Here is a 115,343-nt window from a genome sequence, read left to right on the forward strand (position 1 = left end):
ATATTTAAAGATGATCAAAAAGTTAAGCTTAGATATCCTGAAAATTCTGCCAGTGGTTTAAAGAGAATTATCAATAATTTTTCACAATTTTTATCATTAGTTTCAATTAGTGCGATGCTTATTGCTGGAATTGGAATAGCAAATACCCTTCTTTCTTTTATCAATCAAAATAATATGTCTATTGCCGTTAGAAAAGCAGTTGGATTTTATTCAGGAAACATCAAAACACTTTATTATCTTCAATTATTTATCTTACTTTTAGTAATCACCACTTTTGCTTATGGCTCAAGTTTTTTACTAGTTCCAATTGTGGATCAATATTTATCAGATGGATTAGGGCTTAATGTTTCTCCAGTGTTTTCAATTTTAAACTTTATTAAGATATTTTTAGTTGGGTTATTAGTTCTTGTTATTTTTTCAATTCCAACCATAAGTTCAATTGACCAAGTAAAAGCTTCTAATTTATTTAGAAATGTTTTTCAAAACTTAGAGTTTTATTATTCAAAAAAATCTACAGCTTTAAGTCTAATCTTATTATCTATTTTAGTATTATTATTTAGTTTTGGATCTGAAAGACCTATTTATAGCCTTGGATATTTTGTGGCTTTTTTTGTTTGTTTGATTGTATTTTTTCTACTTTCAAAAATAATCATATATTTTTTAAAAAAATTTAAATCTACTTCCAACATATCTTTAAAAGTATCTATTAAAAACATAACACAAACAAAAAGCATAACACCAATTACAATTATGTCTTTGGGACTTGGGGTTACTTTGCTGTTAACGCTTGCATTAGTTGGAACTAATTTTCAAAGAGAAATTGCAAAATCAATACCTGATATTGCTCCTGACTATTTTTTTGTTGGAATTCAAAAAGGAGAAAAAGAAATATTCGAAAAAAATATATTGAATATGGATGCTGATGCAAAAATTGAAGTAGTACCGATGGTATCATCTGGAATTATTAAGATTAATGGAGTTAATCCAAATACTTATATTAAGCCTGATAATGATAGTTATTGGGTAATTGGAAGTGACAGAAGATCCTCATGGACCGATGAAGTTCCAGAAGATAATCCCTTAACCGAAGGTAAGTGGTGGGATCTTACTAAGCCTGACCAACTTCAAATTTCTTTAGATGCTGAAGTTGCAAAAAATTTAAATATTAAATTAGGTGATGTATTCACTCTTAATATTTATGGAAGAGAAATTGAAGGAGAAATAGTTAATTTTAGAGCTGTTGATTACCGTGATCTTAGTATTAATTTTGCAATGTTATTTAATCCTCAATTTGCAAATAATATTCCTCATGAATATTTAGCAACTACAAAATTTGAAACAATTGAAAAGTTTGATGAAACTTCAATGTTAGAAGTGCTTCCAAGCTTATCTATGATTAAAATTGCTGATTATTTAAACAAAGTAACTGATGTTTTAAATAAGGTATTTATTGCCGTAACCCTTATCTCGGCAGTCACTATAATCATTGGATTAATTGTAATTTCAAGCGCTATCATTGTTCAAGGAAAAGTAAAAGAATATCAAAATTTAGTATTTAAAATTTTAGGGTTTTCAAAAAAAGAAATTATTTTATCCTCCCTAATTGAATTTATCATAATCTTTAATTCTGTAATATTGATAGCAACCTTTTTTGCGGTAACTGCATCTAAATTTATAATTGAAAATATTTTTGAATTGGTTTGGGTTTTTGACTTCAAGGTATTGTTTAATTTAGGAATTAGTATCGGTTTAATAACATTACTTTTAATAATGATAACAAATATAAAGTATTTAAATCCTAAGGTTTACCCACTAATAAGAAATCAGTAATTTACAATACTTTATATTTTAATTCGTTTAATTGATCTCTACTTTAAACATTACTTCATTTCTCCTGTTCATCGGAAGTGTAAAAGGACTATCGTAGGTTGCTCTTATCGGTGAACTTATAATATTTGTATTATTATCTTTTAGCTCTTTTTCTAAAATATCTTTATGTTTAATAAAATTTTTATCTGAAGCTCTTCCTGTGTATCTTAAAACAGCAAAATAACCTCCAGCGATAGTAATTACTCTTACATCTTTCCTGGTTGGATTTGGTATATTACTAGAATTATATTTTGATGGTAAATAAAATTGCATTGTCATATTACCCTCTCTTTCAATACGAGTAACCGGTGTAGTCATTTTGATTTCTTCACTGGTTTTATTGTTTCCAGAAATATAGTTAAATAGCTTTCTAAAACTATTATTTTGACCATCAGAAATGGTCTCAACTGCTAACCGATCTGAGTATTTTCTTATCTCATAGACATCATTTTTATTTATTACCTCATAATTTGCTTCATCTGCAGCCATGACAGCAGAATACAAAAAAAAGAATAATGTACAAAAAAAAATATTTAAAAAATTTTTAAAAATCATGGTGTTATTTAACTTTATACTCAAAATTTTGTGTATTTTCATTGATTTGGATTAATTCTGCACCATTTCTTGAGTGAAATTTTGTAGCCATATCAGTAAGCGGAGAAAGAGTTATCAGTCTGTTTAAATGGTTAGATTTTTTTATCTTTTTAAAAACTTCTTTCACAATTAATTTTCCACCTCCCTTTTTTTTAGACCAAACAGTGTAAGCAATTGCTATTTGGCCAATATTTTGATCTCTAAGTGCACTTTGTAAAAAGGCATCAGTACTCAATTTTTCCAACTCATCTACACTTGTGGGAATTTTGTTTGTATAAGCAAAACACATAACAGCATGAATTTCACCTTTGTACTCAACTCCATATATTTTTCTACCATACCCGGTTCTAAAGTTATTATCTAGTTCAGGTCTCACTGGATCTTCTTCAGTATTACACTCTTTAAGCTCAACAAGTTTAGCGCCTTTTACCCAACCAAAAAAACCATCAATACTTTTATTTAGTATTTGTTTATTTTTTCTAATACGCGCTTTAACTCTAGGTTTAAATTTTTTTTTTAAAATTTTAATCATAAAAAATTAATAGTACTTAATCGCTAAATTTCTAATATTTAGGAAATTGTCACACGTAATTAGTAAGATAATCATAGATTAATTTAGTGCTAGAAAATAAGATTAGTATATAAATTATATTATAAAATAATTTTTCATCTATTATTTTAAGAATTCTATATCCAATATATATTCCAACAATAGCTAGTGGCACCAGTATGATTGATTGTTTAAAGGTTTGAAGGTTCATCATTGATAGGTGAATATAAAATGGAAGTTTAATTAAATTAACAAAGGTAAAAAAAATAACTCTAGTTCCAACATAAATTTCTTTTTTTAATCTTAATGGCAATAAATAAATACTTGTAGGCGTACCACCTGCATGCACACAAAAGCTTGTAAACCCAGCAATAGCTGAACATATACCACCTTTAAAAAGATTCTTTTTAGACTTTTCTTCTTTATTTTTTTTAAACAAAAAATAATGAACTGTAAAAATGAATCCCATTACACCAACCAAAAATTTTAGTATGTCTTCTGAAAAATATGAAAATGTTAATGATCCTATTAAGATTCCAATTCCAGCAAACGGAATTATTAATTTAAGAGTGCTTAAATCAAATTCTTTTCTAAACCTATATACTGCAATCATGTCTGAAAATATTAAAATTGGTAAGATAATTGCTAATGCTTGACTCAAAGGCATCACCAATGTCATTAAAGGAACTGAAATTAATGATATAGATCCACCTAAGCCTGACTTAGCAATTCCATATAATATAATCGCTGGAACAACTGTAAAAAAAAATAATAAATCTATTTCCATTTATTTATTGAATTTAATAATTTTTGACCCAAAGGACTTATTGGTTCTTGAAGTATGATCTTTCTACCTGTTTTTTCTTTAACAAGGTTAAGTAATTTTTTTGCAAATCCTTGTTTTCTAAAAATAGGATTAACAAATATATATTCCACTTCACCATTGCCATTAAACCTTACAAAACCCAGTGTTGTATTTTCATTTTTATATGTGAAAACACCATCAGACTCATCTAATTTATAATTCGAAAAATCAAAACTGTTCATTAATCCTAGTAATTTAAGAGCAAAAGAATGATCGCTATTGCAGCAATAACAGAACTTATAACTATATAATTAAGCTTAATATTGAATTTTTTTTCAACAAAATCTATGATTTTTTCCCAAAATAAAACGATTAAGAAAATAATAATAGCTGGCAATATATATTTGATCATTATTTAAGAATTGTTGTCACTAACATAAACAGAAACTCCTCTTGAGTTTAAATCTACATCAAATTTTTTATGTAATGGTGGAAATGCTCTTTGAGAACAATCTAGACGATCACAAGTTCTACAAGAAACACCTATAGGAATTTCTGTTGATTTGTCATTAATATTTACATTTTCTGTATATACAAAATCTTTTGCATATTTAGCTTCACAACCAAGACCTATTGATAATATACTTTTTGCTTGTCCAAATCGTCCAATACCTTTTTCAACTGTTCTTGCAATACAAACATATTTTTCACCATTAGTCATTTTGCTTACTGCTGCTTGAATAACACCTGGTCTAGTTAATGCAGAATAAACATTCCATCTTGGACATGCCCCGCCGTATCTAGGTATATCAATACCTGATAAAGAAAATCTTTTTGAAATATTCCCAGCCATATCAACTCTTAAAAAATGAAATGGAATTCCTGGAAGCTTTGGATCTTGTAAGCATGTTACCCTATGAGTAACTTGCTCAAATGATGTGGCAAATGTATTTTGCAATAACTCTAAATCATATTTAAGTTTCTTACACTCTGCGTGAAATAATTTATAAGGCATTAATATTGCTGCACCACAATAATTCAACAAAGCTACTTTTGTTAATTTTTTAGATTCTTCCGATGGAAAACTAAACGTTGATAAGTATTTATCAATTTCTTTACTTGCTCCTTCTTGGGCAATCTGTGCTGCTGCATGCAATTTTTTTGTCTCTAATGAGCTATAATCACTTAATAAAAGTTCTTTTTTATTTTTATTATAAATTTTTGAAAAAGGTTTATTTTCTTCTGGTATTATATCTATAACTTTAATTGAATATTCAGATTTTAAATATTCGCATAAAGCAATATATCTTGTTCGATTATTTTTTTGAATTTTTTCAAAAACTTTATTTGCAAACTCTTCTAACTTAGGAAAATAGTTTCTATTTTGCTGAAGAAAGTCTGAAATAACTTCACCTGGGAATGAATTTTTTCTATTATCAACTATTTTTCCAGATATTTTTTCAATTTTATCAATTAGTTCATGATCTTTTTTTTTTAATATGTCACCTAATCTTACGATTGCTTTACCAATTTTAGGATTGGTGCTGACTAAATCTTTAACTTCTGGTCCTAAAATATCTAAGTCTTCAAATAAACTATCATCTAAAATTTCAGAAATTGTGTTTTGTAAGTTGAGATCTGTCTTTGATGTTAAATCAGATAGCTCAATATTTAATTTTTCACAGACATTTAATAGTAGGTCACCGTCTATTTTTCTTTTTCCACTTTCAATTAAATTTAAATAACTCGGAGATATGCTTAAATCTTCCGCTAATTTGTTTGCCTGGAGACCTAATTGCCTTCTAAAAGCTTTGATTTTTGGTCCTATTTTTAAATCTATTTGACTCATATTTACTATTTGTAAATTTTGTAAATTTATTTTTACAATTTTTTTCTATGATTTACAAGCATTTTTGCGAATTTAATAGCTATTGTAAATTTTGTAAATTATAAGATCAATATGAATAAAAAATTAAATACTAAAGAAAATGAAGCTCAAATCATAAAAAAGGAGGATTTTGATCAACATAACAGTAGAGGTATCTACATGAGAGATGATCATTGTGATTGGGGTTCTAGTGGAATGAATGACCTTATTAAGTCTCTAGACGACAATAACTAATTCTTTTCTACTAATTCAATTTTCTTAAAACTACTAACATCATAGGAATACCAATAATGAGTGCAGAAAATATCTCATACGATCTTAAAAGATTTGCTGGAATAAAACGTGATTACACTGACGATGAAGTTGAGCGTCTTCGAGGTTCAATTAAAATTGAGTATTCTATGTGCAAAAATCAATCACAAAAACTATGGAATTTATTAAATTCAGAAGCTTATGTTAATACACTCGGATCATTATCTGGTAACCAAGCAGTTCAACATGCTAAGGCAGGATTAAAAGCAATTTATCTTAGTGGATGGCAAGTAGCTGCTGATGCAAATACTGCAGGTGAAATGTACCCTGATCAATCTTTATATCCTTATGATAGTGCACCAAAATTAGTTGAGACAATGAACAATTCTTTGGTAAGAGCTGATCAAATTCAGCATATGGAATTACAAGATGGTGATATGAAGAAAGAAGATTCTGTTGATTATATGTTACCAATTATAGCAGATGGTGAAGCAGGATTTGGAGGACCATTAAATGTATTTGAATTGACTAAAAAATTTATAAGAGCTGGTGCAGCAGGTGTTCACTTTGAAGATCAGTTGGCTAGTGAAAAGAAGTGTGGCCACATGGGTGGTAAAGTTTTAGTTCCAACTGGAACTATGGTTAAAAATTTAAAATCAGCAAGACTTGCTGCAGATATAGCAGAAGTACCTTTGATTATTTTGGCTAGAACAGATGCTAATGCTGCAAAATTAATTACAAATGATTTTGATGAAAATGATAAACCATTTTTAACAGGTGAGAGATCTCCTGAAGGTTTCTTCTATGTAAAAGATGGAATTGAGCAAGCTATTTCAAGAGGACTTGCTTATGCACCTTATGCGGATTTGATTTGGTGTGAAACAGCAACACCAAATCTTGCTGAAGCTAAAAAATTTGCAGATGCAATACATGAAAAATTTCCTGGTAAATTGTTAGCATATAATTGTTCACCTTCATTTAATTGGAAAAAACATTTAAGCGATGATGAGATAGCTTCATTCCAACAAGAGATTGCTAAAATGGGTTATAAATTTCAATTTATCACATTAGCTGGATTTCATACTCAAAACATAGCTATATTTGAACTTGCAGAAAAATATAAAGCAGAAGGTATGACTGCTTATTCTAGAGTACAACAACAAGAATTTTCTAGAGAAAAAGATGGCTACACAAGTGTGAAGCATCAAAGAGAAGTTGGAACTTCGTATTTTGATGCAGTATCAAACACTATTAGTAGTGGAAAAAGTTCAACAACTGCAATGGCAGGTTCAACTGAATCTGAACAATTTTAAACAAAAATAGATTCCCTCTAGTTTTTTAATAGCCCTTAACTGGGCTATTTTTTCTTTGAAAACATAGAAATAATTGTTAATTATCAAAAATGAGTAATAAAAATTTTGGTTTTGGCACACAAATTAGAAAGTCTCCTTACTTCGACTCCACTGTTAAATGGGGTGCTACAGGATTTTCAGTTTATAATCATATGTATATTCCAAGGGATTTTGGCAGTCCTGAGCAAAATTTCTGGAACTTAATAGAAAAAGCTATTCTATGTGATGTGGCTGTTGAAAGACAGGTTGAGATTACTGGTCCTGATGCATACAGATTTACACAATTATTGACACCTAGAGATTTATCAAAGCTTGCTATTGGTCAATGCAAATATGTTTTAATTATAAATAATGAAGGTGGTATTTTAAATGATCCAGTTTTACTAAGACTAGCTGAAAACCATTTTTGGTTATCATTAGCTGACAGTGATGTTTTGTTATGGGCGCAAGGTGTAGCTGTTAATTCAAGCTTAAATGTACAAATTAAAGAACCAGATGTTTCTCCATTACAATTACAAGGCCCTACTTCTGGTGAAATAATGGTTAAACTTTTTGGAGAAAATATTAAAGATTTAAAATATTACTGGTTAAGAGAATATGATTTAGATGGAATTCCTTTAATTGTTTCAAGAACTGGCTGGTCAAGCGAACTTGGTTATGAAATATATTTAAGAGATGGCTCTAAAGGAAATGAACTATATGAAAAAATAATGTTAGCTGGAAAGGAACATGGTTTACAGCCAGGTCACACTTCATCAATTAGAAGAATTGAGGGTGGAATGCTATCATATCATGCTGATGCAGATATCAACACAAACCCATTTGAGCTAGGATTGGATCGTCTAATAAGTTTAGATAATGATATAAACTTTATAGGTAAAAATGCTTTACAAAAAATTAAGCAAATAGGGATTACAAGAAAACAAGTTGGTATCGAAATCGATTGTAAACCTTTAAAAGGACCAAATACTACCTTCTGGAAACTTTCAAAAGATAATATGGAAATTGGTAAAATTACATCTGCAGTTTATTCGCCAAGACTAAAAAAAAATATAGCTCTAGCTATGGTCTCAGTTGAGCAATCTGAATTAGGAAATAAATTTAAAGTATCTACAAACGAAGGTACATTTGGCTGCACTGTAGTTGAAAAACCTTTTTATGATCCTAAAAAAAAGATCGCGAGTAATTAAGATTTAATATTATATCCTTTTTTCAATAATACAGTCACTACCCCAATGCAGATGAATAAGAAAACTACCATTGAACTGATACTAATCCAGATATTAAAATCAGATACTCCATAAAAAGCAAATCTTAATCCATTAATTAAATAAACTACTGGATTAAAGTATGTAACTGTTTGCCAAAAAGGTGGCAACATATCTAGTGAATAAAGACTTCCTCCCAAAAATACCATTGGTGTAATAAATAATGTTGGGATGATAGACATTTGCTCAAAATTCGAGCTCATTAATCCTATTAAAAAACCAAACAATGCAAATGTGAAAGCAACGAGCATTAGTAAAAAAATAACTAAAAGTGGATATTTAACATCTACTTCAACAAAAAAATTAGCAGTAATAAAAATTACTACTCCAACAACTAATGTTTTGGTAGCTCCAGCCCCCACAAAAGCTAACACTATTTCTAATGTTGAAATTGGTGCTGCTAAAATTTCATAAATAGTTCCATTAAATTTAGGAAAAAATATTCCAAAAGAAGTATTAGTTATTGATTGAGTTAATAATGTTAGCATTAGTAACCCCGGAACTATATATGATCCATAACTAATTCCATCAATTTTTTCAACATAACCGCCTATGACAGATCCAAATACAATAAAATAAAGAGAGGTTGATAAAACTGGTGAAAGCAATGATTGCATCAAGGTTCTTCTAAATCTATCCATCTCATGAAGATAAATTGCTTTAAAGGCTGAGTAATTAAATTTCATTATTTTCCTTTACTAAACTAACAAATATTTTCTCTAAAGTACTTTGTTCAGTTTTTAAATCTTTTAATTTTAGCCCGGCATCTTTTATATCCTGTAATAAATTTGTAATTCCAGTTTGTTCTGCTTGAACATTGTAAGTGTAATCAATTGACATCTTATTAGGACCCAAGACTAAATTATATTTATCTAAACTGTCTGGAATTTTAGAAATTTCATCTTGAAGATCTACAGTTAATTTTTTATGTCCCATTTTTTTTAATAATTCTTTAGTTTCTTCAACAACTATTATTTCACCTTGATTGATAACTCCTACTCTATCCGCTATAGCTTCTGCTTCTTCAATATAATGTGTGGTTAAAATAATTGTAACTCCTGTAGCTCTTAACTCTTCAACAATTTTCCACATGTCTTGTCTTAACTCTACATCCACACCAGCAGTGGGTTCATCTAAAAATAAAATTGAGGGTTGATGAGATAAAGCTTTGGCAATCAAAACTCTTCGCTTCATTCCTCCTGATAATTGTCTTAATCTTTGATCCTTTTTATCCCAAAGACTTAATTGTCTTAAAATTTTTTCAATATGATTTGGATCAGGCTTTTTTCCATATAAGCCTCTTGAATATGAAACATTGTTAAAAACAGTTTCAAATTGTTCTAAAGTTAATTCTTGCGGAACTAAACCAATTCTAGATCTTGTTTCTCTATAATCGCTAATAATATCAAATTCGTCAACAGTGACTTTCCCAGAAGATGGTTTTACAATACCACAAATTATACTAATTAATGTAGTTTTACCGGCCCCATTAGGCCCAAGCATTGCAAAAATTTCACCTTTTTTAATATTTAAATTAACACTTTTAAGAGCATTAAATCCATTTGCATAAACTTTTGAGAGATTATCAATGATTATTTGGTTTTCTGACATGAGATGTAACAGTTATATAGAGGTTATCTATTGAATTTCAATAATAATAAAAGAAGTAATCTAAAGAGACCATTTTAAAATGGTCTCTATATAATTTTTGATTAACGTTTTTTTATCTCTAGAATTATGGCTGGAAGAAATGTCGCTACCATAAAAGACAAAAACAATAGAGATTGTAAAACAAATGGAGAAAACATTTCCTTAGACATTAATAATCCCACAAGTAAACTTTTTGAAAAATCTGGGAATGGAAATAATAAAAAACCACCAATTAATCCAATGACTATTGCAAAATAGGCAGTTTTTTCATTTAAACGTTTATTGTAAAAGCTGAAAAAAACGGTGTACACAAATGCACAACATAATAAATCAGCTAATAAAAATAAATACAAAATATCAAAACCCTTTGAAGCAATAAAAAATGAAACGAGAGATATAATTATAATAAAATATCTTGAAAGTTTTAAATAATCAGTTTTATTATTAAGATTAAATGTTGCTTTACCATCAACCACTAAAAGACTTGAAATTGCATTAACTAAAGTATCTACAGTTGAAATTGTAAGGGCTAGCCCAAGTATTATTATTAACAAAGATAAGGTTTGTGTTTGCTCTTTTAATAATAATGTAAAAAATCCTAAATCAGGTCTTTGACTTGGATCCACTGAAAAGGACACCATTCCAGTAAATCCCATAAAAAAAACTATAGGTATAATTATAAAAAAAGAAATTAATAAACTCTTTTTAAGAGTTTGATAATCTTTTGCAGCATAAACACGTTGCCAATTTCCTTGGTGAAATAAATTAGTTGCAGCTACTGCAATAAAAAAAGTTAATCCTGCTGTATAACTTGGGACATAAGAACTGCTAAGTAATTGAGGATTTTTTTGTTTTATAAATTCTAATGAATAACTGCTACCTGTATAGGATAAGATATAAGAAATTGAGATTAGCAACAAAAAAGTAATTACAATCATTTGAATGTTATCCGTAAATATTGATGCTCTTAAACCACCATACAAAGTGTAAGTAAGTGTCGCCATAAGTACAATTAATGCTGTAATCCATAGCTCAGTTCCTGATATATAATTTATCAGTACTGCAACAGCGGTAACTTCTGCACATAAGAATATAAACATATAAAATATAGTAATTAATAAAATTAGTTTAAATAAACTTTTTCCAAATTTTCTTCTCATAAATTCAATTAATGATGATCCTTTTGGAAACTCAGTTCTAATTTTTTTTCCTAAATAAATTAAAAAAATCATTGGAAAAGCTGTACCGAGTGCATAACCAATAACAGCTCCTAGTCCACCCCACGTAGCAGCGGCCGCAGGACCAAATAAAATCCATGCTCCTAATGCAGAAGCAATTAGACTTGTCGTTAATGAAAACAAACCAATATTTCTATTTGCTGTGAGATAATTATTGATCCCTTTAAATTTTTTAGAATGATAAAGACCTAGTACTGTAAATAATAGGCTTATAACTATAACTAACGATAACGATGTTGATTGACTTATAAGATATGTTTTATCCATTGTTCTCCCTTTCTGAATTACCGGACAGGTTCTTAGGGTTTATTCTCAGTCTGTTAAGACACCCCTTTCAAAATTAATATTACATTTTAGTAATTATTGATAGTTTTTTTTAGAAAAAATGTTTCTCAATCAAATAATACAAAGTAAAAATGATTAATGATGAACAAATAATGATAAAAACTCTCTCTTGATTGCTCATTACTGTTGGCTTTTGTGATTCATTATCTCAATCATGCATTGAGTAGCATATTCTCGCCATTCAGATGAGCTTTTTGTTTTAAGATTATCTAAATGATCACGATTACTTTTGATATCATTTTGATGTTTAAGTTTATCAGCACCATTAAGATTTTCCTCCATACTTGATAGATTTGTTTCCATCGCTTTTATCCATTCATTACCAAGTTCAACACATCTCTTATCATCTTTTTCATCACATATTTGTTTGAAAAAATTAAATATCACATCATCTGTTTTAATAGCGGTGTTCATTTTACTTATTACAAATACCAATTGAACCTGGGCCGCAAGTTTCGCCACCTGTCCATGTTGCACCAATCAAATTAGCACCATCAAAGTTAGTATTGGTAATATTAGATGAAGTAAAATTAGCTTCCATTAAATTTGCATTTTGAAAATTTGCTTCAATTAAAGTTGCTCCCATAAAATCAACTCTTGTTAAATTGGAGCCAGCAAAATTAGTTTTTTCAAAATTTGCTCCAATAGAAATTGTTTCATAAAGATTTGCTCTAACAAAGGTTGACTCAGGAAAAGTTCCAAACGATAAATTTGAATTCATCATTATACTTTTATCAAAATTGACCTGAATAAAACTTGCAAAAGATAAATTTGAATTTGGAAGATAGCTTCCTTGTAAATCTTGCGCATCTGAAAATCTACAGTTTGAATAATCAACTCCGTCTGTCAAAGGATCGTCACACGCTGCATTGCTATTTGTAAAAAAAAGTAAGCTTATTATGATTAAAAGAACATTTTTCATAATTAATGTTAACAAATTAAGATTAATTACACAAATATAAGAAAGTTAATTTTTATTATTGTTTTTTTTCCCAATTAAATCTTGGAAACGTCTCAAAAGCTCGAATAATGCTTTGTGACCAACTATCAGTAATTGAAGAATACTCAGGATCATTAATTTCAAACTTATTTTGATATATAGGTTGAATTAATCCTTTTTTATAAACAACAAAATCAATTGGAGGACCAACTCTCAAATCACTTTTAATAGTTGAGTCCATTGAAATTAGCGCGCAACGAGCAGCATCACCAAGTGTAATATCAGGCTTTAAAACTCTATCCAAAATTGGTTTTCCATAATTAATTTCACCAATAATAAGATAAGGCCTGGCTTCGGACGGTCTAATATAATTACCCTGAGGATATACAAGATAAATTTCTGATTTTTGATTTTTAATCTGACCACCAACGATATAGGATGATCCTAATTGTAAAACCTCTTCATTAATTCCTTGAGGTGATGAATGTTTTACTGTTAGGGATCCAATATAATTTGCAACTTCCTCTAATGTTTCACATGTATTTAAGCTTGTATCAGGATTACTAACTTCCAAATCTTTTTTAATAGAGCCAAAAACTGCTTGTGATGTTGCCAAATTTCCTGAAGTAACAATTACTAAATTTCTATCACCTACTGCATAATTTAACATTTTGGTGTATACGTTGATGTTATCAAGTCCAGCATTCGTTCTTGAGTCTGAAGCAAAGACCATCCCTTCATTAACATTTATTCCTATACAATAAGTCATTTTGAATTACTTATTATATGAATTTGTCATTAAAAAGAACATTTTAATATTTAATTGTATTTTATTTTCATGTTTTTTTAATCTTTTTATGATTTAATTGTAAATGCCTAAAATTTCATGGGATAATTACAAAGCTAATAATGTTTTTGATGAATATTTAACATCAAAAAATAAATTAAGGCCAGAAACCAAAAATATCTCAAATTTTATTGCCAAATATTCAAAACAAAAACTTTTAACAACAATTAAAAGTTCAGAAAACGCAATTAGTCAAAGAGGTATCACATTTAGAGTTTACTCAGAAAATAAGCCAGCCGATCATTACTGGCCACTTGATATTATTCCTAGAATTATTACAAAAAAAAATTGGTCTAAAGTTTCTAAAGGACTTATTCAAAGGGTAAAAGCTCTTAACTTGTTTATTCATGATGTCTATAACGAACAAAGAATTTTTAAAGAAAAAATCATCCCAAAAAAAGTGGTGTTTGACTCTGGAAATTTTAGAAAAGAATGTGTTGGAGTAAAACCACCTTTTAAAGTTTGGGCTAATATTTGTGGATCAGATCTTATAAGAGATATTGATGGTAATTTTTTAGTTCTAGAAGATAATTTAAGAGTTCCTTCTGGTGTTTCTTATATGCTTGAAAATAGGATGGTTATGAAAAGTGTTTTTCCTGAAATTTTTGCAAAACATAAAATAAGCCCTGTTGATGAATATTGTTCAAAACTTTATTCTTGTATGCGCTCTCTTTCAAAAAATAAAAATGATCCAAAATTAGCTATTCTTACACCAGGTATTTATAACTCCGCATATTTTGAACATGCATACCTTGCTCAACAAATGGGGGTCGAACTTGTTGAAGGGTCAGATCTGTTTGTTGAAAAAGATAAAGTATTTATGAAAACAGTCGGAGGCAAAGAACAATTACATTCACTTTACAGAAGAATTGATGATTTATTTTTAGATCCAAAAGTATTTAATAAAAAATCTTTGATTGGTGTGCCTGGTATTTTTAAAGCTTGGAAAAAAGGTAATATTAGCATTCTTAATGCTCCAGGCTCAGGTGTTGCTGATGATAAGGCTGTTTATAGCTATGTTCCTAAAATGATTAAGTTTTATTTAGATGAAGAGCCACTAATAGAACAAGTAGAAACATTTTTATGTCATAATAAAAAACATAGAGATTATGTGATTGAAAATATTTCAAAACTAGTAGTAAAACCAGCAAATGAATCTGGTGGTTATGGAATTTTAATGGGTCCTAAAGCGTCAAAAAAAGAATTAAGTGAATATGTTAAGAAAATTAAAAAAAACCCAAGAAATTATGTGGCTCAACCTCTTATAAATTTATCTACATCACCAACATTAATTAACAACCAACTTGATCCAAGACATATTGATTTAAGACCTTTTATTTTATCAGGATCAAATCATTACGTAACTCAAGGTGGTTTAACTAGGGTTGCTCTAAAAAAAGGAAGCATGATTGTAAATTCATCTCAAGGAGGTGGAAGTAAAGATACATGGATTATAGATAGTTAAATATGTTAAGTAGAAGAGCTAAATTAATTTTTTGGATGTCTCGTTATTTAGAGAGGTCAAATTTTACATCAAGATTACTTATTACAACTTGCGAGCTACAGCTTGATTTATCGCTCGAAAATGAAATTTCCTGGAAACCATTATTAACAGCAATGAGTCTTAATAAAGACTATTTAAAATTAAATAAGAAATATTCTGAAAAAAAAATAATTGAATTTTTTATTTCAAATAAAGAAAATAATTCATCAATTATTAATTCACTTAATTATTCTAAAGAAAATTCCTTAATTGTTAGAGATATTTTACCCGAACAATCGATTTTAAAGTTGAATGAACTACTTATCAAATTTAACAAAACTATTAACAGAAAAAACTCTAATAAAAAAAATCTAAAATTATTAAGCAACATAATTCAAGGATCACAAAATTTTATGTATTCAACAGACTTAGAAATGCAAAGAAATATTGATTATCAGTTTCTAGGATTAGGTCGTTTTATAGAAAGAACAGACATGTTAATTCGAATACTCCAATCACAAACATTAAGATCTAAACAACATAAAAAAGGATATGAGTATTTAACTTTAGAGTGGATCAATATCTTAAAATCAATTTCGGCATTTCAAGCTTATAGACAACATTCTAAAAAAGATATTTCTATATTAGATATTATTGAGTTTTTTTTAAAAACAAAAATTTTTCCAAGATCTATAAATTGGAATTTAAATCAAATTGAGAGAGCTATTTTTAGAATATCAAAAAAAAATGATCTGACAAAAAATATAAAAGAAATTCAAAGAGATGTGAATAATTTTAAAATTAAATCAGATGATTTAGATAATTTTTTATTATTTTTAGAAAAAATACAAAAAAAAATTGTTAATCTAGATAATTTAGTTCAAAAAAAATATTTTTCTTAAAATAGAAAAAACTAAGAGTTTAATTTTTCAATTTGTAATTCTGCATCTTTAATAGATTTATCATAATCAAGAGCCATTTGGTCAGCACTAACCACATCAACCTTTTCAATTCCAAAAAAATTTAATATAAACTTTAACCAAGGTGTTAAGAAATCTTCTTTACTATTTAGCTTTGTTCCTCCTGATGTAATAACTAAATAAGCACGTTTATTTTTCAACAAACCCTCTCTTCTTCCATCAGGTTTAAATCTAAAAGTTTCACCAACTCTGGCAGCTAAATCAGACCAAGCTTTTAAAGTAGCAGGAGGACCATAATTATAAATTGGGGCTGAAATTATTATTATATCACTCTCTTTTAATTCACTAACCAACTTATCAGATAGTTTAAACATTTTTTTATGTTCTTCAGTTTGATCTTTTTCATCAATTTTCATTCCAGACTCTGTCAAACCACTAACAAAAAGCATCTCGTCATCTAAATCACGATAAATAACCTCATCACCAGGTTTTTTAATTTTATCCAACACTTTTTTTGCTAATGCTCTTGAAGAAGAACCCTTTTTCCTTGCACTGGAATCAATTTGATAAATTTTCATTAAATAATCTTAACCGAAATTTTGCATAAAAGGAAAAATTTTAATTATATAGAAACCAACAGCTTGCAATTGATTTGTTAAAATTAATATTCCTGTAATTAAAAGAATAATTCCACCAATTTTAGATATTAAATTTATGTTTTTCTTAAAATTTTTTGAAAATAATAGAAATTTTTGAATTAAATAACCTGATAAAACAAAAGGTATTGCAAGACCGATGGAATAGAAGCTTAATAAAATAATAGCTTTCGACAAAGTTTCTTCAATAGAAGCTAAAGCTAATATTGATCCTAGAATTGGTCCAATACATGGTGTCCATCCAAAACCAAAAGCTAATCCTATTGTATAAGGAAATAAAATATTTTGTGATTTTTTTGCCTCAAATCTTTTCTCTAAATTCAGATAGCCAATGTTAATTAGCCCAATCAATTGTAAAGAAAAAATTATTATTACAATTCCTGCAATTATTCTTAAAGTTTCAGAATTTTGCAAAAGTGTTTGACCTAAAAAAGATGCTGATGCTCCTAAAATGATAAATACGGTTGAAAAACCAAAACAAAATAAAATTAAAGGTAGTATATTTATTTTTTTTGATTTTAAAATTTCCTGTAATGACTGACCAGAGATAAAAGAAACATACCCAGGTATCAAAGGTAAAACACAAGGAGATAAAAAACTAATAAGTCCAGCTCCAAAAGCTATTAACAATTCAATCATTTATCCTGTATTTTTCATGGCCGCAGATATTCCAGCTATAGATGTCATTAACGCATCATCTAGAAATTTTTTATCTAATTTTTTATATTTTTTATTATTAAGTTTATTCATAACATTAGCCTGCAATATATTTAACATTTCTGTATAATTATTTCTTATAAATAATGCTTTTCTAAATTCTTTTCTCTCTTTAATTACTTCTTTTGGGGTAATTTTATTGTGTAATTCAACTAATGCTTTGAATTGAAATCTCAATTTTTTACCAATTCTTCTTAATGCTTTGTCTGCTAAATTATTTTCATAAATAATTGAAATCTCTGGGTCTACTTTTGAAATAACCATGTCTAATATATCCATTGTTGAGATAAAATAGGGCCAGTTTTTTTCCATATCAGTTAATGTTTTGGAATATTTTTTAATTGATCCATATCTTAGTGCTTCAGTGGTTCCTAACCAAGCAGGTAACATTAATCGAATTTGAGTCCATGCAAAAACCCACGGGATAGCTCTTAGACCTTGAATATTATCAATATTTTTTCTTTTGGTAGGTCTTGATCCAATTGCAAGCTTACCAAGTGATTTGTGTGGAGTAACAGTTTTAAAATATCTAATAAAATCCTCACTTTGATTAAGGTTTTTTCTGTAAGCTGATGTTGAAATTTCTGACATTTTTTCAATTAGATTTCTCCAATTTTTTTTAGATTTTGGTGGAGGGTTTAATGAAGCATCCATTACAGCTCCTATATAACTACAAAGGTTATATTCTGCTAATGGCTTGTATCCGTACTTTTGTTGAATAACCTCTCCTTGATCAGTAATTCTAATTTTTCCATTAACAGTATTTGACGGTTGAGATTTTAGCGTTGCTTGAATGGGGCCACCACCTCTGCCTGCAGAACCGCCTCTACCATGAAAAAATACTAAGTCGATCTTGTATTTTTTTGCAAGGTTTCTAAGTTCTTCTTGAAGCTTATATTGATGCCAACTTGCAGATAATTTTCCTGCATCTTTACTAGAGTCTGAATAACCAATCATTACCTCTTGTTGGTTTTTAATAAGTTTTCGATACCATGGTAATTTAAAAAGGTTTTCCATTACACTTTTAGCATTTTTTAAATCATCCAAAGTTTCAAAAAGAGGTACAACTCTTAATAGTTCATTAGCTTGGGTTTGTTTTTGTAAAAAATAAACCGCTAAAATATCTGATGCCTTTGAAGTCATTGATATCACATAAGCACCGAGACATTGAGAAGGTTCATTTGATATTTGTTTAAAAGTATCCCAAACTTCTTTGTTTTCTTTATTTCTAATATTTAATTTTTTCAAAAAATATTTTTTTTGTTTAATTAAAGAATTAAGATAATTAATTTTTTTATCTTCACTAAAATCAGAAAAATTAATCTTAAATTTATTTTTTAATATTTCATTTAACAATTGGTCATGCCTAGATGACTCCTGTCTAATATCAAGTCTGGCTAAATTAATACCAAAGCATCTCACTCTTCTTATTAAATCTAACAAATCAGAATTAGCTATATACTGTGAATTATTTGAATTTAATGACTCTCTTATATCTCTGAGTGGTTTTAAAATTTCATTTTTATCTTTTAATAATTTACTTTCATCAAGTCGTTCATTTTTGTTTAAATGATTTTCAATTGCTTGATAAGTAGTCCTAATTTTATCTCTGATTGGTCTTAAATAAACCCTATAAGGTTCGAAAGTTTTGCCTGTTACTTTTCTAATTTTAGAAGAGCATTCTTTCATAGATAAATCTTGTATTAATTTAGTTAATTCTTTTTCATATAATTTTGCTGCTTGCCATCTAGAAAAAAGGATTGCTTTTTTTGTTACTTTAGCCGTGACATTTGGATTTCCATCTCTATCTCCCCCCATCCATGAGCCAAATTGAATGGGATTAAAACCTCTTGGCAAATCTTTTTTTAAATTTTTTCTAAAGATATCATTTAGTCTTTTATAAACTTTAGGAATTGTGTCCCATAAGCTATCTTCTATAACAGCTAACCCCCATTTTGCTTCATCCAATGGAGATGGCTTTGATCTTTTGAGCTCATCTGTTTTCCATATTATTGTGATTTGGGTATAGATTTGTCTGTCTATCTCTGTAATTTTTGTGGGATATCTTTTATATAAATGTCTTTGCTCCATTAAATCGATTAAATTTGCATATTTTTGAATCAATGTTCTTCTTTTAACTTCGGTTGGATGGGCAGTGAGAACAATGCCAATATTCAAATTTTTAGCTTGTTCATATACCTCATTATTTGAAATTTTTTTATTTTTAAAAAGCCCTTCAATTATTTCTTCAATAAATAAATTTTGATTTTTATTTTTAAAATAAGGATTGTTGTACTCATTAAGTTTTCTAGATGCATCAAGGGACTCAGCCAGATTCATTAAATTTAATATGTGTAAAAACGCTCTTGTAATTTTAAATGTTTGTTCAGGTGAAAATTTTTTAATTTTATTTGAAATCTTTAAAAAAACTTTATTCTTTTGTTTGTCCAATAACGTGTCTTTAGATAACAATCTAAGACTTTCTACTATTTTAAAAAATATTTCTCCTTCTTGATCCTTGATTACCTTACCAAGAATTGTACCTAAAAATCTAATATCCTCTCTTAAAAGTTTAGTTGGAATTCGTTCGTAATAAAGATCTCTTTTTTTCATTACTGAATATAAATTTTTTTTGTAAAATTCCTTTCATGTTAGTTTTTACACTAAAAAGGAATCCTGAGTATCTATATTTTAGCAAATCTGCTTTGCTCATACCTTTTGTGGCTGTAGTGATAAAAATTTCACTATTATTATGTCCTCCAAATGCACAATTTGTAATATTTTTTGCAGGCAAATTTATTTTATGTATTAATTTAGCATTTTTGTTAAATACCGAGACACAAGCACCATGAAAATGTGCAACCCAGAGATTTTTATATTTATCCAATGTCATGCCATCTGGAGAACCATCTTTTATTGAAAATCTCTTGAATATTTTTTTTCTAACAATGTTGTTCTTTTTATCAATTTTTATTTTATAGATTATTTTTTTTGAGCTATCAGTGTGGTAAAAATTATATTCATCAATAAATGCAGGCCCATTTGTAATTCTATAATTCTTATCCACTTTTATTAAATTCAAATCTTTATCTAATTTATAAAGTGAGCCTTTTTCAATTTTTCTTTCAAGATTGTCCATAGTACCAAACCATAAATTTCCTTTTGGATCAGTTTTACCATCATTAATTCTATTTAATTTTATATCTTTTTCTATTAAAATACTTTTAATAATTTTTTTGGTTTCAATATTTTGGATTCTTAATTCTCCCTGAAGACCTAAAATAAAAATATTACCTTTAACATGGGCCAAAAAACCAATTTCTTTATTAACTTTATATTTTTTCTTTTTATTATTTTTTATATTTAAAGAAAAAAAAATTTTCTTTTTAATATCTACAAAATAAATTGAGTTGTGCTCTTTAACCCATAAGGTTCCTTCACCCAATTTACATCTTAACTTCCAAAGTACTTCAGGCACTGTAGTTTTAATTTTATTCATTAATTTCAAATTCTTTAATAAAGTCATTATTTGGTGTTACGCCAATACCAGCATTGTCTGTAACGGCAGCCAATCCATCATTTTGTTTTACTTGATCTAATATTGAAAAATCCTCAGTTGGTAAATCTGTAATAAAAATATTCTTTTCTGTAGTATCAAACTCCAGCATTGCTTTTGATGGAAATAATCCTCCTGGCATATCAGGTTGAGCTGTTAATAAATGCAAATTAACTGCAATACTTACTGCTGATCCCCATACATGATTTATAACAGGAATAAAATTAGCTTGTGCTAGCGCTGATATTTTTAAATATTCTGTGATTCCACCTAAACCACAAACCTCTGGCTGAGCTATATCTATGCATTTGTTTTTTATTAATTCATTCCAACCATATTTTGTAAATTCTGCTTCTCCTCCAGCAATATTAGTATTTATTTTATGTTTTAATTCTTTATATCCCTCATAATCTTCAGGAGCTACAGGCTCCTCAAACCAAAATATATCAAGTTCATCCAACCCTCTTCCAACATATAATGCATCGTTTAAATTATAGGCATGATTGGCATCAACCATTAACTTAAAATCTATACCAATTTCTTCTCTAACCGCTTGAACTAATTTCAAGTCATCTTTTGGACCCAGTCCAACTTTCATTTTCATTGCTTTAAAGTTTTTGGATTTGATTTGTTTTGCTTCTTCCTTGAAAAGCTCAATCAATTCATTAACTGATTTATTTTGCAACATCATTCCATAACCATATACTGGTATTTGGTTATTACATTTGCCACCAATTAATTGATAAAGTGGCATATTTGTTTTTTTTCCTAAAATATCCCATAGAGCGATATCAACACCTGATAAAGCTTGGATTGGCATTCCTTTTTGACCACTATCCCTAAGTAAATTATATACTTTTTGCCAAATAAACTCTTTATTCATTGGATTTTCCCCAACGATTAAAGGCTGAATAACTTTTTCAACTATAAACTTATTAGCTAAAGCAATATTACCAGGTCCAAAACATTCTCCCCAACCTGAAATTCCTTCATCGGTTTGAACTTCAACGAGGTGAGTAGCTCTATGTTTATAGTACTGCTGTGAATAACCTAGCTCTTTATCTAACTCATATTTAAGCACATGACTTTTAATAGAAGTTATTTTCACAATTTATTATAAAGCAACTACTTTCGAGTTTTGCTCACCTAAATTTTCTATTGATAGTTTCATTGTGTCTCCTGCTTTTAAAAACTGCTGAGGCTTCATTCCCATACCAACACCAGGGGGAGTTCCAGTAGTTATTATATCGCCAGGTTGTAAAGACATAAATTTGCTCACATAGGAAACAATTACATTTACATTAAATATCATTGTACTTGTGTTACCAGTTTGCATTCTATTGCTATTGACATCTAAACTCATTTTTAAATTATTAATGTCAGATATTTCATCTTTTGTAACAAGGTATGGTCCAATAGGACCATAAGTATCATGAGATTTTCCTTTAACCCATTGACCCATTTTTTCTATTTGCCATTCTCTTTCACTTACATCATTAACTAAGCAATATCCTAAAATGTGATCTTGAGCTTTATCCTCTGAAATATGTTTTGCTTCTTTACCGATTATAATTCCAAGCTCAACTTCCCAATCTAATTTCTTTGATCCATTTACAATTTCAACATCATCGTTTGGACCAGCTATACAACTAGTTGCTTTCATAAACATTATAGGTTCAGATGGAACTTCCGCACCAGTTTCAGCAGCATGATCAGAATAATTAAGACCAATAGCTACAAATTTACCTGGTTTTGTTATACACGAACCAATTCTTTCACTTGAAGACAGTTCTGGTAATGAAGATAAATCTACATTTTGTAATTTTGATATAGTCTCAAAATTCACGTGATCAGGGTTTAAATCCCCAATATGTGAACTAATATCCCTAATTTTACCTTCTTTATCTAATGCTGCTGGTTTTTCACTTCCTTTTTGCCCTACTCTTAATAATTTCATAATTTTCCTTTTTTTTATTAATTAAATTGAAATTCCACCATCCACTGAAATTGTTGTTCCAGTTGTAAATGTTGCATCATCACCTGCTAGATAAACAGCTACAGCAGCAATTTCTTCTGCTGTCCCTAATCTTCCCATAGGTTGTCTAGCTATAAAATCTTTTTTTGCTTGAACTGGATCTGGGCTTTGATTTACTCTGTCTTGCCACGATGGTGAAAATACTGTTCCAGGTGCAATTGAATTACATCTTATATTTTGTTTCACAAAGTCTGCTGCTATTGATTTAGTCAAACCAATAACCGCTCCTTTTGTAGTTCCGTAAACAAATCTATTTGGAAATCCCTTTAAACTTGAAGCGCATGATGAAACGTTAATTATACTTCCACCATTTTGTTTAACCATTAAAGGCAAAATTGCTTTACACATTTGATACATAGATTTGACATTTACATCAAAAGAAAAATTCCAATCTTTATCCTCACATTCAAGAATGCTACCATGATGAACAAATCCTACTGCATTAAATAAAACATCAACTTTATCCAAACTTTTTACAAATTCTAAAATCGCATTATTATCTGTTGAGTCAAGCGTTTGAACATTAATATTAGGATACTCTTTATTTAAATCAGCAAGGGTTTTGTCGTTTAAATCTGTTGCGGTAACATTTGCTCCTTCATTATGAAATGCAATAGCAGTAGCTTTTCCAATTCCTTGACCTGCTGCAGTTACTACAATTTTTTTACCTTCTAATCTTCTGCTCATTTTTTATTTATCCTTTCAATTTCTTTATATAGAGAACTATGATCTGTTTCTCCATGGCCATTTTCAACAAGAGTTTTATACATTTCTTTCACTAAATTTGAAATAGGTAAATGTGTGTTAAAACTATTTGCGCACTCTAAGATATTATTCATGTCTTTAAGATGAACTGAAGTTTTTCCTTTTGGAGTAAAATCTTTATCAATCATTCTTTTTCCATGTGTTTGTAGTATTTTACTATCAGCCCAACCACCAGATAACGCTTTAATCATTTTATTTGGATTTGCTCCTGCTTTTTCACAAAGAGTTACAGCCTCTGCAACCGCTCCTATAGTTAGACCAACAATAACTTGATTTGCTAATTTGGAAACTTGTCCACTTCCTGAAGGTCCAACTAACGTTGGATTACCCATAGTTTTAAAAACTTCAATTGCCTCATCAAAAACTATTTGCTCACCACCCACCATAATTGCTAATGAAGCTTCTTCTGCACCAATAGTTCCGCCTGACACAGGGGCATCTAAATAATTTATATTTTTTGATTTTAAGTTATTATAATGTTTTGTTGCAGTAGTTGGTTTTACCGAGCTCATATCAATGACTGTTGAGCCTGACTTTAAATTATCTAAAAAATTGGAGCTACTCATGACGTCATCTATTGCTGTGTCGTCAGTTAACATTGTGATTACAATATCACTATCTCTTACAACGTCATTAATAGTTGATGCGATTTCTGCACCTAACACTTTTAGTGGTTCTGTTTTGTTTATTGATCTATTAAATGCCTTTAAATTATATCCAGCTTTAAGTATATTTTGAGCCATTGGTAGACCCATTAGGCCTATACCTATAAAACCAATCTTTTTCATTATTTGGGCTTAAACTCGTGGAAATTTTGCGTAGTAAATTCTGGAAAGAACATTACACACGCTAAAACAATTAGTTGAATTAAAATGAATGGACCAAATCCTCTAAAAATATCTGTCAATGATATGTGTGGAGGAGTAACTGATTTTAAATAAAATGCTGCAGGACCAAATGGTGGGCTTAAAAATGAAACTTGCATATTTACACAAAATAAAATCCCAAACCAAATAGGATCAAAACCAAGAGCTAAAACTATTGGCAAAAATACAGGCATTGCTAATAAAACAATTCCAACCCAATCCATAAACGCACCTAATATTAAGAACATTATTTGCATCATAAAAATTAAGTACATTGGTTTTAAATCATAACCTAAAATTAACTCAGCAACGTATGTTGGGCCACCTGCTAACGAGTAAGCTCCAGCTAAAGTTGTTGCGCCAAATGTAATTGTTAAAATTGTTCCAGATGCTTTAAAAGTTCTAACTAAGGCATCTCTAAATAAAAACCATGTTAATTCTTTTCTAAAGAAAATTATAATCAATGTAGCAACAACACCCATACCTGCTGCTTCAGTAATTCCAGTGATACCAGAATAAATTGAACCCAAAACAATTACCACTATAGCAATTGGAGGAAGCAGACCTGGAAGGTATGACATCTTTTCTTTAAAAGTTAAAGCTGGTTCATCACTTATCGGCGCAAGATGAGGCTGAAGTCTTGTTCTAACAAGAATATAAGTAATAATTAAACCTGAAATCATTAATCCAGGAACTATTGCTTCTTGAAACAACATTGTAATAGAAGTTTGAGTTGTTAATCCATAAATAATTAAAACAATGGATGGCGGTATCATTGTTCCTAAAGATCCAGATGCACAAATAATACCAATGGACATATCTTGATCATATTTAAGTCTCAACATTTGAGGAAGCGCAATCAATCCTAGTAAAACTATTTCTCCTCCAATAATTCCACTCATAGCTGCCATGATTGTTGCCATTATTGCTGTTACAACACCTACTCCACCTCTAGTTTTTCTAAGCCAAGCATTTAAAGCATCATAAAGGTCTCTCGCTATGTTAGAGCGTTCAAGCAAGGAAGCCATAAATATAAATAAAGGAACAGATAAAAATGAATAAGTTACTACAAGCGAATAATATCTTGAAAGTAAAATTCCAAGTGCATGCTCACCAATATTTGCAAATACCACTACGGCAGCCATAAAACCAGAGGCAAAGCCAAGTGGAACACCTATTGAGATAAGTGCAAGTAAGCCAAATATAACTATTAATGAAAGTGCTCCTATTTCCATATTATTTCAAATCTTTAGATGGGTCGTATTGTTTTTCTTTTGGATTTTTCCAATCCACTATTAAGTTATTTACTGATTGAACCGCAATAAGAAACACACAAATCAGTGTAAGTGGTTTCATGGTAGCAGGTATAGGAGGATCCCAAAAAGTTGCAAATCTTTCCCATGTTACAAATGATCTATGCGCGTCTTCCCAACCTCCATAAATGACAGCAGCAGCAAATATGACTATTACTAATGTGCTTATTAAATCAAAAATCCTTTGAGTTGGTCTTTCTACATAATCATAAAGCATCACAATTCTAATATGACTTCTAAGTCTTGTTGCATATATCCCACCAACTAAGTAAATAACCCCTGCTAACCATAAGCATAGTTCATTTACCCACATAGTTGGTTTTTCCATAATATATCTCATAAAAATTTCGTACATCATCACAATTACAATGACTGGTATTAAATATTTAATTGTATGACTTATGAATAAAGTAATTCTATCTATCCAATTGATTGGAAAATCATCTTTGCTTGCAACTTTTTCTGTTTGTTCTTGTAAGGACTTATCAAGCATAATTTTTTAAATTTTGAAAAAGAAGGGCCCTTTCAGGCCCTTCAAGATTTTTCTGTATGCCTATAATTATAGGATACCGTTAGCTTTCATGTAAGCTTTGTGCATTTCTATAAGTTGAGCAGCCTCAGGAGATTTTGTCTTCCAAGTTTCCCAAGCTTTTAATGCAGATGCTCTGAACTTAGCTCTCTCTGATGGAGCCCAGTCATGAAGAGTAACACCCATACCTGCTAATTGTTTAACAGCTTCAGCATTTTTTCTCTCAACTAAGCTAGTGATAGTTCTACCAGCAATTTCTATTCCGGCTTTCATAGCACCTCTTTCATGAGCTTTTAACTTTTTCCAAACTTTAGAATTACAAGCTAAGTGGTCAGCTGGCATAGAGTGGAAACCAGGATATGTAGCATATTTATTTTGCTCATAGTGTCCACCTGCAGTGTTAGTTGCTAAACTAGAATAGTCAGCACCATCAATTAGACCGGTTTGTAAAGCAGTTGGAACTTCACCAAAATCCATTACGATTGGTTTAGCACCTAACTCAGCAAAGATCATACTTTCCATTCCTGGAGGTGATCTAAATTTAAAGTCTTTAATAGATGCAACATCTGGAATTGGAACACTTGAAATAAGTGACTCATGTCCAGGTATCCACCAACCAATAAGTGTCATTCCATACTTATTGTATAATGCATCAACCGCATCTTGAGCACCAGGGTACTTTAAGAAATCATATTGTTGATAAGGGTTATCGTATCCACCCATTACATCACCTGCAAATTGAAACGCAGCATTTTTACCAGTTTGGTAACCAGCACCCGTCATATCACAGTCAATAATTCCAGTTTGTGCAGAGTTAAATACTTCTGCAGATTTTCCTGAAACTGATGATGAATAAAACATTTCTACTTTTAAGCTTCCACCAGAAAACATTTCTACGTTTTTAGCGAATTGAGCTGCAACTTCACCATTTGGCGAATTAGCAGTAAAGTGAGTTTCAATCTTTAGTGTTTTTGCATTTGCAGAACCAAATAAAGCAACTGAAACAACAGCTACCGCAGCTATAGTTTTTGATATTAATTTTAACATTATCTTCCTCTCGGTTATGTTTTTAATAATAGGACTAAATCATATTTAATTAAAAATTACAAATTAATCAAAATAATTTGTGTATAGAAATTATATATATTTATTAAATAAACAACTTTAAGTTGTGTTAGACTACTTCTGAGATCAGTGGTTTATTTTCAAAGAAACAAAAAATATTATCAACTGCCATCATGCTCATTGCTAAACGAGTTTCATGAGTAGCACTACCAACATGAGGTAACACAAAACAATTATCTAGCTTCATGTATCTTGCATCTAAATTAGGTTCATTATTAAAAACATCCAAGCCAGCAGCATAAATTTTATTGTTCTGTAGAGCCTCTATTAAAGCATCATCATCAATAGTTGAGCCTCTTGAAGTATTAATCACTACAGCATGCTTTGGTAGCAAATTAATTGTTGCTTTATTTAAAATATGTTTGGTCTCAGCTGTTGCTGGTGTATGAATACTGACAAAATCACATTCAGGCATCATAGATTCTATATCTGAAAAATATTTTGCTCCATCTTCTAGATCAGAAGAAAGTTTGTTTCTATTATAATAAATAATTTTCATTCCAAACGCCTTGGCGCACTTTGCAGCCATTCTTCCTATTCGACCCATTCCAATTATACCAAGTGTTTTTCCTGTAACTGAATTTCCTATCATAAATTTTGTTAAATCAGGTTTTTGATCTTTCCATGTTCCAGATCTTACCAAATTATATGCTTCACCAATTCTTCTTGAAGCAGCTAAAATTAAAAGAATTGTCGTTTCAGCAACAGCTTCGTTTAATACATTTGGAGTATTGGTAACTTTAATATTTTTATCCTCAGCAGATTTAATCGAAATATTATCATAACCTACTCCCACCTGAGCAATAATTTTTAACTTTCCATTTAAATCTTTAAAAAACTCTTCTCCAATTTTATCAAAACCAGTTGATATAAATCCATCATACTCATTAGCCATCTTAATAAGTTCATTGTTTGGAATTGGTTCATCTTTTGAATTAAGCGTTACATCAAAATCTTTTTTTAATTTTTCTTCAGCTATATCTGATAATTTTCTTGTAACTAATATTTTTGGTTTCATATTAATGTGAGTTTCTTGGTGTGCCTTTTTTAGTAGCAATATCTAGATATAGAGATCTGGATTTAATGCAAGCACCATCTTCAAGTTGTCCGACTGTATTTCTAAAAATTTCTTGCCATGGAGTTTGGTTGTCAATTTTAAGAAGTTTCTTTTTCTTTCTTCTTATTTTAAATTCAGCTTGAGAAATTAATAAATCAACTCTTCTTTTATTTAAATCTATAGTCATCTTGTCTCCAGTTTTAACTATCGCTAAATCACCCCCTACAGCAGATTCTGGTGAAACATGAAGGATAGATGGGCTTTCTGAAGTACCACTTTGCCTTCCGTCTCCAAGCGTCGGTAATGCATTAATCCCTTTTTTTAGTAACTTATCTGGTGGTTGCATATTAACAACTTCTGCAGCACCAGGATAACCAACTGGTCCACAGCCTCTAATTATTAAAATTGATTTTTCATCTATCTTTAATTTTTTACTATTTATTCTTTTGTGATAATCCTCTGGTCCTTCAAACACTACTGCTTTACCTGTAAAAACATTTGGTTTTTTAGGGTCTGATAAAAATCTTTCTCTAAATTCTTGGCTAATTACCGAAGTTTTCATTACGGCTGTAGAAAAAAAATTACTTTTCATAACCAAAAATCCTGCTTTTTCTGTTAAGCATTCTTTGAAAGTTTTGATTACACTTCTGTCAACATCTATTTTTCTTTTTAAATTTTGACCAACATTTTTTCCTGATACCGTCATTATATTGGTATGAATTTTTTTATGTTTCATCAATTCTTTCATAATAGCGGGAATTCCACCAGCTCTATAAAAACTTTCCATTAAATATTCACCAGCTGGCTGACAATTGGCAAGCAATGGAATTGCATGTCCTAATTTTTGCCAATTAGATAAATCAAATTTAATTCCCATGTGTTTTGCAATAGCAATTAAATGCGTTGTACAATTACTTGATGCACCTATTGCACTCGCAACCACCACTGCATTTTCAAATGCTTTACGTGTCATAATTTTTGATGGTTTTAAATCTTCATGAACCATACCAACAATTCTTTTTCCAGTTTCAAAAGAAATTTGTTCTCTTTCTCTGTAAGGTGCAGGTATAACTGCACATCCTGTTAAAGACATTCCTAAAGCTTCGGCAACTGAATTCATAGAAGAAGCTGTTCCCATTGTATTGCAATGACCAATGCTTGGAGCAGAAGCGGATACCATATCCATAAACTCATCATAATTAATTTTTCCTTTTGACAACAATCTTCTTGCTTCCCATATAACAGTCCCTGATCCAGATAACTTACCTTTGTAAACACCATCTAACATTGGTCCACCTGATAAAACAATTGCTGGAATGTTTACAGTTGCTGCTGCCATTAAAGCTGCTGGAGTAGTCTTGTCACAACCTGTTGTTAAAATTACTCCATCTATTGGATATCCATAAAGTACCTCAACCAAAGAAAGATAAGATAAATTTCTATCTAACATTGCAGTTGGTCTTTTTCCCGTTTCTTGAATTGGATGTGTGGGAAATTCCATTGGAATACCGCCTGCTCTTCTTATTCCATCCTTTATTCTTTTACTTAAAGACTGAAAATGTCTATTGCATGGTGTTAAATCACTTCCCGATTGAGCTATACCAATGATAGGGTTGCCTGATTGAAGTTCCTTTCTTGTTAAACCATAATTGAGATAACGCTCTAGATATATAGCAGTTTGCTCAGGATCTTTTGGGTTATCAAACCACTGCTGACTTCTTAAATTCTTTTTTTTCATAGTAACAATGTAATAAAATTATTATGGCTTGTTTAAAGTAATATTTATATAATAAAACTGTGAATAATCTAATAGTTTTAAACCAAAATGACAATGTTGGTGTAAGTCAATTTATAATTCCTGAAAAAACTAAAATAGAAGGGCATGATATTAGCACAATAGATCCAATTCCATTTGGTCACAAAGTTTGCTTAAAATCTATAAATAAAGGTGACCCAATAATAAAATATGATCAAATAATCGGTTTTGCTTTAGACAACATAAGACCGGGTGAGCATGTTCATTCACATAATCTAGAATTTAGAGAATTTAAGAGAGATTTTAAAGTAACTAATAAAAAGAATATTATTAATGAAAAAGCAGATACTTTTTTTAATGGCATCTTAAGAGATAATGGTGATGTAGCCACTAGAAATTATATTGGAATTGTAAGTACTGTTAATTGTTCTGCAACAGTGACTAAAATGATTGTAGAAAGAATTAAATATTCCAATATTTTAAAAGATTATCCAAACATTGATGGCATAGTTCCTATTACTCATTCTACTGGATGTGGAATGAATATAGAAAGTGAAGGTATGCAAATCTTTCAAAGAACAATTGATGGATTTAAAAATCATCCAAACTTTTCACATGTTTTTGTAATAGGTTTAGGATGTGAGTGTGCCCAAGTAAGTTTGTTTGATGAGTCATTAAAAAAACATAACAGAATTCACTTCTTAACTATTCAAGATGAAGGTGGGACAAAAAAGATCGTAGAAAAAGTATTATCTCAAATTAAAAATTTGCTGACTGAAGCAAATAAAGTTGAAAGAAAATCTCAATCAGTAAATCATTTAACGCTCGCTTTGCAATGTGGGGGATCTGATGGATATTCAGGAATTACTGCAAATCCTGCACTAGGTGTTGCTGCAGATCTTTTAGTTAAAAAAGGCGGGAGCTCAATATTATCTGAAACACCTGAAATATATGGAGCTGAACACTTGCTGATTAATAGAGCTAACTCACAGGAGACAGCAGATAAATTAATAAAAAGAATTGAATGGTGGAAAAATTATACCTCAATTAATAATAGTTCGATGGATAACAATCCTGCGCCAGGAAATAAAAAAGGAGGTTTGACTACAATTTTAGAAAAATCTTTAGGAGCAGTTGCTAAAGGAGGCAACTCCATACTTCAAGATGTTTTGATGTATGCAGAACCTCTAAAAAATAGAGGTTTTAACTTTATGGATTCTCCTGGCTATGATCCTGTATCCGTAACAGGTCAAGTAGCATCAGGAGCAAATGTAATTTGTTTTACAACAGGTAGAGGTTCATGTTTTGGATGTAAACCAGTTCCAAGTTTAAAACTCTCAACTAATTCAGCCATGTATGAAAAAATGTCAGAAGATATGGACATCAACTGTGGAACAATTGCTGAAGGTGAAGAAAAAATAGAAGAAGTAGGACAAAAAATATTTGAATTAATAGTAAACACAGCATCAGGAAATAAATCAAAAAGTGAGATCAACGGCTACGGTGACGAGGAATTTAATCCTTGGCAAGTAGGCGTGGTAATGTAATAGAGATCTTCATTGTGCCTCAACAAAACCCTTTATTTAACGTAATTTTATTAGCTGCTGGTGGATTTTTTATGTTTGTTTGTATGGATTCTACAGCAAAATATTTAGGTACCGTGATGCCTGTTACTCAAGCAATTTGGGGAAGATTTTTTTTTCACTTAGTGTCTCTAATCATATTTTTTTTAATTTTTAAACCAAAAGTAAATTTGAAAAAAAATTTTAAACTTCAAATAATAAGATCCTTATTGATGGTGACTGCCACAACATTCATGTTTTATTCTTTACAGAAATTTGACTTAGTAGATATATACGTTGTTTTCTTTTCTGCACCTTTAATAGTTTCGTTACTATCTGCATATTTTTTAAAAGATATCTTATCTTTTAAGGGAATAATATTAATGCTTCTAAGTTTTGGTTCGATTATCTACTCATTAGGACCAAGTATGAAAATATTTAGTTTAGACTTAATTTTTCCTATTGTGCCTCCGATTTGCTGGGCTCTTTATCAATTTTTTACAAAAGTTGTATCTTCTGATAACGAACCTTTTGCATCAATTTTTTATACATCAATTTTAGGAGCAATTATTTTTAGTATTTTTATATCTTTTAATTGGGTGCCTTTAGAAAAAAATATTTATTGGCTTTATTTAGTATTACTGGGTACCGCAGGATTTGTAAGTCATTCATTAATAATTTATGCAATACAATTATCTAACTTATCATTTGTTACAAATTTTCAATATTCACAATTAATTTGGTCTACAATTGTAAATTTCCTTATTTTTGGTGTACCTTTTGACTATAATAAAATTGTAGGTGTAATTGGAATTATTATATTTGGGCTGTTATTTATTCGTACAGAAGGCGATAAGGATAAAGTTAAAGTCTAATTTTTTTTCCAAACTTTGCACTTTTTGTAATTGCTGCAAAAATTTTAAGTGAAACCAAACCATCATTACCATTAACTTTTGGGTGAATTTTTTTACTTACTACATCAGCGAAATGGTTTATTTGGTTAATAAGTGTATTATCATCTTTTTTGTTAATATCTTCTTTTACTAATATCTTTTTCCACCAACTTCTTTCTTTTTTGTAAAACCAATTTTTTAAATTTGGGAATTGTAAAGATCCTTTAGTTCCACCAATCATATAAGCTGACTGATTAGTTATTGGATAGACAGGATTTTCACCTGCAGTTAGTTCATAGCTCCATGGAGCAACAATAGTATCAGAAATATTAAGAGTGCATAATGCACCAGATTTAAAAACTAAACTAACTGTTGCTGTATCTTCTACTTTAAATTTTCTATTTTTATTTGTGGTAAAGGCTTGAACATATTGAATTGGACCCAACAGATAACAAATCATATCAATATCATGGACAAGATTAATCCCTAAAGGACCCCCGCCTTTACTTGTTCTCCATTTTTCTTTGTAATATTCTTTATGTTTATAAAGCCAGCACAAAACATTTGCAGATACAATTTTGCCCAATTTTCCAGAAGAAATAATGTCTTTTACTTTAGATACAATTGAATTGTGTCTTCGATGATATCCTATCAATAAGGGTGTTTTGTTCTTTTTTGAACTATCAATAATCTTCTTGGCAGATTTAATATTATCTGAGATTGGTTTTTCTAACAAAACAGGTATTTTTTTTTTCAAGAAACTAACTGTATGTTTTTCATGTAGTTGATTAGGTGTTGAAACAATTACGGCATCTAAATTTTTAGATTTTAAAACTTCTTCAACATTAGCGTAAAGAGGAATTTTAAATTTTTTAGATAGGTTGGTTGCGTTTTTACTAATATCAACAATTGAGTGCAGTTTTGCTTTTTTTGATTTTGATATAGCTTTAATATGCTGAAGACCCATTAAACCAGTACCAACGATAGATATATTAATTTTTTTTTTCATGTTCTTAACTAACTTTAATTTTTGTAAAATGTTTATACAGTTTATTTGGTTTTATTAAAGTACTTGGAAAATTTTTTCTATTTGGAGTATCTGGATAATATTGAGTCTCAAGACAAATCCCCTGGTAAGGAAATAATTTTTTTTTATATTTAAGACTTTGACTTGTGTATAATTGGACACCAGGTAAACTTGAATAAATATCAAGTTTAATTTTACTATAATCATTTTTTAATGATGCTACGAAATTATTATGGTTTTTATTAACACAAAATGTCAAATCAAAACCAGACTGATTAATTGTATTAGAAATTTTTTTAATAGTATTGTTAGTAATTAATTTAATTTTCTCCCCCAAATTTTCATAATATTTAAAATTATTAATTGTATTCTTGGTTCTTTTTATTTTTCCAGTTGGTATCAATTTTTTATTTACCACCAGATACTTATCTGAATTTATTTTTAATTTATGATTAAAAATATTATTATTTTTTTTATAATTAAGATTCCAGTAACTATGATTAGTTAAATTAACATGTGTAAATTGATCTGAGATATATTCATATCTAATATTTAAAATTTTATCGTTAAGTTCGTATATACATTTGATATCTAAATTACCTGGAAATCCTTGATCTAAATGTTTGGATTTAAGCTGATAAACAATCTTGTTTTTAGTTTGATTAATTTTTTTCCAAACAAATCTATCAAAACCCTTTTTCCCTCCATGAAGAGTATTAATTCCTTCGTTTTTATTTAAATAATATTTTTGTTTATCGATTTGAAACTTTGAACCAGCAATTCTACCTGCAAATCTTCCACATGTTGCTCCTACATACAAGCTTTTGTATTTGTAACCGCTTATTGAGCCTAAATTTAAAATTAAATTAGTTTTTTTTTTCTTATGAAAAACTTCATAAACAGTAGCGCCAAGATTGATTGTTTTTACTCTTAAAAATTTATTTTCAATGACAGAACTTTTTATTTTCACTCAGCTATTATAGCCAACCTTTGTCCACAATATAAGATTGATTAGTACAACCCGAAGACTGTTCTGATGAAAAAAACAATACTGCTTGAGCAAGCTCGTGGGGCATTAATTTTTCTTTTAAACACTGCCTTTTCATCAGCTCCTTTTCAGACTCATCATTCAACCACAAATCTATCTGTCTCTGTGTCATTACCCATCCAGGTACAACAGAATTAACTCTAATATTAAATTCTCCTAAATCTCTTGCAAAAGATCTTGATAAACCAACTACTCCTGACTTTGCTGCTGTATAGGCGGCCATACCTCCCTGACCCACCATCCATGATGTTGACCCCATATTAATGATTGCCCCACCACCATTGTCTATCATTGATTTTTTAACGGATTGGACCGTGAAGAAAAAATGTCTTAAATTTACATTTATTCTTTCATTCCAATATTCTTCAGTTACATCATCAATTTTATGTCTAGTATCATTAGCAGCGTTATTAATCAAAATATCTATCGGTCCCTTATTACTAATAATGTCAGCTATAGTCTTTTGAAGTTCTTTGATATTTAGAAGGTCACATTTAATAAATGTTGGTAAACTATAATTCTTATTTTTTATATCTTCAATTAATTTTTTTGATTCATCTTCATTAATATCTATAAAATAAACTTCAGATCCTTGCTCACAAAAATGTTCAACAATTGACGCTCCTATCCCTGATCCTCCACCTGTTACAAATACTCTTTTATTTTCTAAATCATAATATTTTACTTTCATTATAATTCCAATTCTTTGGCTAGATCACCAATTTTTGCACCACCCGCCATCAATCTTTTTACTTCTTCATTACCAAGTTCTGAAGACAATCCTGAACCAATTACTTCTCCCAAACTTAAAAAAGTAAATCGATCAGCTATAAGTCGTGCATGAATTTCATTGTGTGTAATAAGTATAATTGCAATGTTTCCTAAACTTTGAACTTTTTTTATTGTTTTTAAAACTTCCATTTGCTGCTTTTGACCCAGTGCTGATGTAGGTTCATCTAATATTAGTATCTTCGCACCAAAGTAAATTGCTCTTGCAATAGCCAAAGTTTGTCTTTGTCCACCTGACATTGTTCCAACTGGTTGATTGGGGTTTGAAATATTAATTCCAATTTTAGACATTTCTTCAGTTGTTATTTTGTCCATCTCATCCATTTGCATCAAACCAAATGCGCCAGGTCCTTTTGTTAATTCACGGCCAAGAAAAAAATTTCTTGTAACTGAAGTTAAGGCATTGAGAGCTAAATCCTGATAAACTGTACCAATGCCTGCATCAGATGCTTGACGTGGTGAAGTAAAGTTAACTATTTCTCCATCTACTTTTATTTCTCCACTTGTCATTGGGTGAACTCCAGATAACACTTTAATCAAAGTTGATTTTCCGGCACCATTGTCACCTAAAAGAGCGTGAACTTCACCCGGATAAACATCTAATGAAACACCATTTAAAGCAGTAAATGCTCCAAATTTTTTAACTAAATTTTTTATTTCAATTAATGGTTTTTTATCCATTAGATATTTCCCATAATTCGTTTCCTAATGTTCTCATTTGTAAAGGCAGCAGTAACAAGAACTGCTCCAAGGAACACTCTATAAAAAGATCCATCAATTCCAGGAATATAAAAGAAGGCCTCTTTTGCTATTCCAAAAATAATCGTACCCAGGATAATTCCACCTATTGTTCCAAAACCTCCTGTTAGCACAACACCGCCTATAACTGCTGCAGCAATTGCTTCTAATTCTTTTAAATTACCTTTAGCTGTATCCGCAGTATTAACTTCAAATACTTGACATGCAGCAAACATAGTTGCACAAAATGCAGTATTCACAAATAATGCAATCTTAACTTTATTTGTTGGCACACCATTAGCTTTTGCGGCATTAAGATTTCCTCCAGTTGAATAAATCCAGTTACCTGCTTGAGTTTTGCTCAAAATAAAATAACAAATAAAAGCAATAAGTCCCCAAATCATTAAAGCAGAATACATTCCTTTAGCAAAAATATTTCCAAAGTTATTTACATTCCAGTCTACTGTAAAATACAACCAATTAAAAACTGGTTCCATAATGTCACCTCCAAAAAAGTTAGCCACTGGTCTTGCAGTAACTATGGTGTCGATGTAAGCTTTTGCTATATCTATATCAGTGACCACTTTTGCCGTAACTGCAGGAACATCAACTCCAGCTTCAATTTTCTTTGTCAAAATTTCTACCATTGACTCATTGCCAGATTTTTTTGCCCCAGCTAAAGATTTTTCTAGGGTTTGAATCATTTTTTCTGAATTTATGTCAGTTTTTAAAGCTGCAACTTTTTCATTGATATATGTTAGTCGTTCAGTTAATTTTGCAACCGTGCCAGCAGGCACAGTGCTAAGAATTTCTAATAATTGGTCGTTTGGTAAAGCTTTAGCCGCATCTCTTTCCATTTCTCCAAGACCTGGTACATTTATAATATTTTTGATATCTGGTAAGTCTGTAACAGTTGTTGATCCAGCAGTTTGATCAGGAGCTCTATTAAATGCTCTATATGATACTTCTGTTAAACCTCGTAAAAAGAAAAGTCCACCTAGTGTAACAATGAAAGAAGATATACCACTTTTAACAATTACCCACCCTTGGATCCATCCAAAGGATAGAGTCATACATAACGTAATTAATATTGCTAATAATGGTGAGACATCTCTAATTTCAAATAATTGAACCCCCTCAAAATGAAAACCTCCTACAAAAGATACATAAGGAATAACAACAGCAAAACCCCATTTTAGTATCATTGCCATACAACCACCAGCAAAACCAATCATTGAGCCAACTGAAAGATCAAATTCACCTGCAATAATTAACATCCCAGCAGCAAGTGCTACGATCCCTAATTGAGCAATTACCCTAAAATTATTTCTAATTCCTAAGGCGTTAAATCCTTCACCAGAAAAAGGGTTAAGAGAAAATTCTCCTTCTGGAATAGAAAAGTATCCCAACATACAAAAAAGTAAGATCATTACCCCCAAAGGTCCAATCTCTGGACGAGCCAGTAATGCGGAATACCATTTTTTTTCACCTTGTCGGTCTGACTCTTGTCTTGGTTTGTTTGTTGTTGATGTATTCATTTTTAAAAAAGGTTTGTTAATTTTATAAAAAAAAGGGCCGATTAAATAATCGACCCTTTAAATTTTAACTAACTATCTGTCAATTCCTGCAAGAGCAGCAACTGAAGAAGCGTTAGACTTATCTACAAAGCCAGGTCCTGAAGGGATGTTAGCTCCTGGAAGAAGTCCAGCACTGTTGTTGTACAAGTGTAATACGATAACTGGCACATAACCTTGTAGTCTTTGTTGTTGATCAATTGTGAAAGATACTCTTCCAGATCCGATTAAGTCCATAACTGCAGGACTTAAGTCAAAGCAAGAATGGTGTACTGTCATACCAAGATCAGCTAAAGCTTTATCAACAGCTTCACATACGTGAGGTCCTACTGAAAGGATTGCATTGACATCTTTGTTAGCTTGTAAAGCAGCAGTAGCTCTAGTTTGAATAGTTGCAGGGTCAGATGTAGTATCAGTCATTTGCATAGGAACTGCAGAACCGTAACCTTCACATCTGTCTACAAGAGCTGTGTTGTATGCTTCTTGAATCATACAAAGTGCTTTAGTAGCACCTTCAGCTTTTGCTCTTTCACCAGCTTTTTGTCCAGCAAGTAATTCAGGCTGACCAACGTGCATCAAAGCACCTAGGCTAGCAGAAGACTCTAAACCAGAGTTCATTGTAATTACTGGAACACCAGCTGCAACAGCAGCTTTAATAGCTGGTCCTAATGCATCTGGGTCTGGTAAAGAAATTACCATACCATCTGGTTGAGTAGCTGCAGCAGCTTGAATTGAGCTTGCCATATCAGCCATGTCAGCAGAAGGGTTGTAGATGTATTCGAAGTCAGCACCAATTGCTCTAGCTGCATCTTCACCACCTTTTTGAACTACTGGCCAAAAAGGATCTTTTCCTTCACCATGGGTTATCATGACGTATCTTTCAGCGAAAGCAGTAGTTGCAAATAATGCAAGAGCTGCAATCGAAAGTATAAGTTTTTTCATTATTTCTCCCTTTTAAATTAATTTAAAAAATGAAATATAACTGCTTTGAGGAAAGATCATAACAAAAAATATAAATACAACTTTCAATTGATTTTTTTTTATCAATTTTTTTTCCCTTCTATTCTTGTCTTTTGTAAAATTAAAATTTTCTAAATTAAATTTTTAATAGAAATTTCTAGTATGTGGCACTTCTTCCCAATCTTGCGGCACCACGAACACCACTAGCATCACCATATTTTGGTTTTAAAAAAACACCTTCGTATTCTCTGCCAATAACAAATTTCCTCACTAACGAGTCTATTTCATGTAAAAAATCAATTTCATTTGAAACCCCACCTCCAAAAACAAAAGCATCGGGATCTAAAATATTTATTATACTTGAGAGTGACATTGCTAAATTTACTTTAAAATCATCTATAAATCTTTCTGCGTCTAAATCATGTTTTCTATTTAATTCAAAAATTTCATTTGTTTTTAAATTTTTTCCATAAAGTTTATTAAATCTTTTTGCTAAACCTAAACCAGATAAAAAACTTTCAATCTCAGCTTCTCTTGGATTACTCGAGTCAAAATTTTCTTTTTTAGCAGCAAAATAAGGAATTTGATTATGGCCCCACTCTCCTGCAACACCATTCGGACCACTTACTATTTTTTTATCAATCACTAAACCACCTCCAACTCCCGAACCCAAGATTATACCATAAACAATTTTGTAATGTTTGCCTGCTCCATCTATAGCCTCTGACAAAGCAAAACAATTTGCATCATTTTCACAAAACACTTCTTTCCCAAGTGCTTTACGTAAATCATTTTGAAAAGGTTTTTTTTCTAACCAAGTTATGTTGGGAGCATTTTTAACCAATCCTGTTTGAGGAGAGTGAACCCCTGGATGACAAACACCAATTGGAAGTTCTTTTTTAAATTCTTGCTCTAATTGTCTATGAATATCTCTTATAGAAGTAATAATTTGAGTGTAATTTTTTGGGCATAGTATTCTAGATCTGTGTTTTTCATGTCCATCTTTTTCAAGTACAACACTCTCTATCTTTGTTGCACCAACATCTATACCTACTTGCATAATTATTAGTAAGTTGCTCTACCGCCACTTAAGTCGAAAACAGCAGCAGTTGAGAATGAATTTTCTTCACTAGATAACCATGTAACTAAAGATGCTAATTCCTCAACTTTTGCAAATTTATTTCTTGGAATTTTTGAGAGCATATAATTTATGTGTTCTTCTGTCATTTGATCAAAAATTCTAGTTTTTGCAGCAGCTGGTGTTACACAGTTAACAGCTATATTTTTAAGAGCCAACTCTTTACCTAATGATTTTGTTAAACCAATAACCCCTGCTTTTGAAGTACTGTAAGCACTTGCATTTGGATTTCCTTCTTTTCCAGCTATTGAAGCAATATTAACTATTCTTCCATAATTATTTTTTTCCATAAATGGAACAACTGCCTTACAGCAATAAAAAACCGAATTAAGATTTAAATTGATAACTTTATTCCATTCGTCTAAAGGGTAATCGGCAACTGTTGTATTCATTCCAGCAATCCCAGCATTATTAATAAAAATATCTATTTTACCATTTTTACTTTCAATTTCATTTAAACTTTTAGTGATATTTTCAAAATTACTTACATCTACAATCTGGTAACTTAAATTTTCAGAATTAACTTTGTCTAATGCTTTTTTTATAGCATCTTCATCAATATCCCACATAACTACTTTTGCACCAGCTTCGATAAATCTCTCAGTTACTGCTAAACCAAAACCTTGTGCTCCACCTGTAACGACTGCAACTCTTTTACCTAAATTATATTTAATCATATTATTTTTTTCTCTTTTTTGATCTTAATAAAGGAAAAGCTAAAGCAATTAAAGATAAAATAAAGAATGTTAAAGCAATAGGTCTTGTTAAAAACATTAACCAATTTCCATCAAATATTACTAATGATTGTCTAAGAGTACCCTCAACCAATTCTCCTAATATTAATCCTATAATAACTGGAACAACTGAAAAACCATATCTTCTCATAAAAAATCCAAGCACTCCAAAGAATATCATTATCCAAACATCTATAATTGATTGACTTAATGAATAAGTTCCACAAACAGACACTGCAAAAATCATTGGCCATAAAATCTTATTAGGTACCAATGTTATTCTAGCAAAAATCTTAGCACCAAAAAAACCAAATATAAAAAATAGTACGTTAGCAATTAACATTGCACCAAAAATTCCATATAAAAATTCTGGTTGCTCTCTAAATAAATCAGGACCCGGTCTTACCCCATGAATAATTAAGCCAGTTAATATTACGGCAGTAGTTGCACTACCAGGAATACCTAAAGCAAGTGTTGGCACCATCGCTCCACCTGTTGCGGCATTATTAGCAGCTTCTGCTCCTGCAATTCCTTCTATTGAACCCTTACCAAATTCTTCAGGTTTTTTTGAAAATCTTTTTGCTTCAGAATAACCGATTAAAGATGCAACTGTGCCACCTTCTGCAGGAAGCACTCCTATAAAAGATCCAATACCTGATGATCTTAAAATAGTTTTCCATGTTTGTTTATAATCATTAAGTGATGGTAATTTTACTGCTTTTAAAGCTACTCTTTTAAAAACTTGATCTAGTAAAGTTGATTGAGTTAACATTTCACTAATTGCAAATAAACCAACAACAACTGGTATAAAACCAATACCCTCAGATAATTCATTAATTCCATAGGTAAATCTATCTATTGAAGTCATAAAATCTTTTCCAATAGTTGAAATCAGTATTCCAAAAGCTCCAGCAATTAAGTTTTTTATTGGACTTCCATCACCAATAGAAGCGAGCATAGTTAAACCAAAAATAGCTAAAGCAAAGTATTCTGGTTGCCCAAACTCATAAGCAAGTTTTGCCAATAAAGGTGCAAAAAAAACTAATATAATCACACTAAAAATTCCACCCACTGTGCTTGATACCGTTGCCATTCCAAGAGCTCTACCTGCCTCACCTTTTTGGGCCAATGGATAACCGTCTAAACATGTTGCTGCTGCTGCAGGTGTTCCTGGTGTGTTAATTAAGATAGCTGTAATTGCTCCACCATAAGTACCAGCACAGTAAATAGAGGTTAACAATACAATTGCTGAAAGAGGATCAAGTGTCATAGTAAAAGGTAAAATTAAGGCACCACCTGTTGTTGGTCCTAGTCCTGGTAAAACTCCTAAGATTAAACCAAATAAAGTTCCAAAAAATAAAACTACCATTAGTTTAGAACTAAATAGAGGTGCCAACATTAATAATAAATTATCCATCTAATTATAATAAATGTTAGTTATTATTCCTGGTGGAAATCTTAAGCCTAAAATTGTTTCAAAAAAAATAAATACTATTACTGGAAAAATTATACCTACTAATAATAAATAAAATAATCTTTTTTCACCCCAATTATAAGACACAAAAATTGATAAAATAGAAATTGCTAGAAAAAAATCTAAAGTTTTTGAAATTACTACAAAAAAAATAAAACTTAGTAATGTTAAAAAAAATGTTTTAGGTAATTTTTTTTCAATTTTCCATGGTTTTTTTTTTGATAAATAATAAATAATTAACGTTAAACTTATTATTAAAACCAACAATGCCTTTGGGAAAGTTGCTGGTTGAATACCTCTGTTTAAAATTGGAGGAACAATATCAAATGTAAAAGTTGTAATTAGTAAAATAGTAGAAATAAGTATTATTATAAATGAAACTTTAAATTCATCTTTAAAAAAAAAGGGCAAACTTTTGTTTGCCCTTTTTTGTTTTCGTACATTGTTCATTAATTAAATGTACTATCTTTAAAATTACTTAATGTAACCTAAAGCTTTAAGCTGTGCAGTCATTTCAGTAAGCATTTCTTCCATTTGCTTACCCCATTCATCAGCACCAACTACACTAGTGTCATCAAGACCAATTTCAGTTAAGAAATTTTTGTAATAGTTGTGTCCCATAGCTTTCATCATTCCAGCTTCTAACTCTTTAACTCTTGCTGCTGGAGCTCCTTTTTTAGTTACGAAACCTCTAACAGTAGATAAAGAAACAGGTATTCCTAATTCTTTAGCTGTTGGAGAATCTCCAATTTTAGCCATTCTATCATTTGCTAAAACAACAGAAACACATAGTGTTCCATCATTTATTTCTGTTAATGCTTCCCCTAAGTTCAAAACACCTACATCAATATCTCCTTTGATTAGGTTTGTTTTGATTGGAGCTACACCTTTATAGGCAACAATAGTTGGATCTTTTAATCCACCTTTTTTAGTAAATGCAATTGCGCTTACATCATCAATTCCACCAACATGAGTTGTTCCATATTTAAGTGATTTTGATTTTTGAACACTAATAAATTTTTTAGCATCTTTGATGTCAGCTTTACAATTTACAACAAACAATTGAGGATCATCAGTTCCTCTTGCAAGTGGCTGCATATCGCTAATTTTAACTTTAGTTTTACCTAATGCCATTGATACAGCATGACCAGTAGTCCAAGTTAAAGTGTGTTGACCGTCAGCTGGTAAGCTCATCATGTAGTCCATAGATACAGCTCCACCACCACCTTTTTTGTTAACTAATTGCATATCTTGTTTAAGAACTCTTCGAGCTCTTAAAAGCATCATTCTAGTAGTTACATCAGTACCACCACCAAAACCAGCGTGAGTAATTGCTTGAATAGCACCATCTGCTTTTGCAGAAGTAGTAAGCATTGGTAATGCTATAACAAAAAATTCAGTCACTAGAAATGCAGCAGCTAAGAAAAGTTTAAAACTTTTTTTCATTATTTCCCTCTTTAGTTAATTTATAATTAATTATATAAACATAATCTGATACAAATCGTAAGAAAAAAATGTCTCAAAACAAAATTAATATTGCGCTTCTTCTAGGGGATCCTTCTGGTATTGGTCCAGAACTTATATCTAAATTATTGAATAAGAAGATTACTAATAATGCTAACATAGTTGTTATCGGTGAAAAAAATATTTTAGAAGGTGGTAATAAAATTTCTGGTAGTTCACAAAATCTAAAATATGTTGATAACTTTGATCAAATAAATTTTGAAGAAGGCAATAAGTTTTTTCTGGATATTTCTAATGGAAAAAATCATAGTTATAAATTATCAGAGTGCTCTAAAGAGTCTGGTGAGAGTGTTCTATCCGCATTAAGTTTGGCCTTAGAACTTGCTAAAGAAAATAAAATACACGCGATAAATTTTGGTCCATTCAATAAAACAAGTTTAAAACTAGGTGGTAATAAATATTCTGATGAATTGCATTTAATGGCTGAAAAATTGGAAGTAAAAAATTTCTTTTGTGAATTTAATGTTATTGATAATTTTTGGACAGCTCGTGTTACATCTCATATTCCAATTAAGGAAGTTCCAGATCATGTTAAAAAAGAAAAAATTATGAAACCAATTAAGCTTATCAATGAGGCAATGAAATTAAACGGTATAAAAGTTCCTAGAGTAGCAGTCCAAGCACTTAATCCTCATGCTGAATTTGGAACTGAAGAGAAAGATGAAATTATTCCAGCTATAGAAGAGGCAAAAAAACTAGGTATTAACGCTGATGGACCTTTGCCTTGTGATACTTCTTTTATTACTGCTTATAAAAATAAAAACCACGATTGTATTGTTGGTATGTATCATGACGCTCTTCAATCTGGCTTAAAAGCATTTGGTTTTGACAGAGGTGTTACTGTTCAAGGTGGATTACCTGTTCCAATTACTACACCTGCTCATGGCACTGCTTTTGATATTGCTGGCAAAAATGAAGCTAATCTAGAACCTACTTTGAATTCATTTAAAATTGCATTAACAATGGCAGAAAATAAAAATAAAGCATGACAAAAATAAAAGATATTAGAACCAAGGTTTACCAATGGAATGGTAAAACTGTACCTCCACAAAACAACTTTTGTACAAATGCTTCAGATCTTTTATTTGAAAAGTCTGATGCTATGGGTTCGTTTAGATTTCATGAATGGTTGATTTGTGAAATTGAAACTGATGATGGGATCGTTGGAATTGGAAACGCTGCCTTGGCACCTCAAGTTGCAAAAAAAACTATCGATACATATTTAAAACCTTTAGTAATTGGTGAAGACCCTTTTGATTACGCTTATATCTGGGAAAAAATGTACAGAAGAACTCATGCATGGGGTCGTAGAGGAATTGGTATGGTTGCAATTTCTGCAATTGATATCGCTCTCTGGGACATAATGGGTAAAATTACAAAGAAACCAGTTTTCAAATTATTAGGTGGAAGAACAAAAGAAAAAATTCCTGTTTATGCATCAAAACTTTACAGCCAACCTATTAAAGATCTTCAAAAAGAAGCTGAAAGTTATGTGAAACAAGGTTTTAAAATGTTTAAAATGAGATTTGGCTGGGGCCCTAAAGATGGTCCCGAAGGAATGAAAAAAAATATTGAGCTCGCAGAAGCTGTACGAGAAGTAATAGGTGAAGATACAGATTTAATGATGGAATGTTATATGGGTTGGAATTTAGATTATGCAAAAAGAATGATTCCAAAATTAATGAAATTTAATCCGAGATGGTTGGAAGAACCAGTTATAGCAGATGACATTCATGGTTATGCTGAACTCAATAATATGAACATGATTCCAATTTCAGGTGGTGAACATGAGTTTAACATGTTTGGATTTAAACAATTATTAGATTTAAAGGCAGTAAGCTATATTCAATATGATAACAATAGAGTTGGTGGTTTTACTGCTGCTCAAAAAATTAATGCGATTGCAGAAGCTCACCAAGTTCCTGTTATTCCTCATGCAGGTCAAATGCACAATTATCATTTAACAATGTCTAATTTCAATTGTCCAATTTCAGAATTCTTTCCAGTTAATGATGTGGAAATAGGGAATGAACTTTTTTATTATATTTTTGAAGGTGACCCTGCGCCAGAAAATGGATTTATTGATTTAGATGATAATAAACCAGGACTAGGTTTGACAATAACTGATAAATATAAATCTGATTTTAATATTATTGAATAATAAAAATCTACTTTAATATTTTTTTTATTTCCTTAAATAAAAATGGCCTTGGTTTCTGGCAACTTGTTTTAATTAATTGAGAAACTCCAGAAGTACAAGCTTTCATTGTAGATTGAATTATATCCAAGACATGTAAAGATAATTCTCCATTACATTTGTTTATCTTTTTATTTTCTATTGAATAAGCCATTTCAGCCAAACCTGCTCCACGATAGTTTGCATTGGTTGAAGCCTCATTAGCTCTTGAACTTTGAGATCTAATATTAATTTTTCCTAATGGCATCTTATTAGTTTTGTATTCTTTCCAAGGATCTCCCAAATTTTTACAAATATAAACCGAACCACCAAACATATTTGGGTCTGGAACTATCATTGATCCTTTATCACCATATAATTCTATATGGTTTCTTTGGTGAGCTATGACATCAAATGATAAAGTTAACCTAATAATCGTTCCATTTTCAAACGTAATAGTTGATAAATAAGTTGTGGGACATTCAACTTTAAACGATTTATTTTTTCTTGGTCCAATGCCAATAATTCTTCTCTTAACTCCATTCACAACACTTCCTGTAACTTTTTTTGCTGGTCCAAATAAATTAACTAAAGCAGTTAAATAGTAAGGCCCCATATCAATTACTGGTCCACCTTCTTTTTTTGCAAACCAAGGTTCAGGATTAGGGTGATAAGATTGAACTCCAGGAAAAGCAAAAATTGCATTTCCTAAGTTAATTTTGCCAATAATTTTTTTATCGACTAGTTCTTTTGATTTTTGAATACCACCACCCAAAAAAGTGTCTGGAGCATTTCCAATATAAAGCTTTTTCTTTTTTGCAATTCTTAAAAGATCTTTTCCATCCTTAAAATTAATTGCCAGTGGTTTTTCAGAATAAACGTGTTTACCATTAACCAATGCCTGCTTTGCAACTTTATAGTGAGCTTTTGGAATAGTTAGATTAAGAACAATTTCAATTTCTTTATCTTTTAAAAGTTCATTTACAGTTAATGCTTGAATTTTATAGGTTTTTGCACATCTAACTGCATTACCATGATTTATATCTGCACATTTAATAATTTTAATATTGTTAAAATATTTTTCAGCTCTGAAATAAGTCTCTGAGATATGACCGCAGCCAATGAGGCCAACTTTAAATATTTTATTCATAAAGAGTTACACGCCTTGTCTTTGTTTGCTCTTTCCCTCTTTATAAAGTTTTATAGCTTCTTTGTTTTCTTCAGTTGTTGGGATTTCTAATGTGGGACTATCCCAAAACGCAGAACCTTCTAACCACTGATAAGCATGTGTCTTAATTGAAATTACATATGTAACATCAGATTTTTTTGCTCTTTTAAATGCTTCTTCAAGTTCAGATATAGAATTTACATGTTCTGATTTAGCTCCCATGCTTTCAGCATGTTTTGCAAAGTCAACACCTACAAGTCCAGGTGTTTTTGAGCTTTTAAGTAGGTTGTTATATTCTTTACCACCCTTAAATAATTGAAGTCTATTAATGACTGCAAAACCTCCATTATCACAAACAACTATTATAAGTTTATTGTTAGTAATAACTGAAGAATAGATATCAGTATTATTCATTAAGTATGATCCATCACCAATAAATGAAATAACCTCTTTATCTGGGTTGGCCATCTTAATTCCAAGAGCGCCTGAAATTTCATAGCTCATACAACTAAAACCCCATTCTGTTTCATGAGTGTTTAATTCTCTAGGTCTCCAAACTTGAACGACTTCACCAACTAGTCCGCCAGCAGCTGTTACTGCTATATCTGATGCATCAGAATTTTTGTATACAGCGCCTATAACCTGAACATAACTTGGTATCTCTTGATTTGATGGAGCACTTGCTTTATCAACTTCTTCATTCCATGCTTTAAGTTCAGTTTGAGATTTTTTATTCCACTCTTCTCCAGCCTTCCACTCGCCTAAAGCTAAAGATAATTCATCTAATGAAACTTTTGCATCACCTATTACAGCTTGTGCTAAATGTTTGTTTGCATCAAATCTTGATACATTTATTGATACAAGTTTAAAATTTTCATTCTCAAAATTTGCCCAAGAACCTGTAGTAAAGTCTGCAAGTTTAGTTCCAATTGCAATTGCAAGATCTGTTTGTTTGGCTAGAGAATTTGTATTTTTTCCACCCAAACCCCCTATTTGACCAGCATAATGTGAATGATCTCTTTTCATTGTGGAATAACCCATTACAGTTTGAGTTACTGGAATATTATGTTTAATTGCAAACTTGCTTAATTCGTCCATCGCATCAGAATAAAAAACTCCGCCACCAGAAATAATTATTGGATTTTTTGAAGATTTTATTTTTTCAACTGCTTCTTTTATTTGAAACTCATCAGGTCTAGGTCTTCTAATTGTATGTACTTTTTCTTTAAAAAATTCTTCTGGATAATCAAAAGTTTGTCCTTGAATATCTTGACATAAAGCAATGCAAGCTGGTCCACAATCAGCAGGATCTAGCATAGTTTGAACAGCTGCTGGAAAAGATTGAATAATTTGTTCAGGCCTTGTTATTCTATCAAAATATCTTGTTACAGGTTTAAAAGCATCATTTGCTGTAATTCCTGGATTATTAAAATGTTCAACTTGTTGTAAAACTGGATCTGGCATTCTATTTGCATATGTATCCCCTGGTAAAAACAATATTGGCAACCTATTACTCATAGCAACACCAGCAGCAGTTACCATATTTGTTGCTCCAGGACCAACTGATGAAGTTGCTACAAAAATTTGCTGTCTTCTTTTTGCTCTTGCATAACCTATACCAGTTAAAGCCATATTTTGTTCATGATGACCTCTATAAGTAGGAAGTTCATTTTGATTTTCTTCAAGTGCCTGACCTAAACATGCTACATTTCCATGCCCAAATATTCCAAATACACCTGGAAACAAAGGTTCTTTTTTCCCATTAATTAATATTTTTTGAGCTATTAAATATTTAACTACTGCGTGAGCACAGGTGAGTGTAATTTTTTTCATAAATTAAGTTTATCTTTAAATGTATATAATGTTTATATATAAATATATTTATAAAATAAAAAACCACATTAAGTAAACTTAAAAATAAATTCTATGTATAGTAAATTTGGACAATTCATTGACGGTAAGTGGCAACAAGCAGAAAAAAATGAAACATATGATGTAATTAATCCAGCTACTGAAGAAGTAATTGGTAAAGCATCAAAAGCATCTTCAGCTGATGTGCAAAAAGCACTAAAATCTGCTGAAAAAGGCTTAGAGATTTGGAAAAATACTGCACCTTGGCAAAGAGCTTATACTCTTAGAAAAATTGCAGATTTAATGAGAGAAAGAAAAGATGTTCTTGCTAAGTGGTTAACACTTGAAGTAGGAAAACCTCTTGCAGAAGGTGTTGGAGAAGTTGGTGGTGGTGCTGATATTTTTGAATGGAATTCAGAAGAGACAAAGAGAATTTATGGTCAAACACAACAAAGTAGATTTCCAGATACTAGAGTGCATGTTTATTATCAGCCAGTTGGTGTAGTAGCAGCATTAGTACCTTGGAATTTTCCAATAGTTTTGGCTTCTAGAAAGATTTCTACTGCTTTAGCTGCAGGTTGTTCTGTTATTTGTAAGCCAGATACAATTACTCCTGGCGCAGTAATGGAATTAGTTAGCATATGTAAAGAAGCAGGAGTACCAGATGGAGTGGTAAACCTTCTATCAGGTGATCCGGCTGAAATATCAAATGAATTAATGGAATCTGATATTATTAAAAAAGTATCTATTACTGGCTCAACAAGAGTTGGAAAAATAATTTTAAAAAAAGCAGCTGATAAAGTTCAAAGAGTTACAATGGAACTAAGTGGTCACTCTCCCTTTATTGTTTGTGAAGATGTAGATATGAACAAAGTTGCTGATATAGCTATAACAGGTAAATTTAGAAATAACGGTCAAGTTTGTATTTCACCTAATAGATTTTATATCCAAGAAAATAGAAAAGATGAGTTTGTAAGTGCATTTATAGAAAGAGCAAAAAAACTTAAGATAGGTAATGGTATGGATGAAGGTGTTGAGTTAGGACCTTTAACTACCGCAAAAAGATTAGAAGAAATTGAAAAATTAGTTGAAACTACAAAAAATGAAGGCGCTAAAGTTTTAATGGGTGGAAAAAGACCTGCTGGTTTTAATAAAGGGTACTATTATGAACCAACAGTTTTTGATGATGTGAAAGATAATTTTACAATAATGAAAGAAGAACCTTTTGGTCCACTTGTGCCTATTCTAACATTTAAAACTTTTGATGAAGTTATTGAAAGAGCAAATGATAATGATTTAGGTTTATGTAGTTATTTATACACAAATTCAATGGACCAAGCTCATATAGGGTCTGAAAAATTAGAATCTGGATGTGTTGCGGTTAATACAGGCGTAGTTGCAATTGCTGAGGCACCATTCGGTGGAATAAAACAAACTGGTTATGGACGTGAAGGTGGATCAGGAGCAATCAAAGATTATCTAAATGTAAAATACACTCATATGGGTTTAAAAATATAAAAATGAGAAAAAATAAAATTAAGGAAATGATGAAGGCAGGTAAACCTGTCATTAATGGTTGGTTGCAAATTCCTAGCACTGTTTCAGCTGAAGTAATGGCTCATCAAGGTTGGGACTCGCTTACAATTGATATGCAACATGGTTTAGTTGATTACACTAATGCTTTACCAATGTTGCAAACTATATCAACAACAGATGTAACTCCACTTGCAAGAGTAAACTGGAATGAACCTGGTCAAATAATGAAAATACTTGATGCAGGTTGTTACGGTATCATCTGTCCAATGGTAAGTAATAAAGAAGAGGCGGAAAGATTTGTTCAAGCATGTATGTACCCTCCTCATGGTTATAGAAGTTTTGGTCCTGTAAGAGGTTTAATTTATGGTGGTTCAGATTACGCTAAACATGCAAATGATGAAATGCTTAAGTTAGCAATGATAGAGACAAAAGAATCTTTAGGTAAGCTTGATGAAATTATGTCAACACCCGGTGTTGATGGTATTTATATTGGTCCAGCAGACTTAAGTTTAGCTATTGGTGAAGAACCAGGTTTTGATAGACCAGAAAGCACAAAAGCTTATTCAGAAATTTTAAGAATTTTAGAACATGCTAAAAAAAATAATATTTTTGCAGGAATTCACAATGGTACGCCTGAGTATGCACAAAAAATGATTGATAAGGGTTTTAATTTTGTAACAATTGGTGCTGATCAAAGAGCATTAAGTGCTGGATCTAAGGCTGTAGTTGATAAAATGAAAGGTTTTTCTAAAAAAGAAGAATCTAAAGCTTATTAATTAAAATATTTATTATATCCCTTTATAAAGAATATCTCTTCTATCAATAAACCCTTCAAAAGTTTTTATTGTAATTACAGATGGTAAGATAAAGATAGACCTTTTGTCTTTTTCATTTCTTATAATTCTAAAAAATCCTTTTTTAATAGCAGTATCTATATAAACATTTGAGGTTAAGTAAGATTTTTCAATAACTTTTAATAATTCATTTTTAGTAATTGATTTATTTTTATAATAAGCAAGCATTACCATATGTAACATGATCCAATGTTGTGGAGTCAATGAGAACCAATTAAGTAATTCATTTTCCAATCTTCCTTCGAAGTCACCAAGTGACACTTCAGCTAATTTAATTCGTTTTTGAGTAATTTTTGGAATTTTTTTTTGTTCTTCAAAATGCTTAGGATACTTAAATTGTCTCTTCATTAGTCAAATGTTATCTTAAAGAAAGTTAAATTAATATTATTTTTTATTGCTTAATTCTTTATATATATTGTTAACTCTGCACACTTCTTCTGCGGTATTAAAATACCCTTCGTACTCTATTTCATCTGGTGTTACATCAAAGTGATAGTGGCCAGCAATATTTTTTTTTGTATAAGAGTGAAAATGAGTGTGTTCGCCAGACTCTCTTAAGTTAAGCGCCCCACCTGTTGGATCACCCGTCCAAAGTACGCTGTAACCTTGAAGCTCTGGTCCAACAGGTTCATAAAATTGTAAAAAATCTTTTACACACTTCATTTGTTCGGGGTCATAGTATTCATGTTTAATATCGGCATAATCAGGCTGAACATGTGATTTAATTTTTCCTTTTAATATTCTAAAAACGCCTGCTAAGGCAAGATGATCGTTGCCCTCAATTTTTAAGTTATCAGACAAAGCTTTTCTCATTGCTTGAGGTAAAGAGTCTTGTTCACCAGATCTTCCTTTTATTTTAATTTTAATAACTTTTCCTCTTACCCCATCAGTATAAAAAACGTTGCCTAAGCCACCATGTTTTCTAGCTGTATATTTTTCAGCAATACATTCTTTGTTAGCACCAACTCGAGCAATAATTGATTTTGACTCAGAGGTAATTAAATTTTCATTAATTACTAATTCACCACAATGACCTTCTAAACAAGACATGGCACCTGAGCCAGCACCTAATGCATAACTTTTTTCTGATCCAATCATTTTAGAAATTTCTTCATAATCGAATTCAGCACCAATAAATTTAGGATCGTGCATGTAAGGTTCGCCACCAACATCTATAATTTTTTGATTACCACTTATTCCCTCAGAAGGACAACCCCAATCTCTCAAATTTGGACAGTCAACTATAGATATCTCGACGGCTTTGTAATTATTAGATAATCCAACTTGCAAAGCTTCAGAGATTTTATCTAATGAATATTCTTTAAATTTTGATTTTTCTATTTTTAATTGCATTATTAATTAAGCTATAATTTATTTTGCAAGATGTCTATAGATAATATATATAATATCTATACATAAATTAATTTTAAAAAAAGATAATGATAAATAATGATTTAAAAGTTGCAGTTTTAGGCGCTGGTGCGATGGGCTGTTTGTTTGGAGGTTTGTTAGCTGAAAAAGGGCTAAATGTAATTCTAATAGATGTTTGGAAAGAGCATGTAGAGGCAATAAATAAAAACGGTCTTAAAATGGATGGTCATGGTGGGGATAGATTTATAAAAGTGAAAGCAACAACTAATCCATCAACTGTAGGTATTGTTGATGCAGTAATAGTAATGTGCAAAGCAACTGTTCTAGAGCCAGCTCTCAACAGTATTAAAAATATCATTGGTGAAAAAACTGTTTTTATGTCTTTTCAAAATGGTTTTGGACATGAGGCTATTATGAAAAAAATTGTTGGAGATGAAAAAGTTTTAGGTGGAACAACAACTCAAGCATCAAATATATTGGGACCTGGACATATAATGAACCACGCGGCTTTACCATCCTGGATAGGAGAATACGAGGGCGGTATGAGTGAAAGAGTTAAAGAGGTAGCTGATACCTTCACGGCATATAATTTAGAGACAATTGCGGCAGATGATGTAAAGAAAAGAAAATGGATGAAACTTTTTGCATTAACTGCAATTGGTCCTTTATCTGCAATTTTTGATCTACATCACACAGATTTATATATTAATAATAGTGCAAATGATGTTTCAAGATCTCTTGGTAAAGAAATCATATTAGAGACAAGACAAGTAGCTTTAGCAGATGGTGTTGAGGTATCTGAGGATGAGTGTCTATTTATGTTTAATAAAATTGTAGACTCCAATCAAACAAATAAATCATCTATGGCTTTTGATGTTCAATATAAAAGAAAAACTGAAATTGACTTTATAAGCGGTGTGGTTTCAAGTCTTGGAAAAAAACATGGAATAAAAACTCCTTTAAACGATTTAATGTACAAAATGATAAAAGTTAAGGAGGGAATGTATAGCTAAATGCTAAATATTGAGAAATTAAAAAAAATTAAAAGTAATTTTCCAGTTTTAGTAGGTAGAAACGTCATCCCAAAAAGTATTTGCAAAACATTAATTAAAGAAATCAGTAACTCCAAATCTTTTGATGACATGATCATGGGTGGGAGAAGTCGAATAAACAAAGGGTCTAAAAATTTTAATAATTATATTAAAAAATCAAAAACCTCAGAAAAACTCTTTAAAGTTTTCAATGGTAAATCTTTCTATAAAAAAATTGAAAGTATATTTAAAAAAAACTTTAAAGATGGCTCTTGGGCAAATTCAAATCTTCCAAAAATTTTTAATCAAAAAAAGTTTACTATTAAAAAAAAATTAAACTCAAGTGAACTTCAAAAAATGCTTGGGAATAATTACTCTAATCCAAAAGTAAATTTAGATATTGATTTTTCTGTTTCAAAAGGTGGATACAGATTAAGACCACATCGAGATGACATAACAAGATTATATAATTTTTTAATTTACTTAACAGATATTCCAAAAAAGAACGGTGGATCACTTACTATTTATAAAAAAAAGGCAAAAAAGAATCTAAGAAAAAGCTTCAGGAGATTTCCTAAAATTAGTGAACTTAAAATTGTGAAGGAGTTTACACCTAAGCAAGGAACAGCTGTTTTTTTTCAATCAACTCCCAACTCTTATCATGGCGTAAAAAGATTTATTGAAAAAAATTGTTCTAAAAGGTTTTTTATTTATGGAAGTTACGCCCTGAATAAGCCAGTAATTTGGAAATTTAATAATATTCCTTATTATCCTCACATAATTCAAAATAAAAAAAAAATGCTTACATCTTTTCATGATGCAAATTATCTTACCATCCCAACTACAAATTAATATAAGTTTAAAAAATGAAATCATTGACTAAAAAAAAATTTGAAGAACAGGGATACTCAATAGTAAAAAATGTTTTAAATTTTGATAATGATCTAAAACCCATCTTAAATGATATGGAATATGTAATGGATAGACTGATTCATAAATTCTCTCCTAAAAGAAAAATATCAAAAGCTTTAAAATTTAAATTTGAAAAAAAATATAAGTTTGTATCTTCTCTTAATATTTTTGATCTAGATCAGTATTTCAATACACGACTACCTAGAGACCATGTTAAAAAAGATAGCGAATACTTTGCAAGCCATTCTCTTTGGAATTTAATTAAACATAAAAAAATACTTAAAGTTGTTGAAAAAATACTTGGACCAGAAATACTTTCTAACCCAGTTCAAAACACAAGGATAAAACAACCAGAAAAAACATTACCTAAAAAATCAATTAATGATGGTTTAAGCGGAAGGACGCCTTGGCATCAAGATGCAGCTGTACTATCCACTAAAGGTCAAAAAAAAACTGAACTTTTAACAGTATGGATACCTTTTACAAAAACAACTAAGAGAAATGGCTGTATGATCACTATTCCTGGAATAAATAAATTAGGATTATTAAATCATCACTCTGGCTACAGAGGACAAGTTGAAATAAAAGACTCAAAATTACTTAATTCAAAAAAAGTAGCTTACTTAGAAGCTAATGTGGGAGATATAGTTTTGCTACACCGACACTCTGCACATTGCTCCATTCCTAATAAATCTAATAATTTTAGAATAAGTGCTGATCTCAGATATAATAAAGCAGGTCAAACCTCTGGTCGAGAGCCATTACCAAGTTTTTATGTAAAAAGTAAAAATAAAAAAAATATTACTATTTCAAATTTTAAACAATGGCTTGCTCTATGGGAAAAAGCTAAAGAAAAATGTATACCTAGAAAATATGCCTTTAAATATCCTTTACCTACATTCAAAAATAAAAAAAGAGATCTATCTAGGTTAATTAATTTTTAAATAAATAATTTTATAAAATATATATTTGTGTATAAGAGCTTATGAAAAAAATTTTAGTTATACAGCCTATTCATGAAGCTGGAATTGAATTGCTTAAAAATAATACAAATTACGAATTTGAAATTGTTGAAAATGTAGATCCTGAATTTCTCAAATCTAAAATTAAAGACTGTGATGGAGTATCAATAAGAACAGCAAAATTGACTGGGGATGTTATTGAAGCAGCAAATAATTTAAAGATTATTTCTAGACACGGTGTTGGTTACGATAATATTGATTTAGAAGCTTCTAAAAAAAATAACTTAACTCTTGCCATTACAGCAACCGCAAATGCGGTAGCTGTAGCTGAACATGTAATGTTTATGCTCCTTAATATTTCTAAAAGAAAAACTATGTATGATGACACTGTTAAGGAAGGAAAATTTAATGATAGAAACAAATTGCCCAAAACTGTTGAACTTTGGGGTAAAAATATACTAATTGCTGGTTTTGGTAGAATTGGTCAATCTTTAATAAAACGATGTCTAGGGTTTGAGATGAAAGTTTTTGTCTATGATCCTTTTGTTTCTAAAGATGTTATTGAAAATTTAGGTGGTATCAAGGTTGATAGTATGGAAGATGCCTGCAAAACTATGGATGCTGTATCTCTTCATATTCCGTTAAATGATAGAACTAAGAATATAATCAATTATGATTTACTAAAAACAATGAAAAATAATTGTATTATTATTAACGCGGCTAGAGGTGGTATTGTAAATGAAGTTGATCTGAATAAAGCTTTGAATGAAGGTTTAATTTTTGGAGCTGGTTTAGATGTTTTTGAAACTGAGCCACCAGAACCCAATAATCCATTATTAAAAAACGATAAAGTTTTTCTAAGTCCACACACAGCAGCTTTTACTGAAGAATGCATGACAAGAATGGGTAAAGAGACAATACAAAATATTATTGATTTTTTTGATGAAAAGTTAGAAAAATCTAAAATTGTAAAATTGTAAAAAAATTAGTTTTGAAAAACTTCTAAGTTACTTTTTTTAAGAGTTTCTGTTAAATATTTATAGCCGATCTTTGCATATTCAAAAGGATTTGCTTTTGAAGGATCTTGTTCCGCTTCTACCACTAACCAACCTGAGTAATTTTTTTCTTTCAATACATCGAACAAAGGCTTGTAATCAATACATCCATCACCTGGAACTGTAAATGCACCCTCTAAAAATGCCCCTCTAAAACTTAAATCTTCTTTCAAAGATTTTTCTAAAACATTTTTTCTAATATCTTTACAATGCATATGAATTAATCTTTCACTAAAATCATTTAATATTTTTAACGATTCTCCTTTAGCAAATAACATGTGACCAGTGTCTAATGTAAGTTTTACACTATCATGCGTGTTTTCAAGCAATCTCACTGTATCCTCTTCAGTCTCTATTACAGTGCCCATATGATGATGGTAAGCAAGTGGCATCCCTTCATCTTCAAGATATTTTCCCATTTCTGAAATTTTTTCATAGTATTTTTTAGACTCTTCAAGATCCATTTGAGGTCTTGTAGATAATTTTCTATTTGGATCTCCTTGGATTGAATCGGAAACTTCAGCAAAAACCATACAAGGTGAATTGCAATCTTTAAAAAGTTTTAACTGATCTTGAATTAAATTTTTTTCTTCATTTACATTATTTGTTCTTAAATTAGCTCCATACCAACCTGAGCAAAGATTTAGGTTAAATTTATTAAGTTTGGGAATTAATTCTTCTGATTTTTTCGGAAATTTACCACCAGACTCAATTCCAATAAATCCTGCCTGACTAGCTTCAGACAAACATTGTTCTAAAGAAGTGTCACCTCCCAATTCAGGCATATCATCATTACTCCATGCAATTGGTGCTATTCCTAATTTAATTGACATATAAAATTATTAAAAATTAAATGCATTTCTAAATTATGATCTTTTGTGCATCAAGAAAATTATCTTTATAATTGATATTTAATTCATCTTGAAAAATTGTTTCTTGATTTCAATCTTTAATTCTGTTGTAAATTCTTATGATTAACTTTTCTTTAATGGGAGCAGGACGGATTGGAAAAATGCATGCAAAATTTATAGCATTACATCCAAAAGCAAAATTAAAATATGTATATGATGTTAATTCTCAGTTTGCCGAAGAAATAGCAAAATCAACAGAGTGTTTAATAGCATCTTCACCAGAAGAAGCTATAAAGGCTGACGATATAGATGCAGTTCTAATAGCATCGGCTACTCCAACTCATACTCAATTTATTACAATGGCAGCGAAAGCTGGAAAAGCAATTTTTTGTGAAAAGCCAATTGATTTAGATATCAATAAAGTAAATGAGTGTATGGAAAATATTAAGGGAACAAACGTTCCTATTCAAATTGGTTTTAATAGAAGATTTGATGCCAGTCATGCAAAGGCGCAACAGGCAAAAGTAAAAAAAGAAATTGGTGAATTGGAAATGGTTGTTATTACAAGTAGAGATCCTGAGCCACCAGGAATTGATTATTTAAAAGCTGCAGGAGGATTTTTTAGAGATACTACTATCCATGATTTTGATTTAACTAGATTTATATTAGGGGATGATCCTGTAGTTCAAATATCTGCATTTGGAGATGCTTTATTTGATAAAAATGTGCAACAAGAAAAAGATCTGGATACTGCTATGTTTATTTTAAAGTCAAAAAATGGAGTTTTAATTCATATAAATAATTCTAGAAGAGCTGTATATGGGTATGATCAAAGAGTAGAGGTTTTTGGTAGTAAAGGTATGGTAATTTCAAACAATCAAACCCCTACATCCATACAAAGATATACAAATACATCTACTGATGAAAAAGAACCTATACATTTCTTTTTTATTGAAAGATACGAGCAAGCTTACAGAGATCAATTTAATGAGTTTGTAAAATGTGTTGAAGATAAAACAAAACCATTAGTTGGATTTGAAGATGGCAGAAACGCTTTGATAATAGCTAATGCAGCATATGAGTCGTTTGAAAGTGGTAAAGTAATTGATATAAAATTCTAATATGTCCAATAAATATATATCTGAACAATCTAACCAATTTGAAAATAAAATAATAATTGTAACAGGAAGTACTCAAGGAAGTGGAGCTGAGACTGCAAAATTACTAGCAAGCAGAGGTGCTAAGGGAATAACTATTTGTGGAAGAAATAGTGATAAAGGAAATAAAGTAAAATCTGAAATAGAAAGTATGGGTGCAGAATGCCTATATGTTCAAGCAGATTTAGAAAAACTTGCAGACTGTAAAAAAATAGTTTCTGAAACTGATAAAAAATTTAACACAGTGGACTCTTTTATAAATGTTGCAGCTTTTACAGAAAGAGGAACGATCTTAAGCACAACAGAAGAAAATTATGATAAAAATTTTAATGTAAATGTAAAAGCTCCCCTTTTTATGATGCAAGACGTTATAAAAATAATGATTAGAGATAAAAAGAAAGGAACTATTGCCCATATTTTATCAATGGCTGGATACAGTGGTATGCCTTTCTTAACTGCTTACAGTTCTTCTAAAGCAGCATTAGCAATAATGATTAAAAATGTTGCAAATTCAGTTTCCGGACATCAAATAAGAGTAAACGGAGTAAATTTGGGATGGACAGACACACCAGCAGAAACCGTAATTCAAAAAAAATTTCACAACGCAGATGATGATTGGCTAAAAAAAGCTGAAGCCAAAGTTCCTTTTAAAAGATTAAACAAACCTTTGGATGTTGCAAAGATCTTAGCTTTCTTATGTTCAGAAGAGTCAGGAATTATGACCGGAAGCATTGTTGATTTTGATCAAACTGTTGCAGGATGGCATTCATATTCAGCGTATGACACCAAAATATTAGATGATAGTATTTTAGGTGAGTGAGCCTAATTTAAATTAAATAATGAAAAAAAATAAAATTAAAGATACTGGTTTAGAGGTTACAGAATTGAGTTTTGGAACATCCTCTTTGGGGAGTATGCCAGATACTTATGGTTATGAAGTACCAGAACTAAGAGCTCAAGAAACGCTAAAAAGATTTTTTCAAGGGCCAGCTAATATGCTTGATACGTCAAGAAATTACGCAATGGGTGAAAGTGAAAAAAGAATTGGAAAAGCAATTAAAGAAAATGGAGGATGGCCTAAAGGTTTTCTTTTATCTACAAAACTAGACAGAAATATGGACACCTTAGTTCTCGATAAAAATAGAGTTAGAGAATCGTTAGAAGAAAGTTTAAAAACGTTAAATGTAGACTCTGTTGATATTTTATTTTTACATGATCCAGAATATGCAAAAGACATTACTGATATTACAAAAAAAGACGGAGCAATGGATGAGTTATTTAAAATTAAAGATGAAGGTCTTGCTAAAGCAGCAGGTGTTGCAATGGGTAAAGTAGATATTATGTTTCCTTTGCTAAAAGATTGGGATTTTGACGTGATAATTAATCATAACAGATATACCCTAATAAATAGAGAGGCTAATGCAATGTATGATTATGCTTCTGGTAAAAATATTGCAATTTTTAATGCTGCTCCATACGCAGGAGGAGTTTTAGCAAAAGGTCCTGATAACTTTAAAAAAGTAACCTATCAGGATGCTACGGAAGAGAAATTAGCCCCTGCTCGTGAGTTTGAAAAAGTTTGCAAAAAACATAATGTGGAATTAGGAGCAGCTGCACTTCAGTTTTCTTTAAGAGATAACAGAATTACCTCAACGATATGTGGTGTAACTAGTGTTGAAAGCATAGAAAAAAATTTGGCTTGGGCAAATGCTGAAATTTCTGGTGAATTTTGGGATGAAATATCAAAACTACCATTTTCTACTAATGACCCAGAGTCTGAAAGAGTTTTCACATCAGGATAATTTAAAAGATTACAAATAAACTATACATAAAGTTGAGTTTAAAGAAATGGTACGACTTAACAGTTAAAAAATACATTAATTTAAAGTTAAAAAATGCTGTGGATATATATCTATTGCAATGACTCTGTTTTTCTATTTTAATTAGTCAAATTAAAAGGAGGTCTTAATGGCTAAGTTTTATATACTAGGAAGATATACGGATAAAGGTCTTGGAGGCTTTGTAAGTAATCCAGACACAGATCGAAAAGCTGCTACTACAGCTTTAGCTGAAGCAGGTGGTGCAAAACTTACTGGCTATGCTGGTTTAAGAGGCAAGTATGATTTCATGGTAGAAGTCGAAGGTACTTTTGATCAAGCAGCTGCATCAGGAATGGTTGCGGTTTCAAGTGGGGCTGTAACTGACTTTACTGTATTAGAGTCTATTGACTTGAATGGTATTGCAAAAATTGCAAACAAAATGGTTGGTGGCTACAAAGAACCAGGTAAATAATTACAAAAAAACTCTTCCTCTATTTTTTTAGAGGAGGAGTTAAATATCTCTATAACAGTAATAATCTCTTTAGATTATATAATTTTTTTTTCTTAAAGAATTTTACTCATATTATATAAAATCATATATAATATTATTATTGTATATGAATATTCTTAAGGATAGCTTTGGTAGAAGATTTCCATACATTAGATTGTCAATTACAGATGTGTGCAATTTTAAATGTGGATACTGTTTACCTAATGGATATAAAATTGATAAAAGTGATAATAGAACTTTCATCAATACTGATGAAATTGGTAGATTAGCAAAAGCACTGTCACAACTTGGTGTATCAAAAATTAGACTTACTGGTGGTGAGCCAACAGTCAGAAAAGATTTTTTTGAAATAGTTAAAATTTTAAAAAAAAATTCAGGGATCAAAAAAACTGTAATAACTACCAATGGTTATAGGTTAGACAAAATTGCAAATGATATAAAAAATAGTGGTTTAGATGGAATTAATATCAGTATTGATAGTTTAAATGCTGATACTTTTAAAAAGATTACTGGTCATGATAGATTGGAAGAAATTCTTAAAGGTGTCAAAAAACTAAAAAATTTAGATTTCAAAAATATTAAAATTAACGCTGTTTTACTAAAAGGAGTAAATGATTCTGATAAAGATTTTAATGATTGGGCTGAATTTATAAAAAATAATGAAATTGATTTTAGATATATAGAGTTAATGCAAACAGGAGATAACCTTGACTATTTCAATAGATATCATGTTCCAGCAAAAAAATTTATTGATTATTTAAACAATAATAATTGGGTTATCCAAACATTTGGTAAAGATGCGGGACCATCAAAAAATTATTTAAATCCGAAGTTTAAAGGTAAATTTGGTGTTATCGCTCCATACTCAGAAGATTTTTGTAAAAGTTGTAATAGGTTAAGAATAACTGCAAAAGGTGATTTAAGATTATGTTTGTTTGGTAACACTGGAATAAATATTAGACATTTAATGCAAAAAGATAGTCAATTAGAAGAGTTAAAAGATTTGATTTTAAAACAGCTTAACTTTAAGAAAGAATCTCATTATTTAGAGATCGGTGAAACTGGTTTAACAAAGAATTTATCAACTACTGGTGGTTAATATGAAGAATTTAAAAGTAATAAAAAATAATGAGTTAAAAGATTGGGCAGAAGAAATTTTCAAAAAAAATTCTTTTAACATGGTTGATGTTTCAGCCAAAAAAGAAACGCACAGAAGAGCTTTAGCCTCTGGCAAAATTTTTGTTGGTAAAGAAGTATTTGATCTAATTAAAAATAAAGAAATGCCTAAAGGAGATCCTGTAGCTTTAGCAGAAGTTTCTGCAGTTTTAGGAGTTAAAAAAACTAGTGAATTAATTCCTTTATGTCATCCACTACCAATCGACCATACAGCTACTAAAATTATTATGCACGATAAAGATAACACACTTGAAGTGTTTTGTGTTGTTTCCGCATATGCAAAAACAGGTGTAGAAATGGAAGCAATTATGGGAGTAAATGCTGCTTTAATAACTATTTACGATTTAAGTAAAATTGTTAATCCTCATTTAAAAATTCATGATGTTAAGCTATTAATCAAAGAAGGTGGAAAAAGTGGTTTGTGGAAAAATCCAGAAGGGCTACCTAATTTTTTAAAAGAAATATTTTAATTAAAATATTAATGAAGGTACAGATTGAGCTATTTGGGGCAAGTCGAGACTTTAGTGATAAAAATTTTCTAGAATTCGAAATAAAAAAAAATTCAACAATTAAAGATATTAAAAATAAAATAATAGAGTATTTAGATAAAAATTTTATAGGTAATGAAAATTTTAAAAAGATTGTAAATTCATCTGCATTTTGTTCTAAAAGTAACAATATTGTCAGCGACAATTATAAAATAACAAGTAATGAAAAAATTGCTATTATACCCCCTATTGGAGGAGGTTAATGCTTCATACAAAAGTAATAAATATAAAAGAAAAAAAACTTTCAATTTTAGAAGCTGAAAATTTTATTTCATCTTCTCAATTTGGAGCTTCAATCTTTTTCTCTGGAACTGTAAGAAATCAAAACGATAATAAAAGTGTAGTAGGAATAACTTATGACAGTCATGACGCTCTTGTTATAAAAAGTTTTGAAGAAATTTACAATGAAGCTGATCAAAAGTTAAACATTAAAGATAAAGCAGTATTTATTGAGCATGCAAAAGGTTATTTGAACCTTGGAGAAATTAGCATTATCATTGCAATTGCATGTAAGCATCGTGATGAAGCGTATGTTTTGTCTAGATATGTCATTGAAGAAATTAAGAAGAGATCTCCAATTTGGAAAAAAGAACATTATACAAATAATGAAAGCGAATGGTTGAAAGGTAATCCAATAGTTCATGAAAAAAATTAAATATTCAGAAATTACACCAGAAAAAATTTATAATAACAGGAGATCCTTTATTAAATCGATTAGTATAGGGGCTGGTTCTATTGCAATGACTTCTCTTCCCTTTACTGGAGATGCTTTATCGGAAGAAAAAAATAAAAATACAAGTTACAAAGATATTACCACATATAATAATTATTATGAGTTTGGCACTTCTAAAAGTGATCCCTACATAAATTCCCAGAATTTTAAAACAAAACCTTGGACTATTAATATTGAAGGTGAAATTGAAAATCCTATCAACATTTCAATGGAAGAAATTTCAGAAATGTTTGTATCAGAGGAGAGAATATATCGTCTTCGATGTGTAGAAGGATGGTCGATGGTAATTCCTTGGATGGGTTTTTCTTTAAGTAAGTTATTATCTAAAGTAACCCTAACTTCTAAAGCTAAATATGTTGAATTTGAAAGTGTTTATGACCCAGATCAAATGAAAGGTCAAAGATATCCAGTTTTAAATTGGCCTTATAAAGAAGGATTAAGAATTGATGAAGCATTGCACCCATTAACAACTGTAGTAACAGGTTTGTATAATAAAAAACTTCCAAATCAGAATGGGGCACCTTTGAGAATATTTGTCCCTTGGAAATATGGATTTAAAAGTGCGAAAGCTATTGTTAAAATTAAATTAGTAGAAAAAATGCCAACTTCTTCATGGATGTGGGCATCACCCAGAGAGTATGGTTTTTATTCAAATGTTAATCCCAATGTTAATCATCCAAGATGGTCACAAGCTACAGAAAGAATTATAGGAAATGATATTTTTGCACCTAGAGTAAAAACTTTAATGTTCAATGGTTATGAGGAAGAAGTGGCTAGTTTATATACTGGTATGGATTTAAAGAAATTTTTTTAATGAAAAGATTTTTAAAACCAAGTGTTTTTATTTTAAGCCTTTTTCCATTTTTAATAATTACTTATAAAATTTTTTTTAATCAACTAGGGCCAGAACCTGTAAAAGAGATAACTCATCATACTGGTGAGTGGACGTTAATATTTATTATTTTAACATTAGCGATGACACCTTTTAAAAAAATTACAAAATTAAATGTCTGGATATCTTTAAGACGTATGCTTGGATTGTTTGTTTTTTTTTATGCTACAATTCACATGTTAACATACGTGGTTATTGATTATCGTTTAGATTTACAAAGTATTTCAAAAGATATTTTTACAAAAAGATTTATCTTTGTTGGATTTGCAGCATGGCTCTTATTGACACCTCTTGCTTTAACTTCCTCAAAAAAAGCAATGATGTTATTAAAAGATAAATGGAAAAAAATTCATCGATTGATTTATATTATTGCAATATTAGGGGTGGTTCACTTTATTTGGTTGGTTAAAAAAGATTTAACAGAACCACTAATTTATATGGCAATAATATTAATACTTTTACTATTTAGATTTAAATTCAAAAAAGTTTAATAATTAATTTATATTTGTGTTTTCTGGAATACAGATCTCTGATCTAGTTAAAAATCTTCTTCCAGTTCCGTTGTCTAAAGAAAACATTCCACCCATTCCCTTAATACAATCAATAATTAAATCTGTATTTTTCCATGCCTCATGTTGAGTTTCACTAATGTAAAAGGGAATATCTCCAATTTTACCAACTAAAACATCATCGTCACTTACTTGGAATTCTTTGGCAGGATAACACATTGGAGCACTACCATCACAACAACCACCTGATTGATGGAATAATAAATCTTTACCATGAGTTTTTTTTAAATCTTCTATTAACTCAAGTGCTGTAGTTGTGGCTGAAACTTTCATTTTTATGTGGCCCGCATTTATTACGGGCCAATATAATATATCTGTTAAAAGAAGCCTAATTTTTTTTCACTGTAAGACACGTGTAAATTCTTAACTTGTCTATAGTGATTAAGCATCATTTTATGGGTCTCTCTACCGATTCCAGATTGTTTGTAACCTCCAAAGGCAGCGTGAGCTGGATAAGCATGGTAACAGTTTGTCCAAACTCTACCAGCTTGGATTCCTCTTCCCATTCTATAAGCAACATTTCCATTTCTAGTCCAAACACCTGCTCCTAAACCATAAAGAGTATCATTAGCAATTTCTAATGCATGTGCTTCATCTTTAAATTTAGTGACAGATACAACTGGTCCAAAAATTTCTTCTTGGAAAACTCTCATAGAGTTGTCACCTTCGAAAATAGTAGGCTGAATGTAATTTCCTTTTTCCAAACCACTATTTAAGTTGGCAACTTCACCTCCACAAAGAACTTTAGCCCCCTCTTTCTTACCTAGATCAAGATAAGATTTTATTTTTTCCATCTGTTCTAATGATACTTGAGCTCCAATCATAGTTTCCATTTTTAGAGGATTGTCTTGAGTTACAGCTTTTGTTCTAGCAACAGCTCTTTCCATAAATTTATCATAGATAGACTCTTGAACCAACACCCTACTTGGACAAGTACAAACTTCACCCTGGTTAAGAGTAAACATTGCAAAACCTTCCATACACTTATCAAAGAAATCATCATCTTGATCCATAACGTCTTCAAAGAAAATATTTGGAGATTTTCCACCTAATTCTAAAGTGATTGGAATTAAGTTTTGTGATGCGTATTGCATAATCAAACGTCCAGTTGTTGTTTCACCAGTAAAAGCTATTTTTCTTATTCTTTTTGATGAAGCTAATGGTTTACCTGCTTCCAAACCAAAACCACTCACAACATTAACTACTCCTGGAGGTAACAAATCACCAATAAGTTCCATTAAAAGTAAAATAGATGCTGGTGTTTGTTCAGCTGGTTTTAGAACTACACAATTTCCTGCAGCTAACGCAGGTGCAAGTTTCCATGTTGCCATTAGTAAAGGAAAATTCCAAGGAATAATTTGTCCAACAACACCAAGTGGTTCAGGTATATGGTAGGAATATTCACTGTTACTTATTTCAGAAACAGAACCTTCTTCAGCTCTTATCACTCCTGCAAAATATCTCCAGTGATCTACAACTAACGGTAAATCAGCAGCCATACATTCTCTAATTGGCTTACCATTATCTAAACACTCTGCGGTAGCTAATAGTTCTAAATTTTTTTCAATAACATCAGCTATCTTAAGTAATATATTTGATCTTTCAGTTATTGATGTAATTCCCCAAGTAGGAAATGCAGCATGTGCTGCATCTAATGCTGATTCAACATCTTTAGAATCAGATCTTGGAACTGAACATATAACCTCATTATTAATTGGGCTTACATTGTCAAAATATTTACCTGATTTAGGCTCAACAAACTTACCACCAATAAAATTTCCATATTTTTCTTTATAAGGAAACTTTACTTTTAAGTGAGATGTATCCAGTAAAGGAGACTTCCCAGCTTGAACTGTTTCTGTACTCATTATTTTTACCTCTCTATTTTTTTTATTTTTGATCTTATTTTTTTTTGTAGATATTTTAGAACGTTTCTTGGTCGCAGACGTTTTTGTAGCAACTTTTTTTTTTGTTTTGATTTTTTTTCTGGAAACTTTGACTTGTTTAGCCTTTTTTTTCTTAGTTTTTGAGTTTGCTATTTTTTTTTTCTTAATAGCCATAAGAATAGTTAACTAAGGTTTTGTATCAAAGTCTATTTATAATATATTTTATATTCTACTTTTGATTGCATCTAATACTACATCTTGTGCTCATAAAATAACTGACTAATACTAAGTTTATGAATGATAATAAAAAAATAGAAATTCAATCAGCAACATTTGAAAGATTGTTAAAACATTTGGATGAAAGAAAAGATGTTCAAAATATTGATTTAATGAATTTAGCTAACTTTTGTAGAAATTGTTTGTCTAGATGGTACAGAGAAGAAGCTGAAAAAAAAGGTGAAACTATATCTGATCCAGATGCAAGAGAACATGTTTATGGAATGCCTTATTCAGAGTGGAAAGAAAAATATCAAAAATAATTATTTTTCTTTCAGTCTTGGAAATAACTCAACAAAATTACAAGGTTTATGATTAATATCTAATTGATGTTTTAAAATTCCATCCCATGCATCAGTAACACCACCAGAAGAACCTGGTAAAGCAAAAACATATTTACCATTTGCTAATACTGCGCATGCCCTAGATTGTATTGCAGAAGTTCCTACTGTTTTAAGACTTATTGTTCGAAAAACTTCTCCAAAACCAGGTATTTGTTTGTCTGCAACCTCTTCTATTGCTTCTGGGGTAATATCTCTTCCAGTAAGCCCTGTTCCTCCAGTAGTGATAACTACATCAATATCTTTTTTATTAATCCAATCTTTTAAAATTAAAACAATATCTTCTTTGTTGTCTTTACATATTTTTCTATCAATTAATTTATGGTTAGCTTCTTTAATTTTTTCTACAAGAATAGCTCCAGATTTATCATTATCAAATGTTCTGGTATCTGTTACAGTCAATAAAGCAATATTTACATTCATAAAATTTTTTAAGCATGATTATATTATCAATATTTTTTCTTATAACATCAATATTATATTCTAGTGTTGGTTTTGGAGGTGGGTCTACTTATCTGGCTTTAATGTTAATATGGGAAATTCCTTTTTACATCATTCCAATATTGGCATTATGTTGCAACATCATTGTGGTTTCGGGTAATTCAATAAATTATATAAAATCTGGTAATTTTAGTCTCAATCTTCTTTTACCCTACGTAGTGGGGTCTGTTCCTTTGGCATTTTTTGGTGCTTCATTATCAATTTCAAAAGAATTATTTGAGATATTGTTATTTATAATTTTAACTATTGCTGGAATTCTATTATTAAATAGAAGTAAATTTTTTGATAGTAATAAAATTAAGATAAATCAAATCCCAAAAAAAATATCTATTCTTATTGGTTGTGTCATAGGATTTATTTCAGGAATTGTAGGTATCGGTGGCGGTATCTTTTTAAGTCCAATACTTTTTTTAATAAAAGCTGGTTATCCAAAACAAATTGCTACAACTGCATCCTTATTTATTTTAATCAATTCTATTTTTGGAGTGGCTGGACAATTAACAAAAGATATTGTTTTAAATCAATTCTTAAATTTCTGGCCTCTTTTCTTGGTAGTCTTTATGGGTGGTCAAATTGGTAATTTTTTAAATATTAAGTTTTTATCGAATAAAACCTTGTCCTTAATTACATCTTTATTGGTCATATTTGTGGCTATAAGGATGGGTTTAAAGCTATTACCATAATCTTGATTTAATTAACATTTACTATATCTAAACATTCAATGAAAAATATTAAACCTTTTGGGCCAACAATTGGAAGAACAAGAATTTCGAATAAATTTTTTAAATGTTTAAATAATGAGTTTAATGAAAAATCTAAATCAAAAAAAATTGACTATAGTTCTAAATTAGCAAGCCAAATTAAAAAAGAATTAAAAATTTCAGAAAAATTTGTCAAAAAAAATCTAGAAAAAGAATTAAAGAACCATATTACAAAATTTTTAAATAATGAAAAAATTAAGAATATAAAAGAAATTAAGATCTTAAATTTATGGGTTGTTCGACAATTTAAAGGTGAATACAACCCTATTCATTACCATGAAGGAGATTTATCAGGTGTGGGCTACTTAACAATACCTAAAGATATGACTAACAATAAAATGGTAAAGAATAAAAAGATTAAAACAAATGGAACTATAGATTTCATAAATGGACAAAAAGGTTTTTTAAGCAAGAGTATATATAATGTGGTACCAAAACTTAAAGAACTTATCATTTTTCCAAATTATTTACTTCATACTGCTTATCCTTTTAATATTAATGGTGAACGTAGATCGTTTTCTTTTAACGCTAAAATTATATTAAAAAAATAATATACAGATACAAATATAATTAGTATAAATAATTTGCCGATTTGATCTTATTGCGGGCATAAACTGCTAAAAAGAATAATTCCCACAAAATCAATAAGCGAGGTAGTTAAACTATATTGTACACCTAGCATAAAGCTGAAGTACTAAAAAAGTAAGGACTAAAGTGGATTTAAATTTTTTCAAAAAAACAAGGGTGCTAGATGGTGGAATGGGCCAAGAACTTCTAGCAAGAGGCATGAAACCTAACGGAACATTATGGAGTGCTAACGCTATATTAGATGAAAATTACCATCAACTCTTATCTGATACACATAGGGATTTTATAAAAGCTGGTGCTGAAGTAATAGTCACAACAACTTTTACAACAAGACGAAAAAGATTAAGAGATAACAATGTTGAGGAAAAATTTGAATACTTAAATAAAAAAGCTGGTCAAATCGCACATGATGTTAAAAAAGAATTTCCAAATATTCTTGTAGCAGGTGGAATACCTCCTCAAAATTTAACTTACGAGGCAGATGAAAGAAGTGAAGAAGAGATTATTAAAAACTTTAATGAACAGGCAAAATTATTAAATCCTTATGTGGATTTTTTTTATTTTGATGTATGGAGTAGCATTAAAGAATTTAAGTGTGGAATAGAGGCAATTAAAGAATTTAATAAACCTTATCTCATTGGTATTCATATATCTGAAGGTACAAATTTACCGAGTGGCGAAAATATTTCAGATATTAAAAATATTATTGACGAACAATTACTTGGTATTATGCTTTCATGTGTGTCACCTGAAAACTATGAGGCTAATCTTGAGGAGCTAAAAAGTTTAAATGTTCCTTTTGGCTTTAAGATAAATGGGTTTATAACTACTAAACCCAAAAATGGTTACACCTCAACTTTCTCAAAATCTAATGGTAATCCAAATGAATTCTTAGGACAAAGAAAAGATCTTACACCTAAAAAAATTGGAGAAATTGTTAAAAAATTTAAAGATAACGGTGCAACGATATTAGGAGGGTGCTGCGAAACTAGGCCAGCACACATAAACGCAATTGCTGCAGTTAAATAGTTTTTTTATTATCAGCTTTTTTAACAAAATAGATACCAATACAGACAGCTATTAGAGATATTAAAACCTTAATCGTTATTAATTCTTTCAAGAATATATATCCTAGTATAGTGCCAAATATTGGTATTAGATACGATACTTGTGATTGAAAAATTAAACCATTGTTTTTTAAAATTCTGAATCTTAATAACCAAGCAACGCCTGTTGGCACTATACCAAGATATATAACTGATATTAATGAGTCAGTTCGTGGAATTGATTGCCAAGGTTGCTCTATAAAACTCATTAATGGTAATAAAATTATAATTGCCCAAATTAAAATTGACCCTGTTACATTTTCATTTTTTTTCTTACTTATCTTTAAAGTTAAAACACCACCAACAACATAACAAGTTGAACCGAGCAATATTAGTAATGCTGAGTTGAAATTATTTTCATCAATTAAGATATTATCAGAAAATAAAAATACGATTCCTGAAAATCCAATTAAAATTCCAAATGTTTTTACCAAATTGAACTTTTCATTCTTAGTAAAAAAATGTCCAAGAACAGTAGAGCTTAATGGTGTAGTAGACATTAATATCGCTGCTAAATTACTTTGAACAGACTTTACCCCATATGCTATTAAAAAAAATGGCGCTACTAAGTTGATAAATCCAATCATAGCAAACCAATGCCAGTCCTTTGAAAATGCTTCTATTTTTATATTTTTGTAATAACAAAGAAGTAAAACTGGAATTGCTCCAAAAAAAACTCTTAAAAAAGCAATTGTCACGGGTCCAAATGAATATGTTGCAATCTTAATATTAAAAAAAGCTGAAGCCCAAATTAAAGCTAATGTTGTTAATAAGATGTAATCTATTAATTTTGGTTGTCTCATTCTGTTATCTCTTTTATTTCACCGGTAGTTAAAATTTTTAATTGACTAAAATCTATTCTAAAGACACAATTTGGGTGCCCAGCTGCAGCGAAAACCGTTTTAAATCTATTTAAATTACTATCAATAAAAATTTTTACTTTATTTAGGTGCCCAACAGGTGAAACTCCTCCAATTGTATAGCCAGTAATTTTTTTAACATCATTTGGATGGGCCATGGACACATCTTTTTCATCTAAAATTTTTTTAAGTTTATTTAAAGAACATCTTTTATCGCCTGATACCAAACAAAGTACAAAGTCATTACCTGAATTAAATAGTAAACTTTTAACAATTGCCCCAACATTGCAACCTAAAGCTGTAGCCGCATCCTTTGCTGTTCTTGCTGTTTGCTCTAAACAAATAATTTTGAGATTTGGATCAAAATCTTTAATAGTTTTTCCAGCTCTTTTGACTGGTTCTTTTTTTAATAAAGGGTTCACTGTAAATAATTATTTAATAATATTGCATAAATACACCACTTATGTGAAAATTGCATAGGTGTTATTTATTAAATAAGCAATATTTTTCAAGATTATTTTGTTATTTATCAACTATAAAATTATACAGGAGATACAATGAGTGCAGCAAATGTTTTAAAATTTATAAAAGAAAAAGAAGTTGAATTTGTAGACTTAAGATTTACAGACCCAAGAGGTAAACTTCAACATCTAACAATGGATGTAACTATTGTTGACGATGAAATGCTAGATGATGGAGTTTTTTTTGATGGCTCTTCAATAGCAGGCTGGAAAGCTATTAATGAATCAGACATGATTTTAAAACCTGACACTTCAAGAATGGAAATGGATCCATTTACCTCTCATAATACATTGATTCTGTTCTGTGATATTTTAGATGCTGTTAAAAAATCCCCTTACGAAAGAGACCCTAGAGGAACTGCTAAAAAAGCAGAGGAATATTTAAAATCTTCAGGTGTTGGTGATAAAGCTTTTTTTGGTCCAGAACCAGAATTTTTTGTGTTTGACGATGTAAGAATTAGCAATGACCCAAATAACACCGGATTTGTTTTAGATAGCAAAGAAGGTCCATACAACTCTGGAAAAGTTTATGAAAATGGAAATATGGGTCATAGACCTCCTGTAAAAGGTGGTTATTTTCCCGTACCTCCTGTTGATAGTGAGCAAGATATGCGAGGAGAATATTTAAAAAATTTAAAAGAAGTTGGAATTAAAGTTGAAAAACATCACCATGAAGTTGCTCCAAGTCAACATGAATTGGGAATGTATTTTGGAACATTGGTTGATCAAGCAGATAATGTTCAATTATATAAATATGTTGTACAAATGGTAACCCACTCATTTGGAAAAACTGCTACGTTTATGCCAAAACCTGTTGCTGGAGATAATGGTTCAGGAATGCATATTCATCAATCTATTTGGAAAGGAAATACACCTGTATTTTCTGGTGATGCATATGCTGGTTTATCAGAAACAGCTCTACATTATATTGGTGGAATTTTAAAACATGCTAAGGCGATTAATGCTTTTGCTAACTCAACAACAAATAGTTACAAAAGATTAATTCCTGGTTTCGAAGCACCTGTACTACTTGCGTATTCAGCAAGAAATAGATCTGCTTCTTGTCGTATACCAATTACATTAAGTAAAAATGGTGCTAGATGTGAAATAAGATTCCCGGATGCTTCTGGAAATCCTTATTTAACTTTTGCAGCAATGCTAATGGCTGGCCTAGATGGAATTAAAAATAAAATTCATCCAGGTGAATCATTTGATAAAGATTTATATGAATTACCTCCAGAAGAAGTTAGTGCTATCCCAACTGTTTGTGGCTCATTAAGAGAAGCTATGGAGAGTTTAGATAAAGATAGAGAATTTTTAACGCAAGGTGGTGTATTTACAGATGATCAAATTGATGCTTACATTGCACTTAAGTTTGAAGAAATTCACAAATTTGAACACGCACCTCATCCTGTTGAATTTGAGATGTATTATAGTAGCTAGTAATTAATTACTGTCTAGTTGTTGCGATTGTATCTTTGTTAACACCTTTTTTCACAACGTAGTCCTGCGTGCCGTTTGCACCAGTTTCTACTTCTTTACGAAGATCTTTAAAAAAAGTTCTTTGCTTTAAAGAATTTTTAAGGCTTTTAACAAGATTTTTAAACTCAAATGTGTTCATATGTGATTCTTACACTAGATATGCAAGATATGCAATACTGATATGCAAATAGTAGGACAATACGTCCTACTCTATCTTAAAAGACTCACCACACCCACAACGCTCAGTTTCATTCGGGTTATTAAAGACAAATGATGAGGATAATTCCTCTTTTTTATAATCCATTTCAGTTCCTAGGAGATACATAACTGCTGCTGAATCCACAAATACCTTAACACCTTTTTCTTCAATAACTTCATCGTTTGGATTAGCTATCTTGGTGTATTCCATAACATAAGACATTCCAGCACAACCACCTGTTTTAACTGACACTCTTACACCCAGTGAGTCTTTTTCAGCATTAGACATAATTTCTTTAATTCTCAATGCTGCATTATTACTTAGTTTTATTATAGGGTTCATTATAGATTTAGCTCCAATTTTGCCGCCTCTGACATCATATCTTTATTCCACGGTGGATCCCAAACTAATTCAAGATCAACATCATCTATTCCCTCAACTTGCATAGCACCATCTTTGACTTCCTTGGGTAAACTTTCTGCTACTGGACAATTGGGTGTAGTTAATGTCATTTTAATTTTTGCAAAATTATCATTTTCGACTTGAACATCATAAATTAAACCAAGTTCATAAATATTTACAGGCAGTTCTGGATCATAAATCTTTCTAATCTCTTCAATAATTTTTTCTTTTTTTGTCATCTTAATTCTCCGTATTTACTTGATCTTTTTTATTTTCAAAAGCTGAGACTAATGTGTGCCATGATAAAGTTGCACATTTTACTCTCATTGGGTATTGTTTTACTCCAGATAAACACATTAGTTTTGTTTTTTCATCTTCTTCTAGATATTCTGATTTAAGTTCAGGGTTTTCTTTAATCATCCCTAAAAAATCTTCGACAATTTCTTTTGCTTCATTTTCGTTTTTACCTTTAATTAAATCTGTCATAATAGATGCAGACGCCATTGAAATAGCACATCCACTTCCTTCAAAAGAAATATCTTCAACTATCATTTGTCCATTAAGTTTTAAATAAATATGAACATTATCTCCACATAAAGGATTGTTACCTTTGGCATCTTTATTGAAACCATCAGTCTTCCTCAAATTTTTTGGATTTTTACCATGTTCCAATATTATTTCTTGATATAATTCTTTTAAATTCATTTTAAATTAAATATTTTTTTACAGTTTTTAATTGAGTCGTTAAGCTTATCTAAATCATCTTTTGTATTATATATTCCAACTGATGCCCGTGCACTAGCAGGTATATTTAATTTATCATGTAATATTTGGCAGCAATGATGTCCTGCTCTTATAGCAACACCATCTTCATCTAAAATAGTTGCAATATCATGGGGATGTATACCTTCAATAGTAAAAGATAAAACTCCACCTTTGTCTTTAGGGCTTCCAATTAATTTAACAGAATTATTTTTTTGTAAAAGATCTTGACCATATTCAACTAATTCTGCCTCATGTTTCATAACATTGTCTATTCCAACACTCTCTAAAAATTTAATGGATTGGTCAAATGCTATAACTTGTGCCGTAGCCATCGTACCAGCTTCGTATTTATTAGGTAAATCACCGTAAGAAATCATATCTTTTTTAACTTCTTTGATCATGCCACCACCTCCTTGATATGGCGGCAACTCCTCTAACCATTTTTTCTTTCCATACAAAACACCCAACCCAGTTGGACCATACATTTTGTGACATGAAATAGCATAAAAATCACAATTAAGATCTTGCATATCTAGTTTTAAATGAGGTGCGCCCTGACAACCATCGACTACAACTACTATGTTTTTAGAGTGAGCAAGCTCGGTTATTTCTTTAATTGGTAAAATAGCACCTGTAACATTTGATAAATGTGTGATTGAAATTACCTTTGTTTTAGGTGTCAATTTTTTTTCTATTTCTTCTAGAGTGATTTCACCTTCTTCATTAATTTCTGCAAAATTAATTCTAATATTTTTTGATTTTCTTAAAAAATGCCAAGGAACATAATTAGAATGATGTTCTAGTTCTGTAATAAGTACTTCGTCTCCTTCTTGAAGAAAATTTTGACCCAAAGTATTTGCAACTAAATTAAGTGCCTCTGTAGCACCTTTTGTAAAAACAATTTCATTTTTATCTTTTGCATTAATATATTTTTGAACAGAGCTTCTTGTCCCTTCATATAAATTAGTAGCAGCAACAGCAAGATAATGAACACTTCTTCCTACATTGGAAAATTGCTTTGTATAAAATTCATTTATTCTATCGATTACAACTTTTGGTTTTTGTGAAGAGTTTGCACTATCTAAATAAACTAGATCATTATTTTGAATTTTTTTATCAAAAATTGGAAATTCTTTTTTTATATTATTTATGATCATTCTTGAATGCCTGTTAATTTTTTAACTAAGGATTTTACACTTTCATTTGTAATCTTTTCGACAACCTCATTTAAAAATCCATTTGTTAATAGTTTTTTTGACTGAGCATGACTTAGACCTCTAGACATTAAATAAAAAATAGAGTTTTCATCTATATTACCTGAAGTTGATCCATGAGAGCATTTTACATCATCAGCATAAATTTCTAATTCAGGTTTTGCATTAAACTCCACATTATCATTAAGCAATAGTGCTCTACTTAGCTGATAGCCATCAGTTTTTTGAGCTTTAGAGTCTACATAAATTTTACCTTGATAAACTCCTTTGGAATTTTCATTTAATACACTTTTTATTAATTGATAACTTTTACAATTTTCTTCGTTATGGTTTATCGAAGTTTTGATCTCATGGTGTTTTTTATTATCTAAATCAATAACCCCATTAAGTACAACTGAGCCATGATCGTTATTAAGAGAACAATTAATATCGTGTTTTGCAAATTTTGAACCTTTTGATAAAATAAAATACTCTAAATGACTATTTTTATCTAAATCAATATCTTTAAATGAATACTTAATATTAGATGTTGGATTGATGTCTAAACTATAATTTTTAAGAGTAGCATTTTTACCGATATTAATTTTTTGTCTAAAATTTAAAAAATTATTATTTGTAGTTTCGTTTGAAATGTTGATTACATCTATAGAAGTGTCATCTTCAAGATCAATGTCAAGTCTCATGTTTAAACCGTAACAGTCTAAATCTGATGTTAAATAATTGTATAAAACCAATGGTTTTTGTAACTGATAACCCTTATTAATTGTGATTTTAATATAGCTAGAAAGAAAGGCAGTATTTAAGTTTATTAACACATTTTCATTCAGTTCATTATCCAGTTCTAAATTTTGGTTTATACTAATTTTTTCTTTATCTTCATAACCAAAATCAATCTTAGATACGTTGCCGTTAATAAAAACTATTTTATTATGCTTAAATTCATTAATATAATCATTATTAATGCTTGATGTATTGTTTTCTTTATAAAAATCTAATTTTTCAAAATTAGTTGAAATGATTTGGTTTAAATCAGAAAATTTCCAATCTTCAATACGTTTATTTGGAAAGCCTTGTTCTAAAAATTTATTAAAATTTTTTTCTTTAATTTCTTTTTGTGAAATTGAATAATTTCCTTCACTTAGAGATTTTTCAAAATTTAACTTGATTTCATTTTGCATTAATTAAAATCCTCATATCCGACTTTTTCTAATTCTTTAGCTAACTCATAGTCACCTGATTTAATTATTTGACCATTTTTTAAGACATGTACAAAATCTGGTTTAATGTAATCAAGTAACCTTTGATAGTGAGTAATAATTAAAAAAGAATTTTCTTTATTTCTTAACGAATTTACACCTTCCGAAACTATCCTTAAAGCATCAATATCTAGGCCTGAGTCAGTTTCATCTAAAATAGAAAGTTTGGGATTTAAAATTGACATTTGTAAAATTTCATTTTTCTTTTTTTCTCCGCCAGAAAAGCCCACATTTAATTGTCTACTTAATATTTTTTCATCAAATTTTAATTCTGCTGCTTTTTGTTTAATCAATTTTAAAAATTCAATAGCATCTAATTCTTTCTCACCTCTAGCTTTTTTAATTGCATTAATCGAAGTTTTTAAAAAAGTATTAGTGTTAACTCCTGGAATTTCTAATGGATATTGAAATGCTAAAAAAATTCCTTTATGCGCTCTTTCCTCTGTTTCTAAATCCAATAAATTTTCACCCTCAAAAGTAATATTTCCATTTACTTCGTACCCTTTTTTTCCTGACAAAATATTTGATAATGTGCTTTTTCCAGAACCATTAGGGCCCATAATTGCGTGCACTTCTCCAGGATTTATATTTAAATTTAATCCTTTTAATATTTCTTTTTCTTCAATCTTTGCTTTTAAATTTTCAATCGTTAACATTTAACCAACACTCCCTTCTAAACTAATTCCAACTAACTTTTGTGCTTCAACGGCAAATTCCATAGGAAGTTGTTGTAAAACTTCTTTGCAAAAGCCATTTACAATCAAGCTAACCGCCTCTTCTTGATTTAATCCTCTTTGATTACAATAATATAACTGTTCATCACTTATTTTTGATGTAGTTGCCTCATGTTCAATATTTGATTTTGGGTTTTTGTTTTTAATGTAAGGAATAGTGTGAGCACCACATTTATTGCCCATCAATAACGAGTCACATTGAGTAAAATTTCTTGAATTATCAGCCTTTGAAGAAATATCAACTAAACCTCTATACATCATATCAGAATTACCAGCTGATATTCCTTTAGAAATTATCTTACTTTTTGTATTTTTTCCTAAATGGATCATTTTAGTTCCTGTGTCTGCTTTTTGATGATTGTTTGTAATTGCTATAGAGTAAAATTCTCCTACAGAGTTATCACCTTTTAAAATACAGCTTGGATATTTCCACGTTATTGCAGAACCAGTTTCAACTTGCGTCCAAGAAATTTTAGAATTTTTTCCCTTACACAAACCACGTTTTGTAACAAAGTTGTATATTCCACCTACGCCATCTTTATCTCCAGGATACCAATTTTGTACTGTTGAGTATTTAATTTCAGCATCATCCAATGCAATCAACTCAACGTTAGCAGCATGCAATTGATTTTCATCTCTCATTGGTGCGGTGCAACCTTCCAAATAACTTACATAGCTTCCTTTATCAGCAATAATTAATGTTCTTTCGAATTGACCAGTTTCAGATGCATTAATTCTAAAATATGTTGATAGTTCCATTGGACATTTTATTCCCTCTGGAATGTAAACAAAAGAACCATCTGTAAATACTGCCGAGTTAAGAGTTGCAAAGAAATGATCTGTTGTTGGTATAACAGAACCTAGATATTTTTTGACCAAGTCAGGATGTTTTTGAATAGCTTCAGACATTGAGCAAAAAATAATTCCTTGTTTAGTTAATTCCTCTTTAAATGTTGTTGCAACAGATACCGAGTCAAACACAGCATCAACGGCTATACCATTTAATCTTGCTTGTTCTTGCAATGGAATTCCAAGTTTTTTATAAGTTTCTAAAAGTTTAGGATCAAGCTCATCAAGGCTCTTGGGTTTATCATCCATACTTTTGGGCGCTGAATAATAATATAAATCTTGATAATCTATTTTTGGATACTTTGGTTTTTGCCAATTAGGTTCTTTTAATTGTTTAAATCTTTCAAATGCCTTAAGTCTAAAATCAAGCATCCACTGAGGTTCTTTTTTAATATTAGAAATAAACTTTATTACATCTTCATTTAGACCTTTAGGCGCTCTTGTGTTCTCAATATCAGTTGAAAAACCATATTTGTAATCTTTTAAATTATCAATTTCTTTTTGTCTGTTATCCATCTTTTAATTACTTTGATTGTTATTATCTTTTAATAAATCCTCTAAACTTTTCTTTTCAAAAAAACTGTTAATATGTGTTTCCAACTCATCCCAAAGATTGTGAGTAGAGCATTTTGTGGTTTTACCATTACAGCCTTTTTTTGACTCTTTTTTACATTGAACAGTTTTTACCTTTTCATCGACTGCATGAAAAATATTGGTAAGCTTTATCTCGTTCGGTTTTTTAGAAAGCACATAACCACCTTGTGTTCCCCTGGTACTTTGAACAATTTGATTTTTTTTTAATTTAGAAAAAATTTGCTCCAAATAATCCAGAGATATGCCCTGGCGCAAAGAAATGTCTCTTAGCGATACAGGATTAATGCCATCAAACCTGGCTAAATCTGCTAAAGCCATTACTGCATATCTACTCTTTGATGTTAATTTCATATTACCCTTTAAAATTGTGCGTTTTAAACATACCTGACTAAAATGGTCAAGTATATATTGGTCTAAAAAAACTAACATATTGTCGCTCACTTATGATAAACGTAGTTTTTTTTTGAGAATAATAATCAATATCGCATATGGATAATAAAATTTTAGAAATATTTATTCCAGGTCCCGCTGGAAGACTAGAAGCAAAATACTATAAGAGTAAAAAAAATACATCTCCAATTGCACTAGTGTTACAGCCACATCCTCAATATGGAGGAACCATGAACAACAAAGTTGTGGTAGATACTTTTCATACATTTATGGATAATGATTTTTCAGTATGTAGAGTAAATTTTAGAGGTGTTGGTAAAAGTGATGGTGAGTTTGATAACGGACAAGGTGAACTTGCAGATGCAGCTGCTGCATTAGACTGGCTTGAAAGAGAAAATTTTGACAACTCACAATGTTGGGTATCTGGATTTTCTTTTGGCTCATTAATTGCCATGCAACTATTAATGAGAAGACCAGAAATAAATAGATTTATTGCAATCTCTCCTCAACCAAATGTTTATGACTTTTCTTTTTTATCACCATGCCCTACCTCTGGACTGATGATTTATGGTAAAAAAGATGAATTAGTCCCTTTAGAATATATTACTGAACTAGACAAAAGATTAAGTGCTCAAAAAGGTATTAAAGTAGAATTTCAATCTGTCCCTGAAGCAAATCATTTTTTTTCAAAAACAGAAGAATCTTTAATCACAAATCTTGATAAATATATAAAAAAAGAAACTGCTCTTTACTAAAAGTTTTTAACTAACTTGCCACCTACTGTAGGTAATTCACAACCAGTAGTTTCTGGATATGATATTGGTAAATTTAAAAATGATCTAATTGCAAGATAACCAAATGCTTGTGACTCGATAAAATCTCCATTTAAATTATAATCATCAATAGAGTTTAAACTTATATTTTGTTTGTGAAATAAATAATCTTTAACACTTTGGATAAGAAAAGTATTTTTTCTCCCTCCACCGCAAACTAAATATTTTATTGGTTTAATATTGTTTCCATTAGCATGTTCAATACCTTTTGCTATTAGATAGGCAGTAAAATTTGTTATTGTTGCGCAACCATCTTCTAATGATAATCCTCTTGCAAATGAAATATCAAAATCTTTAACATCTAAGGATTTATCAAAACTATCTATTTTGAAGTTATCAATTACTTGATTTAAAATTAATTGATCAATTTTACCAGATTTTGCAATTGAACCATTCTCATCAAAATTATTTTTTGAATTTTTTCTTACCCATTCGTCAATCATACAATTACCGGGACCTGAATCAAAAGCTTCTAAGTTCTCTTCTAATTTTTCATCTTTTTTAATTATCTTAGTAATATTAGAAATTCCTCCAATATTAAGAAAGCAAAGAGGAAAATTTATTTGGAATTTTTCATTTATTCTTTTAGACAATAAGTTATGAAAAATAGGTGTTAACGGAGCGCCTTGGCCTTTATTCGCTAGATCTTCTTGCCTAAAATCATAAATAACTTTTTTTTTAACTAATTGGGACATTAACCTTCCATCTCCTAATTGTTTTGAAATCTTTTGCTCAGGATTATGAAAAATTGTTTGCCCATGAAAACCAACAAAATCAATCTCATCTTGATATTTTAATGACATCTCACTAACAATTTTACTGTGAAATATAGTAATTTCTCTTTCAAGCTCGTTTAATCTAGAAGAGTACAGCTTCAAATCATTACTGCTTAAAATTAAATTTCTTAATTTAATTAATTGTTGATGTAAATTTTCATTATATTCAAAATATTCATCTAAAACATTGGTAAATTGATTAAATCCATCTGATCTAATCAATGATACATCAACGCCATCCATTGAAGTTCCACTCATCAACCCAATAGCTGTATATAATTTATTTTTCATTGATATTCTTTTTAATAAAAATTTGTATATTGTGTAACTATAAGCTTATGAATAAATTTTTAAAAGAATTTAAAGATAGAGGATTCTTCTATCAATGTACAAATGAAGATGAATTGTCCAGCTTAATGGACAAGGAAAAAATTAAAGCTTACATCGGATTTGATTGCACTGCTGAAAGCTTACATGTTGGCAGCCTATTACAAATCATGTGTCTTAGATTGTTACAAAAAAATGGGCATAGACCGATTGTGCTACTGGGTGGAGGCACAACAAGAATTGGTGACCCTTCTGGAAAAGATAAAACAAGAAAAATACTAAGTGAAGAAGAAATTGAAAAAAATATTAAGAATATAAAAAATATACTAAAAAAATTTTTAGACAACAACGACCCAGAAACAAAACCTATATTTGTAAATAACTATACATGGCTTAAAAATTTGAATTATATCTCTTTTCTTCGGGACATAGGTAAACATTTTACAATTAATAGAATGCTAACTTTTGATAGTGTAAAATTAAGATTAGATAGAGAGCAATCTTTAAGCTACATGGAATTTAATTATATGATTTTACAAGCTTATGATTTTTTAGAACTAAACAAAAAAGAAAATTGTGTCTTACAAATAGGTGGCTCAGATCAATGGGGAAATATTGTTAACGGTGTTGAGCTTATCAAAAGATATTCAAATAAACAAAGTTATGGTCTAACGACCCCCTTAATTACTCTGGCCACAGGAGCTAAAATGGGAAAATCTGAAAATGGAGCAATTTGGTTGGATGAAAAATTTTTTTCAGCTTATGACTATTGGCAATTTTGGAGAAACACAGATGATAGAGATGTTATAAAATTTTTAAAAAATTTTACTGATATGAAAATGGAAGATATTAAGAAAATTGAAAATGATAATATCAATGATTTAAAAATAATTTTAGCTAATGAAACAACCACTATGCTTCATGGTGAAGATGCTGCTAAAAATTCAGAACAAGCTGCTAAAGAAGCATTTTCAGGTAATTCACTTGGATCAAGTTCACCATCTATCAAGATTAATTCCAAAAATATGAATAATAAATTTGATATAATTGATCTAATTATTCTTTCTAAATTAGAAAAATCCAAAAGTGAAATAAGAAGATTAATTAAAGGTAATGCAGTAAAAATTAATGATAAAGTTATTTCCAATGAGAAGTTAATTATTACAAGTGAATTTTTTAATAAAAACTACCTTAAACTTTCTATTGGAAAAAAAAGACATTTAAAAATTGAATTAGATTAGTTTTTTTTAATCTTTTCTAGCGTTCTAGTTATAAACCTTGGAGTTAATGTTTTTATTGGATTTACAGTTGTTTCAAGTTTTTGTGGAGGACCTTTTACTTTAAAACTTACTCCAAAAACACCTTCACCAGCTTTCTTTCCAATAAGCAAATCTCCAATTAATGGAATTGAAGCAATGGATCTATTAATTGTAGTCGCTGGAACCAATGTTCCTCTTAAACTAACTATATCATTTTTATCAATATAACCTTCAATTAAAATAGATATTGCTGGCCCAATTGCGTACAACTCTTTAATAGTCATAAGTTCATTTTTGTTTGTAAAATTCATTTCAAAATCTGTAAATCTAATACCTTCTCCTGTTAGTAAATCTGCCATCCCTTGAAGAGAAGCAAGGGCAAGTAACTTTGCCAATGCAGGAATTTCTTTGACTTTAAAATTATCTATAATCAATTTTGAATTTGAAGTGCCATTCTTTTTTGAGGAATAAAAATCTAAATAACCTTCATTACTATCTTCGAAACCTTTTATGAATTTATATCTTTTTACAAGTGGCTTGGCCCTAGATGAAAATAGAGTGGTAATTTTTTCACCATCTTTGGTTTTTATTGTAAATGTTAAATTTTCACTATCATCATATAGTGCTGATATATTAGCTTGAGCTACTTTGTTATCAACAATTCGAAGTTTACCACTTAAATTTTTAACAATACTATCATTATCAAGATAAACATTGGAAAAATTAAGTGTGATATCTATATTTTCTTTAAAAAGATTTAGTTGTTGATCATCTTTACTTTTTAACAAACTCGTAATCAGACTATCAGCATTAAATAATGATCCATTTAGCTCATAATCATTATTTTTAGTTCTACTAAATGTAAATTTGTTTTTCTTGTCTCTATTATCAAAATAATCTGAGTCAATTTTATCTACTTTCACTATTTTATTTTTCTCATCTATAATTAAATCATCAATTATTAAGCTGTTATTCTTTGATAAAAAACTAATTTTTTTAAAATCAAATCCAAATTTTTTTGTATAGCTTCCATTTATTTTTAATTGAGAATTTAAGTTTTTATTTTTTGTATAATTAATAAAATCTATATTTAAAGGTGTGTCATTAATTTCTAAATTAGTTTCAAAATTATATTTTTTATCTTTTGTTGAAAAAAAATATTCTATTTTATTCAATTCTTTCTCTAACTTAATTTTTCCTGAACCTTTCAGTGATAAATCATTACCTTTATAATTTAATTCAATTTTATGATCTTTTAGGTTTAAGATTTCATTAGTTTTAGGTAAATAATCTTTGATTAAATTTTGGTTTTTAATATCTAATTCACTTAATTGAATATTTGATACTAAATTTAAATCAGGACCGTTATTTGTTATTTCATAATCAATAAATTCAAATTTATTTTGAAGTTTAACCTGCCCCTTTCCTTCAATTGATAATTTCTTATTGGCATAATTAGCTTTTATCTCATGATCTTTTAAATCAATTAAGTCATTAATTTCGACGAAATTCTTACTAATTAAATTATCTTTTTTAAACTGAGAACTATCAATTAAAATGTTTGAATTGATTTCCAAATTATCAACTTTTAGCTGATCATTAATATTAAAAGAAAAATTATTATCTGACTCAAAGCTTGTGTTAATTAGATTAAATTGAGGATATTTTAATTTTATTATTTTAAGTAATTTTTCGTTTAAAGAAGAATTTTTATTTCTTATGTTGCCTTCAAGCGAATAAACTTTTTCATTTTTTTTAATATTTAGTTTCTTAGATAAAAAATTAATATTATTTGTATCAAAACTAATATCTCTAAAATTAAAATTATTTCCTGTAATATTAAAAAGAAAATTTATTTTTTCTAATTCATTTTTTTTAAATAAACTTATTTTACCATCTTTTAGTAATCCATTAACTTTATAATCTTCTTGGAGCTGACCAAACTCATCAAAATTGAATTCTAAATCAGCTATTAAATATCCTTTCTTTATAAATTGCTCTAAAAAAAATAATTCAGGTCTATTATTTATTGATCTTATAAATGATACAAAATTTTTAAGCAAAATTGGTTTAGTTGATATTTCTATTTTGGATGTAACTAATTGACTTTTAATTAATGAATTTAATGATACTCGGGTTTTTATATATTCAAGCTCAATTATCTTATCTTTAAAAATTATTTTAGTGTCTATTGTTTTTGCATTAAACTTAAAATTTAATGGGTCTAAGGTAAGTTTTATTTTTTTTAAACTAGTATCAAATTTATTATTTTTTTGCTTTACAAGATCTTGGATTTGTTTATTAAATTTTTCTGTCTCGATACCAATAGTGCTCAAATAAATTATTAATAAAATAAAAATTCCTACTACTATAGATATATATCTTAATATTTTTTTACTCATTTAATTTGATACAAAGATTGTTCTAAAAATTCATCTAAATCTCCATCTAAAACTTTATCTGGGCTCGTGCTTTCAAAATTTGTTCTATTATCTTTCACAAGTCTGTACGGTTGTAAAACATATGATCTAATTTGGTGCCCCCATCCAATTTCAGATTTAGAATTTTCTGTGTTTTGATTTTCTTGTTCTTTTTTTTTAATTTCATAATCATATAATCTTGCTTTTAGCATGTTCATGCATGTTTCTTTATTTTTATGTTGAGATCTTTCATTTTGACATTGAACAACAATTTTAGATGGTATGTGAGTAATTCTTACAGCACTATCTGTTGTATTTACATGCTGGCCACCTGCTCCACTAGATCGATATGTGTCAATTCTTAAATCTTTTTCAATAATTTCAATATTGATATTTTCATCAACTACTGGATATACCCATATACTTGCAAAACTTGTGTGTCGTCTCGCTCCAGAATCAAATGGTGATATTCTAACCAATCTATGGATCCCAGACTCTTTTTTAAGCCAACCAAAAACATAATCACCTTCAACTTTAATTGTTGATGATTTAATACCAGCTTCATCTCCTTTATGTTCACTAATTAAGTTTGATTTAAAATTTTTTTGGTCTGCCCATTTTAAGTACATTCTTCTCAACATTTCTGCCCAATCTTGACTTTCGGTGCCACCTGCGCCCGCGTGTATTTCTATGTAACAATCAAGAGAATCTGCTTCATTTGATAAAAAACACTTAACTTCATTTTTCTTTACTAAAGTTCTTAGTTCTTTAATATTTTGTAATACTTCTTTTTGCACAGACTCGTTTTTTTCTTCTAAGGCTAACTCACTTAAATCATCTAAATCTGATAGCTTTTCAATTGAAATTTTATAAGTGTTTAACAGGTCCTCAAATAATTTCTTTTCTTTAATTACTTTTTTTGAATTGTCTTTATCTTGCCAGAAATTAGCTTCTAACATTTTAGAGTTTAATGCTTCAAGTTTTGAATGAATATTATTTTTTTCAAAGATACTCCTTAACTCTTGAGTTAATTTTTTCTATTTCTTTTTTATAATCTTGATATTTATCATCCATTAGTAAAATTTTAATATATTATTAGCATCTAATCTATCATTATTTGAATATAAAACTTTTCCTTCAATCACATTTTGTTTTTTATAGACTTCAATTATGGTATTTTTAGAATTAAATTTTGCTTTTTGACCAGTATTTGGATCAACCACCATCATTACCGTCCCCTCTGCTGCTTTGAATGGTCTTGCATCTGATTTATTAACTGTTTTTTTAATAAATTCTTTAAAAATAGGTAAAGCTGTTTTTGAACCAGTTTCATACTTTCCTAAGGGTGAGGGATTATCTAAACCAACATAAACACCAATTAATAAATTAGAAGTATATCCAATAAACCAAGTATCAGTATTTTTATTAGTAGTGCCAGTTTTTCCCGCAATGTTTAACTCCAGATCTCTTAATTTTTTAGCTGTTCCTCTTTGAACAACCCCTTCAAGTATTGAAGTCATCTGATAAGATGTTTGAGGAGAAAAAATTTTTTTATAATTATCTTTTACAATTGGATATTCTTTTCCTAAGTAAGAAATTTGATCACAATTAATACATTTTCTTTTATCATTATTAAAAATAGTTTTTCCTTCACTATCTTGAATCCTGTCAATTAAAATTGGGTCAACAAGTTTACCTCCATTAACAAATACTGAATAAGCTGAGGTTAGTTTTAACAAAGTTGTTTCAGTAGATCCAAGTGAAATGGATAAAAGTTCTTCAGGATTATCGTATATACCTAGATTTTTTGAAAAATTTACAATCTTTTTTACACCTAAATCTTGAGCTATTCTGACAGTCATCAAATTTCTTGATTTTTCTAAACCAATTCTCAAAGTTGAAGGTCCATAAAATTTTTTTCCATAATTTTCTGGTTTCCACCTTTTAAGGTCTTCTCCTTGATCTAAAACAATAGGAGCATCCAAAATTAAGGTTGTTGGGGTATAATTATTTTCAAGAGCCAGAGCATAAACAAATGGTTTGAAAGCTGAACCAGGTTGTCTAAAGGCTTGAGTTGCTCTATTAAATTCACTTTTTTTAAAACTGAAGCCACCACTTAAAGCCAATACTCGACCTGTATAAGGATCCATAACAACTATTCCACCATTGACATTTGGCAATTGTTTCAAACTATAACTTTTAACACCAACTTTTTTTACATAAACTATGTCTCCAACTTTAAATAATTGATCGAACTCTTTTTTTGTCCAAGAAATATCTTTAAATTCAATTTTTCCATTTAATTCATCTTCAGTTTCAATATTTACTGAAAATTTATTTAATTTTTTAATAATTGCTAATTTCCAATTAATTGAGTCTTCTAAATTATACTTCTCAAGATCCTTATTCCAATTTTTTGAATAATTTTTATTTGTTAACGCTCCCCTCCAACCTTTTCTTTTATCATAGGATATTAACCCATCTCTAAGTGTTTCAGTTGCTATTTTTTGAAATTCTAAATTTATTGGTGTGTTAATATTAAAACCTTGTTTGTAAACCTTATCATAAGTTAAAGTTTCGATTACATTTTTTCGAACATCTTCAATATAATATTGAGCATCCTCTAAGAAGACTTTTTTTGATTTATTTAAATCAATTTTTTTATCTTTTAGATAATTGTATTTTTTTAAATCTATATATTTGTTTTCTAACAAGTTTTTTAAAACTAAATTTCTTCTAAATTTAGCTAACTCAATATCTCGATATGGGTTATATTTACTTGGTGCCTTTGGAAGGGCAGCTAAAAGAGCTGCCTCACTATAGTCTAAATCTTTTATAGATTTGTCAAAGTATTGTAAACTTGCTGCAGCAACACCATATGCACCGCTTCCAAGATAAATTTGATTTAAGTATAATTCTAAAATTCTTTGTTTTGATAGTGCTCTTTCTATTCTAAATGCTAAAATTGCCTCTTTAATTTTTCTGTTAAGACTAACCTCATTCGATAATAAAAAATTTTTAGCTACTTGTTGGGTTATTGTCGAAGCACCCTCAAGTCTTTTTGATGAAATTATGTTAGAAATATTGTTAATCACTGCTCTTAAAACTCCTTTTGCATCCACACCTGGGTGAGAGAAAAAATTTTTATCCTCAGCTGATAAGAAGGAATTAACTACATTTTTTGGAATTGAGTTAAATGGAACAAATATTCTTTTTTCTTTTGAAAAATCTGCAACAAGGTCCCCATCGCCTGAGTATACTTTGCTTGATACAGGTGGTTTGTAGTTTTTAAGAAATCTATAATCAGGAATATTGTTTGAATAAGACCATAAAATTCCAAATATCAAAATACTCAACAAAAAAAGAATAGATAATGAAACAAATAGAGTATTTTTTATAAATTTATTCATTTTGTTTCCATTATATCTTGGAATTTGTTAAAGATAAGGCATTACAAATAAACAAAATTTTATAAACAATTAAAATATTAAATGAATCAATCAAATAAACAATTATGGAAAAAAATTTATATATCGATGCATCGCATCCTAATGAAACTAGAGTTGTTCTTAAATCAGATGACAATATTGAAGACTACGAGTACGAAGGTTTAAAGAACAATTTAATAAAAAATAATATATATTTAGGTAAAGTTAGCAGAATAGAACCATCCCTTCAGGCTGCATTTATTGATTTTGGACGAGATAGACATGGGTTTCTATCTTTTAATGATATTCAATCAGATTATTACCAAATACCTAAAGCAGATTTAGATAGAATTAAAGAAGAAGAGGAAAAAGCTAGAGAAGAACTTTCTAAGGAAGTTGAGGCTAAGGAGGAAGAAAATATTGCTGACGGGAAACTTGAAATGGATGACCCTATTAATATTGAAAAAGACCCCTCAGAGGAAAATGACAATGGTCTTGATGAAAAAAAAAATTCAAATGAGGAAAAAGTTATAAAGAAAGAGACTAGATTTAAATTTAAAAGATATAAAATACAGGAAGTTATAAAACCAAATCAAGTTATTTTGGTACAAGTTATCAAAGATGAGCGTGGACAAAAAGGTGCAGCACTAAGCACGTTTATTTCAATTGCTGGAAAATATATTGTCTTAATGCCAAATACTCCAAAAGGTGGTGGAATATCTCGTAAAATATTTAATCCAGCAGATAGAAAAAAAATAAGAACTATTTTAAATGAAATTGAAATTCCAAAAGAAATGGGATTAATTGTAAGAACAGCAGGTAGCAATAAAACTAAAAATGAAATTAATAATGATTTAGAAACTCTAATCAAAACATGGAGTCAGATTAAAGATACTGCGATCAATTCTATAGCTCCATCATTAATTCACCAAGAAAGTGAAATTATAAAAAGAACTTTAAGAGATATGTTTGATGAAAGTACTCAAAATATAATAGTTGAAGGTAACGAAGGTTATAAAAAAGCACAAACCTTTATGAAAATGATCATGCCATCCAGTGTTAAAAAAGTAAAGAAATATAGAGGTAAGGTTCCTCTATTTATTGAAGAAAATATTGAACAAAAATTGAACCAAATATTTGACTCAGAGATAAAACTTAAATCAGGAGGATATTTAGTAATTAACCCTACCGAAGCACTTGTATCAATCGATATAAATTCTGGAAGCTCAATTAAAGGTAAAAATGTTGAGAGCACTGCATTAGACACAAATATTGAAGCAGCTGAAGAAATTGCAAGGCAAATTAAAATAAGAGATTTATCTGGTCTAATTATAATCGACTTCATTGATATGCTTAGTTATGGAAATAGAAGATTGGTTGAAAGGAAACTTAAAGAAAAATGTAGAACTGATAGAGCAAGGATCCAAATTGGAAGAATAAGTAATTTTGGTCTTCTTGAGATGTCTAGACAAAGGTTAAGGGAAAGTGCAATTAAATGGAAAGTAACTCTAACAGACGAGTCATTTGCTCAAAAATTACTAAAAACTGTTGAATTAAAAGCAGTAATTAATAAAGCTAAATTTGTTGAGCTTAAGGTATGTGAGAAAATTTCTGATTTTTTAAAAGAGAATTTTGTTGATGATTTAACTTATTTTGAAAAGAAAAATAAAATGACAATAGATATTGTTAGCGATCCAACTCTTATTATTCCAGAGTATATTATTAATATTCAAAATAAATCAAAAAAAACAATTGAACTCATCGAGCATTTTGAAAAATTAAAAAACTTAGAAATACAGATTAAAGAAGACAAGATTATTGATAAGAAAGAAACTAAAAAATTTCACAAAAAACCTTTTAAAAAGAAACCTTATTTCAAAAAAAAGTTTGTAAAAAAAGCAGTAGCTATTTAATAATTCCTGTTTTTGGTGAAGATGCATTTCCGTATAAATATTTATTGATACGTCCAGCTAAAAAAGATTGTCTGCCAGCAATCACAGCATTTTTAAATGCAAGCGCCATATCAAATGGTTTTTTTGCTTTAGCAATAGCAGTGTTAACTAAAACACCATCACACCCTAGCTCCATAGCAATCGTTGCGTCTGATGCTTGGCCTAAACCAGCATCTATAATTAATGGTAACTTTGTCTGCTGCCTAATAATTTGAATATTTGTTTTATTTTGAATGCCCAAGCCCGAACCAATAGGTGCGGCTAACGGCATGATCGCATCTGCACCTGAGTTTTCTAATCGTTTCACCATTAATGGATCATCGTTGCAATAAACCATGACCTTAAAACCTTCCTTAGCTAAAACCTCTGTTGATTTTAGAGTTTCAATCATATCAGGAAATAAATTTTGCTTATCACCTAAAACTTCTAATTTAACTAATTTCCAACCACCAATTTCCCTAGCTAGCCGAAGCGTTCTTAAAGCTTCCTCTGAAGTAAAACATCCCGCTGTATTTGGTAAATAAGTAATTTTTTTTGGATCAACATAATCCATAAGAAGTGGTTTTTTTTTATCAGTTATATTTACCCTTCTAACTGCAACAGTTACAATTTCAGCTCCAGAAAGTTTAATTGCTTTTGCACATTCTGACATATTTTTGTATTTGCCAGTGCCAACAATTAATCGGGAATTAAATTTTTTATTTGCAATAATTATTTTATCATTTTTCATTTAACCCCCTCCAATAAAATGAACTATTTCAATTTTATCATTCTTTTTTATACTAATTTTACTAATATTTTTTTTATCTATTATCTCTCGATTAAGTTCAATTGCCACTTTTTTTAACGGGATTTTTAGATCTTTTACTAAATCTGAAATTTTAAAATTATCAGAAATAAATCTTAATTTACCATTTACTTTAATTTCTATTTTTTTTATTTTTTTCATCGTATATAAGTGTTGAATGAATAATAAAATTATTATTATTAATGGTCCAAATCTTAATCTATTAGGTGAAAGAGAACAATCACAATATGGCTCAACTACCTTTAAGCAATTAAAAGAAAGCTGTTTAAAAAAATCAAATGAGATTGATTTAGAATTAGAGTTTGTTCAATCAAATATTGAGGGAGAAATTGTAGATTTAATTCAAAATGCTAGAAAAAAATATGATGGTATGATTATTAATGCTGCAGGTTTTACGCATACTTCAGTTGCAATCAGAGATGCTCTTGATTTATTTAAAAAGCCAATAATTGAACTTCATATATCAAATATTTATAAAAGAGAGGAATTTAGGCATAAATCTCTTATAAGTGATGTAGCAACAGGAGGAATTTTTGGTTTAGGAGTTGAGGGTTATATTTTAGCCATAATTTCAATAGAAAAGATCTTAAAAAAATGAAAATAGATAAAAGTATTATAAAAGAATTAAGTGATTATTTGGATGAGTTCAATCTCACTGAGATTGAAATTACTGAAAAAGATACTAAAATTAAAGTTTCTAAGAACAATGTATCTATTAGCAATCAGCCAGTCATTACAACAGCAAGTGCACAAACTGGAAATGAAAAAGTTGCTGAGAAACCAAATATAAAATCAGGTACTGAAATTACCTCACCAATTATTGGTACCGCCTACCACGCTCCAGAACCTGGTGCGAAAAAATTTGTTGAAGTTGGTAAAAAAATTAAAAAAGGTGACACTATAATGATAGTTGAAGCGATGAAAACAATGAACCATGTGCCTTCAACAGCAGATGGTATTGTAAAAGAAATTTGTGTTGAAGACGGTCATCCTGTTGAGTTTGGTCAAACCATTATTATTCTAGAGTAAAATAATGTTTAAAAAAATCTTAATTGCAAACCGTGGGGAAATTGCAGTTAGAATTATTAGAGCTTGTAAAGAATGGGGAATTCCAACTGTAGCTGTTCATTCCGATGTTGATAGAGAAAGTATGCATGTGAGAATGGCTGATGAAAGTGTATGCATTGGATCTCACCAACCTGCAAATAGTTATTTAAATATTCCTAATTTAATGTCAGCAATTGAGCTTACTAATGCTGATGCGGTACATCCTGGTTATGGATTTTTATCTGAAAATGCTAGTTTTGCAAAAATTCTTGAAGAAAATAAAATAAGTTTTATTGGTGCATCATCAAAACATATTGAAATGATGGGTGACAAAATTCAAGCAAAGAGAATTGCTAAAGAGAATGGTTTACCAGTAATTGAAGGTTCTGAGGGAGGTGTTACTGATATAGCTCAAGCTAAAGAACTATGTAAAACAATTGGATTTCCTGTTTTAATTAAAGCTTCGGGTGGTGGTGGTGGAAAAGGTATGAAAATTGTTTACAAAGAAGAAGAATTCGAAACTTTGTTTTCTACTGCAAAATCAGAAGCTCAAAAATACTTTGGTAATGATGAAGTATATATTGAAAAGTTTTTTCAAAATCCAAGACATATAGAGGTACAAATTTTAGCTGGTAAAAATAATGTTGTTCATCTTCATGAAAGAGATTGTTCAGTTCAAAGAAGACACCAAAAATTAATTGAGGAAACACCGAGTCCAGTTCTTAATGATGAAATAAGAAAAGATTTATTCGAAAGAACTGTGAAGATGGTTAAAAAAATTGGTTATTTGGGTGCTGGAACTGTAGAATTTATTTACGAAGATGGAAAATTTTATTTTCTGGAGATGAATACAAGAGTTCAAGTTGAACACCCTGTAACAGAAATGGTAACTGGTATTGACATAATAAAAGAACAGATTTGGATTGCTTTTTCTGGAGAAACAGCTCTCAAACAAAGCGATATTAACCCAAGAGGTCATGCAATTGAATGTAGGATAAATGCAGAAGATGCTAGCAAAAACTTTCAACCATCCCCTGGCACTATAGGTATGTGTCATCAACCATCTGGTTTCAGAACAAGAGTAGATGGGGCTATTTTTCAAGGATATAAGGTTACTCCTTATTATGATAGCATGGTGTGCAAACTGATCTGTCATGGAAGAAATAGGACTGAGGCAATTCAAAGAATGAACAGGTCTCTAGATGAATTTGTTATAGAAGGAATTACCACAACTATTCCTCTACATAAAAAACTACTTAGTCATAAAAAATTTATTAATTCTGATTTTAACGTAAGCTGGTTAGATAAAGATACTATAGTCTAATAGCATTTAACAAGCCAAACATCGTATACTGGATGATCAAATGGAGTAATTGATGGACTTGAGGAAAACATCCAGCCATTAAATACGAATACCTCATTATTATTTTCATCAGTTAGATCTTTAACTTGTATATAGGCGGTAATTTCAGGATTATCGTCAAATTCTGAATTTTTACACTTTAAACTTTTTATAGAGAGATCTTTAAATGTAATTAGTTCTCCATTTTTCAATTTTACTAAGCTATTTTTTGAACTAATTTTATCTAAAATTTTTAAATCTGTAAAAACACCTTCGGTGTTATCTTTTGCAAATGAGTGATTTATTAAAAAAAAACAAACTAAAATAAAAAGATAAAAATTAAATTTATTGTTTCCAGCTAGAATATTTCTTTTTGATTCCATCTTTATCTTTGTTTGGATAATAAGCTTTTTCAGTGCCAGTTAAATTAGATTGATGAGGTTTTTGCCAATCATATTTTTTAAGTTCATGCGTTTTTTCTATTTTATTAGGTGTAAAATGCATCCAAGAGTACCATTCAACTGGTATTTTAGAGGCATCGATAGTGTTTGCATAAATAACCCATCTCTTTCCATTTTTATTTTCATAATATTTGTTACCAAGCTCATCACTACCAACTAATTTTCCAAAAAAAATTGTTTTTAATCTAGTACCAAAGGTATCTTGATTCCACCAAGTGAAAATTTTTTTTAAAAGTGTCAACATAAAATATTTTTATTTATTCAATTAAAAATTGTATAATTTAAATTAGACTAAAATATGAATATGTATATAAATTAATTGATTCAATATTCAAATTAAAATTTAAATTGGAGTTAAATGGCAAAATATTTAGTTGAGACTTACTACACATGTACGTTTAAAGTTAATCATTACTTGGATGATATAAATGAAACAGAGTTAAAAAACCTTGAAAAAAGAGATGATGGAAAATTCGAGGTACTAGACGTAAAACTTGATAATCGTAAAACAAAAAGTCTTGATCCAAATAATAATAAAGTCATTGAAAGTAAAAAGGCAGAAGTCGTAGCTGAGGTAAACCAAGCTAGCACGGGAAATAAAGAAAACATTATTGCAAACTTCAATAAATCATCTGAAAGAGGTGGTAAAAGATTTGGAATGCCAGATAGAAGAAAAGGTTACATTCAGAAAGCGACTATTGGAGATCATAAAGTTTATCTACATACTGGCGAGTATGAGGATGGCAAAATAGGAGAAATTTTCATTGATACAAGCAAAGAAGGAGAATTAGTAAAAGCTCTAATGAACAATTTTGCAATCGCTGTATCATTAGGACTTCAATATGGTGTGCCACTTGATGAGTTCATTAGTGCATTTGTTGGCACAAAATTTGAGCCATCTGGAAAAGTGCATGGTAATGACAGAATACTAAGTGCAAGTTCAATACTAGATTATATTTTTAGAGAATTAGCAATATCATATCAAAATAGAGAAGATCTGGCTCATACACCTTCAATTGGAGGAAGCGAGTCAGCTACAAATGAAGAAAATCAATCTGAGGACCAAAACCAATTATTAAAAATTGTAAAAGATATAACCAGCAAAGGTTTTGTAAGAAATAATTATAAAAAAAATTTAGTAGATCTTTCAGATGTTAAAATAAGCTTAAAAGGTAAAAAATAATTTTATTTCTTATTTTTTATAGCAATACCAAGTTCTTTTAATTGGTCCTCGCTTACGTCAGATGGAGCTTTCATCATTAAGTCTTGTGCATTTTGGTTCATTGGGAACATTGTTACTTCTCTTATATTTTTTTCATTCGCTAGCAACATTACTATTCTATCAATACCAGGAGCTATTCCTCCATGAGGTGGAGCTCCATAACTCAATGCATTTATCATACCACTAAATTTTTCATCAACTTGATTTTTATCGTAACCAGCTATTGAAAAAAGTTTGTACATAAGTTCTGGCTTATGGTTTCTTATCGCACCAGAAGAAAGTTCAATACCATTGCAGACAATATCGTATTGATAAGCTAATATATCTAAGGGTTTTTCAAAATTTTCTTCATTTAAATTTCCCTGTGGCATAGAAAATGGATTATGACTAAATTCAATTTTGTTAGTTATTTCATCTTTCTCAAACATTGGATAATCAACAATCCAACAAAATGCAAAAACATCATCGTCAATTAAATCTAGATCTTTAGCTATTTTATCTCTTGCAAGTGAGGTAATTTTTTCTAGATCATTTTGCTTTCCGCATGCCATGAAAATACTATCACCTACTTCTGAGTTAGTTTGTTTCATAATTTCTTCTAAAGCTTCATGTGAAAAAAACTTTCCAATCGGACCTTTAGCTGAAAGTTGGTCTTCTTTTTCAAAAGTAAAATATGCCAATCCAGAAGCACCCTGGTCTTTCGCCCATTTATCAATATTGTCAAAAAAGCTTCTAGGTTTATCTTTTGTATTTTTAGTTGAAATACATCTGACTTTTGAACCAGATTTTACAAGTTTTTTAAATATCTCAAACGACACATCTTCTCTAGTAAATATTTCCGTAATATCATTTATAAGTAATGGGTTTCTTAAATCAGGCTTGTCACTTCCATAATTTAACATTGCATCAGCATATGAAATTTTTGGAAATTTATCGTACAAGAGTTTTTTATTTGAGAATTTCTTAAAAGTATTAACCATTAAAGTTTCAACAACATTAAAAACATCTTCTTGTTCCACAAAAGACATCTCTAAATCTAATTGATAAAATTCCCCTGGACTTCTATCAGCTCTAGCATCTTCATCTCTAAAACAAGGAGCAATTTGAAAATATTTATCAAAACCAGAGACCATTATTAATTGTTTAAATTGTTGAGGTGCTTGTGGTAATGCATAAAATTTTCCAGGGTTAAGTCTACTTGGAACTAAAAAATCTCTCGCACCTTCTGGACTTGATGAGGTTAAAATTGGTGTTTGAAATTCTAAAAAACCAAGTTTAGTCATTTCATTTCTAATATATGAAATCACTTTTGATCTTAAGATTATATTTTCATGAATTTTTTTTCTTCTTAAATCTAAAAATCTATATTTTAATCTTATTTCTTCAGCATATTCTTGGTCGCTAAAAACTGGCATTGGTAATTCTTTGCAAGTTCCCAATATTTCAAATTCATTTATAACAACTTCAATTTCACCAGTTTCAATCTCATTATTAATCGTCTCATCAGAACGGCTAACAACTTTTCCACTTACTTTTATGACAGTTTCAAGTTGAGTTTTTTCTAAATCTAAAAAATTTTTATTTTCTTTATCTATAATACATTGGGTAATTCCGTAGTTATCTCTGAGGTCAATAAATAAAAGGTTCCCATGATCTCTTTTTTTATTAATCCACCCAGAGATTGAAATGTCTTTATCTAAATCATCTTTTCTCAATTCATTACAATTATGTGATCTATATTTATTCAATTATTCTCCTAAGGCTTCTTTTATAATTTTAAAATCGATTGGTTTTTTTCGTTTTAAACTAATTTTGTCGATTTTATATATGAAATCAAAAATTTTGCCATACGATCTATCAATTCTTTTAATAATAAAATCAACTAATTTCTTATCTATAGATATTTGGCGATCAGATAAGTTTTTTAATATAAGCGCAAACATCAAATCATCTCCTGGTTTCTCAATATTACACAATAAAAAATTTTTTGATCTTGAATTTAAATCACTTAAATTAAAGGAGTGCTCAACAAGAGGAGTTTTCGAAGTTAAAATTAAATATTTATTGTCCTGATCAACAATATTAATTAAAGTGAATAATAAATTTTCATCAATTTTATCATTAAAATTTTCAATAATTATATTTTCAAAGACTTTAATTTTTTTTAGAAATTCATTATTGATTTCACTAGCCTCTATCTTAATTCCTTTAAACTTATGTAAAAAGATATTGACTAAATGAGTTTTGCCAGAAAAATTTTCTCCAATTAAATTTACAAAATTTTTTTCCCACTTGGGCCAACTATTTAATAATTTAAATGCAAACTCATTGCTTTTTGAAACATAAAAATCTTGATCTTTAAAATTTTGATCATAATCAAAATTTAATATTAATTGATTTAAATCACTCATTTAACTACCCAAATTTGATTTTGAATATCAAATTCATAATTCTTATTTTTCATAATTTTAAGAAAGTAACCTGGTGATCCATTAAATGTAATTTTATAAAAATTATCTTTATTGTTTAATTTAAAAATATGATAATCGTATATCAAATCTGTATTGTCTAATATTTCTTCAAACTTTGAAATTTCTGAATTGTCATTGTTATTAATTGAAATAGTTAAAGATATCTTTATCGATGTATTAATTTCATTTTTACTCTTCCAATAATTTTCATAAATACTTTTTAAGTTTTCAATTAATTTATCTGCTTCTTTATAATTATCTATATTAAGATTTTGAAAACTAATATTTTTAAGATCTTCTTCTTGATTAAAGTTTATTTTATTTAAAACTTTAATTGCATTATTTTCTTTATAGATGATTGATATAATATAATCATCAAGATTATATTTTTTTATAATTTCACTAAAATTATAACTTTCCAAGATTTTTGAATATCTTTTTATTGAATTAAAATCATCTAGATCTTCAGTGGGTAAAACATATCTTAATAAATGATATTTTTGGTTATTAAAATTCCAGTTATTAAAAATATAATTTTCAGAAAAAATTAAAATTTCATCTTTGTTTTTATCTACTAAGATTGGTAAAAAAAATATTTTTTTTTCAACTGGAAGAGATGGGAAGATATTTTTTTTTTCCATTAAATTTAATATTTTTTTTTTATTAAATGATACATTTAAAGATAAATAATAAACTTCATTAATAAATTTTTCCTCTTGAATTGAAAAAGTTTCAATCATACTTTTGATTAAACCAATTGGTGTTTTGCTTAGTTTTTTTTGATCTTGTGTTTGCAATATGGATAAAACCAACCTATTAAATGCCTGCGCAAAACCTTCGTCAATTATCTTGTTTTTATCAAAATTAATCTCAAAAGGAGTTGATATTTCTATATCATTGATTGAGAAAGTCTTTGCTTGAATGTTTTCTGTGGAAAAAAAAATATTTAACAAAGCAAGTAAGCAAAAAAGAATATATAATCTTTTATAATTAAAAAGTTTAATATTAAATTTCATAAAACATATTAATGAATAATAAATTAATAACCTATAAAAAAAGTGGAGTTAACATAAGTGCTGCTGATAAATTTGTTAATTTCATTTCATCTGTTTCATCAAAAAAAAGAGGCAAAAAAAAGTTTTCAAATATTGGTGGATTTGGTTCTATATCAGACATTCCAAATCAAATAAAACAACCTAAAATTGTTGCCTGCACAGATGGTGTTGGTACTAAAGTTGAAATCGCAAATATGCTTAATAAATATGACACTATTGGAATTGATTTAGTTGCAATGAGTGTGAACGATTTAATTGTTCAAGGTGCAAAGCCTCTACTATTTTTAGATTACATTTCTATAAATAAAATTGATTTAAAAAAATTAAAATCAATCATTAAAGGTATCGTTAAAGGTTGTAAATTGTCTAGTTGCGAATTAGTTGGTGGTGAAACAGCCGAAATGCCAGGTACATATGAAAAAGGCAAATTTGATATTGCAGGTTTTGCGGTTGGGATTGTTGGTAAAAATAAAATTTTAAGTAAAGATAAAATTAAAAATAATGATTTAATTTTAGCTATACCTTCAAGTGGTCTTCATTCAAATGGATATTCTCTAGTACGTTATCTTCTTAAACAAAAAAAAATAGATATTAAAAAAAATATTTTTTTAAAAAAAGAGTTAATCAAACCCACTAAAATCTATGTAAATGAAGTTTTAAAATTAATAGATAAAAATTTGATTAATGGATGTGCCAATATTACTGGTGGAGGTTTAGCTGATAATATTCAAAGAATTATTCCAGATAATTTCACAGCTGAAATAAATTTAAACTTAATTAAAACATCTAAAATTTTTAAATGGCTTCATAAAAAAGGAATATCAGATAAAGAAATGCTCAAAACTTTTAATTGTGGTGTTGGTTTTTGTTTAATTATTAATCCAAAAAAATTAAATCAAATTAAAAGATACTTTACAAATAATTTTAAGCCTTATGTGATAGGAAAAATTACTAAGAATTTTAGAGAAAAAGTTAAACTAAATGGCTCTGTTAACTGGATCTAAAAAAATAAAAACAGTAGTTTTTATTTCTGGAACAGGCAGTAATTTAAAATCTCTTATCAAATTCTCAAAACTTAAAAAATCACCAATAAGTATTAAAATGATTATTTCTAATGATTATAAAGCAAAAGGTTTACAATATGCAAATATTTACAAAATTAAAAAGAAAATATTTAATTTTAAAAATACTTTTTCTGAAAAAAAAGTTATCAATGAATTAGAAAAAAGTGATATTAATTTAATTTGTCTTGCAGGTTTTATGAAAATTTTATCAAAAGATTTTGTTAAGAATTTTAAAGGTAAAATTCTTAATATCCACCCTTCCCTTCTTCCAAAATATAAAGGATTAAATACTCATGAAAGAGCAATTAGAAATAAAGATAAATATTCTGGTTGTACTGTGCACTTTGTAAATTCTAGACTTGATTCTGGCAAAATTATTAATCAAAAAAAAGTAAGAATTAAAAGACTTGATACACCTAAAACCCTAGCAAAAAGGATTTTAATCCAAGAGCATAAACTATATCCAGCTGCTATAATTAAAGCACTTAGTCTTTAAAAAAGAAATCTATTTCAATTTTTGCGTTTTCAACACTGTCAGATCCGTGTACAGAATTTTTATCAATAGAAATTCCATATTTTTTTCTGATAGTTCCTTCTTCAGCATCATTTGGGTTAGTGGCACCCATTAATTCTCTATTACCTAATACTGCATTTTCTTTTTCAAGAACCATAACTACAACTGGTCCAGAAGATAGATAAGCACATAGATCATTATAAAATGGTTTTGTCTCATGAACCTTATAAAATTTTTCAGCTTCTGATTTTTCAATTTGAATTTTTTTTTCTTTTAAGATTGAAAATCCTTTATTTTTAAACATTTCTTTTATTTCATTATCTAAATTTCTCTCGACAGCATCTGGCTTAATAATTGATAACGTTTGTTCTGTATTACTCATAATCATCCTCTATTAGTTTATTTAATAATCTTACCCCATAACCTGTTGCTCCACCCGAATTTAATGCTCCACCATATTTTGAGAAAGCCATACCAGCTATATCTAGGTGTGCCCAAGGTGTTTTATTTAAAACAAATCTTTGTAAAAATTGTGCTGCTGTGGTCGATCCTGCTCCACCAACATAATTAATATTTTGCATATCGGCATTTTTTGAATCTATTAATTTGTCAAAATTTTTATGCAATGGCATTCTCCACAACTTTTCATCAACTTTATCTCCAGCATTTAATAATTGTTTAGATAATTTGTCATCATTTGAAAAAAGACCAGCATATTCAGAGCCAAGAGAAACTATAATAGCGCCTGTAAGAGTTGCTAAATCAACCATAAATTTAGGTTTGAATTTTTTTTCTGTGAAAGTAATAGCATCAGCCAAAACCAATCTACCTTCTGCATCCGTATTCAATATTTCAATTGTTTTACCACTGTATGATTTTACAATATCTCCAGGTCTTTGGGCATTTCCACCTGGCATATTTTCTACAAGCCCTACCACACCAACAGCATTAATTTTTGCTTTCCTTACTGCTAAATTTTTCATTAAACCAACTACTGTAGCAGAGCCAGCCATATCGTAGGTCATGTCTTCCATAAATTTAGCAGGTTTCAATGAAATACCACCTGTATCAAAACAAACACCTTTTCCAACAAATGCTAAAGGTTTGGAATTATTTTTTACACCATTCCATTCCATTGTGACAAGATACGATCCTCTAATACTACCCTGGCCAACTCCAAGCAAGGCGTTCATTCCAAGTTTTTTTAATTTCTTTTTATCGTAAATATTAATTTTTAATCCAAATTTTTTAAGGGAGTTTATTCTTTTTGCATATTCATCAGGGTGTAAAATATTACCTGGTTCAGAAACAAGATCTCTCGCAAAAAAAATTCCTTCTTCCAATGCTTTAAATTTCAATTGATCTTTTGAAGATATTTTATTTTTATTTCCAATTACATTTATAGTAACAAATTTTTTATCTTTTTTTGATTTATAAATCATAAATTCATAGGATTTTAGTTTTAATCCATGCAAAAAATATCCTACAAAGTTTTTTATTTTACTATTAATATTATCTGAATTTACAAAATAATCATTTTTCTTTTCAAAATCTATGTAACCATAAAATTTAGCTCCTAAATTTTCTATATCAGAAGTTTTAATTTCTTTTTTAAGGGAGACTAAATATATTGTTTTTTTTGAATTAATTTCAAAAATTAGCAAATCTTTTTTTAAATCACTATTTTTTAATAAATCTGAAATGTATAAAAATTCAGAATTTAAAATATTTTTTCTTAAACCACTAATATTGAATTTTTCATCAACAAATAAGACAAGATTTGTAAAATTTTTTTTTGAATAAGTATTTTTATAATTAATTTTGATTGTCATAAATTTTAAATTCACTCTAGACGAGATGAGTGGTATATATGGATAAAAATACTATATTTCAATGAAAAAAATTATTTATAGAAAATTATTATCAGACTGTTTAATTTTTTTCTGCCTTGCTCTGTTAGGTATTAGCGCCATTATATGGGTTTTCCAGGCAGTAAATTTTTTGGATATTATAATTGATGATGGTAGAAATTATAATGTTTATCTTAGTTATTCATTATTAAATTTTCCAAAAATTATTAGCAGAGTATTACCTTTTGCACTTTTTTTTAGTTTTTCATATACCTTCATTAAGTATGAGGCTCAAAATGAACTAATCATTTTTTGGAATCATGGTGAAAGCAAATTAACCGTTATAAATTTTTTCTTTTTTATATCTATATTGATTATGTTAATCCAAATTTTAATTCTTTCTTTTTTAGTTCCTAAATCCCAAGAAATAGCTAGATCTAAATTAAGAAGCTCTGATGTTGATTATTTTGAGGGCTTGATAAAGCCAAAAAAATTCAACGATACAATAAAAGGACTAACAATCTACTCTCAAGAAAAAAATATTGATGGAGAGTTTAAGAATATTTATATAAAAAAAAATTCTACTGATAAGAATTTTCAAATTACTTTTGCTAAAAAAGGAGTTTTTGAATTAAGGAATAATAAAAAAATTCTTGTATTATATGACGGACGAACTTTAAATAGTAGAAATAACAAGATCACTAATTTTGATTTTTCCAAATCAGACTTTGGATTATCTAATATGAATTCACATTTAGTTATTCAACAAAAAATCCAAGAGCAATCTACATACAGTCTTTTCTATTGTCTTTACAATATTTATATTTCTGAAAAAAAGATTAGATTATTAAATTGTGAATTAGCCAATCCAACCAATGTGTATAAAGAATTATTCAAAAGATTAATAAACCCATTATATTTACCTCTTTTGGTTTTAATCTCATTGCACCTTATAATGACATCGAAAGAAAACCCTGTCTATATTAAAAAAAAATATTTTATTTTTGCTGTCGGTTTTGCGATGATTATTTTTTCCGAAAGTTCAATTGGTTATATTACTAATAAACTAATTAATAATGCAATACTCATCAGTTTACCATTTATTTTTATTGTTATTTTTTACCTTTATTTTTTCTATAGATTAAATTTTAATGATAAGAAAATTTGAAAATGAAAACATATATTAAATTTTTAGTTACCGGGTTCACAAAATCATTTTTTAATGTTTTAATTACAATGACTGCTCTTATTTTAATATTAAATATTTTAAAGGAAATAGAGTTTTTTAGTAATAAAGATGTTAGTTCACTTTACCCAGTTTATCTCTCCGTTTTGAACTCAGCTTCAGTTATTTTTGAAATATTTCCATTTATTTTTTTAATAGCTACTCAATTTTTTTTTCTCAAATTATTTGATAACGATGAGATTAATATTTTTAAATATTCAGGCTTAAAAAATATGAACATAATTAAAATTTTAAGTTTAATAAGTTTTTTAATTGGAATTTTAATTGTTACAATATTTTATACTATGTCCTCAAACTTGCAAAGCCACTACCTGCAAGTAAAAAATCAATTTTCGAAAGATAAACTTCATTTAGCAGTTATAAATAAAAATGGTTTGTGGATTAAAGACACTTTAAACAAAAAGATAAGTATAATTAATTCCTCTAAAATAAATGATAATTTTTTGACCGACACCTTTGTAACAATATTTAATAAAGACTTTAAATTAATTAAAAGCTTTAAAAGTAATAAAATTGACATTAAAAATAATGAATGGCTTGTGTATGATGCAATCATTTTTGAGAACAACTCAAGTAAAAAAATTGATTTGATAAAATTCAATTCAAATTTTAATCAGCAAAGAATTGAAAGTTTGTTTTCAAATCTTTCCTCTTTATCCTTATTAAAGCTACTCGATTTAAGACGAAACTATAAATTATTGAATTATTCTCTTGTAGATGTTGATATGCAAATTTATAAGATTTGTACATATCCAATATTACTTGTTTTAATGACAATTTTATCTTCTATAATAATGTTCAATACTAAGAATTCTAATAGCAAGGTTATTAAAATAATAATTGGTTTATTTTTCTCTGTAGCAATCTATTATATAAATAATTTTTTTAATGTGATGGGATCTACAGAAAAAATCCCATTGATGATTTCCATATGGTCACCAATAATATTTTTAAGTTTGATCAACATGATAATGTTAACAACTATCAATGAAAAATAATTTTAGATATTTTTTAATCTATATTTTAGCGAGTTTAACTGTTGTTACAGCTGTAAAAGCTAACGATCAATTTATATTTGATATTACAGAACTTGAAATTTTAGATAATGGTAATCAGATTAATGGATATAAAGGTGGCACGGCAACAGCTAACAATGGAATTAAGATATTTGCTAATAATTTTTATTATAACAAAAAAACAAATATTCTAGAAGTATCAGGTAATGTTAAATTTACAGATGAATTAAATGATTTGGTTATCACATCTGATAAAGCAAAATATTTCAAAAATGAAGAAAAAATATTTACATATGGTAATTCTAAAGCAGTCAATAAAAATAATATCATCACAAGTTCAAATTTTGAATATGAAAAAAATAATAATATTATAAAAGCAATCAAAAATGTTAAAGTTGTTGACTTAAGTAAAGATGCTATTTTGAAGACAGATCAATTAATCTATCTTAAAAATGAAGAGAAGTTTATTACACGAGGCGAAACATATGCATTAATAGAAAATAAATATAATTTTTACTCAAAAGATGTTACTTATTTTAGAAATGAACTCATAATCTCATCTCAAAAAAAAACTTTAATTGAAGACGATGATAAAAATATCTATGAGCTAGATAATTTTAATTACTCTATAGACAAAAACCTTCTTAAAGGTAAAAATATCAAAATTTTATCTAATAATGATCCAACTAGCATAGATGAATATTTTTTTTCAGAAGGTTTTTTTAATTTAAAAGATAAAAGTTTTATTTCAAAAAAAACAAATGTTAAATTACATAAAAACATTTTTGATAACAGTGAAAATGATCCAAGACTTTATGGATCTTCTTCACAAGGAGATCAAAATCAAACTATTGTTAACAAGGGTATTTTTACTAGTTGCAAATTTAATGACAATTGCCCTCCCTGGAGTATAAAATCAGAAAAAATCGTTCATGATAAGATTAAAAAGAATCTTATTTATAAAAATGCGACTTTAAAGATATATGATGTGCCAGTTATGTATTTTCCTAAATTTTTTCATCCCGATCCGACAGTAAAAAGAAGATCAGGTTTTTTACAACCTCAATTTAATAATTCTGAAACTCTAGGCTCATCAATATATGTACCTTATTTTAAAACACTCGGTCCAGATAAAGATTTAACATTCAAACCAACAATATTTGAAGATAATAAGTATATTTTTCAAAATGAACTTAGAAAAAAAGGTAAAGATTATTCTTTAATCACTGATTTTGCATTAACAACAAATTATAAATCATCTTCAGACAACAAATCAAAAAATATTAATCATTTTTTTTTAAATTTTAAAAAAAATTTATTATTGCCGAATTTTATAAATAGTGAACTTGATATTGATATACAAAAAGTTAACAACGACACATACTTAAAAGTTTTTGCAAACAACCTAATCAATACAGCTTTAATGCCTAGTAATAAAGATTTAATGGAGTCTAAAGTAAATCTATATTTAGATAATGAAAGTTACAATTTTACTTCTGGATTCTCATCTTATGAAAAATTAGGTGTTAAAAATAGTGACAGATACCAATTTGTATTTCCTTATTATGATTTCTATAAAAATATTTTAACAGATAAAATTGATGGATTTATCTCTATTTCTTCAAATGGAAATAATATTCTTTCAAATACAAATAATTTACAGACACAGATTACAAATAATATTGAGTACAATTCAATTGATTATTTAACAGACAATGGTTTTAAAAATAATTTTAGTATATATTTAAAAAACAAAAATATAGTTGCTAAAAACGATTCCGTTTACACTTCAAGTCCTCAGTTCGATAGCATGAGCTTAATAAAACTAGATAGTATTTTTCCTATGAAAAAGGATAGTAAAACAAAAGTGGAAAGCTTAACTCCCAAAATTTCCTTTAAAATTAATCCAGGCAACAATATGAATGATTTTAGTCAAACAAATAAAATTGTGGACGCAAATAATGCATTTGACGCTAACAGATTAGGATTAGATGCTTTTGAAGCAGGTAAATCTCTAACAATTGGTCTTGACTACAAAATAGATAATAAAGAAATTTCAGCTAAAGAAAATGATAAAGACAAATATCTAGAATTTAATTTAGCAACTGTTATAAGAGATCAAAATGAAAACAATATACCTATCAGCTCAACTATAAATAAAAAAAACTCTGATATCTTTGGTTCTATAAATAATCATTTATTAGATAATATAAATTTTGGTTATAATTTTTCTTTAGACAATGATATGAAAACATTGAATTCAAATTCAATTAATAGTGAAATCAAAATAAATAATTTTGTAACGACATTTAATTTTATAGAAGAAAGAAATGAAATAGGATCAACTCATTCACTTTCTAATTCAACTGAATTTAAAATTAATGATAATAATTCGTTAAAATTTTCTACTAGAAGAAATAAAGAAATAAACTTAACTGAGTATTACGATTTAAGCTATGAATATAAAAATGATTGTTTAACAGCTGCTTTAAAATTTAATAAGGTATTTTATAAAGATAATGATTTAAAACCATCTGAAGATTTATTTTTTAGTATAACTCTTGTACCATTAACAACATACGAAAAAGAAATTTATAAAAGAAATTAGATAAAAATATTGAAGCTAATGAAAAAATCAAAAATTTTGATAAATCTAATTATTCTATTTTTTACCCTCATAAACAGCTCAATATCAATAGAAAATGAAATAATATTTAAAATAAATAATGAAATAATAACAAAGATTGATGTAGAAAATGAATACAGATATTTAATTGCATTAAATAAAAATTTAAAAAATCTCAATAAAAATGAAATCTTAGAAATATCAAAAAAGTCAATTGTTAAAGAAAAAATAAAGATTATAGAACTTTCTAAAAATTTTAAAAACCCAATAATTCCAGAAAAATATATAGAACTAATACTTCAAAATATTTACAATCAAATCGATATAGATAATCTAAATGATTTTAAAGGATATTTGATAAACAAGAATGTTAATTATCAGGATGTAATAAAGAAAATTGAAATTGAAGCATTGTGGAATGAATTAATTGTTGAAAAATTTTCTTCAAGAATAAAGATCAATAAACAAGAAATCCGAAATAGAATAATTGATAACAAGGATAAAACTACAAAATCATATTTAATGTCTGAAATTATTTTTGAAATTTCTAATTCCAGTGAATTAACAAGAAAATACGAGGAAATAAAAAAAACTATTAAAGAAAAAGGTTTTGATAATGCTGCTTTAACTCATAGCACTTCAGGCACATCTAACCTAGGAGGAAAACTAGGATGGATAAATGAAAATTCTTTAAACAAAAAATTAAGAGAAATTTTATCAAGTATTAAAGAAAATGAATTCACAGATCCTATAACAATACCTGGGGGTTTTATGATACTAAATATTAACAAAATAAAAGAAATTGAAACTTTTAAAAATATTGACGATGAAGTTGAAAAAATAATTAATTTAAAAAAAAATTCTCAACTTAATCAATTTTCTAAAATGTATTTTAATAAGATAAAAAATAATATGCAAATTAATGAAATATAAACCTATTATTATTGTAGCTGGAGAACCTAATAGTATATTTTTTGAAATTTTTTTGAAAACAGTTGCTCAAAATAACTTTAAAAGTCCAATAATTTTGGTTGGCTCTAAAAACTTGCTACAAAAACAAATAAAATTTTTTAAATCTAAAGTTAAATTTCATGAATTGGACTATTCAAAAGAAAAAAGAGAGATTAATTGTCCAAAAAAAATTAATTTAATTAATATTGAATATGATCAAGACCATTTATTTAAAAGAATTTCAAATAAATCTAATAAATATATTGATGGCTCTTTTCAAGTTGCTTTAGAAATATTGAATAAAGGAATTAGTAATAAACTTATTAATGGACCAATATCAAAAAAATATTTTTTAAAAGATAAATTCTATGGAATAACAGAGTATTTAGCAAAAAAAACTAATTCTAAAAATATAGTAATGATTATTTATAATAAGTCTCTTTCTGTATCTCCATTAACAACACACCTTCCTATTAAACATGTTGTAAAAAAAATTACCAAATCTCAGATTATTAATAAGGTTAAAACTGTTACTTCTTTTTGGGAAAAGCGTTTTAAAAAACTTCCAAGGATCGCTGTTACAGGATTAAATCCACATTGTGAAAGTTTTGATGTTGTTAATGAAGATGATAAAATTTTAAAACCTAGTATTAATTTTTTAAAAAAAAAAAATACTCTATTTCAGGACCTTTCCCTGCTGATACAATTTTTTTAAAAAATAATCGTAAAAAGTTTGATATAATTATTGGAATGTATCATGATCAAGTTTTGGCTCCTATAAAAACTCTATTTGAATATGATGCAATTAATATTACTGCTGGACTTCCTTTTATAAGAGTTTCTCCAGATCATGGTCCTAATGAGCAAATGCTTGGTAAAAATAAATCAAATCCTTTAAGTTTACTTAGGTCATTACAGTTTTTAGATTTTTAAGTGATTAGAGCCAAAAAAAGCTTAGGTCAAAATTTTCTTGTTGATCAAAATATTATTCAAAAAATAATAGGGACAGCTGATATTGAAGGTAAAGAAATTCTTGAAGTTGGACCAGGAACTGGAAATTTAACAAATGAAATTTTAAAAGCTAATCCGAAAAAACTATATTTAATTGAAAAGGACAATGAATTGTCTATTTCCTTAAAAAATAAATATAATGATAAGATCTCCCTCTACAATGAGGATATATTAAATTTTAACACACAATCTCTATCTAAAAACAAACTTACTGTTTTTGGAAATTTACCCTACAATATCTCAACTGAAATTCTATGTAACTGGATAATTAATTTAACTGATGAAAATTGTTGGTTTGAAGAGCTTATTTTGATGTTTCAAAAAGAGGTGGCTGATAGAATTATTGCAAACTATAATACATCAGCATATGGCAGGCTGGCAATTTTAGCAAACTGGAGACTTAATATAAAAAAAGTTTGCGACATAAGTCCTGAGTGTTTTTCACCTAAACCTAAAGTTGATAGTTCACTTCTTTATTTTGTTCCAAAAAATAACTTTGTTAGAATTAAAGATCCAAAAAATATTGAAAAAATTTCTAGAGTTTTTTTCAGTCAAAGAAGGAAAATGTTAAAAAAACCATACAATCAAATATTTAATGGAGATCAAAAAATTTTGGATACATTAAAAATTGATTTAAATTTAAGACCCCAAAATTTAAATTTTGACACTTATTATCAGTTAACCTGTGAATATGAAAAATTACGAAGTTAATTTTTCAACATGATTTCTAATATACTCTAAATCATAATCTTTAGAGCCATTAAACATTTCTGCTTTAATTAAATTAACTATTCTTGAATAACAACTTTGTAAATTATCATTAATTACTACATAATCATAATTTATCCAATGCAAAACGTCTCTACTAAATTGTTTCATTCTTTCATCGGCAATCAGTTTATCTTTCATATCTCTGTTGGATAGTCTCTCAAACAATACTTCTTTACTTGGGGGTAATATGAAAAATGTTATCAATTTATAATCTAACTTTTTATTTTTAATTTGATCTGCACCCTGCCAATCAATATCAAATAAAACATTTTTTCCTTTATCTAATTTATTTATTACAGGTGTTCTAGTTGTTCCATAAAAATTACTAAATACTTTTGCGTACTCTAGAAATTCTTCATTACTAATTAATCTTTTAAACTCGTCCTTATCAACAAAATAATAATCTTTATTATTTATTTCATTTGGTCTTGGTCGACGTGTCGTGTGTGAAATTGAGATTTCAAAGTTATCCATTTTGGATAACATTTTAACCAATGTAGTTTTACCCGCTCCAGATGGAGAGGATAAAACAATCATTACCCCATCATTTTCTGAGGGCATTTGAATTATTAGTTCGCTTTTCCTTCGATAAACTTAACTGCGTCACCTACAGTTAAAATTTTCTCAGCTTCACTATCTGAAATTTCAGATCCAAATTCTTCCTCAAAAGCCATCACTAACTCTACTGTATCTAAGCTATCTGCACCCAAATCGTCTATAAAACTAGATTCTTCATTTACTTTCGCTTCATCGATACCTAAATGATCTGCTACAATTTTTTTTACTTTGCTTGAAACGTCATCTGACATATTGATCCTTTTTGTTATAAATTCTTAATAGTTTAAAAAGCCATTTTGTCAAGCCATATACATGCCTCCATTAACATGTATTGTCTCCCCATTTATGTAATCAGACTGATCTGAGCATAAAAATAACACAGCATTTGCAATATCATCTGGCTCACCTAATCGTGCAGATGGTATTTTTGATACAATAATCTCTTTAAATTTATCGTCAATTTTATCTGTCATTGCTGTTTTAATAAATCCTGGTGAAATACAATTTACATTAATATGTTTCTTAGCATATTCTATTGCAAGACTTTTTGACATAGCAACAATCCCCGCTTTTGATGCTGTGTAGTTTGCTTGTCCTAAATTGCCAGTATGGCCTACTACAGAAGTAATATTTACAATTTTTCCAGATTTATTTTTAAGCATTTTTTTAATAGCAAATTTACTCATTAAAAAAGTTGAGGTTAAGTTTATATTTATAACTTTTTGCCATTCATCCAAACTCATTCTAATTGCAAGGTTATCTTGTGTTATTCCAGCATTATTTACTATACCATCTAAGCTTCCACCTAATTCATTAGTAGCATTTTCGACAAACTCTTCAATTTTATCACTTTGCGAGATGTCAAATCTTAATATCTTAATATTTTTGAAATTTTTTTTAAGCTCTTCTAGCTTTTCAATTCTAGTTCCAGAAGCCAAAATATTTGCACCCGATTCATTTAATTTTTTAATTATAGAGTTTCCTATTCCACCCGATGCACCAGTAACAATGATATTTTTATTTTCTAAATTGCTCATATTTTTAAACCTTCAATATCTCCTTGATTATTAATAGTGTCTATTTTTACTTCCTTGCTAATTCTTTTAACCAAACCTGATAAAACTTTTCCCGGACCTATTTCAATAAAATGATTTATATCATTATTAATCATATTAATCACACTTTCTCTCCATCGAACTCTATTTTCAATTTGTTTAATTAATAAATCCTTAAGCTCGTTGGTGTTTGATATTTCTTTTGCTGTAACGTTTGAAATCAGTTTATTGTCACCTTTTATAAAGTTCAATTTATTTAGTTCTTCGCTCATGATGTTTGTTGCTTTATTCATCAAATTACAGTGAAAAGGTGCACTTACAGGTAACTTGATATTCTTAATATTATTTTCTTTTAGAATTATAATTAATTTATCTAAATCTTCTATTTTTCCACTTAATACAATTTGACCTTCAGAGTTATCATTGGCAATTTGAGCACTTAAACTTTGCTCATTATCTTTTAATATTTTTTCGATTGTTTCAACAGTTGAACCTAATACTGCAACCATACCCCCCTGTCCTTTAGGAACTGAGTTTTGCATAGCATCTCCTCTTATTCTTAAGATTTTTAAAGTATCAGAAAAACTTAGATATCCCGCACATGATAGCGCAGAATATTCTCCTAAAGAATGTCCAGCAAAATATTTTGCTTTACTTAAGTTAATATTAAATTCTTTATTAATTACGTTGTAAATTGAATAGCTAATTAAAAAAATTGCTGGCTGAGTATTTGCCGTTAAGTCTAACTTGTCTTTAGGGCCCTCTAGTATAAGCTTAGATATAGGAAAATTTAGCGTATCATCTGCTTCTTTAAAGAGATTTTTAACAATATCAAACTTGTCAAAGAATTCCTTTCCCATTCCAACCATTTGTGATCCTTGACCTGGAAAAATTACTGAAAACATATAAAAAAAACTATCTATTTTGCCTTTTTAACTATTGTAATTGAACATTTATAATAGTATATCCTCACTTTTTATTAAAGAACTTAAATGAATTTATACGAACATACTATTATAGCTAGACAAGATACTTCACCAAGTGAAATTAAGCAATTAACAGAAAAATATTCTAAAATTGTTGAAAAAAATGAGGGTGAAATTGTTAAAACTGAAAATTGGGGATTACTAAACTTATCATACTTAATTAAAAAAAATAAAAAAGGTAGCTACATTCACTTTAAGATTAAAGGTAAAGGAAATGTAATAGATGAGCTGGAAAAAAATGAAGCAATTGATAAAAAATTATTAAGATACTTAACAGTAAGAGTTAAAAAATTTGATCTAGAAGCTAATTACTTTGCTAAAAGAGAAGATGAAGATAAAAAAGAAAGCTACAGAAATTAATTATGCCTAAAAGACAAAGTGGAAATAAAAAAGGTAAGCAGAGTAACTTTGCGAAATTAAGTATTTTTCAACCAAATAAATATAAATTCAAAAAAACATGTCCACTATCAGCAAAAGGTGCGCCTGCTGTTGATTATAAAAATGTAAGACTTCTAAAGAAATATATGTCTGAAAATGGAAAAATTTTACCCTCAAGAATTACTAATGTTTCTCAAAAGAAACAAAGAGAATTATCTCTTTCAATTAAAAGAGCTAGAAACTTAGCATTAATATAAAAATGAAAGTTATTTTATTAGAAAACGTAAAGAGAATTGGTTCTATTGGTGAAGTGATAGAGGTTAAAAGAGGCTATGCTAGAAATTTTTTAATTGCTAACAAAAAAGCATTGTACGCTTCAAAGGAAAATATTTCAGAAGTTGAAAAAATAAAAGCAGACTTGTCAAAAAAAGATAGTGAAAAGAAGAAAGAAGCTACTCAAATTTCAGAACAAATTAATGGCAAAGAATATGCAGTTAAAAAACTAAGCACTGAAAATAACGAATTATATGGTTCAGTTAAACCAACTGAAATTTCAAAACTTATTCAAGATGAAAATAAAATTGAAATCAAGCCTTCAATGATACAACCAGTTGAAGAAATTAAATCTTTAGGAAAATTCAAAGTAAAAGTTTCTTTGCACTCAGAAGTTGATGCTGAAATTACAATCAGTGTTACATCAGCTGATACGATCCAATAATTATACATTCTTTTCCCCAACATTTATTAGCAATTTTAATTAAAAAATAATTCTGTAAATTATTATTTATGGAGAACAATCTAAGCATCGTTAAAGATCAATTCAAAGAATTACCAAATAACATTGAAGCTGAACAAGCAGTTATTGGATCTATATTAGTTAGTAACGATATCTTTGATGAAATTAGCACAATAATTTCAAGTATTAATTTTCATGATCCAATGCATCAAAAAATTTTTGAGGCGATTGAAAGTTTAATTTATAAAGGGATGCTCGCTAACCCTATTACACTTAAAAATTATTTTGAAGATGAGAAAGATGATTTAAATGTTCCAGAATATCTAGTTAAAATTACAAAATTTTCTACATCAGTTCGTCAAGCAGTTGAATACTCAAAAATAATTTATGATATGTTTGTAAGACGAGAATTAATTAAAATTTCAGAACAAACCATTGATAGTGCAAAACTAAATGAGCTAGATACCAATGGTCAAACAATTATTGAAAATTCGGAAAGACTATTATTTGATTTAGCAGAAAAAGGCTCTTTTAACTCATCACTAGTTAAATTTGATGAAGCCATGAAACAAACAATCGAAATGGCATCTGCTGCTTATAAAAATGTGGAAGGTATTGTGGGTGTTCCAACAGGTCTTAGAGATTTAGATGATAAACTCGGTGGTCTTCACCAGTCAGATTTAATTATTATTGCTGGACGACCTTCTATGGGTAAGACATCTCTTGCAACAAATATCGCTTTTAATGCAGCACAAAAATTACAAGACAGTGGAAAAAAATCATCTATCGCTTTCTTTTCACTAGAAATGTCTTCTGAACAATTATCTACAAGAATTATTTCAGAACAAGCAAGAATTAGCTCAAATGATATTAGAAGAGGAAGAATTTCAGATGAACAATTTGATAAATTTTTAGAAACTTCAAAAAATATTGCTGAACTTCCATTGTATATCGATGAGACGCCAGCAATTAGTATTGCCGCAATGAGTAACAGAGCTAGAAGAATTAAAAGATTATTTGGTCTTGATATGATTGTAGTTGATTATATTCAGTTAATGAGAGGAACAACCTTTAACAAAGATGGAAGAGTTCAAGAAATCTCACAAATCACACAAGGTTTAAAAGCAATTGCAAAAGAATTGGCTGTTCCTGTTGTGGCTTTATCTCAACTTTCAAGACAAGTTGAACAAAGAGATGATCATAAACCTCAGTTAGCTGATCTTAGAGAGTCTGGTTCAATTGAACAGGATGCAGATGTTGTAATGTTTGTTTACAGAGAAGGATATTATTTACAAAGAAAAGAACCAAGAGAAGCAACGGTTGAACATGCAGAGTGGCAAGCAAAAATGAATGAAGTTGCTCACTTAGCTCAAATTATAATAGGTAAACAACGACACGGTCCAATAGGCAATGTAACTCTTGAGTTTGAAGAGAGATTCACTAAA

The 115,343-nt window shown here is 29.1% G+C and carries 120 protein-coding genes, 1 pseudogene and 1 riboswitch (2 of these 122 running past the window's edge); of the genes and pseudogenes, 50 read left to right on the plus strand and 71 right to left on the minus strand.

Annotation, left to right across the window (positions count from 1 at the left end):
* On the plus strand, positions 1 to 1,830 hold the 3' portion of the coding sequence (locus ACIJYG_RS04175; protein ID WP_435095442.1) for an ABC transporter permease. The gene continues 708 nt to the left of window position 1, outside the view; only the last 1,830 of its 2,538 coding nucleotides appear in the window; its start codon lies beyond the left edge, outside the window; the stop codon is at positions 1,828 to 1,830.
* Between the two features lie 27 nt (positions 1,831 to 1,857).
* On the opposite strand, the gene ACIJYG_RS04180 is transcribed toward ACIJYG_RS04175, so the two are convergent.
* From ACIJYG_RS04180 to ACIJYG_RS04200, 5 genes are all read right to left on the minus strand, one after another.
* Positions 1,858 to 2,424, minus strand: coding sequence for an SOUL family heme-binding protein (locus ACIJYG_RS04180; RefSeq protein WP_435095445.1), 567 nt, complete (start codon positions 2,422 to 2,424; stop codon positions 1,858 to 1,860).
* A gap of 4 nt (positions 2,425 to 2,428) precedes the next feature.
* On the minus strand, positions 2,429 to 2,995 hold the full coding sequence (locus ACIJYG_RS04185) for a hypothetical protein (RefSeq protein ID WP_435087450.1): 567 nt from the start codon (positions 2,993 to 2,995) through the stop codon (positions 2,429 to 2,431).
* A gap of 49 nt (positions 2,996 to 3,044) precedes the next feature.
* Positions 3,045 to 3,800, minus strand: a complete 756-nt coding sequence (locus ACIJYG_RS04190; protein ID WP_435087451.1) for a sulfite exporter TauE/SafE family protein — start codon at positions 3,798 to 3,800, stop codon at positions 3,045 to 3,047.
* Positions 3,791 to 4,060 (minus strand): GNAT family N-acetyltransferase, encoded by a 270-nt coding sequence (locus ACIJYG_RS04195; RefSeq protein WP_435087453.1) that lies wholly within the window; start codon positions 4,058 to 4,060, stop codon positions 3,791 to 3,793. The genes ACIJYG_RS04190 and ACIJYG_RS04195 overlap by 10 nt, the downstream gene beginning before the upstream one ends.
* 173 nt (positions 4,061 to 4,233) lie before the next feature.
* Complete coding sequence (locus ACIJYG_RS04200; RefSeq protein WP_435095448.1) at positions 4,234 to 5,667, minus strand: helix-turn-helix domain-containing protein; 1,434 nt, start codon at positions 5,665 to 5,667, stop codon at positions 4,234 to 4,236.
* 111 nt (positions 5,668 to 5,778) lie between these two features.
* On the opposite strand from ACIJYG_RS04200, the gene ACIJYG_RS04205 reads away from it, so the two are divergent.
* The 3 genes from ACIJYG_RS04205 (at position 5,779) to ACIJYG_RS04215 (ending at position 8,500) form a co-directional block, all read left to right on the plus strand.
* The gene (locus ACIJYG_RS04205; RefSeq protein WP_435087455.1) at positions 5,779 to 5,940 is read left to right on the plus strand and encodes a hypothetical protein; all 162 of its coding nucleotides are present in this window, start codon (positions 5,779 to 5,781) and stop codon (positions 5,938 to 5,940) included.
* 56 nt (positions 5,941 to 5,996) lie between these two features.
* Positions 5,997 to 7,271: an isocitrate lyase gene (gene aceA, locus ACIJYG_RS04210; RefSeq protein WP_435095451.1), complete on the plus strand. Its 1,275-nt coding sequence runs from the start codon at positions 5,997 to 5,999 to the stop codon at positions 7,269 to 7,271.
* An 89-nt stretch (positions 7,272 to 7,360) separates the two neighbouring features.
* Positions 7,361 to 8,500, plus strand: coding sequence for a glycine cleavage T C-terminal barrel domain-containing protein (locus tag ACIJYG_RS04215; RefSeq protein ID WP_435087459.1), 1,140 nt, complete (start codon positions 7,361 to 7,363; stop codon positions 8,498 to 8,500).
* Here the strand turns inward: ACIJYG_RS04215 and ACIJYG_RS04220 are convergent.
* The 6 genes from ACIJYG_RS04220 to ACIJYG_RS04245 all read right to left on the minus strand — a co-directional run bounded on the left by ACIJYG_RS04220 (position 8,497) and on the right by ACIJYG_RS04245 (position 13,520).
* Positions 8,497 to 9,264 (minus strand): ABC transporter permease, encoded by a 768-nt coding sequence (locus ACIJYG_RS04220; RefSeq protein WP_435087461.1) that lies wholly within the window; start codon positions 9,262 to 9,264, stop codon positions 8,497 to 8,499. The genes ACIJYG_RS04215 and ACIJYG_RS04220 overlap by 4 nt on opposite strands.
* Positions 9,254 to 10,189, minus strand: a complete 936-nt coding sequence (locus tag ACIJYG_RS04225; RefSeq protein ID WP_435087463.1) for an ABC transporter ATP-binding protein — start codon at positions 10,187 to 10,189, stop codon at positions 9,254 to 9,256. Before ACIJYG_RS04225 ends, ACIJYG_RS04220 begins: the two co-directional genes overlap by 11 nt.
* A gap of 101 nt (positions 10,190 to 10,290) precedes the next feature.
* Positions 10,291 to 11,733, minus strand: coding sequence for a sodium:solute symporter family transporter (locus ACIJYG_RS04230; protein ID WP_435095454.1), 1,443 nt, complete (start codon positions 11,731 to 11,733; stop codon positions 10,291 to 10,293).
* A gap of 198 nt (positions 11,734 to 11,931) precedes the next feature.
* A complete protein-coding gene (locus ACIJYG_RS04235) occupies positions 11,932 to 12,225 on the minus strand; it encodes a hypothetical protein (RefSeq protein ID WP_435087466.1) in 294 nt (97 codons plus the stop codon).
* Position 12,226: 1 nt separating this feature from the next.
* Positions 12,227 to 12,733, minus strand: coding sequence for a pentapeptide repeat-containing protein (locus ACIJYG_RS04240; protein ID WP_435087468.1), 507 nt, complete (start codon positions 12,731 to 12,733; stop codon positions 12,227 to 12,229).
* A gap of 55 nt (positions 12,734 to 12,788) precedes the next feature.
* Entirely contained in the window at positions 12,789 to 13,520 is a 732-nt protein-coding gene (locus tag ACIJYG_RS04245; RefSeq protein ID WP_435095457.1) for a 20S proteasome subunit A/B, read from the minus strand.
* A 103-nt stretch (positions 13,521 to 13,623) separates the two neighbouring features.
* Here ACIJYG_RS04245 and ACIJYG_RS04250 point away from each other — a divergent pair, with 103 nt between their 5' ends.
* Together ACIJYG_RS04250 and ACIJYG_RS04255 are read left to right on the plus strand one after the other, a co-directional pair.
* The gene (locus tag ACIJYG_RS04250; protein ID WP_435087472.1) at positions 13,624 to 15,063 is read left to right on the plus strand and encodes a circularly permuted type 2 ATP-grasp protein; all 1,440 of its coding nucleotides are present in this window, start codon (positions 13,624 to 13,626) and stop codon (positions 15,061 to 15,063) included.
* Between the two features lie 2 nt (positions 15,064 to 15,065).
* Complete coding sequence (locus ACIJYG_RS04255) at positions 15,066 to 15,983, plus strand: alpha-E domain-containing protein (RefSeq protein ID WP_435095460.1); 918 nt, start codon at positions 15,066 to 15,068, stop codon at positions 15,981 to 15,983.
* Between the two features lie 11 nt (positions 15,984 to 15,994).
* On the opposite strand, the gene ACIJYG_RS04260 is transcribed toward ACIJYG_RS04255, so the two are convergent.
* The 13 genes from ACIJYG_RS04260 to ACIJYG_RS04320 all read right to left on the minus strand — a co-directional run bounded on the left by ACIJYG_RS04260 (position 15,995) and on the right by ACIJYG_RS04320 (position 30,358).
* Complete coding sequence (locus tag ACIJYG_RS04260) at positions 15,995 to 16,579, minus strand: FMN-dependent NADH-azoreductase (protein ID WP_435095463.1); 585 nt, start codon at positions 16,577 to 16,579, stop codon at positions 15,995 to 15,997.
* A 9-nt stretch (positions 16,580 to 16,588) separates the two neighbouring features.
* A complete protein-coding gene (locus ACIJYG_RS04265; RefSeq protein ID WP_435095466.1) occupies positions 16,589 to 17,296 on the minus strand; it encodes a cytochrome c biogenesis CcdA family protein in 708 nt (235 codons plus the stop codon).
* Complete coding sequence (gene ppc, locus ACIJYG_RS04270; protein ID WP_435095469.1) at positions 17,297 to 19,987, minus strand: phosphoenolpyruvate carboxylase; 2,691 nt, start codon at positions 19,985 to 19,987, stop codon at positions 17,297 to 17,299. It abuts the gene before it with no gap.
* The gene (locus ACIJYG_RS04275) at positions 19,947 to 20,873 is read right to left on the minus strand and encodes an SMP-30/gluconolactonase/LRE family protein (RefSeq protein WP_435095472.1); all 927 of its coding nucleotides are present in this window, start codon (positions 20,871 to 20,873) and stop codon (positions 19,947 to 19,949) included. The genes ppc and ACIJYG_RS04275 overlap by 41 nt, the downstream gene beginning before the upstream one ends.
* A complete protein-coding gene (locus ACIJYG_RS04280) occupies positions 20,866 to 22,038 on the minus strand; it encodes a mandelate racemase/muconate lactonizing enzyme family protein (RefSeq protein ID WP_435095475.1) in 1,173 nt (390 codons plus the stop codon). The genes ACIJYG_RS04275 and ACIJYG_RS04280 overlap by 8 nt, the downstream gene beginning before the upstream one ends.
* 6 nt (positions 22,039 to 22,044) lie before the next feature.
* On the minus strand, positions 22,045 to 22,887 hold the full coding sequence (locus tag ACIJYG_RS04285) for a fumarylacetoacetate hydrolase family protein (protein WP_435095478.1): 843 nt from the start codon (positions 22,885 to 22,887) through the stop codon (positions 22,045 to 22,047).
* A 21-nt stretch (positions 22,888 to 22,908) separates the two neighbouring features.
* Entirely contained in the window at positions 22,909 to 23,652 is a 744-nt protein-coding gene (locus ACIJYG_RS04290) for an SDR family oxidoreductase (protein WP_435095481.1), read from the minus strand.
* Positions 23,649 to 24,518: an NAD(P)-dependent oxidoreductase gene (locus ACIJYG_RS04295; RefSeq protein WP_435095484.1), complete on the minus strand. Its 870-nt coding sequence runs from the start codon at positions 24,516 to 24,518 to the stop codon at positions 23,649 to 23,651. Before ACIJYG_RS04295 ends, ACIJYG_RS04290 begins: the two co-directional genes overlap by 4 nt.
* Positions 24,518 to 25,831: a TRAP transporter large permease gene (locus ACIJYG_RS04300; RefSeq protein WP_435087487.1), complete on the minus strand. Its 1,314-nt coding sequence runs from the start codon at positions 25,829 to 25,831 to the stop codon at positions 24,518 to 24,520. The genes ACIJYG_RS04295 and ACIJYG_RS04300 overlap by 1 nt, the downstream gene beginning before the upstream one ends.
* 1 nt (position 25,832) lies before the next feature.
* Positions 25,833 to 26,402, minus strand: coding sequence for a TRAP transporter small permease (locus ACIJYG_RS04305; RefSeq protein ID WP_051348057.1), 570 nt, complete (start codon positions 26,400 to 26,402; stop codon positions 25,833 to 25,835).
* 66 nt (positions 26,403 to 26,468) lie between these two features.
* On the minus strand, positions 26,469 to 27,485 hold the full coding sequence (dctP, locus tag ACIJYG_RS04310; RefSeq protein ID WP_435087489.1) for a TRAP transporter substrate-binding protein DctP: 1,017 nt from the start codon (positions 27,483 to 27,485) through the stop codon (positions 26,469 to 26,471).
* Between the two features lie 127 nt (positions 27,486 to 27,612).
* A complete protein-coding gene (locus ACIJYG_RS04315) occupies positions 27,613 to 28,581 on the minus strand; it encodes a 2-hydroxyacid dehydrogenase (RefSeq protein WP_435095487.1) in 969 nt (322 codons plus the stop codon).
* Position 28,582: 1 nt separating this feature from the next.
* Complete coding sequence (locus tag ACIJYG_RS04320) at positions 28,583 to 30,358, minus strand: IlvD/Edd family dehydratase (protein ID WP_435095490.1); 1,776 nt, start codon at positions 30,356 to 30,358, stop codon at positions 28,583 to 28,585.
* Between the two features lie 59 nt (positions 30,359 to 30,417).
* Here ACIJYG_RS04320 and ACIJYG_RS04325 point away from each other — a divergent pair, with 59 nt between their 5' ends.
* Together ACIJYG_RS04325 and ACIJYG_RS04330 are read left to right on the plus strand one after the other, a co-directional pair.
* The gene (locus ACIJYG_RS04325) at positions 30,418 to 31,923 is read left to right on the plus strand and encodes a UxaA family hydrolase (protein ID WP_435095493.1); all 1,506 of its coding nucleotides are present in this window, start codon (positions 30,418 to 30,420) and stop codon (positions 31,921 to 31,923) included.
* A 14-nt stretch (positions 31,924 to 31,937) separates the two neighbouring features.
* Positions 31,938 to 32,813 (plus strand): DMT family transporter, encoded by an 876-nt coding sequence (locus ACIJYG_RS04330; protein ID WP_435095496.1) that lies wholly within the window; start codon positions 31,938 to 31,940, stop codon positions 32,811 to 32,813.
* On the opposite strand, the gene ACIJYG_RS04335 is transcribed toward ACIJYG_RS04330, so the two are convergent.
* From ACIJYG_RS04335 to ACIJYG_RS04385, 11 genes are all read right to left on the minus strand, one after another.
* Positions 32,803 to 33,840, minus strand: coding sequence for a Gfo/Idh/MocA family protein (locus ACIJYG_RS04335; protein WP_435095499.1), 1,038 nt, complete (start codon positions 33,838 to 33,840; stop codon positions 32,803 to 32,805). The two genes, ACIJYG_RS04330 and ACIJYG_RS04335, sit on opposite strands and share 11 nt — an antisense overlap.
* Positions 33,841 to 33,844: 4 nt before the next feature.
* A complete protein-coding gene (locus tag ACIJYG_RS04340) occupies positions 33,845 to 34,828 on the minus strand; it encodes an aldose epimerase family protein (protein WP_435095502.1) in 984 nt (327 codons plus the stop codon).
* Between the two features lie 7 nt (positions 34,829 to 34,835).
* Positions 34,836 to 35,597, minus strand: coding sequence for an SDR family NAD(P)-dependent oxidoreductase (locus ACIJYG_RS04345; RefSeq protein ID WP_435095505.1), 762 nt, complete (start codon positions 35,595 to 35,597; stop codon positions 34,836 to 34,838).
* Positions 35,597 to 36,376, minus strand: coding sequence for an ATP-binding cassette domain-containing protein (locus ACIJYG_RS04350; RefSeq protein ID WP_435095508.1), 780 nt, complete (start codon positions 36,374 to 36,376; stop codon positions 35,597 to 35,599). Before ACIJYG_RS04350 ends, ACIJYG_RS04345 begins: the two co-directional genes overlap by 1 nt.
* Entirely contained in the window at positions 36,376 to 37,971 is a 1,596-nt protein-coding gene (locus tag ACIJYG_RS04355; RefSeq protein ID WP_435095511.1) for an ABC transporter permease, read from the minus strand. Before ACIJYG_RS04355 ends, ACIJYG_RS04350 begins: the two co-directional genes overlap by 1 nt.
* A 72-nt stretch (positions 37,972 to 38,043) precedes the next feature.
* Complete coding sequence (locus ACIJYG_RS04360; RefSeq protein WP_435087506.1) at positions 38,044 to 38,949, minus strand: sugar ABC transporter substrate-binding protein; 906 nt, start codon at positions 38,947 to 38,949, stop codon at positions 38,044 to 38,046.
* 175 nt (positions 38,950 to 39,124) lie between these two features.
* On the minus strand, positions 39,125 to 40,027 hold the full coding sequence (locus ACIJYG_RS04365; RefSeq protein ID WP_435095514.1) for an ROK family protein: 903 nt from the start codon (positions 40,025 to 40,027) through the stop codon (positions 39,125 to 39,127).
* A gap of 5 nt (positions 40,028 to 40,032) precedes the next feature.
* Positions 40,033 to 40,782, minus strand: coding sequence for an SDR family NAD(P)-dependent oxidoreductase (locus ACIJYG_RS04370; protein ID WP_435095517.1), 750 nt, complete (start codon positions 40,780 to 40,782; stop codon positions 40,033 to 40,035).
* 1 nt (position 40,783) lies between these two features.
* Positions 40,784 to 42,256, minus strand: coding sequence for a tripartite tricarboxylate transporter permease (locus ACIJYG_RS04375; RefSeq protein WP_435095520.1), 1,473 nt, complete (start codon positions 42,254 to 42,256; stop codon positions 40,784 to 40,786).
* Positions 42,257 to 42,763 carry a tripartite tricarboxylate transporter TctB family protein gene (locus ACIJYG_RS04380; RefSeq protein WP_435095523.1) on the minus strand — a complete coding sequence of 169 codons (507 nt, stop codon included), beginning with the start codon at positions 42,761 to 42,763 and terminating at the stop codon, positions 42,257 to 42,259.
* Positions 42,764 to 42,787: 24 nt separating this feature from the next.
* Complete coding sequence (locus ACIJYG_RS04385) at positions 42,788 to 43,759, minus strand: Bug family tripartite tricarboxylate transporter substrate binding protein (protein ID WP_435095526.1); 972 nt, start codon at positions 43,757 to 43,759, stop codon at positions 42,788 to 42,790.
* Positions 43,760 to 43,827: 68 nt separating this feature from the next.
* Here ACIJYG_RS04385 and ACIJYG_RS04390 point away from each other — a divergent pair, with 68 nt between their 5' ends.
* Positions 43,828 to 44,826, plus strand: a complete 999-nt coding sequence (locus ACIJYG_RS04390; protein ID WP_435095529.1) for a 4-hydroxythreonine-4-phosphate dehydrogenase PdxA — start codon at positions 43,828 to 43,830, stop codon at positions 44,824 to 44,826.
* Complete coding sequence (locus tag ACIJYG_RS04395; protein WP_435095532.1) at positions 44,823 to 45,998, plus strand: L-rhamnonate dehydratase; 1,176 nt, start codon at positions 44,823 to 44,825, stop codon at positions 45,996 to 45,998. The genes ACIJYG_RS04390 and ACIJYG_RS04395 overlap by 4 nt, the downstream gene beginning before the upstream one ends.
* A 7-nt stretch (positions 45,999 to 46,005) precedes the next feature.
* Here the strand turns inward: ACIJYG_RS04395 and ACIJYG_RS04400 are convergent, their stop codons facing one another.
* Both ACIJYG_RS04400 and iolD read right to left on the minus strand, forming a co-directional pair.
* Positions 46,006 to 47,163 carry a Gfo/Idh/MocA family protein gene (locus ACIJYG_RS04400; protein WP_435095535.1) on the minus strand — a complete coding sequence of 386 codons (1,158 nt, stop codon included), beginning with the start codon at positions 47,161 to 47,163 and terminating at the stop codon, positions 46,006 to 46,008.
* A gap of 6 nt (positions 47,164 to 47,169) precedes the next feature.
* Positions 47,170 to 49,014 (minus strand): 3D-(3,5/4)-trihydroxycyclohexane-1,2-dione acylhydrolase (decyclizing), encoded by a 1,845-nt coding sequence (iolD, locus tag ACIJYG_RS04405; RefSeq protein WP_435095538.1) that lies wholly within the window; start codon positions 49,012 to 49,014, stop codon positions 47,170 to 47,172.
* Positions 49,015 to 49,107: 93 nt separating this feature from the next.
* On the opposite strand from iolD, the gene ACIJYG_RS04410 reads away from it, so the two are divergent.
* Both ACIJYG_RS04410 and ACIJYG_RS04415 read left to right on the plus strand, forming a co-directional pair.
* On the plus strand, positions 49,108 to 50,550 hold the full coding sequence (locus tag ACIJYG_RS04410; protein ID WP_435095541.1) for an NAD-dependent succinate-semialdehyde dehydrogenase: 1,443 nt from the start codon (positions 49,108 to 49,110) through the stop codon (positions 50,548 to 50,550).
* A 2-nt stretch (positions 50,551 to 50,552) separates the two neighbouring features.
* Positions 50,553 to 51,344: an HpcH/HpaI aldolase family protein gene (locus ACIJYG_RS04415; RefSeq protein WP_435087527.1), complete on the plus strand. Its 792-nt coding sequence runs from the start codon at positions 50,553 to 50,555 to the stop codon at positions 51,342 to 51,344.
* 12 nt (positions 51,345 to 51,356) lie between these two features.
* On the opposite strand, the gene ACIJYG_RS04420 is transcribed toward ACIJYG_RS04415, so the two are convergent.
* Together ACIJYG_RS04420 and ACIJYG_RS04425 are read right to left on the minus strand one after the other, a co-directional pair.
* Positions 51,357 to 51,770: a MarR family transcriptional regulator gene (locus ACIJYG_RS04420; protein WP_023648238.1), complete on the minus strand. Its 414-nt coding sequence runs from the start codon at positions 51,768 to 51,770 to the stop codon at positions 51,357 to 51,359.
* A gap of 36 nt (positions 51,771 to 51,806) precedes the next feature.
* On the minus strand, positions 51,807 to 52,775 hold the full coding sequence (locus ACIJYG_RS04425; protein ID WP_435095544.1) for a DUF1907 domain-containing protein: 969 nt from the start codon (positions 52,773 to 52,775) through the stop codon (positions 51,807 to 51,809).
* 86 nt (positions 52,776 to 52,861) lie between these two features.
* On the opposite strand from ACIJYG_RS04425, the gene ACIJYG_RS04430 reads away from it, so the two are divergent.
* From ACIJYG_RS04430 to ACIJYG_RS04445, 4 genes are read left to right on the plus strand one after another with little or no spacing between them, the layout of a single operon-like run.
* A complete protein-coding gene (locus tag ACIJYG_RS04430; RefSeq protein ID WP_435095547.1) occupies positions 52,862 to 53,806 on the plus strand; it encodes a ketopantoate reductase family protein in 945 nt (314 codons plus the stop codon).
* Positions 53,807 to 54,676, plus strand: coding sequence for a 2OG-Fe(II) oxygenase (locus ACIJYG_RS04435; protein WP_435095550.1), 870 nt, complete (start codon positions 53,807 to 53,809; stop codon positions 54,674 to 54,676).
* Positions 54,677 to 54,690: 14 nt separating this feature from the next.
* On the plus strand, positions 54,691 to 55,680 hold the full coding sequence (locus ACIJYG_RS04440; protein ID WP_435095553.1) for a phytanoyl-CoA dioxygenase family protein: 990 nt from the start codon (positions 54,691 to 54,693) through the stop codon (positions 55,678 to 55,680).
* A gap of 41 nt (positions 55,681 to 55,721) precedes the next feature.
* Complete coding sequence (locus ACIJYG_RS04445; protein ID WP_435095556.1) at positions 55,722 to 56,678, plus strand: hydroxyacid dehydrogenase; 957 nt, start codon at positions 55,722 to 55,724, stop codon at positions 56,676 to 56,678.
* A gap of 5 nt (positions 56,679 to 56,683) precedes the next feature.
* On the opposite strand, the gene iolE is transcribed toward ACIJYG_RS04445, so the two are convergent.
* Positions 56,684 to 57,586: a myo-inosose-2 dehydratase gene (gene iolE / locus ACIJYG_RS04450; protein WP_435087538.1), complete on the minus strand. Its 903-nt coding sequence runs from the start codon at positions 57,584 to 57,586 to the stop codon at positions 56,684 to 56,686.
* Between the two features lie 137 nt (positions 57,587 to 57,723).
* Between iolE and iolG the strand changes: the two genes are divergently transcribed.
* From iolG to ACIJYG_RS04500, 10 genes are all read left to right on the plus strand, one after another.
* Positions 57,724 to 58,725, plus strand: coding sequence for an inositol 2-dehydrogenase (gene iolG, locus ACIJYG_RS04455; RefSeq protein ID WP_435095559.1), 1,002 nt, complete (start codon positions 57,724 to 57,726; stop codon positions 58,723 to 58,725).
* A gap of 1 nt (position 58,726) precedes the next feature.
* Positions 58,727 to 59,581 (plus strand): SDR family oxidoreductase, encoded by an 855-nt coding sequence (locus tag ACIJYG_RS04460; protein ID WP_435095562.1) that lies wholly within the window; start codon positions 58,727 to 58,729, stop codon positions 59,579 to 59,581.
* A 19-nt stretch (positions 59,582 to 59,600) separates the two neighbouring features.
* Positions 59,601 to 60,563: an aldo/keto reductase gene (locus ACIJYG_RS04465; protein WP_435095565.1), complete on the plus strand. Its 963-nt coding sequence runs from the start codon at positions 59,601 to 59,603 to the stop codon at positions 60,561 to 60,563.
* Between the two features lie 166 nt (positions 60,564 to 60,729).
* Positions 60,730 to 61,053, plus strand: coding sequence for a GYD domain-containing protein (locus ACIJYG_RS04470; protein ID WP_271490833.1), 324 nt, complete (start codon positions 60,730 to 60,732; stop codon positions 61,051 to 61,053).
* Positions 61,054 to 61,198: 145 nt separating this feature from the next.
* Complete coding sequence (gene moaA / locus ACIJYG_RS04475) at positions 61,199 to 62,191, plus strand: GTP 3',8-cyclase MoaA (protein ID WP_435095568.1); 993 nt, start codon at positions 61,199 to 61,201, stop codon at positions 62,189 to 62,191.
* Between the two features lies 1 nt (position 62,192).
* The gene (gene moaC / locus ACIJYG_RS04480) at positions 62,193 to 62,738 is read left to right on the plus strand and encodes a cyclic pyranopterin monophosphate synthase MoaC (RefSeq protein ID WP_435095571.1); all 546 of its coding nucleotides are present in this window, start codon (positions 62,193 to 62,195) and stop codon (positions 62,736 to 62,738) included.
* A gap of 11 nt (positions 62,739 to 62,749) precedes the next feature.
* Entirely contained in the window at positions 62,750 to 63,019 is a 270-nt protein-coding gene (locus ACIJYG_RS04485) for a MoaD/ThiS family protein (RefSeq protein WP_435095574.1), read from the plus strand.
* On the plus strand, positions 63,019 to 63,471 hold the full coding sequence (locus ACIJYG_RS04490) for a molybdopterin synthase catalytic subunit (protein WP_435095577.1): 453 nt from the start codon (positions 63,019 to 63,021) through the stop codon (positions 63,469 to 63,471). Before ACIJYG_RS04485 ends, ACIJYG_RS04490 begins: the two co-directional genes overlap by 1 nt.
* A complete protein-coding gene (msrP, locus tag ACIJYG_RS04495) occupies positions 63,458 to 64,363 on the plus strand; it encodes a protein-methionine-sulfoxide reductase catalytic subunit MsrP (protein ID WP_435095580.1) in 906 nt (301 codons plus the stop codon). The genes ACIJYG_RS04490 and msrP overlap by 14 nt, the downstream gene beginning before the upstream one ends.
* Entirely contained in the window at positions 64,363 to 64,932 is a 570-nt protein-coding gene (locus tag ACIJYG_RS04500; protein WP_435087555.1) for a sulfite oxidase heme-binding subunit YedZ, read from the plus strand. The genes msrP and ACIJYG_RS04500 overlap by 1 nt, the downstream gene beginning before the upstream one ends.
* A gap of 3 nt (positions 64,933 to 64,935) precedes the next feature.
* On the opposite strand, the gene ACIJYG_RS04505 is transcribed toward ACIJYG_RS04500, so the two are convergent.
* Complete coding sequence (locus ACIJYG_RS04505) at positions 64,936 to 65,283, minus strand: DUF779 domain-containing protein (RefSeq protein WP_435095583.1); 348 nt, start codon at positions 65,281 to 65,283, stop codon at positions 64,936 to 64,938.
* 44 nt (positions 65,284 to 65,327) lie between these two features.
* Entirely contained in the window at positions 65,328 to 66,878 is a 1,551-nt protein-coding gene (locus tag ACIJYG_RS04510) for an aldehyde dehydrogenase family protein (RefSeq protein WP_435091264.1), read from the minus strand.
* Positions 66,879 to 67,189: 311 nt separating this feature from the next.
* Here ACIJYG_RS04510 and ACIJYG_RS04515 point away from each other — a divergent pair, with 311 nt between their 5' ends.
* Positions 67,190 to 67,435 carry a DUF1244 domain-containing protein gene (locus tag ACIJYG_RS04515; protein ID WP_435087558.1) on the plus strand — a complete coding sequence of 82 codons (246 nt, stop codon included), beginning with the start codon at positions 67,190 to 67,192 and terminating at the stop codon, positions 67,433 to 67,435.
* On the opposite strand, the gene moaB is transcribed toward ACIJYG_RS04515, so the two are convergent.
* Positions 67,436 to 67,936 carry a molybdenum cofactor biosynthesis protein B gene (gene moaB, locus ACIJYG_RS04520; RefSeq protein ID WP_435095586.1) on the minus strand — a complete coding sequence of 167 codons (501 nt, stop codon included), beginning with the start codon at positions 67,934 to 67,936 and terminating at the stop codon, positions 67,436 to 67,438.
* 14 nt (positions 67,937 to 67,950) lie between these two features.
* Here moaB and ACIJYG_RS04525 point away from each other — a divergent pair, with 14 nt between their 5' ends.
* The 3 genes from ACIJYG_RS04525 to ACIJYG_RS04535 all read left to right on the plus strand — a co-directional run bounded on the left by ACIJYG_RS04525 (position 67,951) and on the right by ACIJYG_RS04535 (position 70,392).
* Entirely contained in the window at positions 67,951 to 68,697 is a 747-nt protein-coding gene (locus ACIJYG_RS04525) for a sulfite exporter TauE/SafE family protein (protein ID WP_435087562.1), read from the plus strand.
* A 38-nt stretch (positions 68,698 to 68,735) separates the two neighbouring features.
* Positions 68,736 to 69,326, plus strand: coding sequence for a putative 2OG-Fe(II) oxygenase (locus ACIJYG_RS04530; protein WP_435095589.1), 591 nt, complete (start codon positions 68,736 to 68,738; stop codon positions 69,324 to 69,326).
* 91 nt (positions 69,327 to 69,417) lie between these two features.
* A riboswitch (SAM riboswitch) is annotated at positions 69,418 to 69,481 on the plus strand.
* Between the two features lie 8 nt (positions 69,482 to 69,489).
* Positions 69,490 to 70,392, plus strand: coding sequence for a homocysteine S-methyltransferase family protein (locus ACIJYG_RS04535; protein ID WP_435095592.1), 903 nt, complete (start codon positions 69,490 to 69,492; stop codon positions 70,390 to 70,392).
* Here ACIJYG_RS04535 and ACIJYG_RS04540 read toward each other — a convergent pair.
* Both ACIJYG_RS04540 and ACIJYG_RS04545 read right to left on the minus strand, forming a co-directional pair.
* On the minus strand, positions 70,385 to 71,272 hold the full coding sequence (locus ACIJYG_RS04540; RefSeq protein ID WP_435095595.1) for a DMT family transporter: 888 nt from the start codon (positions 71,270 to 71,272) through the stop codon (positions 70,385 to 70,387). The genes ACIJYG_RS04535 and ACIJYG_RS04540 overlap by 8 nt on opposite strands.
* Complete coding sequence (locus tag ACIJYG_RS04545) at positions 71,269 to 71,751, minus strand: YbaK/EbsC family protein (RefSeq protein ID WP_435087568.1); 483 nt, start codon at positions 71,749 to 71,751, stop codon at positions 71,269 to 71,271. The genes ACIJYG_RS04540 and ACIJYG_RS04545 overlap by 4 nt, the downstream gene beginning before the upstream one ends.
* A gap of 135 nt (positions 71,752 to 71,886) precedes the next feature.
* Here ACIJYG_RS04545 and glnA point away from each other — a divergent pair, with 135 nt between their 5' ends.
* On the plus strand, positions 71,887 to 73,293 hold the full coding sequence (glnA, locus tag ACIJYG_RS04550; RefSeq protein ID WP_435087570.1) for a type I glutamate--ammonia ligase: 1,407 nt from the start codon (positions 71,887 to 71,889) through the stop codon (positions 73,291 to 73,293).
* 7 nt (positions 73,294 to 73,300) lie between these two features.
* On the opposite strand, the gene ACIJYG_RS04555 is transcribed toward glnA, so the two are convergent.
* The 9 genes from ACIJYG_RS04555 to ACIJYG_RS04595 form a co-directional block, all read right to left on the minus strand.
* Positions 73,301 to 73,471, minus strand: coding sequence for a hypothetical protein (locus tag ACIJYG_RS04555; RefSeq protein ID WP_435087572.1), 171 nt, complete (start codon positions 73,469 to 73,471; stop codon positions 73,301 to 73,303).
* Between the two features lie 66 nt (positions 73,472 to 73,537).
* Positions 73,538 to 73,873, minus strand: a complete 336-nt coding sequence (locus ACIJYG_RS04560; protein ID WP_435095598.1) for a HesB/IscA family protein — start codon at positions 73,871 to 73,873, stop codon at positions 73,538 to 73,540.
* Complete coding sequence (locus ACIJYG_RS04565; protein WP_435087576.1) at positions 73,873 to 74,172, minus strand: SUF system Fe-S cluster assembly protein; 300 nt, start codon at positions 74,170 to 74,172, stop codon at positions 73,873 to 73,875. The genes ACIJYG_RS04560 and ACIJYG_RS04565 overlap by 1 nt, the downstream gene beginning before the upstream one ends.
* A gap of 1 nt (position 74,173) precedes the next feature.
* Entirely contained in the window at positions 74,174 to 74,638 is a 465-nt protein-coding gene (gene sufU / locus ACIJYG_RS04570; RefSeq protein ID WP_435095601.1) for a Fe-S cluster assembly sulfur transfer protein SufU, read from the minus strand.
* Positions 74,635 to 75,855: an aminotransferase class V-fold PLP-dependent enzyme gene (locus ACIJYG_RS04575; protein WP_435095604.1), complete on the minus strand. Its 1,221-nt coding sequence runs from the start codon at positions 75,853 to 75,855 to the stop codon at positions 74,635 to 74,637. Before ACIJYG_RS04575 ends, sufU begins: the two co-directional genes overlap by 4 nt.
* Entirely contained in the window at positions 75,852 to 77,090 is a 1,239-nt protein-coding gene (sufD, locus tag ACIJYG_RS04580; protein ID WP_435095607.1) for a Fe-S cluster assembly protein SufD, read from the minus strand. The genes ACIJYG_RS04575 and sufD overlap by 4 nt, the downstream gene beginning before the upstream one ends.
* Complete coding sequence (gene sufC, locus ACIJYG_RS04585; protein ID WP_435095610.1) at positions 77,090 to 77,824, minus strand: Fe-S cluster assembly ATPase SufC; 735 nt, start codon at positions 77,822 to 77,824, stop codon at positions 77,090 to 77,092. The genes sufD and sufC overlap by 1 nt, the downstream gene beginning before the upstream one ends.
* The gene (sufB, locus tag ACIJYG_RS04590) at positions 77,825 to 79,267 is read right to left on the minus strand and encodes a Fe-S cluster assembly protein SufB (RefSeq protein ID WP_435095613.1); all 1,443 of its coding nucleotides are present in this window, start codon (positions 79,265 to 79,267) and stop codon (positions 77,825 to 77,827) included.
* 3 nt (positions 79,268 to 79,270) lie between these two features.
* Positions 79,271 to 79,696 (minus strand): Rrf2 family transcriptional regulator, encoded by a 426-nt coding sequence (locus ACIJYG_RS04595; RefSeq protein ID WP_435087588.1) that lies wholly within the window; start codon positions 79,694 to 79,696, stop codon positions 79,271 to 79,273.
* Positions 79,697 to 79,845: 149 nt separating this feature from the next.
* On the opposite strand from ACIJYG_RS04595, the gene ACIJYG_RS04600 reads away from it, so the two are divergent.
* The gene (locus tag ACIJYG_RS04600; protein ID WP_435089263.1) at positions 79,846 to 80,490 is read left to right on the plus strand and encodes an alpha/beta hydrolase; all 645 of its coding nucleotides are present in this window, start codon (positions 79,846 to 79,848) and stop codon (positions 80,488 to 80,490) included.
* On the opposite strand, the gene ACIJYG_RS04605 is transcribed toward ACIJYG_RS04600, so the two are convergent.
* Positions 80,487 to 81,635 carry an anhydro-N-acetylmuramic acid kinase gene (locus ACIJYG_RS04605; protein ID WP_435095616.1) on the minus strand — a complete coding sequence of 383 codons (1,149 nt, stop codon included), beginning with the start codon at positions 81,633 to 81,635 and terminating at the stop codon, positions 80,487 to 80,489. The genes ACIJYG_RS04600 and ACIJYG_RS04605 overlap by 4 nt on opposite strands.
* A 47-nt stretch (positions 81,636 to 81,682) precedes the next feature.
* On the opposite strand from ACIJYG_RS04605, the gene tyrS reads away from it, so the two are divergent.
* Positions 81,683 to 82,912: a tyrosine--tRNA ligase gene (gene tyrS / locus ACIJYG_RS04610; protein WP_435095619.1), complete on the plus strand. Its 1,230-nt coding sequence runs from the start codon at positions 81,683 to 81,685 to the stop codon at positions 82,910 to 82,912.
* On the opposite strand, the gene ACIJYG_RS04615 is transcribed toward tyrS, so the two are convergent.
* The 3 genes from ACIJYG_RS04615 to ACIJYG_RS04625 form a co-directional block, all read right to left on the minus strand.
* On the minus strand, positions 82,909 to 85,332 hold the full coding sequence (locus ACIJYG_RS04615) for a hypothetical protein (protein ID WP_435095622.1): 2,424 nt from the start codon (positions 85,330 to 85,332) through the stop codon (positions 82,909 to 82,911). The genes tyrS and ACIJYG_RS04615 overlap by 4 nt on opposite strands.
* Positions 85,329 to 86,360, minus strand: coding sequence for a peptide chain release factor 2 (gene prfB / locus ACIJYG_RS04620; RefSeq protein ID WP_435098859.1), 1,032 nt, complete (start codon positions 86,358 to 86,360; stop codon positions 85,329 to 85,331). The genes ACIJYG_RS04615 and prfB overlap by 4 nt, the downstream gene beginning before the upstream one ends.
* 63 nt (positions 86,361 to 86,423) lie before the next feature.
* Positions 86,424 to 88,760, minus strand: a complete 2,337-nt coding sequence (locus ACIJYG_RS04625) for a penicillin-binding protein 1A (RefSeq protein ID WP_435095625.1) — start codon at positions 88,758 to 88,760, stop codon at positions 86,424 to 86,426.
* A 104-nt stretch (positions 88,761 to 88,864) separates the two neighbouring features.
* Here ACIJYG_RS04625 and ACIJYG_RS04630 point away from each other — a divergent pair, with 104 nt between their 5' ends.
* Positions 88,865 to 90,691, plus strand: a complete 1,827-nt coding sequence (locus ACIJYG_RS04630) for an Rne/Rng family ribonuclease (RefSeq protein ID WP_435095628.1) — start codon at positions 88,865 to 88,867, stop codon at positions 90,689 to 90,691.
* Here the strand turns inward: ACIJYG_RS04630 and ACIJYG_RS04635 are convergent.
* Complete coding sequence (locus ACIJYG_RS04635) at positions 90,684 to 91,460, minus strand: thiazole synthase (RefSeq protein WP_435095631.1); 777 nt, start codon at positions 91,458 to 91,460, stop codon at positions 90,684 to 90,686. The two genes, ACIJYG_RS04630 and ACIJYG_RS04635, sit on opposite strands and share 8 nt — an antisense overlap.
* Complete coding sequence (thiS, locus tag ACIJYG_RS04640) at positions 91,461 to 91,679, minus strand: sulfur carrier protein ThiS (RefSeq protein WP_435095634.1); 219 nt, start codon at positions 91,677 to 91,679, stop codon at positions 91,461 to 91,463. It lies immediately after the preceding gene.
* 16 nt (positions 91,680 to 91,695) lie between these two features.
* On the opposite strand from thiS, the gene aroQ reads away from it, so the two are divergent.
* Genes aroQ through accC form a run of 3 tightly spaced genes read left to right on the plus strand, consistent with a single transcriptional unit; the run spans position 91,696 to position 93,909 of the window.
* Complete coding sequence (aroQ, locus tag ACIJYG_RS04645; RefSeq protein ID WP_435095637.1) at positions 91,696 to 92,136, plus strand: type II 3-dehydroquinate dehydratase; 441 nt, start codon at positions 91,696 to 91,698, stop codon at positions 92,134 to 92,136.
* A complete protein-coding gene (locus ACIJYG_RS04650) occupies positions 92,133 to 92,567 on the plus strand; it encodes an acetyl-CoA carboxylase biotin carboxyl carrier protein (RefSeq protein WP_435095640.1) in 435 nt (144 codons plus the stop codon). The genes aroQ and ACIJYG_RS04650 overlap by 4 nt, the downstream gene beginning before the upstream one ends.
* Positions 92,568 to 92,571: 4 nt before the next feature.
* Positions 92,572 to 93,909 (plus strand): acetyl-CoA carboxylase biotin carboxylase subunit, encoded by a 1,338-nt coding sequence (accC, locus tag ACIJYG_RS04655; protein ID WP_435095643.1) that lies wholly within the window; start codon positions 92,572 to 92,574, stop codon positions 93,907 to 93,909.
* Here accC and ACIJYG_RS04660 read toward each other — a convergent pair.
* Together ACIJYG_RS04660 and ACIJYG_RS04665 are read right to left on the minus strand one after the other, a co-directional pair.
* Positions 93,906 to 94,310, minus strand: a complete 405-nt coding sequence (locus ACIJYG_RS04660; RefSeq protein ID WP_435095646.1) for a DUF2155 domain-containing protein — start codon at positions 94,308 to 94,310, stop codon at positions 93,906 to 93,908. The two genes, accC and ACIJYG_RS04660, sit on opposite strands and share 4 nt — an antisense overlap.
* The gene (locus tag ACIJYG_RS04665; protein WP_435095649.1) at positions 94,273 to 94,632 is read right to left on the minus strand and encodes an NADH-ubiquinone oxidoreductase subunit NDUFA12 family protein; all 360 of its coding nucleotides are present in this window, start codon (positions 94,630 to 94,632) and stop codon (positions 94,273 to 94,275) included. The genes ACIJYG_RS04660 and ACIJYG_RS04665 overlap by 38 nt, the downstream gene beginning before the upstream one ends.
* Positions 94,633 to 94,746: 114 nt before the next feature.
* On the opposite strand from ACIJYG_RS04665, the gene ACIJYG_RS04670 reads away from it, so the two are divergent.
* Complete coding sequence (locus ACIJYG_RS04670) at positions 94,747 to 95,571, plus strand: ribonucleotide reductase (RefSeq protein WP_435095652.1); 825 nt, start codon at positions 94,747 to 94,749, stop codon at positions 95,569 to 95,571.
* 2 nt (positions 95,572 to 95,573) lie between these two features.
* On the opposite strand, the gene aspS is transcribed toward ACIJYG_RS04670, so the two are convergent.
* Genes aspS through ACIJYG_RS04685 form a run of 3 tightly spaced genes read right to left on the minus strand, consistent with a single transcriptional unit; the run spans position 95,574 to position 99,097 of the window.
* Complete coding sequence (aspS, locus tag ACIJYG_RS04675) at positions 95,574 to 97,358, minus strand: aspartate--tRNA ligase (protein WP_435095655.1); 1,785 nt, start codon at positions 97,356 to 97,358, stop codon at positions 95,574 to 95,576.
* Positions 97,359 to 98,021, minus strand: a complete 663-nt coding sequence (locus ACIJYG_RS04680) for a DNA replication protein (RefSeq protein WP_435095658.1) — start codon at positions 98,019 to 98,021, stop codon at positions 97,359 to 97,361.
* Positions 98,018 to 99,097, minus strand: coding sequence for a hypothetical protein (locus ACIJYG_RS04685; RefSeq protein ID WP_435095661.1), 1,080 nt, complete (start codon positions 99,095 to 99,097; stop codon positions 98,018 to 98,020). Before ACIJYG_RS04685 ends, ACIJYG_RS04680 begins: the two co-directional genes overlap by 4 nt.
* A gap of 11 nt (positions 99,098 to 99,108) precedes the next feature.
* Here ACIJYG_RS04685 and purM point away from each other — a divergent pair, with 11 nt between their 5' ends.
* Both purM and purN read left to right on the plus strand, forming a co-directional pair.
* Entirely contained in the window at positions 99,109 to 100,140 is a 1,032-nt protein-coding gene (gene purM / locus ACIJYG_RS04690; RefSeq protein ID WP_435095664.1) for a phosphoribosylformylglycinamidine cyclo-ligase, read from the plus strand.
* Positions 100,118 to 100,696: a phosphoribosylglycinamide formyltransferase gene (gene purN, locus ACIJYG_RS04695; RefSeq protein WP_435095667.1), complete on the plus strand. Its 579-nt coding sequence runs from the start codon at positions 100,118 to 100,120 to the stop codon at positions 100,694 to 100,696. Before purM ends, purN begins: the two co-directional genes overlap by 23 nt.
* Here the strand turns inward: purN and ndk are convergent.
* Positions 100,686 to 101,096, minus strand: a complete 411-nt coding sequence (gene ndk, locus ACIJYG_RS04700) for a nucleoside-diphosphate kinase (RefSeq protein ID WP_435095670.1) — start codon at positions 101,094 to 101,096, stop codon at positions 100,686 to 100,688. The two genes, purN and ndk, sit on opposite strands and share 11 nt — an antisense overlap.
* Entirely contained in the window at positions 101,089 to 102,546 is a 1,458-nt protein-coding gene (locus ACIJYG_RS04705; protein ID WP_435095673.1) for a leucyl aminopeptidase, read from the minus strand. The genes ndk and ACIJYG_RS04705 overlap by 8 nt, the downstream gene beginning before the upstream one ends.
* A 61-nt stretch (positions 102,547 to 102,607) precedes the next feature.
* On the opposite strand from ACIJYG_RS04705, the gene ACIJYG_RS04710 reads away from it, so the two are divergent.
* From ACIJYG_RS04710 to rsmA, 6 genes and pseudogenes are all read left to right on the plus strand, one after another.
* A complete protein-coding gene (locus ACIJYG_RS04710) occupies positions 102,608 to 103,732 on the plus strand; it encodes an LptF/LptG family permease (RefSeq protein ID WP_435095676.1) in 1,125 nt (374 codons plus the stop codon).
* A 2-nt stretch (positions 103,733 to 103,734) separates the two neighbouring features.
* Positions 103,735 to 104,808, plus strand: coding sequence for an LptF/LptG family permease (locus ACIJYG_RS04715; RefSeq protein ID WP_435095679.1), 1,074 nt, complete (start codon positions 103,735 to 103,737; stop codon positions 104,806 to 104,808).
* Positions 104,798 to 107,434, plus strand: a complete 2,637-nt coding sequence (locus tag ACIJYG_RS04720) for an LPS-assembly protein LptD (protein ID WP_435095682.1) — start codon at positions 104,798 to 104,800, stop codon at positions 107,432 to 107,434. Before ACIJYG_RS04715 ends, ACIJYG_RS04720 begins: the two co-directional genes overlap by 11 nt.
* Positions 107,435 to 107,452: 18 nt before the next feature.
* The gene (locus tag ACIJYG_RS04725; protein ID WP_435095689.1) at positions 107,453 to 108,385 is read left to right on the plus strand and encodes a peptidylprolyl isomerase; all 933 of its coding nucleotides are present in this window, start codon (positions 107,453 to 107,455) and stop codon (positions 108,383 to 108,385) included.
* A pseudogene (locus ACIJYG_RS04730) lies at positions 108,375 to 109,336 on the plus strand (4-hydroxythreonine-4-phosphate dehydrogenase PdxA). Before ACIJYG_RS04725 ends, ACIJYG_RS04730 begins: the two are co-directional and overlap by 11 nt.
* Positions 109,337 to 110,125 (plus strand): 16S rRNA (adenine(1518)-N(6)/adenine(1519)-N(6))-dimethyltransferase RsmA, encoded by a 789-nt coding sequence (gene rsmA, locus ACIJYG_RS04735; protein WP_435095699.1) that lies wholly within the window; start codon positions 109,337 to 109,339, stop codon positions 110,123 to 110,125.
* Here the strand turns inward: rsmA and gmk are convergent.
* The 4 genes from gmk to fabD are packed head-to-tail and all read right to left on the minus strand — an operon-like array spanning position 110,114 to position 112,703.
* On the minus strand, positions 110,114 to 110,746 hold the full coding sequence (gene gmk, locus ACIJYG_RS04740; protein ID WP_435095702.1) for a guanylate kinase: 633 nt from the start codon (positions 110,744 to 110,746) through the stop codon (positions 110,114 to 110,116). The genes rsmA and gmk overlap by 12 nt on opposite strands.
* Before the next feature lie 8 nt (positions 110,747 to 110,754).
* The gene (locus tag ACIJYG_RS04745) at positions 110,755 to 110,994 is read right to left on the minus strand and encodes an acyl carrier protein (protein WP_435095704.1); all 240 of its coding nucleotides are present in this window, start codon (positions 110,992 to 110,994) and stop codon (positions 110,755 to 110,757) included.
* A gap of 48 nt (positions 110,995 to 111,042) precedes the next feature.
* Positions 111,043 to 111,780, minus strand: a complete 738-nt coding sequence (gene fabG / locus ACIJYG_RS04750) for a 3-oxoacyl-ACP reductase FabG (protein ID WP_435087642.1) — start codon at positions 111,778 to 111,780, stop codon at positions 111,043 to 111,045.
* The gene (fabD, locus tag ACIJYG_RS04755) at positions 111,777 to 112,703 is read right to left on the minus strand and encodes an ACP S-malonyltransferase (protein ID WP_435095707.1); all 927 of its coding nucleotides are present in this window, start codon (positions 112,701 to 112,703) and stop codon (positions 111,777 to 111,779) included. The genes fabG and fabD overlap by 4 nt, the downstream gene beginning before the upstream one ends.
* Before the next feature lie 87 nt (positions 112,704 to 112,790).
* On the opposite strand from fabD, the gene rpsF reads away from it, so the two are divergent.
* The 4 genes from rpsF to ACIJYG_RS04775 all read left to right on the plus strand — a co-directional run.
* On the plus strand, positions 112,791 to 113,144 hold the full coding sequence (gene rpsF / locus ACIJYG_RS04760) for a 30S ribosomal protein S6 (protein WP_435087645.1): 354 nt from the start codon (positions 112,791 to 112,793) through the stop codon (positions 113,142 to 113,144).
* A 2-nt stretch (positions 113,145 to 113,146) separates the two neighbouring features.
* Complete coding sequence (gene rpsR, locus ACIJYG_RS04765) at positions 113,147 to 113,419, plus strand: 30S ribosomal protein S18 (RefSeq protein ID WP_435085215.1); 273 nt, start codon at positions 113,147 to 113,149, stop codon at positions 113,417 to 113,419.
* 2 nt (positions 113,420 to 113,421) lie between these two features.
* Complete coding sequence (gene rplI / locus ACIJYG_RS04770) at positions 113,422 to 113,880, plus strand: 50S ribosomal protein L9 (protein WP_435095709.1); 459 nt, start codon at positions 113,422 to 113,424, stop codon at positions 113,878 to 113,880.
* A gap of 68 nt (positions 113,881 to 113,948) precedes the next feature.
* Positions 113,949 to 115,343: the 5' portion of a replicative DNA helicase gene (locus ACIJYG_RS04775; protein ID WP_435095712.1), read on the plus strand. The gene runs 24 nt beyond the window's last position; the window shows 1,395 of its 1,419 coding nt (coding positions 1-1,395); its start codon is at positions 113,949 to 113,951; the stop codon falls past the right edge of the window.

This window comes from Candidatus Pelagibacter bacterium nBUS_27 (assembly GCF_051200985.1).
Taxonomy (GTDB): Bacteria; Pseudomonadota; Alphaproteobacteria; order Pelagibacterales; family Pelagibacteraceae; genus Pelagibacter.

Coding starts and splice junctions, on each gene's coding strand:
- ACIJYG_RS04180 (WP_435095445.1), bottom strand. CDS start 2,424: ATGATTTTTAAAAATTTTTTAAATATTTTTTTTTGTACATTATTCTTT.
- ACIJYG_RS04185 (WP_435087450.1), bottom strand. CDS start 2,995: ATGATTAAAATTTTAAAAAAAAAATTTAAACCTAGAGTTAAAGCGCGT.
- ACIJYG_RS04190 (WP_435087451.1), bottom strand. CDS start 3,800: ATGGAAATAGATTTATTATTTTTTTTTACAGTTGTTCCAGCGATTATA.
- ACIJYG_RS04195 (WP_435087453.1), bottom strand. CDS start 4,060: ATGAACAGTTTTGATTTTTCGAATTATAAATTAGATGAGTCTGATGGT.
- ACIJYG_RS04200 (WP_435095448.1), bottom strand. CDS start 5,667: ATGAGTCAAATAGATTTAAAAATAGGACCAAAAATCAAAGCTTTTAGA.
- ACIJYG_RS04205 (WP_435087455.1), top strand. CDS start 5,779: ATGAATAAAAAATTAAATACTAAAGAAAATGAAGCTCAAATCATAAAA.
- aceA (WP_435095451.1), top strand. CDS start 5,997: ATGAGTGCAGAAAATATCTCATACGATCTTAAAAGATTTGCTGGAATA.
- ACIJYG_RS04215 (WP_435087459.1), top strand. CDS start 7,361: ATGAGTAATAAAAATTTTGGTTTTGGCACACAAATTAGAAAGTCTCCT.
- ACIJYG_RS04220 (WP_435087461.1), bottom strand. CDS start 9,264: ATGAAATTTAATTACTCAGCCTTTAAAGCAATTTATCTTCATGAGATG.
- ACIJYG_RS04225 (WP_435087463.1), bottom strand. CDS start 10,189: ATGTCAGAAAACCAAATAATCATTGATAATCTCTCAAAAGTTTATGCA.
- ACIJYG_RS04230 (WP_435095454.1), bottom strand. CDS start 11,733: ATGGATAAAACATATCTTATAAGTCAATCAACATCGTTATCGTTAGTT.
- ACIJYG_RS04235 (WP_435087466.1), bottom strand. CDS start 12,225: ATGAACACCGCTATTAAAACAGATGATGTGATATTTAATTTTTTCAAA.
- ACIJYG_RS04240 (WP_435087468.1), bottom strand. CDS start 12,733: ATGAAAAATGTTCTTTTAATCATAATAAGCTTACTTTTTTTTACAAAT.
- ACIJYG_RS04245 (WP_435095457.1), bottom strand. CDS start 13,520: ATGACTTATTGTATAGGAATAAATGTTAATGAAGGGATGGTCTTTGCT.
- ACIJYG_RS04250 (WP_435087472.1), top strand. CDS start 13,624: ATGCCTAAAATTTCATGGGATAATTACAAAGCTAATAATGTTTTTGAT.
- ACIJYG_RS04255 (WP_435095460.1), top strand. CDS start 15,066: ATGTTAAGTAGAAGAGCTAAATTAATTTTTTGGATGTCTCGTTATTTA.
- ACIJYG_RS04260 (WP_435095463.1), bottom strand. CDS start 16,579: ATGAAAATTTATCAAATTGATTCCAGTGCAAGGAAAAAGGGTTCTTCT.
- ACIJYG_RS04265 (WP_435095466.1), bottom strand. CDS start 17,296: ATGATTGAATTGTTAATAGCTTTTGGAGCTGGACTTATTAGTTTTTTA.
- ppc (WP_435095469.1), bottom strand. CDS start 19,987: ATGAAAAAAAGAGATCTTTATTACGAACGAATTCCAACTAAACTTTTA.
- ACIJYG_RS04275 (WP_435095472.1), bottom strand. CDS start 20,873: ATGAATAAAATTAAAACTACAGTGCCTGAAGTACTTTGGAAGTTAAGA.
- ACIJYG_RS04285 (WP_435095478.1), bottom strand. CDS start 22,887: ATGAAATTATTAAGAGTAGGGCAAAAAGGAAGTGAAAAACCAGCAGCA.
- ACIJYG_RS04290 (WP_435095481.1), bottom strand. CDS start 23,652: ATGAGCAGAAGATTAGAAGGTAAAAAAATTGTAGTAACTGCAGCAGGT.
- ACIJYG_RS04295 (WP_435095484.1), bottom strand. CDS start 24,518: ATGAAAAAGATTGGTTTTATAGGTATAGGCCTAATGGGTCTACCAATG.
- ACIJYG_RS04300 (WP_435087487.1), bottom strand. CDS start 25,831: ATGGAAATAGGAGCACTTTCATTAATAGTTATATTTGGCTTACTTGCA.
- ACIJYG_RS04305 (WP_051348057.1), bottom strand. CDS start 26,402: ATGCTTGATAAGTCCTTACAAGAACAAACAGAAAAAGTTGCAAGCAAA.
- dctP (WP_435087489.1), bottom strand. CDS start 27,485: ATGTTAAAATTAATATCAAAAACTATAGCTGCGGTAGCTGTTGTTTCA.
- ACIJYG_RS04315 (WP_435095487.1), bottom strand. CDS start 28,581: ATGAAACCAAAAATATTAGTTACAAGAAAATTATCAGATATAGCTGAA.
- ACIJYG_RS04320 (WP_435095490.1), bottom strand. CDS start 30,358: ATGAAAAAAAAGAATTTAAGAAGTCAGCAGTGGTTTGATAACCCAAAA.
- ACIJYG_RS04335 (WP_435095499.1), bottom strand. CDS start 33,840: ATGAAAAAAAAAATTAATATATCTATCGTTGGTACTGGTTTAATGGGT.
- ACIJYG_RS04345 (WP_435095505.1), bottom strand. CDS start 35,597: ATGAAAGTAAAATATTATGATTTAGAAAATAAAAGAGTATTTGTAACA.
- ACIJYG_RS04350 (WP_435095508.1), bottom strand. CDS start 36,376: ATGGATAAAAAACCATTAATTGAAATAAAAAATTTAGTTAAAAAATTT.
- ACIJYG_RS04355 (WP_435095511.1), bottom strand. CDS start 37,971: ATGAATACATCAACAACAAACAAACCAAGACAAGAGTCAGACCGACAA.
- ACIJYG_RS04360 (WP_435087506.1), bottom strand. CDS start 38,949: ATGAAAAAACTTATACTTTCGATTGCAGCTCTTGCATTATTTGCAACT.
- ACIJYG_RS04365 (WP_435095514.1), bottom strand. CDS start 40,027: ATGCAAGTAGGTATAGATGTTGGTGCAACAAAGATAGAGAGTGTTGTA.
- ACIJYG_RS04370 (WP_435095517.1), bottom strand. CDS start 40,782: ATGATTAAATATAATTTAGGTAAAAGAGTTGCAGTCGTTACAGGTGGA.
- ACIJYG_RS04375 (WP_435095520.1), bottom strand. CDS start 42,256: ATGGATAATTTATTATTAATGTTGGCACCTCTATTTAGTTCTAAACTA.
- ACIJYG_RS04380 (WP_435095523.1), bottom strand. CDS start 42,763: ATGAACAATGTACGAAAACAAAAAAGGGCAAACAAAAGTTTGCCCTTT.
- ACIJYG_RS04385 (WP_435095526.1), bottom strand. CDS start 43,759: ATGAAAAAAAGTTTTAAACTTTTCTTAGCTGCTGCATTTCTAGTGACT.
- ACIJYG_RS04390 (WP_435095529.1), top strand. CDS start 43,828: ATGTCTCAAAACAAAATTAATATTGCGCTTCTTCTAGGGGATCCTTCT.
- ACIJYG_RS04395 (WP_435095532.1), top strand. CDS start 44,823: ATGACAAAAATAAAAGATATTAGAACCAAGGTTTACCAATGGAATGGT.
- ACIJYG_RS04400 (WP_435095535.1), bottom strand. CDS start 47,163: ATGAATAAAATATTTAAAGTTGGCCTCATTGGCTGCGGTCATATCTCA.
- iolD (WP_435095538.1), bottom strand. CDS start 49,014: ATGAAAAAAATTACACTCACCTGTGCTCACGCAGTAGTTAAATATTTA.
- ACIJYG_RS04410 (WP_435095541.1), top strand. CDS start 49,108: ATGTATAGTAAATTTGGACAATTCATTGACGGTAAGTGGCAACAAGCA.
- ACIJYG_RS04415 (WP_435087527.1), top strand. CDS start 50,553: ATGAGAAAAAATAAAATTAAGGAAATGATGAAGGCAGGTAAACCTGTC.
- ACIJYG_RS04420 (WP_023648238.1), bottom strand. CDS start 51,770: ATGAAGAGACAATTTAAGTATCCTAAGCATTTTGAAGAACAAAAAAAA.
- ACIJYG_RS04425 (WP_435095544.1), bottom strand. CDS start 52,775: ATGCAATTAAAAATAGAAAAATCAAAATTTAAAGAATATTCATTAGAT.
- ACIJYG_RS04430 (WP_435095547.1), top strand. CDS start 52,862: ATGATAAATAATGATTTAAAAGTTGCAGTTTTAGGCGCTGGTGCGATG.
- ACIJYG_RS04435 (WP_435095550.1), top strand. CDS start 53,807: ATGCTAAATATTGAGAAATTAAAAAAAATTAAAAGTAATTTTCCAGTT.
- ACIJYG_RS04440 (WP_435095553.1), top strand. CDS start 54,691: ATGAAATCATTGACTAAAAAAAAATTTGAAGAACAGGGATACTCAATA.
- ACIJYG_RS04445 (WP_435095556.1), top strand. CDS start 55,722: ATGAAAAAAATTTTAGTTATACAGCCTATTCATGAAGCTGGAATTGAA.
- iolE (WP_435087538.1), bottom strand. CDS start 57,586: ATGTCAATTAAATTAGGAATAGCACCAATTGCATGGAGTAATGATGAT.
- iolG (WP_435095559.1), top strand. CDS start 57,724: ATGATTAACTTTTCTTTAATGGGAGCAGGACGGATTGGAAAAATGCAT.
- ACIJYG_RS04460 (WP_435095562.1), top strand. CDS start 58,727: ATGTCCAATAAATATATATCTGAACAATCTAACCAATTTGAAAATAAA.
- ACIJYG_RS04465 (WP_435095565.1), top strand. CDS start 59,601: ATGAAAAAAAATAAAATTAAAGATACTGGTTTAGAGGTTACAGAATTG.
- ACIJYG_RS04470 (WP_271490833.1), top strand. CDS start 60,730: ATGGCTAAGTTTTATATACTAGGAAGATATACGGATAAAGGTCTTGGA.
- moaA (WP_435095568.1), top strand. CDS start 61,199: ATGAATATTCTTAAGGATAGCTTTGGTAGAAGATTTCCATACATTAGA.
- moaC (WP_435095571.1), top strand. CDS start 62,193: ATGAAGAATTTAAAAGTAATAAAAAATAATGAGTTAAAAGATTGGGCA.
- ACIJYG_RS04485 (WP_435095574.1), top strand. CDS start 62,750: ATGAAGGTACAGATTGAGCTATTTGGGGCAAGTCGAGACTTTAGTGAT.
- ACIJYG_RS04490 (WP_435095577.1), top strand. CDS start 63,019: ATGCTTCATACAAAAGTAATAAATATAAAAGAAAAAAAACTTTCAATT.
- msrP (WP_435095580.1), top strand. CDS start 63,458: ATGAAAAAAATTAAATATTCAGAAATTACACCAGAAAAAATTTATAAT.
- ACIJYG_RS04500 (WP_435087555.1), top strand. CDS start 64,363: ATGAAAAGATTTTTAAAACCAAGTGTTTTTATTTTAAGCCTTTTTCCA.
- ACIJYG_RS04505 (WP_435095583.1), bottom strand. CDS start 65,283: ATGAAAGTTTCAGCCACAACTACAGCACTTGAGTTAATAGAAGATTTA.
- ACIJYG_RS04510 (WP_435091264.1), bottom strand. CDS start 66,878: ATGAGTACAGAAACAGTTCAAGCTGGGAAGTCTCCTTTACTGGATACA.
- ACIJYG_RS04515 (WP_435087558.1), top strand. CDS start 67,190: ATGAATGATAATAAAAAAATAGAAATTCAATCAGCAACATTTGAAAGA.
- moaB (WP_435095586.1), bottom strand. CDS start 67,936: ATGAATGTAAATATTGCTTTATTGACTGTAACAGATACCAGAACATTT.
- ACIJYG_RS04525 (WP_435087562.1), top strand. CDS start 67,951: ATGATTATATTATCAATATTTTTTCTTATAACATCAATATTATATTCT.
- ACIJYG_RS04530 (WP_435095589.1), top strand. CDS start 68,736: ATGAAAAATATTAAACCTTTTGGGCCAACAATTGGAAGAACAAGAATT.
- ACIJYG_RS04540 (WP_435095595.1), bottom strand. CDS start 71,272: ATGAGACAACCAAAATTAATAGATTACATCTTATTAACAACATTAGCT.
- glnA (WP_435087570.1), top strand. CDS start 71,887: ATGAGTGCAGCAAATGTTTTAAAATTTATAAAAGAAAAAGAAGTTGAA.
- ACIJYG_RS04555 (WP_435087572.1), bottom strand. CDS start 73,471: ATGAACACATTTGAGTTTAAAAATCTTGTTAAAAGCCTTAAAAATTCT.
- ACIJYG_RS04560 (WP_435095598.1), bottom strand. CDS start 73,873: ATGAACCCTATAATAAAACTAAGTAATAATGCAGCATTGAGAATTAAA.
- ACIJYG_RS04565 (WP_435087576.1), bottom strand. CDS start 74,172: ATGACAAAAAAAGAAAAAATTATTGAAGAGATTAGAAAGATTTATGAT.
- sufU (WP_435095601.1), bottom strand. CDS start 74,638: ATGAATTTAAAAGAATTATATCAAGAAATAATATTGGAACATGGTAAA.
- ACIJYG_RS04575 (WP_435095604.1), bottom strand. CDS start 75,855: ATGATCATAAATAATATAAAAAAAGAATTTCCAATTTTTGATAAAAAA.
- sufD (WP_435095607.1), bottom strand. CDS start 77,090: ATGCAAAATGAAATCAAGTTAAATTTTGAAAAATCTCTAAGTGAAGGA.
- sufC (WP_435095610.1), bottom strand. CDS start 77,824: ATGTTAACGATTGAAAATTTAAAAGCAAAGATTGAAGAAAAAGAAATA.
- sufB (WP_435095613.1), bottom strand. CDS start 79,267: ATGGATAACAGACAAAAAGAAATTGATAATTTAAAAGATTACAAATAT.
- ACIJYG_RS04595 (WP_435087588.1), bottom strand. CDS start 79,696: ATGAAATTAACATCAAAGAGTAGATATGCAGTAATGGCTTTAGCAGAT.
- ACIJYG_RS04605 (WP_435095616.1), bottom strand. CDS start 81,635: ATGAAAAATAAATTATATACAGCTATTGGGTTGATGAGTGGAACTTCA.
- tyrS (WP_435095619.1), top strand. CDS start 81,683: ATGAATAAATTTTTAAAAGAATTTAAAGATAGAGGATTCTTCTATCAA.
- ACIJYG_RS04615 (WP_435095622.1), bottom strand. CDS start 85,332: ATGAGTAAAAAAATATTAAGATATATATCTATAGTAGTAGGAATTTTT.
- ACIJYG_RS04625 (WP_435095625.1), bottom strand. CDS start 88,760: ATGAATAAATTTATAAAAAATACTCTATTTGTTTCATTATCTATTCTT.
- ACIJYG_RS04630 (WP_435095628.1), top strand. CDS start 88,865: ATGGAAAAAAATTTATATATCGATGCATCGCATCCTAATGAAACTAGA.
- ACIJYG_RS04635 (WP_435095631.1), bottom strand. CDS start 91,460: ATGAAAAATGATAAAATAATTATTGCAAATAAAAAATTTAATTCCCGA.
- thiS (WP_435095634.1), bottom strand. CDS start 91,679: ATGAAAAAAATAAAAAAAATAGAAATTAAAGTAAATGGTAAATTAAGA.
- aroQ (WP_435095637.1), top strand. CDS start 91,696: ATGAATAATAAAATTATTATTATTAATGGTCCAAATCTTAATCTATTA.
- ACIJYG_RS04650 (WP_435095640.1), top strand. CDS start 92,133: ATGAAAATAGATAAAAGTATTATAAAAGAATTAAGTGATTATTTGGAT.
- accC (WP_435095643.1), top strand. CDS start 92,572: ATGTTTAAAAAAATCTTAATTGCAAACCGTGGGGAAATTGCAGTTAGA.
- ACIJYG_RS04660 (WP_435095646.1), bottom strand. CDS start 94,310: ATGGAATCAAAAAGAAATATTCTAGCTGGAAACAATAAATTTAATTTT.
- ACIJYG_RS04665 (WP_435095649.1), bottom strand. CDS start 94,632: ATGTTGACACTTTTAAAAAAAATTTTCACTTGGTGGAATCAAGATACC.
- ACIJYG_RS04670 (WP_435095652.1), top strand. CDS start 94,747: ATGGCAAAATATTTAGTTGAGACTTACTACACATGTACGTTTAAAGTT.
- ACIJYG_RS04680 (WP_435095658.1), bottom strand. CDS start 98,021: ATGAGTGATTTAAATCAATTAATATTAAATTTTGATTATGATCAAAAT.
- ACIJYG_RS04685 (WP_435095661.1), bottom strand. CDS start 99,097: ATGAAATTTAATATTAAACTTTTTAATTATAAAAGATTATATATTCTT.
- purM (WP_435095664.1), top strand. CDS start 99,109: ATGAATAATAAATTAATAACCTATAAAAAAAGTGGAGTTAACATAAGT.
- purN (WP_435095667.1), top strand. CDS start 100,118: ATGGCTCTGTTAACTGGATCTAAAAAAATAAAAACAGTAGTTTTTATT.
- ndk (WP_435095670.1), bottom strand. CDS start 101,096: ATGAGTAATACAGAACAAACGTTATCAATTATTAAGCCAGATGCTGTC.
- ACIJYG_RS04705 (WP_435095673.1), bottom strand. CDS start 102,546: ATGACAATCAAAATTAATTATAAAAATACTTATTCAAAAAAAAATTTT.
- ACIJYG_RS04710 (WP_435095676.1), top strand. CDS start 102,608: ATGAAAAAAATTATTTATAGAAAATTATTATCAGACTGTTTAATTTTT.
- ACIJYG_RS04715 (WP_435095679.1), top strand. CDS start 103,735: ATGAAAACATATATTAAATTTTTAGTTACCGGGTTCACAAAATCATTT.
- ACIJYG_RS04720 (WP_435095682.1), top strand. CDS start 104,798: ATGAAAAATAATTTTAGATATTTTTTAATCTATATTTTAGCGAGTTTA.
- ACIJYG_RS04725 (WP_435095689.1), top strand. CDS start 107,453: ATGAAAAAATCAAAAATTTTGATAAATCTAATTATTCTATTTTTTACC.
- gmk (WP_435095702.1), bottom strand. CDS start 110,746: ATGCCCTCAGAAAATGATGGGGTAATGATTGTTTTATCCTCTCCATCT.
- ACIJYG_RS04745 (WP_435095704.1), bottom strand. CDS start 110,994: ATGTCAGATGACGTTTCAAGCAAAGTAAAAAAAATTGTAGCAGATCAT.
- fabG (WP_435087642.1), bottom strand. CDS start 111,780: ATGAGCAATTTAGAAAATAAAAATATCATTGTTACTGGTGCATCGGGT.
- fabD (WP_435095707.1), bottom strand. CDS start 112,703: ATGTTTTCAGTAATTTTTCCAGGTCAAGGATCACAAATGGTTGGAATG.
- rpsF (WP_435087645.1), top strand. CDS start 112,791: ATGAATTTATACGAACATACTATTATAGCTAGACAAGATACTTCACCA.
- rpsR (WP_435085215.1), top strand. CDS start 113,147: ATGCCTAAAAGACAAAGTGGAAATAAAAAAGGTAAGCAGAGTAACTTT.
- rplI (WP_435095709.1), top strand. CDS start 113,422: ATGAAAGTTATTTTATTAGAAAACGTAAAGAGAATTGGTTCTATTGGT.